We start from the raw sequence: 86,439 nt of genomic DNA, 5'->3' as shown, positions 1-86,439 counted from the left end.
AGATGAGATTTCCCTTTGAGCAATCAAGAAAGACCCCTCAGAGACGATGAGGTAGATAGGTCATGGGTGGAAGCACGGCGACGTGTGGAGCTGAATGATACTAATCGGTCGAGGCTTTGATCTAGAAACGGTTTGAACTTGATGAGTCTTCAGTTTTCAGGGAACAATCCCTTGTCTGGTGGCGATAGCGAAGCGGCCACACCCGTTCCCATGCCGAACACGGAAGTTAAGCGCTTCAGCGCCGAAAGTAGTTGGGGGTCTCCCCCTGTGAGGATAGGACGTTGCCAGGCAAGATCGTTCCGCAATAGCTCAGTGGTAGAGCAACCGGCTGTTAACCGGTAGGTCGTAGGTTCAAATCCTACTTGCGGAGCCAATAAGGCCCGTTGGTCAAGCGGTTAAGACACCGCCCTTTCACGGCGGTAACACGGGTTCGATTCCCGTACGGGTCACCATTTTGGAGGATTAGCTCAGCTGGGAGAGCACCTGCCTTACAAGCAGGGGGTCGGCGGTTCGATCCCGTCATCCTCCACCATTTTAATTAACCAATCAAACCATATATGCCGGTGTAGCTCAGTTGGTAGAGCATCTGACTTGTAATCAGAGGGTCGAGGGTTCAAATCCTTTCGCCGGCACTCCTTGGGGGGGTAGCGAAGTGGCTAAACGCGGCGGACTGTAAATCCGCTCCCTCGGGTTCGGCGGTTCGAATCCGCCCCCCCCCACCAGGTTTGAGCCATTAGCTCAGTTGGTAGAGCATCTGACTTTTAATCAGAGGGTCGCAGGTTCGAGCCCTGCATGGCTCACCATTTTTTCGCGGAAGTAGTTCAGTGGTAGAATACGACCTTGCCAAGGTCGGGGTCGCGGGTTCGAATCCCGTCTTCCGCTCCATATTTATTCCCTGTAACGGGGCCTTAGCTCAGCTGGGAGAGCGCCTGCCTTGCACGCAGGAGGTCAGCGGTTCGATCCCGCTAGGCTCCACCACTTGTTTTTTTCTTAAGTTACTTACGACTTAAGTTTTTTTTTGCCTAAATCCATGAAACCATTCACTTAAGAGTACAGAGAAAGGCAGCCTGCCACCATTCAGGCTGCCTTTTTGCATGTTTATTCACCGGCGTGTTAAGTTGAACCACACATTTGGTAGCGTTTACAATGTAGGTATCAATCGCTCAAGGGGGAATGGCTATGCAATGGTCATATATTGAAGTACCACTCCGTTACGGACAGGGGAAACACGGAGTCGATCAAGGTCCAACTAAATTGCGAACACTCGGAATCGAGGCGTTACTGCCAACGGGGACGCTACAACAAACGATTCGCGTCTTGCCAGAGTCAGAAATTCAAGTGAATGAAGAACATTTAAAGCGCGTAGACGGCGTCTTGTATACGGTCAATGAGCTGGCAGACGTCGTTGCTGCCGATATTGAAGCAAATCGATTCCCGTTGATCGTTGGGGGCGATCACAGCATGGCAATCGGGACACTCGCTGGGCTCGCCAAAACCGGACCGTACGGAGTAATTTGGGTCGATGCCCATGCTGATTTGAATACGGGGGAAACATCACCGTCAGGCAATATCCACGGGATGCCGCTTGCCGCTGCGATGGGTCTAGGTGACATCCGATTGACGGAAGTCGGTGGGCGTGAACCAAAGCTTGCGCCAGAACATCTAGTGTATATCGCTTTACGTGATATTGATGAGGGAGAGATGCGAGCGATTAAACAGCTTGGAATCAAGGTCGTGACGGTCGAAGAAGTTCAGACACGTGGCGTCGAGACAATCATGGCTGAAACGATCGAGTATTTACGTGACCGTGTCGATCGCTTCTATCTAAGCTTTGATATGGACAGTTTGGACGCTCAACTCGTCCCCGGAACAGGGACCCCGGTCGAGGGCGGTTTGACGGCTGAAGAAGGGAAAGCAATTTTGGCGGAAGCGATGAAAGCCGACGAGTTGATTGCGATCGAGCTCGTCGAATTGAACCCTGCACTTGACCAAGAGGATACAACCGCTCAACTCGCCTTCAGTTTATGCGAAACGATTTTGAAATCCAAAGAAAACCTGTTACTGGAAAGCAAAATAGTCTAACCGCCTTACAGTTTCCAAATCCGTTTGCTACAATGGGTTTGGAAACTTTTTTTGTGTGATGTGAAACCTGATCAGACAACTGAACGTATACTGTATTGACCGCATAGGTTGCGGAGAGGGGAAGTGGATTGATGGAACGGCTGACCACCCGTTTAGTAGACGAATTAAGGTCGGGGAATCACGATTCGTTTGCTGAGCTGGTAGAACTGTACAAGGATGGTGTCTTTGCCGTCGCCTTTAAGATTTTATACGATCGTGGCGAAGCCGAGGATGCTGCCCAAGAGACGTTCATTCGTGCATATACCCGGATTGATACGTATGATCCGCAGTATAAGTTCAAGACATGGTTGTATCGAATCGCCACGAACGTCGCCATCGACCGTCTCCGAAAGCGAAAGCCGGAGTACTCGATGGATGCCGAAATCGCTGGCACGGATGGTCTCACCTATCAAGACCATTTGGCCGATGATGCCCCCCAACCCGACGCCCAAGTCGTTCACCGCGAGATTCGAGGCGAAATGCATGAGGCAATCCAGCAACTGCCGGACAAATATCGTATCCCGTTACTGCTCAAGTACGTGGACGATTTGTCGCTCAAAGAAATTAGCGTCATGATCGATATGCCGGTCGCAACGGTTAAAACAAGGATCTTCCGGGGAAGAGAAATGTTAAAAACAATCTTTCAAAACAGGGAGGGGTTCAATTGACTCCTGAAGAGAAACTGCAACAATACTTGGAAGATGGCATCCTGCCCGAAGAATCTGACGAATTACGTCAATTACTAGAGGACGAAGCCTTATACGAGGCGTACCTTCAGTACGAACGAATAGATGCCGAACTTAAAGCACTTCCACGTCCTAAGCTATCAGACGATTTTACGGCGCGCGTGATGGCGGCCATTCCTGAAGCGAAAACGTCTCCGCCGGCGACACCGGTCGTGCGTCTTGAAGACCGTCCACGGCCACGGAGAAAACCGCATTCGAAACAGATGACTTGGTTCCGGAAGCATCCGGGACTCGTCGCGGCCTTACTATTCTTTAGTTTAATGTCGAGCGCGACACTCGGTTTATGGAACGGGTCTACCGAAACCATGACGTACACGAAAGTACCTGGAATCGTTGTCACAGCGAACGAGGTCGTCGTACCGAAAGACGTCATCGTCGATCGTGACATTACGGTCCAAGGTGGGGACCTGCGGATCGAAGGTACCGTCAACGGCAATGCGACAGCCGTGCACGGCCGAGCCTATTTGGCCAGTGCGGGTGAAGTGACCGGAGAGCTCGAACAAATCGAGCAGATTTTTGAGTGGGTTTGGTACTCCATCAAACAAATACTTTAAGAGAGGCGCCTCAGGGCGTCTTTTTTCATTCGTTTCAATCTGGTTTCGTTTTGTCATCTAACGATGCGTCGTTTGGGAAATATGATATAATGAAACTTGCACGAATTGGCTAGGTAGTTGAGGAGGGGAGCATTTGCAGCTACTTGAAAAGGTTTCAATCTTATCATTTTTTAGTCTTTCAGAGAACGTACATTGGTACGATTATTTGAATGACGTTTTAGATATTGTCGTCGTCACGTACGTCATCTATAAACTGATGATGATCGTCCGTGGGACAAAAGCGGTCCAACTGATAAAAGGGATTTCAATCATCCTCGTCAGCTGGTTCCTCAGCGGATTTTTTGGTTTGAAGACGTTACAGTTCTTGCTGAACCAAGTGATCACGTATGGTTTGCTTGGGATCATCATCATCTTCCAACCAGAACTTCGACGTGGGCTTGAGCACTTAGGGCGAACGAGCAATTTGTTCGGTCGTACGAGCACGAGCGATGAGGACAAGCAACGACAAATGATCGAAGCGATTGTCAGTTCGGCACAGTACATGTCGAAACGTCGAATTGGGGCGTTGATCGCGATTGAACGAGATACCGGATTGAACGAATACGTTGAAACCGGTATCCGGATGGACTCGCACATCACGTCACAACTGATCATCAATTTATTTATTCCGAATACACCGCTTCACGATGGGGCGATGATTATCCAAGACGGGAAAATTGCAGCGGCGGCTTGTTATTTACCGCTCTCGGAAAGCCCGCACATCGATAAGGCGCTCGGGACGAGACACCGGGCCGCGATCGGGGTCAGTGAAGTGACCGATAGCGTGACGCTCACCGTTTCAGAAGAGACGGGTGCGGTATCTCTAGCGATTGCTGGACGTTTATACCGCGAGCTAGACGAGGAGGCACTTCGCAACAAGTTGATCCAAGAACTTGTTATTGAAGAAAAAGAGACGACACTCTCGTTCTTTAATAAAAAAGGGGGGGACAAGTAAGTGATTGATCAGTGGTTACAACATAAATGGTTTCTCCGCATCATCGCACTTGCTTTAGCCATCCTTCTTTATTTTATGGTCGCCGAGACGAGCTCGTCGACCAATTCAACAAATGCATTGCCGATTGTCGGGCAAAGCTCGATGTCGCTTGACGTTCCTGTCGAAGTATTCTTCGATGAAGTACAATACGTCGCGTACAACGTTCCGGAAGAGATGAACGTTGAGCTGCAAGGTCCATCGAGTAGTTTGACGATGACAAAATTGGTGAAAGATTATCAAGTGTTCGTCGATTTAACGAACCTCGGTACTGGGTTCCATCGTGTCCCGGTGGAAGCACGAGGTTTCGGCGGTGACGTCAACGTAAAGCTTGAGCGGGACACTGTTGAAATTTACATCGATCGCAAACAGACAGTTGAAGTGCCCGTTTCGGTCAACTTGTTAAATAAAGACCAGTTGCCGGAAGGGTATGTGGTCGGAGAAGCGGAAATCGAGCCGGCGACTGTAAAAGTGTCTGGTGGCGAAAGCCGGATTCAAAACGTAAAAGAAATCACATTGAACGTCGATGTGGCGAATCAAAATCAGACGTTCACGCGTGAGGTGCCGCCGACGATTTTAGATGCGAACGGAAACCCGCTTAACGTGACGGTCGAACCGAACATCATCAACGTCACGGTTCCTGTCTATGAACAAAGTGCCGTGTTCCCGATTGAAGCTGTCACGACCGGCGAAGTTGCCGATAAATTCAGGCTCGTTGACACGTTGTTAGAGGAAACAGAAGTCCGTGTTTTCGCACCGCGCGAAGTGCTCGATGCACTAGACCGTGTTGAGACCGAGCCGATTGACCTTGATGGCGTCGATCAGACGGGGAAAGTGACAGCGAAGCTTGTCCTGCCTGAAGGCGCATCATCGCTCGCTGCCGAACAAGTGGAAGTCCAGCTACTCGTCCGAGCGGATGATCAAACGCGAGATGATACCGGGGAATTGACGGAACGCATCCGTTTAACCGTGCCTGTCACGGTCAGAGGCTATGATCGGACGAACTATACGCTTCAAGCACCGGAAGTCGTCAGCGTCACATTGTCAGGTAAACGATCACTCCTTGAGAGCGTGACGTCGAACAGCATCAGTGTGACACTAGATTTGACGGGTCTGCCGAGTGGTTTGCATGGGGTCGATGTAGACTATGAAGTACCGAAAGGCGCGACGGTCGTCTCGCCGAAAACAATCGACGTCGAGTTAACGAGCGTCGAAGACCAAACCGAAACGTCTTCGCTTCAATGAGACGTTCAATCATACAAAAGTGAGGAAACGAATATATGGGTAAATATTTTGGAACAGATGGGGTCCGCGGTGTCGCGAACTCAGAATTGACAGCAGAACTAGCTTATCGTTTAGGACGCATTGGTGGTTACGTGTTATCGAAGCACTTGCCAGCCGGTGAGCAGCCGAAAGTATTGATCGGGCGTGACACACGCATTTCAGGTCATATGCTCGAAGGCGCACTGATCGCAGGTCTTTTGTCAATCGGAGCGGAAGTGATGCGTCTCGGTGTCATCTCGACACCAGGTGTGGCTTACTTGACGAAGTCGCTTGACGCGACAGCAGGTGTCATGATCTCAGCTTCACATAACCCGGTTGCCGACAACGGCATCAAATTCTTCGGTAGCGACGGTTTCAAGCTCGATGATGCGACCGAAGCAGAGATCGAAACGATTCTCGACGCTGCGGAAGATACACTCCCGCGTCCGACAGGGAAAGATCTCGGATTCGTCTCGGACTACTATGAAGGGGCACAAAAGTACCTTCAACTCTTGAAACAGACGGTTGATGAGGACCTCGATGGTCTCCATATCGCCCTCGACTGTGCCCACGGCGCGACGAGCGGCCTTGCGGCTCGCTTGTTCGCTGACCTTGAAGCGAACGTCTCGACAATCGGGAACTCGCCGAACGGGTTGAACATTAACGAAGGCGTCGGCTCGACACATCCGGAACACTTGGCACAATTCGTTCGCGAAAAGGGAGCGGACATGGGCCTTGCGTTTGACGGAGACGGAGACCGCTTGATTGCAATCGATGAAAACGGCGACATCGTCGACGGCGATAAAATCATGTACATTTGCGGAAAATACTTGAGCGAAAAAGGTCGTTTGAAAGACAATACGATTGTCGCGACGGTCATGAGTAACCTTGGCTTCCACAAAGCAGTCGAAGACGCAGGTATGACGGCTCTTCAAACAGCTGTCGGTGACCGTTACGTCGTCGAAGAGATGAAGAAGCATAACTACACGCTCGGTGGCGAGCAGTCGGGTCATCTCATCTTCCTCGATTACTCGACGACGGGCGACGGGATGCTCTCGGGTGTCCAACTCGCACAAATCGTGAAGACGACAGGACGCAAGCTGTCTGAACTAGCAGCTGAAATGCCGGTCTATCCACAAACGCTCGTCAACATTCGCGTCACGAATAAACAGGATGCGATGACAGGGGAGCGCGTGCTCACAACGATTCAAGAAGCGGAAGCTGAAATGAACGGCAACGGGCGTATTCTCGTCCGTGCATCAGGTACAGAGCCACTCGTTCGAGTGATGGCTGAAGCGCCGACGAAGGAAGACTGCGACCGTTACGTCGAACAAATCGCTCAAGTCGTCCGTGAAGATTACGGTGTTGAAGGATAATTTTGTCGAAACAGGGAATAACACAAGGGAATCCAATTTTGGGTTCCCTTTTTGTTTCCGTTTTGTCACTGTGAAATCATCTGATTTTCTTGACGGATGGGGGTGTGATTTGTACTATTAAGAGCGTGACCTTAGAAACGGAGGGGCACAAAGTACGAGAAAGCGCCAGAACTCTTTATGAGTTGACGAGGTTGGAGGTTATCGAGATTTCGGCGGATGCCTCCTAGTCGCCTGTCACGACTAAAAGCAATCCCTCAAAACGTCCGGGTGACCGGACGGCCAAAGGGGAACGCATTGACAGCTCTTTGAAAAAGCCCGTTTCCTTTTTCGAGAAATCGAATATAGAGGAGATTTTTGTATGTGTGGAATTGTAGGAATGATTGGGAATACCGGAGCGAAGGAAATCCTTCTCAAAGGTTTAGAGAAACTCGAGTACCGCGGTTATGACTCGGCAGGTCTTGCGTTGATGCACGATAACGTCAACGTTCATAAGGAAGTCGGTCGCATCGCTGCGCTACGCGAAGTCGTCCCAGCAGAAGTAGACGGATTGATCGGAATCGGCCACACACGTTGGGCGACACACGGGGTACCGAGCGTACCGAACGCCCACCCGCACCAGAGCACGACGGGCCGCTTCACGCTCGTCCACAACGGCGTCATCGAGAACGACGAGCAGATCAAGGCGACGCTCGACGCACCGTTCCTCTCAGAGACGGACACGGAAGTCATCGTTCAATTGATGGAGAAGAACTTCGTCGAGCTTGGTGACGTCGAATCGGCGTTCCGCAAGACGCTCTCAGAGCTCCACGGCTCGTACGCGATCGCGATGATCGACTCAGAGGACCGCGAACGCCTCTATATCGGTAAGAACAAGTCGCCGCTCCTCGTCGGACTTGGTGATGGCACGTTCAACGTCGTCGCGTCGGACGCGATGGCGATGCTCCAAGTGACAGACCAGTACCTCGAGCTCCACGACGGCGAGATCGTCATCTTGACACGTGAGTCGGCGACGATCAAGACGCTCGACGGCGACGTGCTCGAGCGCGCGCCGTACACGGCCGAGATCGATGCGTCAGACATCGAGAAGGGCACGTACGCGCACTACATGTTGAAGGAGATGGACGAGCAACCGGCCGTCATCCGCAACATCATCCAACACTACCAGAACGACAATGGCGACATCGAGCTCACAGAAGGCGTCCGTTCGCTCGTCTCAGAAGCCGACCGCATCTACATCGTCGCTTGTGGAACGAGTTACCATGCTGGTCTCGTCGGCAAGCAATTGATCGAGCGTGTCGCTGGTGTGCCGACTGAAGTGCACGTCGCGTCAGAATTCGGTTACAACATGCCGCTCCTCACGGAGAAACCATTGTTCCTCTTCATCTCACAATCAGGTGAGACGGCCGACAGCCGTGCCGTCCTCGTCGAAGTGAAGAAGCGCGGCTACAAAGCGCTCACACTCACGAACGTTGCCGGTTCAACGCTGTCGCGTGAAGCGAATGAGACGATGCTCCTCCATGCTGGCCCTGAGATCGCGGTCGCATCGACGAAAGCGTACACGGCGCAAATCGCCGTGCTGGCGATCCTTGCTTACGACATCGCTCGTGCGAACGGGAAGAAGCTTCCGTTCGACCTCATGACGGAACTCGCTCGCATCGCGACGATCATGGATTCGGTCATGGCTCAAAAAGAAATCTTTGAGCAGTTGGCTGACAAGTTCTTGAAAGAATCACGTAACGCGTTCTTCCTCGGTCGTGGGATGGACTCATACGTTGGTCTTGAAGGCGCGCTCAAGCTGAAAGAGATCTCGTATATTCAAGCGGAAGGCTACCCAGGCGGTGAGCTCAAGCACGGACCGATCGCGTTGATCGAAGACGGCACACCGGTCATCACGCTCGTCTCGCAACCGAACACGCACCTCAACATCCGTGGAAACATCAAGGAAGTTGTCGCTCGTGGCGCAGTTGCCTGCACGATCTCGATGGAAGGCATGGAACACGAGAGTGATTCATTCGTCTTGCCGCGTGTCGAGCCGTTGCTTACACCACTCGTAACAGTACTCCCGCTTCAACTCATCTCATATTACGCTGCACTCGCACGTGACTGTGATGTCGACAAGCCACGTAACTTGGCGAAGTCAGTAACTGTAGAATAAAGAGTAGGCCAAGATCTTTCGAGATCTTGGCTTTTTTGTGATTTACGTTGCGTCAACCGGCTTGATATACTGAGTCTATAAACGATTAAGGAGAGAACGCCATGCGAATCCAAACATTTAAAACATTCATCCTGCCGGTGGAAGTGCGTTCATAAGTTGGCCCACCTCCTCCGATGATTCACCGTATTGGAACAATCATATCGGAGGACTACCCAATTGAAGATTCAACAACTGTATTACATGGTCACGAGTTCGCGCTCACTTGTCATCCAGATGGTATTCACGCTGAACGCCATCTATTACGTGACGACCGCCGAGCTTAACGCGTTGCAGCTCGTCTTGATTGGCACGATTTTAGAAGTATCGATTTTCCTGTTCGAGCTGCCGACGGGACTCGTCGCGGATTTGTACGGCCGCAAACGGTCGATTGTCATCGGCACCGGTTTGATCGGACTAGCCCACTTGTTAGAAGGCGGCATCCCAGAGTTTTGGGCCATCGCAATCGCCTCTTCACTGTGGGGAATCGGTTGGACGTTCATCAGCGGGGCCGAGCAGGCGTGGATTGCCGATGAGATGGGGAACCAGGAGTTAGAACAGGTGTTTTTACGAGGCGCTCAGTACAGTTCACTCGGTCGCTTTATCGGGATTGGGATAGCGGTGCTATTCGCAGAAATGACGTCCGTGCAAACGACGATTGTCGTCGCTGGAGGTTTGTTAATAGGACTCGCGCTCCTCATCTGGAAAGTAATCCCGGAAACGAGGTTTGAGCCGATCACCCGAGCTGGCACCTCAAATCTGCTTCAGGCGAAGCAGACGGTAGCAGAAGGCTACGCCCATATCCGCGGCAATGCGATCCTCGTTGGGTTGGCCGCCATCACGCTCGTCTGGGGACTCGCGAGCGAAGGGTTCGACCGGTTGTGGGGCGCTCATTTGATCGATACGTTTCGGTTGTCAGAACAAGCGGCTATCTATTGGTTCGGCCTGTTTTATGCCGTTGCGTTTTTACTGAACATGCTCGTCCTCAAAGGTGTCGAGACGTACATCAAAGGACGCTACGCGACGACATTGTTTTGGTTCAACGTTTTGCTCATCCTCACGATGCTTGCGTTCGCATGGGTCGGACAATTCTTTGTGGCCGTCTTGTTGTATTGGACGATTGCCGCGCTTCGGAACGTGCATTATCCGCTCATGAGCGTCATGACGAACGAGCGGCTCCCGTCCAAGGGCCGGGCGACGATTTTGTCGATGTTCGGTCAAGTCGATGCGTTCGGCCAAGTCGCCGGCGGTCCACTCATCGGCCTCGTCGCCCTATATACGTCGATTCAAGGGGGGCTCGGGGTGTCAGCACTGTTGCTATTACCGATGCTCTATTTTTTAAGAAGGATTAAGCACCACTAATTCGAAGACCGTGCCTCGATTCGTTCGAGGACGGTTTTTTCAGTTAGATAACGAATCCGCTACAAATGTCTTGTCCGAGCGCAATCAGGGTACAGTAAATATGAGACGGCACAAATGAGGGGAGCGATTCGATGAAACAAAAGAAATGGGCGACGACACTTGGTGCCATGTTGCTCGCGACGTCACTCGCCGCCTGCGGTGATACGACAGAAGAAGACCAAGCGATTGACGTGACAGAAGAACAAATCGCAGAGCAAGAAGAGGAGCATGGCGCAATGGACCATTCGGGATCGGGTGAGGTGCCTGCCGAGTTAGAAGAAGCGGCAGACCCGACGTATCCGATTGATTCGATGGCCGTGTTGACTGCGGACCATATGCTTGAGATGGAAGGCGCGGAAGCGAAAATCGTCGGTGCTTATGAGACTACAGCTTACGCGGTCACGTATACACCGACAGATGGCGGGGAACCGGTCGAGAATCACAAATGGGTGATTCATGAAGAACTCGATACATCCGAACCGGCCCCGCTTGCTGATGGGACCGAGGTGACGCTTCAGGCCGATCATATGGAAGGCATGGACGGCGCGACCGCGACGATCGACTCCAGTGAACAAACGACCGTGTATATGGTCAACTTCATGTTGCAAGACGGAGAAGAAGTGACGAATCATAAATGGGTGACTGAAAATGAATTAGAACCGAAAGAGTGACGAGAAGACTAAAAACAGGGCGATGCCCTGTTTTTCTATGGAGTTTGAAACATTTCATGTCGCGTTACGTATAAGACAGGAAACACGAATGAAAAGAGGAAACAATATGGTTCACACATGGAATGAGCGAGCGCATACTGCGTTAAAAGGGAAGATGGGGATGTTGCTCATCTGGTCGTTCGCGTGCTCGGTTCTATTAGAGATAGGATTGATGGTGGACACGACCTATTACGGCTTGGCGATAGAATCTGTTGCGCTGACCGTCCTTAGTCTTGGTGGTATCTTATTTTACATAGCCCTCTACCCAGTTATCGTCGGATACAACTGGATTATGTTAGAGACGGTACGAGGCCAGACAGTTCGATCGAGTGACGTCTTCGCTCCGTTTCGTCACCGCTACGGGAAGCACCTGCTTGCGACGCTTCTCGTCATGTTGTTCCAAGTCTTATGGACACTATTGTTGGTCGTACCTGGCATCGTGAAGTACTTCTCGTATGCATTCACGTATTTCATCTTGCGCGACGAGCCGGAACTGTCCATTACAGAGGCAATTACGAAATCAAGGGATTTGATGCGCGGACAAAAATGGGATGCGTTCAAACTAATTTTGCCGTTTATCCCGATGTATTTAGTCGGTTGGATTTTTTACATACAGCTCGAATTGGTCGTTCTCGGCTCATGGATTTTTCTTGTCGCGACGTCACTCATTCGTCCGTTCATCGTCAGTCGGTTTGCGGTCATGTATGAAGACGCACGTCGGGCGTATGACGAGCAGTGGAACCGCTCGGCATGAAGCGCATCGAGTCTGATGTGACACGCTGACTCGTGATACAATCTTCCTGAAAGAGGGGAATGCACATGAATATTGGAATCATTGGGGCAGGACTTAGTGGGATTGTCGCAGCACGGGAACTCGTCCGGCAAGGACATACGGTTGAACTGATTGAGAAGAGCCAGAGCGTCGGTGGACGCTTGGCGACCCGACGGATCGGGGCCGGGAAAGCCGATCACGGGGCCGTCTATTTCACCGTACGCGGGGAAGCGCTTAAACAGGCGGTCGCCGATTGGGTCGAGCGGGACTGGGTAAGCGTCTGGTACGCCGACCCGTATCCGCGGTACATCGCCCGTGACGGCATGAACGCGCTCGCCAAACAGTTGGCCGACGGCTTGACCGTCCAATTGAACGAGCGGGTCGAGACGGTCAGTATGGAGAGTGGGACGGTCGTCGTCACGACAGACGTGGCGACGCGCCACTATGACCGTCTCCTCATCACGTCACCGCTCCCACAGACGTTCGAGCTGCTCGCTGACTTATCGAGTCAGGTGGCTGAGTCGTTGCGTGAGCTGACTTACGCCCCGACGTTCGTCGGATTGTTCGAGTTCGCGGGCGACACCCAAATCGGTGCGGACGGGATTATCGATACGGACTTGGCACCTGGTCTGTTGAAAATCATCAATAACCGGCAAAAAGGCATCTCGGCGACAGAACTCGTCAGCGTCTACATGGATGAGGCGTGGAGTGAAGCTTGGTATGAGCGGCCAAGTGAAGACACGCTTCAAGAAATCGAGCGGTTGCTAACAACCGTGACCGGAGACGTAGCGATTCAGTCGAGACAGTTGAAGCGGTGGCGCTACGCCCAGGCGACAGACGTTTGGCACGAGCCGTACTATAAATTGAACGACGCACCGATTTACTTGGCGGGTGACGTCTTCCTCGAGCCGGACGATGCTTCAGGGCGGACTCGGTTCGAAAGTGCGTACGTCTCGGGTCTCCGCGTTGCGGCAGCGATGCGGTCCTAAACCTTCTGCGGAAGGTTTTTTTGATCACGACGATACGATTTTGAGAAAGGAGGCGTTAATTACGTGAATCGGGTGAGTCTGAAACCGTTGCGCATACAGGACGAAATCGCATTGTACACGTTTGAATGTGAGAACCGACCCTATTTCGAGCGTTACGTCCCGAGCCGTGGAGACGCGTACTATGAACCTGAAGCATTTCGTCAGGCGTTGGAACATTTGTTGGCCGAACAAGTGAACGGGGATGGATATTATTATTTGATTTGGCATGGTGAGTCCATCGTGGGGCGTCTCAACGTCCATCATGTCAATTTCGAGACCGGGGAAATCGGCTATCGAATCGGTGGGGACTATGTAGGTCGTGGATATGCCACCGCAGCCCTTCAGCAATTACTTACGCTTAACCTTCCTCGATTCACACGATTGATTGCCAAGACGACGACAGATAATAAGGCGTCCCAACACGTCTTGATGCGTTCTGGCTTTTCTCGTGAAGATGAAATACATCAGATTGAATGGGAAGGACGATTCTTATCTTTTTACACATACGTTTACGAAATGGACCGATGAAGCGCCTACTTCATCGGTCTTTTTATTTGACCTCATCTAGTTTAGGGCATAAACTATCTCTAACTAGTTTAGGGGGTAAACCAAAATGAAAGAATTGATGCGGGAGGCCGTCCAACTATTTGAAGAAGTCATGTTCCACGGAGCGGAACATGTCATTGAGGCGATGGAAGGCGACGTCTGGCGCGAGTATTCGCGTGAACAGCTCCAACTATTAAAACTGCTCGAACAGTTCGGCCCGATTCAAGCGGGTCAGTTGGCGATGAAACAAGGTGTGCATAAGAGCGCCGTTTCAAACCGCTTAAAAAAACTCGTTGAGAAACAGCTCGTCGTCAGTCGACGCGGGCAAGACCAACGTGAACGGTTGATCGAACTGACAGCGGCGGGACACCACGTCGTCGAACAGGCAGATACGGCCGTCTACCATTATGTCGAGTCACTACTCGACGGGAAAATAGATGAGACAGAGATCGAACAGTTCGTCCGGACGTTCCGGAAAATCAAAGAGCTGCTTCGAATTGGGGAGGAATAACACGTGCGCAAAATTATTCAATGGCGCTTCGGCATCTTGATCGGTCTCGTCGTGTTGACGGCGGCCTTGTTCGTAGCGGCACCAAACTTGACCGAACAGGCAGAACAGGCGGGAAGTTTCCAACTGTCTGAAGACATGGACTCGCAACGCGCGCAAGACATCTTGAACGCTGCGGGCAAAAGCGATAAGACGATTTCGCTCGTCTATGAATTTGAAGCGCTCGGAGATGCCGAACGGGCCGATATTGCCCGGGTAATCGACGAGCTGGAACAAAATGATACGGTCGTCAAAGATGTGCTCGACCCGTTCGAGAACGCCGAGACGGAGGCACAACTCGTCTCGGAAGATGAACGTATCGTCCTCGTCCCGATCACGGTCGAAGGATCGATGGAGGACATCAACGCTTTCGCGGACGATGTCCGCGAGAACATCCTCCCGACAGACGAGACCGTCTACATCACAGGTGAAGAAATCATCAACAACGATGTGAACTTGAGTGCGCAGGAAGGGTTGAAGAAGACCGAGATCATCACGGTCGTGTTGATCTTCGGACTGCTCTTGCTCGTGTTCCGTTCAATCGTGACCCCGTTCATTCCGTTGATCGCGGTCGGGTTCACCTATCTCCTCAGCCAATCGTTCGTCGCGTTCTTCGTCGACTGGTTCGGTTTCCCGGTCTCGAACTACACACAAATTTTCCTCGTGGCGATTTTGTTCGGGATTGGGACCGACTACTGCATCCTGCTGCTTAGCCGGTATAAAGAAGAACTCAGTGCCGGGCACGCGATCGAGGACGCCATCGTCAACACGTATAAGACGGCTGGACGGACGGTGCTCATTAGTGGTCTCGCCGTATTCGTCGGCTTCGCCGCGATCGGATTTGCCGATTTCCCGATCTTCAAGTCGGCCGTCGCGGTCGCGGTCGGGATTGCCGTCTTGTTGCTCATCTTGTTCACGGTTGTGCCGTTCTTTATGGCGACGCTCAAGAATCGCTTGTTCTGGCCGTCGAAAAAAGCAGGCGAGCATCACGACAGCAAGCTGTGGGCCGGATTCAGCCGCATCTCGGTCAATCGTCCGTTCGTCTCGATCCTTGTCGTCGCACTGATCACCGTGCCGGTGTTGTTCACGTACGACGATGCCCGGTCGTTCAATACGGTCGATGAGATCGGTGACGATTACGACTCGGTGCGCGGTCTCAATTTGATCTCGGAAGGGTTCGGGCAAGGCGAATCGCTCCCGGTTCAAATTATCTTGAAACAAGAGTCGGAACTGACCGAGTCGGATATTTCGTACATCGAGAAGTTCGCGAGCGAATTAGAAAAAGTCGATGGTGTGAGCGGTGTCCGTTCGATCACACGTCCGACCGGTGACGTCATCGATGATTTTTATGTCGATACGCAACTCGAACAAGTGAGTTCAGGGCTTGCCGAGGCAGAGACCGGGCTCGGTGATGTGCAAGACGGGCTCGCTCAAGTCGAGACCGGTCTAGACGCGGTCGTCAGTCAACTGCCGGCTGGTACGACGAACGCCGGGGCGCCGCTCGCAGAAGCGGCGACGGGACTCGGCCAACTGAACGCCCAACTCGGTTTGATCGGACAAGGTCTCACGGCAACGCAAAACATCCCGGCGACCGTGGCGCAACTGCAACAAGTGTCTGGTGGTCTCAGTCAGATCGAGGCGGGTATCAATGAAGCAGCGTCTGTGTTGACGGCGCAAGGTGCGCAAGTCAGTGAGCTCGGATCGGGACTCGGCCAACTCGCGACTGGTGTCGGTGAAGCGAACGCTGGGCTCGCGCAAATCGAAACCGGTCTTGGCGACGCGGTGGCGTTCCTCTCGGCACTCAGTGAAGCGGACAGCCTGCGTGATACGGGCGTCTATTTACCGGAAGGAACGCTCACGTCAGACGAGTTTGCCCCGGCCGTCGAACGTTACGTGTTCGACGAGGGGACGGCGACACAACTCGAGGTCATCCTTGATATGGACCCGTACTCGCCGGAAGCAATCGATACGGTCGAAACGTTGAAACAGACGATGGAACGTGTCGTCACGGACACCCCATTTGATAACGCGACCATCGGTTACGCCGGGATTTCAAGCATTAACAGCGATTTAAACGAGACATCGACAAACGACTTCAATCGGACCGTCGCCATCATGCTCGTGACGCTGTTCGTCGTTTTGACGGTACTATTCCGTTCGATGATCATGCCACTCTATATGATCGGGTCACTGTTGCTCACGTACTACACGTCAGCGGCGATAACGGAGCTCATCTTCGTTGAAGGGCTCGGTTATGACGGCATCAGCTGGGCCGTACCGTTCTTCGGGTTCGTCATGTTGATCGCGCTCGGCATCGACTACTCGATCTTCCTACTCGATCGGTTCCGTGAAGAATCGATTAACGGGATGACGGTGCGTGACGCCCTCGTCCACGCCATGACGAAGATGGGTACGGTCATCATGACGGCGGCCGTCATCCTCGCCGGGACGTTCGGGGCGATGATTCCGTCTGGTGTACTCAGCCTCGTCCAGATCGCGACAATCGTCATCACCGGTCTGTTGTTGTACGGGTTGATCGTGCTGCCACTTCTCATCCCGGCGATCACCGTATCGTTCGGAGATGGTGTCTGGTGGCCGTTCAAACGAAAGAATAAATGACTGAACAAGACGTCATTCAATTAAACTGTCCCTCAATTGTTAAGTACAAATGACAATTTGAGGGACAGTTTTTATTTGTTTAGTCAATGTAATAAAAATAGCGAAAAACAAACTTCATATTGGAAAAAATGCACCGAAGTATAGTGTAGATCTCTATTCTACTGAAAGAAGGCAACAATCATGGTGAATCATTTTGAAAAAATAAGTTCGTTGTTAGTATCTCGTATGTTGATCGTTTTATTTTTCCTCTCTTATCCGATTATGGGTGTTTTGTACTGGATCGGGGAGCTCGCCGGACAAGACGCAGTCAGTTTTATTGTGGTGGGGAGTGTCATTCAGATTGGATCATGGCTCGGCCATCGCTTCTATGTAGAGCATGCTTGGTTGAAGTATGGGCTCGTCACATTGATGTACATTTCGGCTTCAGCGATTATCTTGACGCTACCAGGTGCGGCGATTCAAAATGTCGTCTTTCTTTACATCGTATTGACGTTGATCTACTTGAATCGGCATCTTGTACTGTACGGTAGCATGCTCGCGCTGATCGTCTCGGTCGTAGCTGTGTTAACCGGGCGCTTTTCATTTGCAACGCCGCTCGACCTCGTCATTTGGTTCACGGTGCTCACAATGGCTTTGTCTGGCGCGTACTTTGTGTCGTTCTTTGGCGCAAAGTTGTTGCATGAGACGTTCGCGCAGCAAGAGAAAGCAGAACAACATGCAGGGGAAATCGAGCTGACAATGGCGAAAACGACAGCGAGTGCGACTACGCTTCACGGAGCTGTCTTCACGATGCGTGATTCAGTCGATTCAGTCACAAATGCTTCGGAACAAGTGACAGAACAAATCGGTTCGATGACGAAACGGACATCTGAACAGGCAGGTCTTATCCAAACTGTCGCTTCACAAATCCATTCAACTGTACAGGCGTTTGAACGAATGCAGCAGCAGCTCCAGGAGACAACGTCTCAAGTGAGTGGCGTCTTGCAGGACGCTCACGTCTCGCATGAAAACATGGACTCGACAGAACGGTCGCTCGCTGAACTGAACTTAAGTATCGGTGAAGTCAATCATGCGTTTAAAGGGTTGGCGGAGCGCTTCCAAGAAGTACGGACGATTACGGGGACGATTCAGCAGATTTCGTCTCAGACGAACCTCCTGTCGCTCAACGCCTCAATTGAAGCGGCGCGAGCGGGTGAGCACGGGAAAGGGTTTGCCGTCGTCGCGTCCGAGATTCGAAATTTGTCGGCTCAAACCGCCCAAGCCTCATCTCAAATCAATGATATTATCCAACTCGTCATGCAAGAGGTACAAGTGACGGAACGGGCGATCGATGGCAGTACAGAACGTTTGTCGACGCAGGAAGAGCAAGTCCGTAAGAGTGGGACGTCGATTCTCTCCATGATTCAAATGACAGGGACGGTCGCGAGCACGGTGGATGAGACATCGACCCAGCTCCAAGTCGTCGCATCAGAACTGAACAAAGTCCATCAAGTGACGGGCCAAATGTCAGCACTGATGACAGCTCTCGAAGAGAACGGTCAAGACGTGCATGTGTTGACGACGTCGCAGCAACAGGCGTTGACTTCGTTAAAGGATCAAATTGCAGAATTGAACGAGATTGCGAACGAACTCGTCTAAATGATGGACACGCCTTAAAAATAGGCGTGTCCATTTGCGTATACATCTCTTCTAAAACGGGAAAAGTTTTGCGTCAGTCCTAAAATGAGGAGGAACGATCAATGGAAATTACGATCACAGCTATTTTAAAGGCTCACCCGGGCAAAGAGAGTGAGTTGCGTCAAGCACTCGATCAGGTCATCCCGCCGTCGCGGCAGGAAGAAGGGTGCCTCACCTACGTGTTACACGAGTCAATCGATGCGCCGGGTACGTTCGTGTTCTATGAAAAGTATCGGGACGAGACGGCGCTCGACCATCATATCAACTCAGCCCACTACCAAGCGTATCGGCAAGCTGCCGAGACGTTACTCGCCGTCCGTGACGTGTACCGTTTGCAAGAGGTCTGAAAGGAGACAGTCCGATGATCACGCAACCGATTATTCCGTGTATTTGGTTCGAGCAAGACGTCGAAGCGATTGCCGATTGGTACGTCTCGATATTTCCGGATTCATTCGTCGACTATACGACGAAACTTATCGACACTCCGCCTGGCGAGACGACGGTCGTCACGGTCTCACTCTTTGGTCAGTTCTTTCAACTGCTCGGTGCCGGTAACTTGAAGGAGCGGAATCCGTCCTTCTCCTATATGGTCTCGCTCCCGACGTCAGAAGAAGTCGATACGCTGTGGGACAAGTTATCGGACGGTGCTGACGTGCTCACGCCGCTCGACACGTACGACTTTAGTGAACGTTACGGTTGGTTGAAAGACAAGCACGGCGTCTCTTGGCAAATCATGCACAACGGTGGCATGGACATCCAGACGGTGACCCCGTGTCTGTTATTCGTCGGGGAGGCGTTCGGTCGGGCCGAGGCGGCGATGGACGATTGGGTCACGGTATTTCCGGACTCTTACGTCCTCGACGATCAGATGATCCGTTACGATAAAGACGATGGCCCAGAATTAGAAGGGAAGTTGAACTACGCCCGTTTCGTCTTATCTGGACGTGAGTTCGTCGTCATGGACAGTGCCGAGCATCACCAGTTCGCTTTCAACGAGATGCAGTCGCTGATCGCGTTTTGTGAGACACAAGACCAAATCGATGCGTATTGGGATGAACTATCGTCCGTACCTGAAGCCGAACAATGCGGTTGGCTACAGGACCGCTACGGCGTCTGCTGGCAAATCGTGCCGTGGGAGATGGAAGAGATGCTGACGACCGGCACGCCGGAACAGTTGGCGCGGGTAACGGCAGCGTTCTTGCCGATGAAGAAGATCGATCTGACCGAGTTGCGAAAAGTATATTGAAATGAATCATGCCGCCCTTAACGAATCGGGGCGGCATGGTTTTATTCGCGTATCTTTTTAGAGAGTGCGTCTTTCTCGATGATCGTATCGGACAGACGCAGCTGTTCGGCCGCTTCGTCGATGAAAGGCTCACATTGACTGAGCGGTAGCTCGTCTCCTGTCTCGACCGCGTAACACGTCCCGTTTCCGATGGGTTCGGTCAAGTTGGGAACATAGTAGAGCGTGTCGTACCGGAACGACCCGTTACGGAACACGGTCAAGTTCGGTTCGTCGTCGAGCAATGTGCTACCGAGCATGTAGGCGGGCTCCATCCCGAGCAACTCTAGGATGGTCGGGGCGATGTCCGCTTGACCGCCGCTCGCTTCGATCGTTCGACCTTCGTTCAAGTTGGCTGGCTTGATGTAGAGCGGAACAGAACGGTCGAGCTGAAACAGTTCGACGGCCGAATCGGCGTTCGCTTGCTCGGCCATCTCGTCACCTGCTGAGGTCAGCCCGCTGTCATGATCGCCATAAAAGACGACTAACGAATTATTCCACGTCCCGTTCGCCTTCAATTGATCGACCATCAATCCGACGGCCGCGTCGACGTAATGGATGGTATGGTAATAGTTTTGAAGCAGCGGATCGTCATATCCGGTCAAGTCCAAACGCTTCTCTTCTTCCGGAATGTCGTACGGCGTATGGCTCGTCAAAGCGACCATGAACGCATAAAACGGTTCTGCTAACGTGTCCATCGCTTCGACGGAAGTGGTCAAGAAGTCTTTGTCGTTAAGTGCCATGCCGATCACGTCCTGAGCGGGGTAATCGTCTTTGCTGAAAAAATGATTGAAGCCGATATTGTCGTAGACGTTGTCGCGGTTCCAAAACGTTTTATCGAACGCATGCATCGCGGCCGTATCATAGCCGGCTTGGCGCAAACGTTCAGGTAAGGCGTCAAACGTATGGTCACCGTACTGGGTGTACACTGAACCGGATTTGACGGGATAGAGCGAGGTGTTGACCGTGAATTCCGCATCCGACGTCCGGCCTTCGTGCGTCTGATGATAGAAGTTCGGGAAGTACAACATCTCGTCACGAAGCGCGTTCAAGTTCGGTGTCAGTTCCTGTCCGTTGATCGTCTGTCCGATCACCGACGTCTGGAACGACTCGAGCTGCAGCATGATGACGTTCGTATCAGCCGTTGTCTCGACGTCGGTTGGAGTCGAGGTACCGAGCCGCGTCTCTTCTTGTGCGGTTAAGCCGTCTCCGAAGCCGAGTTGGTCGCCGATGCCACGGAATAAGTCGAGGCCGTGATACCCCCAAAAGCCGTACTCGTAATATTCACGCATGTTCGAAATCGGTGCTTGCTCGTCATCATTCGGCTGACTGACGGTTAATGGAACGACGAAGGCGGCCAAGCCGATGACAAAACCGGCAGCGGCGATCCGGCGGTTTTTTCCTGTGACTTGCGCAGGTCTTTTTCTCATATAGACGAGGACAGCGGTATAAAGCACCAGGTCCGCGAACAATAGAAAGTCGGTCGGTTGAATCAACGTCAGGAAGCCGCCGCCGACGTCGCCCATCTGACCAACGTCTGACAAAAGCGCGACCGACAACAGATTGCCGAAATAGCGGTAATACCAGACGTCGGAGATGAGGAGTGTGCTGTGTAGAAACAGCGAGGCGAATAAAATCCAGCGCCGTGTTTTCGTCTTCACGAGTAGAGCCCAGCTCGTCATCATGAGAATCATCCCGATATTGACGAGTAAAAAATGAACGTTGAACGCGCTCGCGGTCAAGACGCTGAATAAAAATAGTTTGGCAAGTGATAGTGACAGATAACTCCAATAATCAAGATATTTCATAAATAGCCTCCAAACGGTACGTACACGTCGTATTCTTTTTCATGTACCTGTTCGTAGGTGGCGGGAAACATGGGGGTGTGCGATACGGACGAAAAAAAGCGAGGCGAGCGCCTCACTTGATCAAAAATGTGTCCCGAAGCTCGATGATCGTGCCTTCCGGGGCTTTTAGTTTGCTCAAATGTCCATCGACGACGAAGTAGATGTTGCCGCCATGTTTCGGCAAGAACGTGACACCGAGCGCCTCGAGCCGACGGACTTCCGCTTCAAGGTCATCGACGTACAAGGCGAAGTGAACGGGTCCGGCCGCATGTTTCGAATACGGCGATAACGTCTCGTCGGTCTTCGCCGTCTGGAGTTCGATATAGAAGTCGCCGAGCTTGAGCCAACTGTTGAACGCCCGGGTATGGAAGTTGGGTGACTCTTGGACGAGCTCAAAACCGAGCGTTTCATAAAATTGCTTTGACGCCGCATAGTCGGGCGTTTGGATACAGAGATGGTGGATTTGTTTCATCGTGTCACTCCTTTGCTTTCATTTTAGCGAATAGGAGCCTGAAGCGGAACTTTTCTTGAACGAAGACGTATACGACACCGAGGAGGGATACATATGGAAATCCAATACGAATTGACGGAAGAAGACTACATTCACTTCAACTTGAGTCATATTAGACGTTCAAAGATAGGGAAGAGGATGCTATTCCTGCAGCGCATCATCGGGCCCGTCATCATTTTAGGTGGTGGCGCTTTGACGTTCGCGACATTGTTTCAAGATACGAGCTGGTGGCTGTTTGGGGTGTATGGCGTCATCAGCCTCATCTGGTTTCTGTATTATCCGAAGTATTTTGAACGGCATATCCGAAAACAGACGAAGCGGATGATTCAAGAACGAAGCAATGAAGGCATGATCGGCCCGCATACGATGGATCTGGATGAAGACGGTCTTCGTGACAAAAATGCGTTCGGGGAGACGAAAGTCTCATGGAGCGGCATCAAGGAAGTCGTCGAGGAAGCCGATTATGTGTATTTGTATAACTCGTCGGTCAGCGCCTACATCTTGCCGAAACGCGGGCAGGACATGGAGGAGGTACAACGATGGCTACCGATGCGTTGACGATTCAACCGATTGATGAGACGAACTTGGATGCGGTCGTCGCCTTGACCGTCGCACCTGGTCAGGCCCGCTTTATCGAAACGAACGCGGAATCGCTCCGCGAGATGGACGTCGACGTCAAGTACGCGTGGACGTGCTACGCGCTCTGTCGAGACAATCAACCGGTCGGCTTCATGATGGTCGGGGCCGAGAACAAGGTGGAGCGTTACGTCTGGCTCGACCGCTTTATGATTGATATGGATGAGCAAGGGAAAGGCATCGGGTCAACATTTTTGCAACTTGCGATTGAGTGGATGCAAGAGCGATTTGATGTCGATGACCTCATCCTCAGCCTCCATCCGACGAATGAACCGGCGAAACGGTTTTATGCGAAGGGCGGATTCGAGGACAGTGGCTTGATTGATGAAGCGAACGGGGAAGAGATTTGGGTGTATCACGTGAAGCAGGGACAGCCTTCCTAAGTCGGCCGTCCCTGTTTTGGTGGTTGTTGTTCAATTATCGCTTCACCGTGAGCGGACGCAACTGTTTGACCCGCGCCAAGACGATCCAGCCGAGGATGGCTCCAGTCATGCTCGAGGCGAGGAAGGCCGGGAAGAAGAACAGCGCCCCAAACTCAGAACCCATTAAGATTTTCGCGTATGGGACGGCGATGAGCGAGGCAATGACGCCCGTCCCGATGACTTCACCGAGCGCAGCGAAAGCGACCCGGTTCGTCCGCACGTAAAATAGTCCAGCAAGCAAGGCGCCGATCATACCACCTGGGAAGGCGAGCAACGACCCGGTCCCGGTCATGACACGGACAAGTCCGGTCACGAACGCGACGAGGACGGCACCAATCGGACCGACGGTGACGGCGGCGATGACGTTCACCATATGTTGCACCGGATAGGCCCGGGCGACACCGGTCGGGATGGAGATGAATAAGGAGCCGATGATGGCGATGGCGATGAGCATCGCCATCCAAGTGAGTTGTTGAATACGCATGAAGTGTCTCCTTTCAAAATGAAAACGCACTTCTCCAAGTGGAAAAGTGGCGTGGACAGACAGACGTATCCAAGCCACTTCCCTACGCTGGTATGAGCCAGATCAGGTTCGAAGGGTCCGGCAGTTGCCGTCTCAGCCCGAAGGCTCCCCTAGTGGTCGTTTATTGGTTTGAGTATAGCATAACGTTATTTTGTTGCCTCAATTTTTCGCGGTCGGAAGATGAAATAAATGATACCGCTATACAGGGCGTATAAAAACAGGGAAAACATGAGATTGATGACCCACGGGAGTGTACCCATAAATACGGTGACCGAGGCGTTACGGAACCAGCCGAGTGAAAGACATAGTCCGACAAAGCTGAGCACGATCGTCGTCCAAAAGCTGATATCTGGACGTCTCGACACACGGCGAACGACTAGACCAATTATGAAGCTGAAGACAGCCGTCGCACCTAAATACATATAGAGTAGCGCATCGACCGGGTATGAATAATAGACAACGTCCATATTATTTCCTCCTAAACGAAGTGTGGTGAAAGGAAGTGAGGTCAGTGAGGGATGCCATCCCATGGCGTGACGAGTCTTACCGTGAACAGTTCGAGCACTGGCTCGATGGTCACGTGCCAGGCGTGACGTGGCGGGTTGTGAAAGATACCGATTTGACATACTTGATGTATGGAGAGTACGGGGCAGACCGTTACTACGCCAAGGCGGTGACAGCAATCAGTGGTGGCGAGGCTGAACTGTCGATGCATCTAGCCGAACGGCATCCGGGACTCGTCCCGGAGGTCATCGCCATTGCCGCGACACGCAACTGGCTACTTATGCGAGACATCGGCGGGTATGCACTTCGTGAATACCCTAAGCACAGTCGGTACAAAGCGGCTGTGCGTCAATATGCGAAACTACAGAGAAAAGAAGCGAATTACACGGATACGCTTTTGGCCTACGGTATCCCGGACCGGCGTCCGGCTCGTCTAAAAGAAGAGATACGGACGTATTTACCCGAGTTATGTACGGGGTTAGATCGAGATAAGGCAGAGGCGGTGCTGGCGCTCCAAGACGAACTCCTCACCATGTGCGACGAGCTCGCGACTGGGGTGCCGATGAGTCTCGAGCACGGCGACTTACATGGCGGCAACATCTTTTGGCGCAAACAGACGGATGACTTATGTATTCTCGATTGGGGCGATGCGACCGTCACCCATCCGTTCTTCAGCGTCCGTGTGTTTTGGAACGCGCTCTACGACTTGTTGCCAGAAGACGATGAAGTCGCATGGTATGAACAGATTCAGAAGATGCGTACCGTCTACTTGGCTGAGTGGGAAGGTGTAGCGCCTCGGGACGTGCTATGGCGCCATTTGTTGATCGCTGAAGAGCTCGGTTGCGTGTATCGGGCGCTGTCGTGGCATGTATATGTGACCAACTATCGGTATGATCCGTCCGAGTCAGCCGATAAACCGGCCCAATGGCTCAACTTGTTCCTCGAGTATCGGGACTTGAAACGTCGCGGTACGTGATCACTCGTTCTTCTCGAGCAGGTTTTCATAATCCGTCTCGTTCCAAAACAGCTGGGCGATTGACTCCGGTGCTTTCAAAATCTCACCGTCTTGGTCGTAGACGATAGCGTAGCCGTTTTCGATCTCAAAGACGATCAAGTCGGCCGTCACTTCCTTGACGCCGTTCCCGGCAATGATGACGTTCTCGATTGGGTCGCGTGCGACTTGAACTCCCCATTCGTCGAGCTCGACGATGAGCGCTGACGTGTAGGCATGGCGGTCGTAAATCGATTGAAACTCGTCTTGCGTCAATGTGACGTCGGTCGGGGGGGCACTCGTCCCGTATTTGCGCTTCTCAATCTCCTCAACGAATTGCGTGAACGACTCTTCTTGCCAAAAGAGTGGTGCGACCGACTCGGGACCGTTGGCGATCTCACCGTCTTCATTCTCATAGACGGTCGCGTACGTGCCGTCGTCGAGCTTGAACGGATAAATATCGGCGTATGTATGATGGATCCCGTCCCCGGCGATGACGACGCGTTCGAACGTCTCACGGAACGGTGTTAGCCCTTGGGTTTCGAGCGCTGCTAACAAGTCTTGGGCAGTCTCGTGTTGGTCAAAGACGTCTTTGAAATCTTCTCGTGTCCATTCGATCGTCGCTTCTTCATCTTGTTCATTCATATCAGGAGAGACGATTGGTTGCTCGGCTTGATCGGTACAACCTGTCAGCAAGAACGCGCTTAAGCCAAGTAGTCCTAATCGTTTCATAAAACAACCCCCTAGTAAGTTACATTATTTCCCTATTTTACATTAGCGTAGCATGTATGAAATAGGATGAGAACCTGGATACTTTCTCATCTAGGGCAAATGGAATCGCTACCTCGTCTGGTTCAATCCACACAATCTGTACGATTGAACAGGGGAATGTCGACTTTTGGCGAACACATTTAGGAAACTGATTTAAAGGAGAGAGAGAGATGCCAAAACGAAAATTTGCCAATCGTCGTGATTGGGAACGCATATTAAAAAATCGATACGCACAAATGGAGGTGCGGGACGATCGCTTCTCGGGCACCGTCGCCCTCTTTCAAATTGACGCCGTCCGAGCCCCACAATATAAGATGCATCAAGGAAAGGAGTTCATCGTCGCCGACGCAGGTTACGCGTGGCTCCAGTACTTCTCAGAACATGAACCGTTCGGGGTGACCGTCATGTTCGATGACCGGGGCAACATCGTCCAATGGTACATCGATATCGTCGAGGGGATCGGGTATGAGGATGGGATTCCGTACATGGATGACCTCCTGCTCGACATCCTCATCTTCCCGAACGGTGACGTCGTCCGTAAAGACGAGGATGAGTTCGAAGCGGCAGCCAAGTCAGGTGAGCTCACGCCGGAGATGGTCGACCGTGGCTGGCGTGATTTCAAGGCGACGCTCGATCGGATCGAACGCCGCGACTTCGTCTATTTTGATTTAGCGAACGAGCATTACGAGCAGTTGAAGCAAAAGCTTTGAGTCTTCCCGTACTGCTTTTGGTACAGTGAAAGAACAGGGGGGAAGATAGATGAAACAAATTGATCTCGAGAAGTGGCCGCGTAAAAAGCATTATGAGTTTTTCAAGGCGTTTGACGCCCCGCATTTCAACGTGACGGCGAACGTCGACGTGACGAAGCTACATACGTTCGCGAAGACGCGCGGACAGTCATTTTTCAAGCTGTTCTTATACGGCGTGGTGAAGACGGCGAACGCCATCCCTGAACTTAGGTACCGGATGCGCGGTGACGTGGTCGTCGAGCATGATGTCGTCCATCCATCGTTCACCGTCATGATGGATGATGACGTCTTCAATTTCTGTACGGCGACGTATAAAGACGCGTTTCCCGACTTCATGGAGGAAGTGGCCGTGCGGATGAGCGGGGCGAAACGAGAAGTCGTCGTCGGAGATGACGAGCCGGACAGCCTGCTCTATATTACGAGCGTGCCTTGGCTCACGTTCACGAGCATCAGTCACCCGACGAATGACCAACAGCACGATAGCGTTCCGCGGATCGCCTGGGGCAAATTCACGAAAGTTGGCGACCGGATGATGATGCCGCTCTCAGTCCAAGCGCACCACGCGCTCGTCGACGGCGTCCATATCGGGAAATATTATGAGAAACTGCAAGCGTGGCTCGATGATTTGAGCGACCTTCACGTTAAACAGCCAGAAGAAGTCGGACTCGACGAGGCGATCCGCCTGCGCGAGAACGGAGAGCTCGAGCGGGCGAAGCAGCTGTTGCTCATGCTGTTGCGTCAAGATGAGAAAAATCCACGACTCCACGCGCAATGTGCCTGGTGTTATGACTCGCTCGGCGAAGAGCGTCAAGCCGTCCCGCACTATGAGCGGGCCATCCGACTCGGTCTGAGCGGTCACGAGCTCAGTGAGACGTATATCGGGCTCGGCAGCACGTACCGTGCGCTCGGTCGTTACGAGGATGCCGAACAACTATTTGCTAAGGCGATCGAACAGTTCCCTGACATCGCTGCCTTGAAAGTGTTCCAAGCGATGACGCGTTACAACCTCGGACAGCATCAGGAAGCGACCGGTGCGTTGCTCGAGCTGCTCGCGAGTCCGCAGCCGGATGACAGCATTCAGCGTTATCGTCGCGCCATCGCGTTTTATGCGCGCAATCTCGACGAGACGTACGATTGATCCGGAAGACAAGGCTTGTGGAAGCGGCCTTGTCTTTTTATTGAATCAAATTGATTGACCGATCCAAATTACCGTGTTATATTTATCTCGAATTAAAGATAATTAAATTTAAAGTATTGTTTTCTCTCAACAAAGGAGGGGAACAGATGAAACAATCAGACGCCTTAAAAGCAATCACCGTCTTATTTCGGGCTTCACAATCGATCCAGGACATGGTCAAACACGAAGTCGCCGCATATGGACTGAACGCGACCGAATTCTCGGTACTCGAACTGCTCTATCATAAAGGTGACCAACCGATTCAAATCATCGGCAAAAAAGTCTTGCTCTCAAGCGGCAGCATGACGTATATCGTCGACCGACTCGAGGCAAAAGGCTATTTGGTCCGGAAAGCTTGTCCGAGCGACCGCCGTGTGACGTATGCCGCATTAACCGAAGCGGGAACCGACTTGATGGATCAAATTTTTCCGACACACACGAAACGGATGAACGAGTTGTTCGACGGAATCGATTTAGATGACACAATCACACAATTGAAGACGGTCGGCAAACGTGCCGAGGCGTCAAAATTTTTTAACTAATTATCTCGAAATCAAGATTTTGAAGGAGCGATTTAAATGAACCATGTAAAAGGGATTCACCACGTGACGGCGATCACGAGCAGCGCCGAAAAGAACTACGACTTCTTTACGAACGTCTTAGGGATGCGTCTCGTCAAAAAGACGGTCAACCAAGACGACATTCAGACGTATCACTTGTTCTTTGCGGACGATAAAGGTAGCGCCGGGACGGACATGACGTTTTTCGACTTCCCAGGCATCCCAAAAGGCGTGCACGGGACGAATGAGATTTCAAAGACGTCGTTCCGTGTCCCGACGGATCAGGCACTCGACTACTGGGTCCGCCGTTTTGATCGGTTAAAGGTAAAACATGAAGGCATCACCGAGCAGTTCGGCAAGAAGACGCTGTCGTTCGTCGACTTCGACGACCAAGCGTATCAGCTCATCTCGGACGAGTTCAATCAAGGTGTCGCTTCTGGTGAGCCGTGGCCAAACGGTCCGATTCCACTCGAGTATGCCATTACTGGACTCGGGCCAATCTTTATCCGTATTTCTGACTTCACGTACTTCAAGCAAGTGATGGAGGAAGTCATGTTGTTCGAAGAAATCGGGCAAGAAGGTGACAATCATCTCTTTGAAGGAGGTGAGGGTGGAAACGGAGCGCAAGTCGTCGTCATCCATGACGAGACGTCTCAGCAAGCACGTCAAGGGTTTGGAACGGTGCATCACGTCGCGTTCCGCGTCGATGACCGCAGCGTCCTCGACGAATGGACAGCACGGCTGCAACAGTTCGGGTTACCGACGTCAGGTTACGTTGATCGTTTCTTCTTTGAATCGTCGTATGCACGCGTCGCACCGCAAATCTTGTTCGAATGGGCGACCGACGGACCAGGATTTATGGGTGACGAACCATATGAGACGGTAGGTGAGAAATTGTCGCTCCCACCGTTCTTAGAGTCGAAGCGTGAGCAGATCGAAGCGATGGTCCGGCCGATTGATACAGTCAGGAGCACAAAAACGTTCGAGAAAGAGTATGAGGGTATGCCATCATGAGTTTTTTCAATCGTTTGTTCGGTAAACAAGAAGCATCAACCAACTCACAAGGAGGAACTACTATGTTGAAAATTGGAATCGTACTCGGATCGACTCGTGAAGGACGCGTTAGCCCGCAAGTCGGAGAATGGGTAAAAGAACTCGCCGACAAGCGCGGTGACGCGAACTATGAAATCATCGATATTGCGGACTACAGCTTACCGCTTCTCGGCGAGGCTGGCGGTGACGCGACAGGTGCTGCGGCATGGTCAGAGAAAATTGCAGAGATGGACGGTTTCGTCTTCATCGTACAAGAGTACAACCACTCGATGACAGGCGCGCTCAAAAACGCCCTCGACTACTTACGTAACGAATGGCATAACAAGGCGGCAGGGATCGTCTCGTACGGTTCGGTCGGCGGCGCTCGGGCAACTGAGCATGTGCGCGGTGTCTTGAGCGAACTCTTGATTGCCCACGTCCGGGTCCACCCGGCGCTCTCGCTCTTCACAGATTTCGAGAACGGCACGCACTTCGCACCGAAAGACGTACAAGTCCAATCGGTGAATGATATGCTCGACCAGCTCGTCCCATGGACAGAAGCGATGCAGACGGTTCGTACGAAAGCAGCGGAAGCGACGAACAACTAATTAAGCAACTGATTGTCCTTTCAGGGACGATCAGTTTTTTTGTGTTACTGTTCATTCGATATTGCATCGTGTATCGTCAGTAAAAGAAGGGAACAAAAGAAGCATACATATAGCCTGAAGGAGGAAACAACGATGAAATGGATGATCTATGGCGCGAACGGCTATACAGGTGAACTGATTGCCCGGCAAGCAGTAAACGAAGGGATGACACCGGTGCTCGCAGGGAGGCGTGCGGACGCGATCGAGCGTCTTGGTGACGAGCTCGGATGCGAGACGCGTGTCTTTAGTCTGTCGCTCGACAAAGCGAAGCAGGAACTCGCTGACATCGACCTCGTCTTGCACTGTGCTGGACCGTTCGCCGATACGAGTCAGCCGATGGTCGAGGCGTGCCTTGCGTCACAGACGCATTACCTCGATATTACCGGGGAAATCGAAGTGTTCGAATACATCCATTCGAAGAAACGGGCCAAGCTCGCGCAAGAAGCCGGGGTATTGCTGTGTTCGGGTGTCGGCTTTGACGTCATCCCGACCGACTGTGTGGCCCGCAAGTTGAAGGAACTCATGCCGGACGCGACGAATCTCGCCCTCGGCTTCTCGGCCGCTGCCGGTATTTCGCGCGGAACGATGAAAACAGCAATCCGCGGGCTCGGCTCGAGCAGTGCCGAGCGGAAAGACGGAAAACTGTCGCCGTTCCCGCTTGGGGCCAAGCGTCGACAAATCGACTTTGGGCGCGGCAAGAAAACAGCGCTCGCAATTCCGTGGGGTGACGTCTCGACCGCGTATTATACGACGGGCATCCCGAACATCACGACATGGATCCCAGTTCCCCCAGTGGCCGGATATGCGTCTCGTCTCATGTCGTTCTTTAGTCCGATTCTTGGTAGTGACGCTGTCCAAGGACGTCTCTTACGCTATGTCGATGAACATATTAGCGGACCGGATGAGGCGGAGCGGGACGGGTCGTCGACGTATGTTTGGGGCGAAGCAACGAATGCGGACGGACACAAATATATCGTCCGCATTAAGACGGCGAGCACGTACGCCTTCACCGTCTATGGGGCGCTCGAGGTCGTGAAACGTCTCGTCGGTTCAAGCCGGGTCATTCCTGGAAGCTTCACACCAGCGATGTTGTTCGGCTCGCATTTTATCGAAGAAATCGAAGGGTCGTCCTCGTTCGTGATTGATGAAGTCCGCCTTTAAAGCGTTGCCTTGTAACGGAATCACAACATGTTCGTAATTGAAGTGTGGTAAACTCAGGGAAGATTAGAGGGAGGGAACGAGATGAAACGCTTAGAACTAGCCAGGCGCATCGAACGCATCAAAGCGGAAGGGACGTCTGCCTACATCAGGCATCGAAAACAGACCCCTCCCTATGAAGGCTCGGAGTTAATCGTTGAAAATAAAGGTCATGTGTTCCGGATGGGGAATACGAGTTTTGCGGTCGGGTTCGGCTTGAACCGTCCGACGAGCTTTTACGATCTGCACCAAATGGAGAAGTGGGTTCGTGGTAAGAACGTGTCCCGCCTACATATTGAGGTGTGTCCACTCGCGGACATGTCGCTCATTCGCCTGCTGCAGGAACGAAACTATACGCTCGATCACTTTCTCGACGTCTGGTTGCTCGATGTGAATACGTTTGAGTTGCCAGAGAGTGAAGCGACACGTGTCGAACGTGTGCACGCCGATAACGTGAACGAATGGGCTCGGGCGATTGCGACAGGATTCGCCGAGACGGGGACCGTCCTGCAAGAGACGATCGATACGGCGAAAGGGTTTTATGCGTTACCGGAAAACCAGGCGTTTCTCGTCCGTGAAGACGAGACAGCAGTCGCCGGCGGTATTCTCGCCGTTCAGGACGGGATGGGGGAACTGTTTTTGACGAGCACGATTCCCGATTATCGGGGAAAAGGGTATCAGACCCAACTCATTTTAGAGCGAGTTGCCGCGGCAAAAGCGATAGGTTGCGAGTACGTGACGGTGACGACGAAAGTCGATACCGCCTCGGGACGCAACATGGAACGCCTTGGTTTTACACCGTTTTACCAAAAAGCAGTTATGAAAAGTCCGATCCTCAAATAAACAGGTCGCCCCGCGGGGCGACCTGTTGTCGTTAGAGTAGTGATTCGGCACCGTCGACGTACACTTCTGATCCGGTGACATGGCTCGACATATTGCTCGCAAAGAACAAGACGACGTCGGCCACTTGCTTCGCCGTACCTGATTTTCCGGCGAGCGGTTGGTTGCCTTCTGGATATTCAATCGGGATGACGATTTCTTCAAGTAACGCGTCGTCCCGGTTCGTCGAATCATCGATGTTCGTATCGATTGCACCCGGACAAATCGTGTTGACCCGAATACCGAACTGGGCGAGCTCGGCCGCAGCCATTTTCGCAAAACCGGTCTGGCCGGCTTTCGTCGTCGCATAGCCGCTGAAGCCAAAGTTTTTAAAGAAACGGTTCCCGTTGATCGACGACGTGATGATGATGCTGCCGCCTTTCTCTTTCAAGTGGGGAATCGCATGTTTCACGGTTAAGAACGTGCCCGTCAAGTTCGTCTCGACGACCCCGTTCCAATCTTCGAGCGACAAGTGCTCGATTGGTGTGATCGTCCCGTTCCGTCCCGCGTTCGCAAACACGATATCGACATGTCCGAACCGTTCGACCGTCTGTTCATAAGCCCGCTTCATCTCGTCTTCGTTTGAGACGTCGGCGCTAATACCGATGGCGCGGTCCTCGCCGATTAAGCTCGCGAGCTTCTCGGAGTCCTCTTGGTTCAAGTCGACGATGGCGACTTTTGCCCCTGCTTGGACGAACCGGATGACAGCGGCGCGTCCGATTCCTGACGCCGCTCCTGTGATAAACGCGACTTTACCCGACAACAATGTATTTGAAATCATGTATTTATCTCCTTTCAGCTACCTGTTGTCATATTCCACTGTTCTATAAAAATTAAGCCCGTTTTCTTGAAAAAAGACGATTCTTCGTTTAATCGGACGTTACATGAATCGATAGCGCGATGTTGAGCGTCGCATCTGGGTCAAGCTCGATAGTCACATGTTGACCGGCGCGAAGCTCTTGCACGTCGCTAGCAAGACCCGTCACTTCCGTCTGGTCATTAACTAAAATCGTATGCAATTTGATTTCATCCATATCCGTCTCGGCTGGACCAATCATCAGTTGAGGGATTTCAATCCGTTCGATGCGTCCGTCGAGCGTGTGATCGTTCCACGTGCTCACCCAATAGACTGCTAACAAAAAAAGACCGATGAACGCGAAGGCAAAGATGAGTCTAGCTCTCATGGTGATCCTCCTCTGCGGTACCCCGGTGCGATGGTTTCCATTAGTTATTTACCCGGAATCAGGAATTTATATAGGCTGATTTTTACAGGGATTTGAATGACAGATGCGGAATATAGTAAAACAATTTGCGGAGTGGAGGCGCTGACGATGGTTCTAGTCGGGATGGTTGGGTTAATCATTTTAGGATTGATTGCTTTCGGGTGGTGGACGATTGGGTTTCCCAGACGGAGGGTGTGGGGTGGGCTGATCATGCTAGTGGTTTCCTTCCTCTTTTCGCCGCTACTGCTCGTCGCGAGCGGCGAGCGCTACGGATTTGATGGCATCGTGGCCGGATTGGTCGCGCTGTTCTGTATGGTCGGGGGCGGTTTTTTCTTCACGACACTTGGCTGGACTGGTCGTCACCGAAAAGTCAGGAAAGTCCGGACATTGTCGGAAGACCCTGATCTGTTTTAGTTTAGGTTGTCGTTGCCCCTTCGAAACCCGTACAGTAAACGTATGGAACAAAATGGAGGGATACATGTGTCGACACTGATTAAACCGACCGCGTTACGGCCGGGCGATACGATCGGCATCGACGTCGAGCTCGATACGACCGCCGGGACGATCACCTTTTTAGAGAATGGAGTGACGATATGATTGAATTCATTACCGTGGTCGACCGGACACGTAAAAGAGTCGGGTTGAAGTCCCGGGCCGACGTCCATCGTGACGGCGATTGGCATGAGACGTTTCACTGCTGGATGATTGACCCGACGCATCTTTACTTACAGCTCCGCAGCGAGACGAAACAAGATTTTCCAGGACTGTTCGACATCACGGCAGCAGGGCATCTGGCTGCCGGAGAAACCGTTCGCGACGGAGTCCGTGAGATACAAGAAGAGCTCGGGATTGAACTGTCACTTGAGCAACTCCACCCGCTCGGCGTCTTTGAGGACGTGATTGAGACGGGAGCGTTTCTAGACCGGGAGTTCGCCCATACATATGTCTATCCGTACGCTGGGGAGGCGTTCACGTTAGACGTTGACGAAGTAGCAGACGTCGGCAAAGTTGACTTCGAGGCGTTCGTCGCCTTGCTCGACGGTTCGCGCGAACAGATTGAGGCAACTTCGGTCGTAACCGGAAAGACGTTACGCGTGACGAAAGAGACGCTCGTTCCACATCCAGACACATACTGGAACCAAGTTGTTGAAGGGGTTCGGACATTTTGGGAGAAAGCAGAAGGCCATGATGATTGATATCATCTGGCGACTGTTGAACGGATTGCTCGTGCTCGGTTTAGGAGGAGTTCTAGTTTGGTGTTTTCGCAAGTGAAGAGGGGAAGTGACGAGATGGAAGTTGTACATCCAGTAACACCGCTCGAGATCGAGTCGGCGCGCTTACGATTGCGGGCACCACGGCTGAGTGGAGACGAGCATGTCGTGAATGCGGCGATTCGGGATTCGCATGAGGAGTTCCGGCAGTGGTTGCCGTTCGCTCAAACGGTCCCGACGTTAGAAGAGACCGAGATCAATTTACGACGTGCCCACGAACTTTATGTGAAAGAGGAGAGTTTTCGCTATCTCATCTTTTTACGAGACACGGGAACGTTCGTCGGCACGGTCAGTCTGCAAGGCATCGACTGGGACGTTCCGAAGGCAGAAATCGGGTACTGGCTGCATTCAATGCATACCGGACACGGATACATGGGCGAAGCGGTCGAGGCGGTCACGCGGTTCGGGTTTACACATTTCGGATTCAAACGGATCGAGATCCGTTGTGAGTCGACGAACCGGGGCAGCCGGATGATACCAGAACGTCTAGGGTTTCAACTCGAAGGCATACTGCGGAACGACGACTTGTCCGCCGATGGCAACCGCCTGACCGACACGGCCGTCTATGCGATGCTGCCCGGTGAACTCAAACCGTCAGCGACATGATTCGTTGTTCGCCGACGGGTCCGGTCATACGACGTCCCGTATCCTTAAATCCGACAGTTTGATAGAGTGCGAACGCCGCCTCATTTTTTAAATTGACAGACAAGACGACTTGTCGCTTGTCAGAAAAATGGTGGCGGACGTATTCAGGTAGTTGCTGAAGCGCCGACTTGGCGTACCCGTTGTTTTGCGCCGGATGATTGATGGAAAAAATCGATAAGAGCAAGGCGTTCGGATTGTCCGTGTACGATTGGACGCGCTCGGTGTCGTGCAACAAAAAGAAGCCGACGGGTATGTCGTTCACAATGACGACGGGGTGCACACCGTCCGGAATTATCGAGTCGATATCTTTTGGCAACGTCGTATATTTCTCTTGATCGAGCGGCAGCGTGAACGTCTCGAGGACGGGCCAGTGTTTGTCTTGAAGCGGTTCGAGTGTGACGGATGACATCGTTATTCCTCCCTCATTAGAAGTAGCGCACTTTCAGTATACAAAAAATGAATGGGAAAGGACCAACTATGGACCAACAGATCTCGTATCAACAAAATGCACCACTATCCGACATGTATCAAGCTTTCATGGACGGGTTTTCTGATTACATAATTCGCTTTGACATGGATGCGGCAGGATTCGAATCGACCTTCCTCGTCCGGGATCAAAATCAACCGTCACGCTCCATCGTCGCGTATGCGGACGGACGTCCGGTCGGTGTCGTCTTGAGTGGGGTGGCCCATTTAGAGACAGGTTGGGTCACGCGTTGTGGTGGTCTGGCGGTCTCCCCTGCGTTTCGAAAAATAGGGATTGCCCGCGAGTTGATGCGCCGTTTTGACGAGCAGGCAACGGGGACACGTCTACTTGAAGTCATCCAAGGCAACGACGCGGCACTCGCTTTGTACGAGCGGCTCGGGTACGAGACGGTGCGCGAAATCTTTTATTTCGACTCCGTTCCGACCGAAACGGAAGCGACACGCGCGATCGAACCGATCGTGACGCTGTTCGATCGCTATTACCCGTCGGCATCGCACCGACCGATCTGGCAAACGGACGCGCGGACGACCCAGCAACGAGCCGAGCTCGTCCGGATCACAGAAGGCGACAAAACAGGGGCGCTCTTGTTCCGGTCAGGCGTCCTCCTCGACGTTTTCGGCCGGGATGAGGATGCGGAATGGCTCCTGCGGGCGGCCGCAGCGAATGGACCGATCAAGTTGACGCTCACGTCGGATCGTCCTGAATTGATCGAGGCGGCGCGAACGCTCGGGTTCAAACAAGATGCCATCGCCCAGTTTGAGATGGTGAAGCGCGAGACAGGTGTCTGATGAGACGTCTTCTTCCTATGTTGATGGTCGGTCTCATCGTCGGAAACTTGTTCACGATTCTCGGATTGACGACGAACTTGTCTCCTTCAATCGACCGTGTCTTTCTGTTCGGGGGCCCGGCGGTGACGTTTATAACTGCTGTGGGTATCGTCTTTGTCGTCCTAAAAATGAAGCGAGACAAACGGTGATGAACTATTCGTGAAGTTTGTGAGAGTGCTTGCTCACCGTTTTGAAATGTTAGACATATAAATGAAATGCTTCATATATTGAACTTTTCAGGTAGGGGTGATATATTCGCACTTGTAGCTTTTTATATAGCTAGCGAATCATCCTATTTGGAGGTTTTATCAATATATGTGGAAACAACTTTTACTAACTGTCGGTGTCGGCGTACTCGTTTTGAATGGCCCAGCGTCGGCCTCAGCAGATCAACTTACCCCGCAAGAGCTCGTCAAGACGACGAAGTCCCTTCAGAAGATAGAGCGCGATGTTCGCGCATCAAAGCAAGCGGTTGAAAAGGCGGAACGTCACGTGCAGGCGGTCGATGAACGGGCGGATGCGCTTCAAGCTAAACTAGATCAAGTAAGCACTCAGCTCGAAGCGTATGAAACGGCTTCGACCCCTGAAGAGACGTCTTTGTTTAAACAAGTACTGTCGTCTGTCCTTCCTAGCGCGAAGGCGGAAGCGGCGGAATCCGAAAAAGCCGAGACAGATTTAAAAGCGAGAGAAGCTGAAGCTGCTCGAGCGTTAGACGAATTGAGTGATCAACAGGCCGAAGTGAAGGCCGAGCGGGAACAGGTGAAGGCTTCACATGCGGCAGCGTATAAGCAGTTGAAGGCACAAGCTGCGCAATTAACAGATTTGAAGAAGCAAAAAGCAGCCATCGCACCAGATCAGTTTATGATTCCGGCGACGGGACGTCTGTCACAAGGGTTCGGCCCCGCTAGTGGACAATTCGGCTATACGTTCCACAACGGGATCGATATCGCCGCCAAAGTCGGGACACCGATCTACGCAGCGGCTGACGGCAAGGTCATCGACGTCAAGACGAGCGGCCCTTACGGCAAGCACGTCTTCATCGAGCATGACTTGAACGGACAGAAGTGGACGACCGTCTACGCCCATATGCATAAAATCGAAGTGAAGAAAGGCCAAGCGTTGCTTCAAGGTGAAGGCATCGGCCAAATCGGCAACACGGGCAACTCTTCAGGTCCTCACTTACATTTCGAGGTGCATCAAGGAAAATACGGTTACTCGTCAAGTTCGGCCGGCAATACGGTCAATCCGATGGACGTAGCGGAAGTACTCGGCGGCACATCACCAATCAAAGCGGTTTATTGACACGACGCGGCGTAGCGTCGTGTTTTTTTTGCGCAAAAAAAGCCGCATTGCAGCGGCTCTCGTTCATTCGCGGGTTGGATCGTGATTGCCTTTGGTGTCGGCGATTGTATCCGAGCTTCCGAAGTCTTCGACTTGGCTGAAGGCGTCAGTACTTTGCCCGGCGTCATCTGTTCCGTCGAGCTGTTTATGGGCAGCCGTCTCAGACGCATTGAGGACATCTTCTTCGACCGGACGATCGAGGTCTGTTTGATGCTCTTGTTCTTCCTGCTCACGTGCATGTTCGATGCAAAGCGTCGCTTCTGGGATGATCTCGAGCCGATCGAGTTCAATTTCTTTCCCGCACACTTCACATTTTCCGTACGTCCCGTTTTTGATGGCGAGAAGCGCCTTATCGACGTCCGTTAAAAATTCTTCGTCGAGTTCAGTGAGTGCGTGGTCACGTTCGCGTAAAAACAGCTCTTCTCCCGAATCGGCGGGATGGTTGTCATAGTGCGACAACTCTCCTTCGTCGTAAACTTCTTCACGATTTTCCAGATACCCTTCGGTCTTGGCTTTCTCTTTTAGTAGACGTTCTTTGAACGTATCGATTTGTTTTTGTGTCAACATACGGTCCACTCTCCAGTTCTGATTTCATTAGTATAAGCATTTCCCATTTTGCGACGCGACAAACCTTTCTGTCGGCAAAGCGGATTTCTAAAGACTTGAGAAAACGGGTATGATGACAATGAGTGTCAATTGTCGTGGAATAAGGAGGAAGCAACATGAGAAAAGTTGAGGTTGTGGAATACGATACAGCATGGACGGAAAAGTTTGAGGACGAGTCGAGCAGGCTCGAACGATTGCTCGACGGTGAACTGATTGTGATTCATCATATCGGCAGCACGTCTGTCCCGGGTCTTGACGCCAAACCGATCATCGATATCATGCCGGTCGTTCGCCAAATCGAACGCGTCGATGGATTGATCGGTCACATGGAGGCCCTCGGTTATCGCAGTTTCGGCGAGCACGGTATTCCGAGACGGCGCTTCTTCGCCAAAGGTGCGGACGTGCGGACGGTCCATGTCCACGTCTTCGAGGAAGGGGACGAAGGGGTCGTCCGGCATTTGGCCTTTCGAGACTACTTGATGGCATTTCCGGACGTACGTGCCGAATATGCCGCTCTCAAACAACAGCTCGCGAGCCAACATCCGGAAGATATCGAAAGCTACATCCAAGGAAAACAAGAATGGGTGTCCGAAACGGAGCGAGTGGCGACGCTTTGGTATTTGTCCCAGCAACAGAAATGAAACTTTTTCTCGCTTCATCTCGTAACGATAGATAACAAGTTGAGGGGGGAGATAAAGTGAAGCAATTTCTTGGGAAATGTATCGAATACTCGTTTTTCGCGCTCGTATTCATCGGATTATTCTTTGGCTTGCGCTATGGGGTCCATCAGTTCGTCCCGGCAACGGAAGAGATTCAACGTTATACTTATCTCGTCTTAGGGACAGCCGTTCTCGTGTTTCCGGCTTCGTTGTTCGGCGGCTATTTTCTCGCCCGTCCGATTCAGCGCCGGTTGAACGGAACAGCGACGGTCAGTTCGAACCACGTGTTGCGTGGTGATGAAAAGCCACACGGGGTCACGGAAGACCGAAACGGCACGCACACTGGGGGCGGTTTATGATGCGCTTGCGCCCCACTAGTTCGGTTGACGAAGAAGCCGCCACGTTTTAAGAACGTGTCGGCTTTCAAGCGAAACGTCAAATCGTCGTGAAGCACCTTTAGAAAGGGGAGACGGATCATGACGCGGCGCCTCGTGCTATTTATCGTGTTCACGTTCGCGTGGTCATGGTCATGGTGGGGTCTGAACATCTGGCTTGTCCGCTCGACCGGTGCTTCGTCTTCGCTGCTGCATTTCGCTGGGGCGTTCGGACCGCTCGTCGCGGCATGGCTGACGACGGCTTGGACGGATGGGTGGTCAGGGTGTCGTCGATTGTTTGAGCGCGCCTATGGCCGCTTGACGATTCGCTGGACGTTACTCGCCGTGTCTCTACCCGTTTTGTTTTTCGCAATCGGTGTCCTCGTCGTCAGTATGATGCCGGAAGTCTCAAATAGTTCGAATTGGTTTGCCAACGACAAGCTTCCGGACTGGTCGCCGTTTGTGTTATGGCTCGTTTGGGTGGCGACATACGGGTTTGGTGAGGAGAGCGGGTGGCGCGGGTATTTGCTGCCGACGCTATCAGAACGGATGGCGGTCCGACCGGCGACGCTCGTGGTCGCGCTCGTTTGGGCGCTTTGGCATGTGCCCGTCTTTTTATACGACCCAGATTTTCAAGACATGTCGGTGTTCATGATTGCCGGTTGGACGATTGGACTTATCTTCGGCTCCTTCTTTTTAGGCTGGTTGACCGTTCAGGCTGACTTCAGCATCTGGCCGGCTATCCTGTTTCACGGAACGTTTGATTTTTTGAGCGCCGGGGATGCGTTGCCGGACTTCATTCCGGCGATCTCATCGGTACTTTTGATTGGACTCGTGCTCGTATTGGCCCGTCGTTACGACGAGCAATTTCATAAACGTTGAAAGTAGGGATTGGATGGAAACGGTTATTTTAGTGATTGGGATCATCGGAGTGATTTCTTTAATGTTTTTCATGTCGAACCAGTGGATGGGATACAGCAAAGGCAATATCGTCATGACGCTCGATGATCATCACACGGACTTGAATCAATACGTGCCGGCGATTTTGACGAAACTCTATGAGGACGGCAAGTCGGCCCATTATCTCGGCGACCGGAAGTTTGAGGTGGACGGGAAACGATACGTCCTCGTCGAACGGACCGTACCGATCGGTCGGGTTCCGACCCAGCAGACGGTACTCATGCCGGATAAAACGAAGTAAAGCCACGCTGCCGCGTGGCTTTTTGTTATTGTGCAGGGGGTCCAAAACTACCGGCATGATAATCGCGGAACGCTTGGCGAATCTCGTCCTCGGTATTCATGACGAACGGACCATGGGCGATGTAGTCCTCACGGATCGGCTGTCCTGAGTAGACGAGCAGGCGGGCCCGTGACGTCGCTTTGACGCGGAGTGCGCTCATGCTGTCTGCTGTTTCGTCGTACGTGAGCGTCGCCACGTGCGTTTTCGCGAGCGGGGTCGCCGACGTGCCGAGCTCGACTGAACCGGCGAGCACGTAGACGAATCCGTTATGGTTTGTCGGCAAGACGTGCTCGTAGACGGCACCGGCTTTCAGACTGATTTCGCTCATCGTGATCGGCACGAGGCTGTTCATCGGCCCCGTTACCCCGGCGACGTCGCCGGAGTAGACGCGCACCTGCCCGCCGTCGATCGGTACGACCGGGGCGTCTTCGACATATACGTTCTGATAGGATGTCGTCGTCGATTTGAGCGATTTTGGCAAGTTGAGCCATAGTTGCAGCGTATGGATCAAGTCGTCATCGACGGCTTCCTCGGCATGCCGGGCTCCCCAACCGGCGTTCATATATTGAACGTCACCGGCGTCTAAAACCGAATGACCGCCATGGTTGTCGATATGCTCGAGCCGACCGTCGATGACGTACGTGATCGTCTGAAACCCGCGGTGCGGATGGTCAGAGAACGTGCCACGCTTGAACCAATCCTCGGCCATTAAAATAAACGGGTCGAACTCGTCTTTTCGTTCCGGGGGTAACACCCACCCTTGTTGGACGTGCGGATAGCCGTTCTGTTTATACGCGACTTGCCAGTGTGCGGCGACATCGCGGTCAAATCGTCTCGTCATCAGACCATCTCCTTCGAAAGCGTTTGGCTCCATTGTCGCACATGGACGATCTAGAAACGGGTGATTTTGCTCTCTGAACGTGCAAAGACAGACGGCCAGGAGACCGTCTGTCAATAAGGGGCGAGCGACAGCCAGGTGGCGCTGTCCTCGGAACTGAGTTTGTAGTGGTTACCTTTGGTCGTGACATAGACGTCCGTCTTTTTGGAACGTTCATGGAGCGTCACGTCGAACGTTTGGGACTTAACGCCTTCGGCCAAGGTGAATAGCGGATATGCGGCCGCCTCACCGTTCCGGTTGACGCGTTCGGCCCGCTGCAGCATCTGTTTAAGCGTTTCTCCGTCGGCAGTGGTCGTCTGGATGGCGTCCAAATGATGAAGTTCGGTCTTACCGGAGAGCGACGTCTTATGGAAATAACCGATGGTCGCTTCCTCGACTTCTTCTGTTGTTGCTGCGTCGACTTCTGACTGTGTCATCATCACCGGCGGCTCATAAGACAACGAGACCGTTTGCTTGACCGTCTCACCGTTGACATCATACGTCAACTCCCAGAGCGGATACATGTTGCCGAATTGAAGCTCGTCAGGGAGAGGATAGACGGTTGAAAGTGTCGGGATGCCGCCATCTGGAACAGAATCGAGCGACCCGTATGCCATGTTGTTTTCAGAAGATTGAATCAAGAGCGGTTGGACAACCCCGTCCATCTTGACGAGATAAAGCGACAGCGTCATCGTCTTCATGTTCGGGTCAAATGGGTGAAAAGATGTCGTCGACGAGTCCTGCGTCTTCACTTCTAGAGCGAGTGAGGCGAAGAGAGGAGAGTGCAGCGTAACAAACGGTGAGGTGAAAGGCATCACTTCGAAAAAGAGATCGTCCTCAAGATTGCTTTTGACCGCTTGATGCACCTCATCGGATCTACTCAGTGAACGAGGTCTTATGGGCTCGGCAGCCGTTTCACGCCGGGCAATCGAGAAGCGTTCGGGATCGATTTGTTTCATGTATTGGCTGGCGTCGGTTTGGCAATAGGCGTATGTCGCCTCGTCGTCATGGAACACTGTCATGCTCGTCAAGGGAGACGCCACATCTGACGAAAAGCGTGAAAAACTGCGATACGTCCCGTCATAGACGAAGGTGCTGTTCGGGAGGAAAATCGCGCCGGTGTCGTCACAAATCGTATGCACGGCAATCTGTTCCGTTTCGTCGAGCTGCATCGACTGTTGGTCCGGTTCATAATGATAGCCGTCGAATAGGATGGGGCGAACTTTGAGGTCGAGCGCGGACTCTTGTTCTGTGCAACCGGTCAAGATGATTGTCGCCATGAGCAACGTTGTGATGCCGATGGTTCGCACGCCATTTGCCCCCTTTACTCCATGAATTGGGCCTGCCACTTGGCCGCATCGTCGCGGAGTAGCTGGAAATGAGACCCAGTCTTCGTATTCGTCAAAAACACGTCATTTCCTTCATAGCTGACGTCGAACGTTTGTGCACATATGCCTTCGAAGACGGTCAAATAAGGGGTCGAGGCAGGTGTGCCGGCTTTCGAGACGGCTTTCGCGCGCTCGATCGCATTGAAGATGAATTGCGTATCGTCAGCTGTGGCGTGGCTTAAAAACGGCTCGTCTTTCGATTCCGTACCGATCAAGGCGAGCTCGTGAAAGACGACGTGCCGGCGGTGGTCGAATTGTTGGCGCATTTTGTTCTTCAAGCTATCCCCGCGCAACAAGGTTTCTTCTTTATAGGTGATCGACACGACTTGTTTATGGGCTTTTCCATCGCGGGTGAACGAGAAGCTGAACAACGGATAGCGTTCGTTCGCTACGAGTGTCGATGGGAGCGCACTTGCTTGCCGGACTCCTAGAAAACGGTCGAACGTCGCGTCAGGTGGTCGGACTACATCGTGATAGAGCTCTTGGTTCGACGAGGTGTAAATGCCGTAGCGCTGTTCGCCATCAGCAGACTCGGTACCAAATCCAATCGAGAGAAACGGCTGTCTAGAAGATAGATCAATAGGGACCACGAGGGTCTCGGCCGTGTCCGTTGACTCGAATGTGAACTCATATGAACCGTTGAACGGCATCGTCACGTGGACGAGCGTTTGCTCGAGAGCAGTCCGGAGAGGATACGGTTCGTTGCCGACCGGTTTGTCCATCTCGTTTAGAAATTGAAGTCGTTCGTGCGGTTGAGCGTTTCGCAGTTTCGAGATGGACGGATAAGTGACGGACAAGTCTTGAAAAGCGGTGAGACTGTCGGGAACGGATGCGACTTGTTTGATATAAGTGATTGTGCCTGCCTGACATTGCACATAAGACTGATTCTCCACTTCAAAGAATGTAGCGGTCGGGAACGCTTCGGTTGACGTTGTCGTCGTCAACGGCTGCGTCAACGTGACCGTTCCGACTAAACGGCGGTCGCCGGCGGGAACGTTCGTGATCGCATCTTCTGGATAACAAGCATCGAGCACGTTCGTCCGGTCGGACTCGGTCATCTCGATTTGTTGCCCCGAAGGAAGCGTGGCGCGACCTTGATAGTACTCTGGAGCTGTATGTAAACGAAAAGCATGTTCTTCCTCACATCCAAATAGGAATGACAAAATGGCAAGCGTACAGAAAAGCAGGTACTTTTTCACAGCGGTGCACTCCTTCGATGAATAACTTTCATCATTTTAGCACCAATTTTTTGTGACTTTAGTCTTAGGAAAACTAATGTGTTTTTTTAATAAAAAAGCGAAAAACCCGCTCGACTTGAACTGAGCGGGTCCGGTTTACACTTATGGATAAGAAATGGAATTTCTCGATTTGAACGTTGTCGATTTTTGACGAATGAACCCTGATATAGCGTCATTGCTAAAAAACGAACGGAAAACGTTGAAATGGAGTATGGGTTTTATAGGTATTTATTGGTTTTTATATTCCTTTAGTCGACGTCGCGACCGCGTGAAGCTTTCAAAATTTCGAACCATTCTTCACGGCTGAGCTCAATTTCAAGTGCGTCGACGCCAGTGCGGACTCGTTCAATTTTCCCAGAGCCGATGATCGGCATGATATTGACCGGATGTTTGAGCAACCAAGCATAGACGATTGAATCGATACCGCTAGCGTCATGACGGACGCGGATCTCTTCAAGCTTTTCACGAAGTGGCGCGTAGTCGTCTGCAGAGAATAACTGGCCTCCGGCGAGCGGGCTCCAGGCCATGAGCGGCATCCGCTTTTCGTGACATAGGTCGACAGAACCATCTTCGAAATGTTTCAACTGCATCGGCGAGAGCTCGAGCTGGTTCGTCACGAGTTTGAACGGTAACCGTGACTGCAGCAGTTGCTGTGTCGACGGTGCGTGGTTCGAGACGCCGAACGTCCGAACTTTTCCGCTCTGTTGCAACGTGATGAACGCCTCGGCGACTTCATCTGGATCCATGAGCGGATCGGGACGATGGATCAAAAGTGTATCAATCTGGTCAATCCCGAGCTCGCTCAAAGAACGTTCGGTTTGGCTGATGATATGCGCTTTCGTCGTATCGTAATGATTGAGCGTTTGGCCGGGGTTGAATGAGCCGGTCAATTTGATGCCCGTCTTCGTCACGATTTCGATTTGGTCACGAAGCGAAGGTTTGAGGCGCAACGCCTCTCCGAATAATCCTTCACACGTATACCCGCCATAAATGTCGGCGTGATCGAACGTCGTGATGCCGAGCTCGATACATTGCTCGATGAACGTGAGACGCTCCTGTGGGCTCATCTCCCATTCGGCGAGACGCCACATTCCGTGGATGATGCGTGAGAACGATAAGTCTTCCGTTAGTGCGATTCGTTGCATAATCGATTCCTCCTAATTGTCTGTCGCTTTCATTATACGGGTATTGTCCAACAGCGTCACTTTCTGCGCGCGAGCAGGGATGCTGAAACAGGGTCAATCGTGACGGAATCCGTTATGATAGACGAGAGACAAACAGAAAGAGGAGTTCTTCATGAATCGTTATGAAATTTATGCGGACGTGTCGTTCGAACAAGACGTTCACGAGACGCGTGCCACCGCTTATCACCAAGACCTCGAGCTGCATGGGATCGGACGGAGCGCCGCCGTATTTCGCGTGAAAGACACGCAACTCGTCATCAAAGTGTTCTTCCCGGGCTATACTCAAATCGCGGCGGAAGAAGCCGTGATTTATCGTACGCTCGAAGGGCTGCCTCAGTTTCCATATTTGTACGAAGTCGGGCCGAACTATATCGTCATCGATTATATCGAAGGTAAGACGCTGTTTGAGTGTTTGACCGAAGGGATTTGGATTGATGCGGCGTACATCGAGCAAGTCGACGAGGCGCTGATTAAAGCGCGGCAGCTTGGACTTACCCCGTCAGACGTACATTTGCGCAACATCATCCTCAGTCCGCAAGGCCGCATCTATTTGATCGATTTGGCCCGGTTCCGGCAAGGGCAACATATCGACCATCAATGGGAAGACTTGAAACGGATGTATCGGCTCTACCGGCTCCGCTTCGTGCCGAAGCGATATTCCGAGCGGCTGTTGAACGGCATCGCCTATTTATACCGCACGTTTGTCAACGATCCGAGACGTTAGTCGAAGGTCGTTTTTCTTTTGGCGATTAGGGAACAACAGTAACGTATCGTTGTCGTGTCACTTAAAAAGGAGGACGTCCGAATGGCTCACCGAATTTATGCGAATGAACTCGAAACGTTGCATGACTGTGTGGAGACGTGTAACTACTGTCTTGAATCGTGTCTTGAAGAGCGCGATGTGAAGATGATGGTCGATTGCATCCGGCTCGACCGCGAATGTGCCGCTATGTGCTCGTTCCTCGCCGAGGCGATGACACGGGATTCGGCGTTCGTGCCCGAACTCGCACGGGCTTGTGCGGTCATGTGTAAGGCGTGCGCCCAAGAGTGCGAAAAACATAAGCACGAGCACTGCCAAGAGTGTGCGCGCGTTTGCTTCGAATGCGCTTCGATGTGCGACCGCTTAGCAGCTTGAGCGGAATACGGTCAGTCGACGCGGCTGACCTTTTTTTGTGGAAAATGCGTCGCGACGTGTGTTTTGAGAGTGAGATACGTATAATGAAGAAAACTCATGAAAGTGGTGTATGTATGATCCGTAATTGCCGTCGTGACGACCTTCAAGCCATCTTACATATTTACAATGACGCCATCGTCAACAGTACTGCCGTCTATCACTATGAACCGGTGACGCTTCAAAATCGAGTCGCCTGGTATGAAGATAAAAAAGCGTCCGGACACCCCGTCATCGTCTGGCAAGACGGCGACGTCGTCATGGGTTTCGCCACGTTTGGCCCGTTCCGTCCATGGCCAGCCTACCATTACACGATTGAACACTCTGTCTACGTTCATCCGGGCTATCGCGGCAAAGGTGTCGGCAACAAGTTGCTTCGTGAAATCATCCGCATCGCGGAAGCGCGTAACTATAAGACGATGATTGGCGGAATCGATGCTGCCAACATCGCGAGTATCAAAGCGCATGAAAAATTGGGCTTCGTTCATTCAGGGACGATCAAACGAGCCGGCTACAAATTTGGAAAATGGCTCGACTTGTCATTTTATCAATTGGATTTGACAGGTCCCGAAACACCGCAAGAAGGCTAAATGTTGTCTATCGATATTTCTGAAATACGGTATACTGGCAACAGTGAATCGAATGGAGGAATCAAGATGACAGAACTACCGAATTGCCCAAAATGTCAGTCGGCCTACGTCTATGAAGATGGCGCTTTGCTCGTCTGCCCGGAATGTGCTTACGAGTGGTCACCGAGCGAGGCGGCCGAGGCCGAGGCGGACGCTGAGGTTAAAGACGCGAACGGGAACGTGCTCCAAGATGGAGATGCGGTCACGGTCATCAAAGACTTGAAAGTGAAAGGTACGTCACTCGTCGTCAAACAAGGGACGAAAGTGAAAAGTATCCGCCTCGTCGACGGTGATCACGATATCGATTGCAAAATCGATGGGTTCGGCGCGATGAAGCTCAAGTCAGAATTCGTCAAGAAACTATGAAAAAACTGTTTCGGTCCACGGACCGAAACAGTTTTTTGTATTACGAGAAGAACGGCTTGTATTCACGGCGTTCATGCATGACAGATACCCATTGGAGCGTCGTGAACTCCTCGAGCACCCATTCGCCGTTGAAGCGGCCGAGCCCTGAGTCTTTCTCACCGCCGAACGGCAAGTGCGGCTCGTCGTTCACCGATTGGTCGTTGATGTGGATCATCCCGGTCTCGACGCGGCGAGCAAACTCGGTCGCCCGGTAAATTGAACCGTGGACGGCGCCGCTAAGACCATATGGGAGTTCGTTCGAGATATGGAGCGCTTCTTCGTCGTCTTTGAATGACAAGATGACGGCGACCGGTCCGAAGATCTCATTTTTGGCGAGCGGCATGTCGTTCGTGACACCGCTAAGGACCGTCGGCTCGAGCACGTTGCCGTTCGCTTTGCCACCGACGTGGAGCGTCGCCCCGGCGTTGACCGTCTGATCGATTTGGTCGAGGATACGATCGATTTGATCATGGTCGATGAGTGGTCCGACCTGTGTATCGGCTTCATTCGGATTTCCGAATTTAAGACCGCGGACGCGTTCGTTAAACCGTTCGAGGAACGTGTCATGAATCGATTCGGCGACGAGAATCCGGTTCGTCGACATACAGATCTGACCTTGATGGAAGAACTTGCTGTAGACGGCCGATTCGACAGCGCGGTCGATATCAGCATCGTCTAGGACGACGAAGACGTTGTTGCCACCAAGTTCAAGCGCGGTCTTCTTCAACAGACGTCCGGCCTTCTCGGCAATGCCTTTCCCGACCTCGGTCGATCCCGTGAACGAGATGAGTTTTGGGATCGGGTGTTCGACGATGGCATCGCCAATCTCAGAGCCGCGACCGACGACGATATTCAAGACGCCTTTCGGAAGCCCGGCTTCTTCAAACAATGAAGCGAACAGGAGCCCGCCTGTGACCGGTGTCGCCGTCGCTGGTTTGACGACGACGGTGTTGCCGGTCGCGAGCGCCGAGACGATCGAACGGACCGCGAGATGGAACGGGAAGTTCCATGGGCTGATGACGCCGATGACGCCGAGCGGCTTCCGGTAGACCCGATTCTCTTTGTTCGGTACGATCGATGGTTTGATCAGACCGTCCATCCGGAACGGGAACGTCGACGCCTCTTTAATGATTGCCATCGAGGCAGCGAATTCACCTTCTGCCTTGATGCGGGTGCTGCCTGACTCTTTCACGAGCCAGTCGATGATGTCGTCTTTGTAGTGTAACGTCAGTTCAGCGAACCGCTCGATCAGGGCGCGGCGCTCTTGCGGCAGCATGACCGCCCATTCGCCTTGCGCTTCCTTAGCTACCTGATACGCCTTGTCGAGATCGGACTCGTCTGCTGACCGAATCGAGAACAGCTTCTCGTCCGTGAACGGGTTGACGTTGTCGATCGACTTGTCGCTCGAACCGTCTACCCACTGGCCATTAATGTACATCTTTGTAAAATCGGTATGCATAACAACACTCCTTTATTTTTTCTTCACCTTAAGAAGTATTCACTTGATTTAAAAAATTAAACCTTTCGATGCGCAACTATCTTGTTTTACAAAGTAGTTGCAATTGAAATTACCTTCCATTACTATTATGTATAACAAGATAGTTTGGAGAAAGTGAGGTCACGCCATGGCGATGAGTCAAATGTTGAAAGGTCTGCTCGAAGGGTGTCTGCTCGCCATCATCGCAAAAGGGGAGACGTACGGCTATGAGATGTCGGAGAAACTTCAAGCGTACGGTTTCACGATGGTGAGCGAAGGCAGTATCTACCCGGTTCTGTTACGGATGAAGAAAGAGGGGTGGGTCGAGACGGTTCAAAAACCTCTGCCTTCAGGAGGTCCGAAACGAAAGTATTACGTATTGACGGAAGCTGGGGAACAGGAATTAATGGCGTTCCGGAAGCGTTGGGCAGATGTGTCGAGCGGTGTTGACCGCGTACTAGGAGAGGGGAATGAACGTGGAACTTTCGAAAAAGAGTCGTGATTTTTTAGATGATTTGGCGGTCTATCTCATGTCGAGTGGGAAATCAGAACGGGAAGTGAAGGACGTGACCGAAGAATTGAAAGACCATTTAGAAGAAGCGGAGCGAGCAGGGAAAAGCGTAGACGATGTCGTCGGACAGAGCCCTGAGGCGTATATGCGCCAACTCGGGAGCGAGATGGCGTTTGACGTGAAAGGGGTAGTGAAAGTTGTCGGCATGATCATTCCGAGCGTATTCGCCTACATCATCATCGGAAACTTTATTCAAGGAGAGATGACGTTCTCGACGGTCCAACTGATCGGCTTCCCACTCGTCGCCGTCATACTTTTACTCGCCGTGACACAAGTGTTCCGTAAGATGTCGACCGGTTCGTCTCGCGGCAAGATGAAAACTGGGTTGACGTATGCCGCGCTCGGTGCATTGCCGATGACGCTATTCCTAGGCTTGATGACTTTCGACCTGCTCGTTGAGACACCGAAGATCACGTTTGGGACGGTCGGGCAGTTCGTGTTGTTCGGGCTAGCAGTGCTCACACTCGTCATCGTGTCGGTGTGGACGAAGACGTGGATCAATCTGATTATTCCACTTCTACTGTTTGTGCCGCAATATGTGTTCGCGCAAACGAGCCTGCCGCTTGAACAACAGTTGATTTTCTCAATGATGGTTCTGTTCGTCGGCATGGGAATCGTTATGTTCGTCTGGTGGAAAAAGAATCAACAGGAGGAAGTCTAAGACGTTTGTCATAGATGCTAGCTCGATTGTTAGGCATCGCTTGGACGGTCTTGTTCGTTATCGGTGTCGTCTTGGCATTCTTTTATCATTCTAAATTTCGAAAAGTGTGCGAGTCTGCTTAATGACGGGTTCGGCTGGGAATAGGAAACTGTACGCCAATAGAGAAAGAAGGGGTTCCCATTGCCAGTCAATCCGACGATTCAATTTTATTTGGATCAATTTAAAAATCAGATGTCACCCACATATGAGCAAATGAACCCACTCGAGTTAAGACGACAGGAAGATGCAGTGCTGACGAGGTTCCAGCATAAAGAGCACGTTCACGAAGTCGAGGACTTGGATCTCTCGCTCCCAGGGCGTACGCTCCCGATTCGGATTTATCGGTCAGGAGCAACGACCGCCCCGGCACTTGTCTACTATCACGGCGGCGGTTACGTCACCGGCAGCATCGAGACACACGATGCGATTTGCCGCACCCTCGCGAACGAGGCGGACTGTACCGTCATCTCGGTCGGGTATCGCCTCGCGCCGGAACATAAATTTCCAGCCCCGGTCGAAGACGCTTACGATGCACTCGTTTGGATCGGGGAACACGCTTCGGAATTAAACGTAGATGCGTCACGACTCGCCGTCGGCGGCGACAGTGCCGGCGGGACGCTCGCCACGGTCAGCGCATTGATTACGAGTGAGCGCGGGGGGCCGTCACTCGTTCATCAGCTCCTGTTTTACCCGGTGACCGGGACCGAAGAGAACTTGCCGTTATCTTTGATTGATTACGCTACCGGCTACTTGCTTGACGAAGGGTTGATCCGTTGGTTCCAGCAGCAATATTTTAATGACGAAAATGAGTTGACACATCCGTATGCGTCGCCAATTTTGTCCGATCGATTAGAACAACTGCCTGCGACGACACTACTGACGGCCGAGTACGACCCGCTCCGTGACGTCGGTCGGGCTTATGCGAACAAATTGATCAGCCTCGGTGTCCCGGTGACGTATAAAAATTACGGGGGGCTGATCCACGGCTTCACGAACTACTATGCGTTCGTCCCAGAGGCGAAACGGGCGGTGAAAGAGGCGGCTCATTGTTTAAAAACAGCGTTTGAGAACCAAAAAAATATTCTTGGATAAGAGAAGAGGACCATTCTGACCTATTGTCGGAACGGTCCTCTTCTCTTATGAGTACGCTCGCACCATCAGACTCTGTTGCAAGGCGCGTTATTTCATGCTTTCGATAAACTCGGGAAGCGACAGCCTTCCGGGAAAAGGTGGCCGTCACTCATGCGGATCATCCATTGTCCGTCACGTGCACGTGCCGCACGTCGTTCGACATCGGGCAAGTCAGGTGTGAATTCAAAGACGATTTCCGCGATTCCATCAAAGGAGAGCCGTGCCACGACGTCACGCATATCGACAGGCCGAGGCGACAGCACCGCGAACAAATGCAGACGCGTGCGCTCAATAAAATAGATGACATGCACGTCGTCGAAGCGATAGACGTCCTCGTTCAGGCCTTGATAGAAACTGAACATCCAAATATGCATGTCGTCCGTCGTATAGAGCCGGGGTGAGTACGGGAGCGACTCCAGTTTGAACCGACGCCACCGCTCGGCGTCGACGTCGACGTGTTCGAGCGGGGGCGCCGAGCCCGACACGGAGACAAATAGCTCCGGTTCGCGTTGGACAGTGAACCCTTGCTTCTCATAAAACGTTTCGAGGCCCTCGTTACAAGCTAAAATATAAGGCAATCCATCGGCGTCATGTTGTTTGAAGAGGTGCTTGAAGACGCGGGTGGCGAGTCCTTGTCCTTGTCGGTCCTCGTCCGTCATGACCGTCCCGATTTGATACATCTCACGAGCGGTTCCGTCCGTCACGAGGGTCATCCGGCTCATGCTGACGTTCGAGATGATGTTCCGGTAGAACGTCAACGAATAACAGCGATAGCGGTCGGTCCATTCTCCATCCAAATACCATCCGCGAAAATCGATGCCGAACATTTCATCGGTCAAGTAGAAAAATGATTCACGTTCTTTATCTGAATACTCGAGATTGGTGATCGGTCGTTTAGCCATGGGACTCACTCCTTGTTTTGAACTTCTCGGCCTGTTCCTGTACATTAGAGGCAGAGAGGGGTAATTCAAATTATGAAACGGTATGAAGCTATTTTATTTGATGTCGACGATACGTTGCTAGACTTTAAACGGAGCGAGCACGTCGCCTTGGAGCAATTGCTCGCCTCACATAACGTCCGGATGACCGATGCGTTAAAACAACAATACGTGACGATCAACAACGGGCTATGGCGCGCGTTTGAACGCGGTGAGGTCGGACGGGAAGACGTCTTGATGGGCCGCCACACGCAACTGTTCGACACGCTCGGCATCACGATCGATGCGCATGAAGTCGAACAGCGCTATCGAGACCATTTGCACGACGGGGTGCACATCATCGACGGGGCACTCGAACTCGTGCAAACGCTCAGTGAACAGTATCCGCTCTATATCGTCACGAACGGTGTGACAGAGACACAGTTCAAGCGGCTTGAGGCGTCGGGGTTGCTCCCGTATTTCAAGGACGTGTTCGTCTCCGACGCGACGGGATCGCAAAAGCCGATGAAACCGTTCTTCGATTACGTGTTCGACCGTGTCCCGAACGTGTCACCAGAGCGTGGGCTCATCGTCGGTGACTCGCTGACGGCGGACATCGCCGGAGGACGCATGTACGGCCTCGATACGTGCTGGTACAACCCGCATGAGGTTGCGGCGACGGTCGAGACGACGTATGAGATTCAAGATTTGAACGAGTTGAAATCGATTTTATAAGGCTCAGCGGTCGATAAAGTGTGGTGGGAGCGACTGCGGCAACGCATAGAGCGTCTCCGGGAAGAGTCTCAGTTCACGGAGCGACTCGAGCGGCTGCCAACGATAGATGAGGTGATCTCCTTCTGGTCCGTGAAAGTCCCCGGTCCGGAGCGGTAGGTCACCCGATACATAAAAATACATGCCGATCTCGTGAACCGTGCGTTCTAAGTACGTGAAGAAATTTTCGGAGACGAAAGCGAACGTCGTTCCCGTCAGTGTCGCGTTGAGCTCTTCTTGCAGTTCGCGCATCAAAGCGAGTTCGGCTTCTTCGCCGATGCCGACGCGGCCGCCCGGCAATGCCCAAAAGTCATCATTCGCGTTCCGATGAATGAGCAAACGACCATCTTGGACCCAGATGCCGGCGACGCGGTAGTTGAACGTGCCTTGATCGGTCGGAAATACGATATCCATCTTTCATCACTCCATTCCTTTAGCTACAATCAGTATACGCCAAGGAGGCAGGACATGTTTCAATTAAATGAGTCTTACGAAGGACAAGATTTTCGCGAGTCCTCGTTCCGTGACCTTCAACTTTCACACGTGACGTTCGAGAACTGTCGGTTCACATACATCGACGCGACCGAGTTCGAGACCGAGCAGTGCCGCTTCATCAACTGTGACTTTACCGACTCGAAATGGAACGCATCGCGCCACGTCGGCAGTTCGTTTTTAAACTGTCAATTCAATGGGGCGAATTTGTTTTTAAGTGAGTTCGATCAATGCAAGATGACAGGTTCTTCGTTCGAGTCGTGTACGTTTGAGGGCGTGACCGTTCGTGGGGGCGACTGGTCGTTCGTCAATTTGCGTCACGCACCGCTCCGAAAAATGGATTGGTCGGATGTTCGTCTAGTAGAGGCTGATTTGTACGGGGCGGACTTGAAGGAGTCGCGCTGGACGAACGCTGCGTTGACACGTGCCGTCCTGCAGCATGCGGACTGTACGGCTGCCGACTTCATAGGTGCTGACATGGACGGGGTCGATTTCACGGACGTTGCGCTCAAAAAGACGAAACTCGACGTCATGCAGGCGGTCCAAGTCGCCCGTTCGCTCGGGGCCATCGTCGAATGAACAATAACCAGGTGCTCGAGCAGCTACTCGCTTTGGCGGAGGAGCGGGAAGACATCCGAATCATGGTGTTGAACGGATCGCTCGTCAATCCGCACGTCTCCCCAGACCGGTTTCAAGATGTAGATGTCACGTTTTTCGTTCTGGACGTATCATCGTTCATAACGGATCGATCCTGGATCGATCGGTTCGGCGAGGTGTTGATCATGCAGACACCGGACGAGTCACCGTCTCAAACAAGATACGAGCGGTTTGCGTTTCTCGTCCAGTTTGCAGCCGGTCATCGGATCGATCTGACCGTTCGTCCTGTTCGCGTCGTGCAGGAGGCGATTGCGGAAGATTCGCTCAGTCTCGTCATGCTCGATAAAGATGACACGGCAGGACGTCCTGTGCCGAGCGATGAGACGTACCGAGTCAAACGCCCGAGCGCGTTTGACTATGCGTCGTGTTGGAACGAGTTTTGGTGGGTGTCATTGTATGTCGTGAAAGGACTAAGGCGCAATCAACTGCTGTATGCGCTCGATCACGTGACGATCATGCGAGACATGCTCCGACAGATGATGGCGTGGGATGTCGGATATAGGACCGGCTTTTCCGCGAATATCGGGAAAGCTGGGGACGCTTTGGTGGACCACTTATCAAATCAAGCTTGGCAAGCATACTTACGGACATACCCGGTCGCGGATCCTGCGGCGATTGCAGCCGCGTTTGAAACGTTGGTCGAGCAGTTCTGCGTCTTCAGTCGGCGTGTTTCGGAGAAAAGTGGCAACTCATTTCGGGACGACGAGTCCAAGCGGATTCGTGACGCTTTTTCGACGCTTTGGACTTCAAACGATTAGTTTTTAGCCGAGTCGGGAAACCCACTCTATAGAAGGGGGAATGACGCTTGAATCCGTATACGACGTTCATCGCGCTCCTAGTGGGGAGTTTACTCTTATTTGTCGGCATCCGGACGAAGAAATGGCCAATCGTTGTCGTGGCCTTATTTCCGCTTGGACTCGTCGCATTTAACATGTTTTTACTTATCACCGGACGTTAGAAGACTGCTTGTCAGTCTTCTTTTTTGTACATCGATTTTACGAAAAACGCGGTCGGGAGCAAGATTCCGATTGCCGCTTCGAGTAGGGCGAACAGACGGGCCGGCCCAACCGGCAGTAAGTCACCAAATCCGATTGATAGAAGCGTGACGCCGCTGAAATAGAGCAGGTTTTGCCATGATGGCTCGACAGCGGTCATCGTCTCAAGTGACGTGACGAGAATGACCCCGTCCCACGACAACACGTAATAAACCAAGGCAAACCCAATCAACACACCTAACAAGCTGATGAAAAGGTGGCTAAATAATCGGCCGTCAAATCCGGTCTGCCGGTACGTCTGTCGGCGGAAGAAGGTATATACGTTCAGTCCGACGAATAAGAGGGCAACCGTCAGTAAAATCGTATTCATCTTCATCTCTCCTTTTTTGCTAAGTCATACTAAGTTGTTTCCCTGAACAATTGACGTCAAACGGACCTAATTGCACCATGAAGGATTCTGCGACAAGGAGGTGTCCGTGTGCGACGCTTTAGGTTGACGAGTTTAGTGCTGCTTCTGCTGCTAGGTGGATGTACCACGAAGACGCCATTTAATTTTGATAAAATCAGCTCGTACAAAATTTTTTACAACATTCCGACCGAGGCGATTATCGAGGATATGACCCGGTATGATCTCGTGATCATCGAACCGATTTGGTATACACCGGAGCAGATTGAAGCGATTCGTTCGAACGGCACGAAAGTGCTCGGCTATATAAACGTGATGGAAGCGGACACGTGGAATCGGGAACTGATCGGTCAAATGAAACAAGACGATTTTTTCTACCGGGACGGAGAGCGGATTTATTTTCCGAAATGGGATTCCTATTTGACAGATATCAGTTCGGACCATTTTCGGAAGATTTTGATGCGCGAGATTCAAAAGCAAGTCATCAATAAACACTTGGACGGTATCTTTTTAGACACGGTTGGAGATATCGACGATGTACACCTCGACTATCCCAAAGACTTGACTGAGCAATTGAACGGATTAGAAGCATTTTTAAAAGCGATTAAGCAGACTTACCCTGGGGTCCCGATTGTACAAAATTGGGGAATCGAAACGCTTGAACGAACGAGCGCTCCATACGTGGACGGGTTCATGTGGGAGGGGTTCAATTATTCGGAGATCACATCGGACTCTTGGTCGATGGAAATGTTGGACCGTATGAATGTGATTCAAGAACAGTATGGGATTGCAGTACTTACTGTTTCGGACCAAGAGGAAGCTATTAGTCGAGACTTGGCGGAAGCGAACGGGTTTATCCATTATCATGAACCCACTTATTATGATACATGGGATTTTCAGGAAGGGAATTAAGATAATTAGCAGGGGAATTTGCTGCGAGCGCCAAATAAGTAAGCATGACATTCGTGTTATGAAGCTGTGACTAAGCGTTGGGAGGGGATTATCATTCTATATGCTCAAGACCGCCCGTGGATTAAGTGGGCCGAAATTCTTGTCGTGTTTACTCTATTGATTGGAATCGATTTAGCTTTCAATTTAGGGACGATTCAAAATGATTTGAACCTATTTTATGTAGCCGCCATCTTATTTGCGCTACGTTACGGAACAACCTTTGGGTTGATCAGTTTCGCCGTCTTGCTTCTGTACAAAGTCCTCTACACCGGACTTGTCGGAGGCGATATCTTCTTACTGTTCTACGATACAAACTCACTTCTCACTCTTTTCTATTACTTCGCACTCACTGTCATCGTCGGCTTGTTTAGCACTTCATTTCGAGAGCGTTATGAAATCAGTCAGTTTCGCAACGAAGAACTGAAAGATGAAAACACGTATTTGAAAGAGACCGTCGATTTACTCAACACTTCGCAAACGACCCTTCGTCAAAAATTACTTCAATCGGAATACAGTTTAAATCAATTGTACGAACTAGCTGTCTCGCTTGACCTGCCACATCCTGAATTGATTCGTAGCGAGACGATTCGTCTGCTTAAAAAATATTTCTTGGCGAGCGACGTCGCCATCTATCATGTCGATCGATCGCAAAAGTCGATGCGTCTAATCATTCGCCAAGCCGAGAAGAAAGAGTTTCCACAAACCATTTTCTTAGATGAGGCGTCGAGCATGTTCAAACGTTTCTTCCAAGTCCAAGAGACGATGTTACGGCAACTCGATGATGACGACACAGATCCGATGTTGCTCGCTCCGATCGTGATTGACGGAGAGACGCGTGAAGTTGTCGTCATTAAGCGTCTGCCGCTCCGGAAATTGACGACAGATGACCTCCACGTATTAAATATCCTGTTCTCGTGGATCGGGACGCGAATCACAAACGCGCAAAACTTGATTCGTAAAGAGCAGCACGAGAAGCGCTACCCGGGCACATCGTTCTACAAGAAAGAGGCGTTCATCGAGATAGTGGCGCTTCAAGAACAAAAGAAACTTCATCACGATCAACCGTTCATCGTACTCGAGTATGCGCTCGATTATGAACCGGTCTCGCTCGAAAGTATTGAAGCGATCGTGCATTCGTATTTGCGAGAGATTGATATCGTCGGTTATGACCAAGACGAAAACAAGTTGTTACTCTTGCTCCCAGGAACGAGTGAGGAGAACCGTCAACGAATTTATGATCGGATCGAAGGGATTTTGATCCAGAAGGGAGTGTGAGTTCATGGAAGCCATCGACAGTTTAGTTTGGATTGGGCTCTATGTGATTCACGCAATCTTGGCGTTCGTTTTGTTAGTGGTGTTGAAGCGGAAAATGAAAGCGCTAGACTATGGGGTGGCAGTAGTCGCTTTATGCTTCGGCCTATTTTTACCTTTTGTCGCGGAAGTCGCAGTATATGCAATTTATCGCTTCGCAGAACGCTTCGATCGGAGCGGACTGATTGAAGATTACGATGAGTATATTGATTTTCGGGTCGTCAATTATGAGCAGATTCGGCACGATGCGAAAACAAGCTCTAGCCTGCTGCCGTTAGCCGATGCCATCAATTCAAAAGATCCGGCGATTCGCAAGCACTCGATTTTGACGCACGTCAACCAGTCCATCAATAACCAAGGGAAATACTTGCAGATGGGGCTTAATAGCACGGACAGTGAAACAGTCCATTATGCGGCCGCGACGATGAATATTCTCATCGATCAGTACGAGCAAGAGTTGAAATTGGCGAAGCATGAATACGATTTAGGAAACCCGGAAACGATTCGCCGGCTAGCGACAATTTACAAACGGATGATTCACAGTGAACTGATCACGGAAGTCATGTTGAAAGACAGACGTGAGGCCTGGTTAAAAGAGATTTTGACAGCGAAGACACTGTATCCGCCGTCGCCATGGATTTATGAGGATTTAAACGAAGTCTACATCACGTTAAAACGTCCTAGAGATCAGCTTGAAATATTGAAGGAGTACGTTCACCATTTCCCGGAACGCATCGAGGCCCATCTTATGCTCATCGATTTTTACTATGAACGGGAGCGGTGGACCGAGGTGAAGGCTGTCATGTTTATGATGCAAACACAATTTTCGTTAGACGATGTGCCTTATGAGCACCGGCTGTTGTTTGAAGAATGGAGTGATTCGACATCATGGAAAAACGAACTGTAATCTCATTCTCGCTCTTCATCGTGTTATTTCTCGTCGTCGTCGGTGCTATCCAATACTTGAGGATTCATTCCTTGCATACGTTGTTACCGAACGTTGCTGAACAACGAATGAATATCGACCAATTGCAAGGTGATGCTTCCGCTAAAACAGGAGAGCAACAACTTCAAGTTTACCTTGTCCGAGACGAAGGTGATTTGGCGGTCAATACGGCAGATAATTTATTGTATGGTTTGCGTTACGCCAAACTAGACGTTCGAGAAATTGATGCGGGTGCGGTCAGTTCGATCACGCCGTCTCCCTACAGCATCATCGTATTTACAGGAGAACAAACCGCGACATGGCCATTGCAAGAGACGAAACGGTTCGTCGAACAAGGAGGCAATGTCGTGTTCGCCAACCGTTTCAAAGACCCCGCTTGGAATGAAGTGACAGGTATCGAAGAAATCGGTGAATTCGTTCCAGACGTTTACGGTCTGAACTTCGAAGAAACGATTTTCCCGGGTTATGTCGACTTGAATCCACCGGACGATCTGTTCGTCCATAGTGTCGTCGACTTCGCAATTGCAGACGAAGCGAACGTTTTGCTGTCAGCGGAAGGGTTTCCCGTCCTTTGGGAATATGAGGTCGGTGATGGGAACGTTCTGTACTGGAATACAACGATCACCGATCAAAAGATGATTCGCGGACTGTTCGTCCAAACGCTCGGAACGTTACCGCCTGCGTTCGTGGGTGCCCAAGCGGCGATTAAGCTCATGTATATCGATGACTTTCCGGCTCCAGTCATGGACGGCAAGATGAAAGATGTCTCGGCGACACCACTCGATAAATCGGTCAAAGACTTCTTTGCCGAAGATTGGTGGAAAGACATGGTCGACATGGCTCAAGATGACGACGTCATTTATACGGGCGCGATGATCGGGACGTACGAAGAAGAGATGGAACTGCTAGATGATAAATTGATTAAACGCGGCGAGTTCCCGATGCTCTATTTCGGTCGAAAACTATTGGCGCAGGGTGGTGAAATCGGGTTGCACGGATACAATCACCAATCACTTGTCACGGCCGATGAACCGATCGATCCGACGTACGGATATATTCCGTGGAAAGACAAGGACGAGATGAAGCGTTCGCTGCTGCAGGCAGAGTCGGTATTTGCTAACTATTTCCCGGCAGAACAACTCAAATCATACGTCCCACCTTCGAATGCACTCAATCGTACCGGTGTCGACGCGATTGCTGAAGCGTTGCCTGAACTGCGGACGATTGCGTCACTCTATACCGGTGACCCGGAAAATGGTGATTTTGTCCAAGAGTTCGAATTTGATACGACACATACCGGAATCTATCATTTCCCGCGCATCACGAGTGACTACGGGGAAGAAAGAGGTTCGATCTTCCAAATGGTCGATGCGATCGCTAACTTTGGGGTGTTTTCACACTTTATCCACCCGGATGACGTCATCGACCCAGACCGTGCTTTCGGTCGCGACTGGGATACGATGTTCGCCAGTTTGAAAAAAATCGTCGATGATGTTAACGTCAGCTATCCCTATTTAGAGGCCTACACACAACACTATGCGACGGAAAAACTAATCACGTATCAAGAGGCAGACTTGAACGTCACGTTTGATGACGAGACCATTTATTTGACCGGGGACGGACTCGTCAATCCGTCACACTTCACCGTCCGTCTAAAAGTGGGCCAATCATTGGACACAGGCAAATTCGCATTCGGCACGGTCGAGCAGATGGAGGCGGACCGTCCACTCTATCTCGTCCAATTGACATCAGCGAACGCTGAAATCGCCATCAAGGGGGACCCGCAATGAAGATTGGGCTCGTGTTAGAAGGGAGTTACCCGTATGTGAGCGGAGGTGTCTCGAGTTGGACGCAGACGCTGATTGAAGCGATGCCGGAAGTCGAGTTTGAAATCATCTCGATTCAGCCATCGGTCAAGCGGCCAGAAGATATGAAATATGAGTTGCCGCAAAACGTGTCAGGAATCACACACCTTTATTTAAGCGATATGGATAAAAAGGCGAAGGGTCGAATGAAGCTCGACGCCGAAGACGAGCGGAAAATTTCGGAATGGCTCATGTTGAAAAACCCGAACCGGCAAGCGCTTGGCATTCTCGGGAAACAAGTCCCATCAAGCCAAGCCTTCTTCTCAAGCGAGTTCTTTTGGAGAAACGTAAAATCGGCTTACGCAGAAGAAATGAACGGTGGCTCGTTCATCGATTATTTTTGGATGTGGCAGAGTATGTATATGCCGATCTTGCGTGTGTTGCATCAACCGTTACCAAAAGTCGATCTCGTCCACTCCATCTCGACAGGCTACGCCGGTGTCGTCGCATCTTACATGAAAGAGACGCAAGGTATCCCGTTCATTTTGACCGAACACGGCATCTACTCACGTGAACGCGAGGAAGAAATCCTTCAGTCTTATTGGATTCCGTCCCCTTACAAACCGAGATGGGTTCGCTTTTTCCATCACTTGTCACGCGAGGCGTATAACGCGGCCGACGAGATTATCACACTGTTTGAGCGGAATCGCGAATATCAAGAGTGGATTGGCGCGCCTAGCGAGAAGACGAAAATTATCGCCAACGGGATTGACGACCGTCATATCCACGCTACGCTTGAGCGAGCCGAGAATGATGTGTTCCAAATCGGGGCTATCGTCCGCCTCGTTCCGATCAAGGATTTGAAGACGATGATTTATTCCGCAAAAATCCTTCAAGAGCGCCATCGGCTGTTTAAACTGACGATCATGGGTCCGCTTGATGAGGACGAAGAGTACGCCGAAGAGTGTCGTCTACTGATTGAGCAGAGCGGGCTGACCGACTATGTCGAACTCGTCGGGAAAGTGAACGTACAAGACTGGTTGCCGAAATTTGATTTGTTGTTGTTGACGAGCATATCGGAAGGGCAGCCGCTTGCCATTTTAGAAGGGATGGCGGCTGGCATCCCTTGGGTGGCGACCGATGTCGGGGCTTGTTCGGAACTACTTTACGGACGCGCTGACGATCCGTTCGGTCCGGCCGGCTTCATCGTTCCTCCGGTCCATCCGGAAGCCATCGCTGACAAAGTCGAATGGATGATGGATTATCCGCGCGAACGGATGCGCTTCGGTAAAAACGGCCGCGAGCGTGTCCGTCAGTATTATCGATTGCAACAGTTCGTCGACCGCTATAAAGCCATCTATGAAGCGAGGAGGGAACAGTATGGCGGGCATCGGGTTTAAGTTACAAAAGCTGTTTCAAGAAGACTATTACTCTTCAAGACTGAAGGCGTACACGTTTTCCGGTCTCGTCACATCGGGCCCTTGGCTGATCGTCATCCTCGTTGTCGGTACGATTCAATGGTTGGCGTTTCAGATGCCGATGTTGTCACTCGAGGAACGGACACTGTTTATGCTATCCGTGTCTTACGCGTTCATTTTCTCGCAAATTCTATTTAGTTTTCAGCAGCTCGTCGTCACGCGATACGTGGCCGATTTGTTTTATGAAAAGAAAGCCCATGAGATCTTTCCTGTCTTCACCGGCATGTTAAAAGTGACGATTCTCGCTGCCGTCGTCATGTATAGCGTGTTTTGGCTGATTTCACCGCTCAGTTTCGCCTATAAGCTCGTCCTGTTCGTCTTATTCATGACCATCAACGTCATCTGGGTCATGTTCTTGTTCTTGAGCGCCGCCAAATTTTATCAAGCGGTCGCTTACAGCTTCTTGCTAGGCGGGGTTATTTCAGTCGCGAGCGTCTATTTGATCAGTCGTCTCATGGTCAACCCATCGAGCCTCGAGCTTCTGTTTGGCTTTACCGTTGGGATGGTCGTGACGCTGTTCGGGCTATTCTTCGCGATGCTTCGGACGTTTCCGCTCAGGTATGCGACGCGAGAGTTTTCATACTTCCGGTACTTTGATAAGTATCCGGACTTGTTCGCGATTGGTGTGTTATACGTGCTTGGGATCTGGGTGACCAACTTCATCATTTGGTTTGGTGAAGGTCGCATGGTGATTGCCGATTCGTTCGTGTTCAATCCGTATTATGACACGGCTGTGTTCTGGTCGTACTTGACGATCATCCCGACCCAGCTCTTGTTCGTCGTCGCTGTCGAGACAAGGTTTTACGAGCGCTACCGAACGTTTTACGGCTTGATCAATTATGGCGGGGCGTTACACCAAATTGAGAAGGCGAAGCAGACGATGACGACGGTGTTGAAAAATGAATTGATCCGACTTGGGCGAAGTCAAGGTGTTGTCACCTTGTTCGCGATCCTGATGGCGGGTGTGTTCGTCGGTTGGATTGGTGTCCCGGAAGAAGTCGGTCAAATTTTCCGGATGACGACGCTCGCCGCGTTCGCGAACGCGATGATTCTCGTACTGACGCTGCTCTTGCTTTATTTTGAGGACCGGCGTGGTGCGTTGTTCGTCAACCTATCGTTCTTCACATTGAACGCCTTGTTCACGTTGTCGTTACTATCGCGCGGGATCGATTGGTATGGGGTCGGCTTTGCGATCAGCACGACCATCACGTTCTTTATCGCAGGACTGCGCTTGATTTATTTTATGGGGAAGGTCGATTATTACGTGTTCGCGGCCTCGAACCGTCGTAAGCTCGGGACGGAACGGTTCTCGCATTTTGGGACCGCGCTCAACCGTCGCTTCTCGCGTTAAAGGGTTTGCATTTTTCAAAAAGATTGATATGATGTGGTCGAAGATGACCGAATTTCATAATGTTTGCCACTAGGGGAGTCGCTTGACGCGGCTGAGATGGACAAGGTCCAGACCCTTTGAACCTGATCTAGTTCACGCTAGCGGAGGGAAGTGGGCGAAACGTCCTTTCTCACACTCTTTGTGTATGGCCGACGCCGCTTCCGTTATGGGAGGCGGCGTCTTTTTTCATACAAAGGAGGAGAATACGATGACATTTACCGCACACATCCGCCAAGAGGCCAAAGCCTTGTTTGAGGCGAGTTTCCACCATCCGTTCGTCCGCGCGCTCGGAGACGGGACGCTCGACGAGGCGAAGTTTCGGCATTACGTGATGCAAGACTCGTACTACTTGAATCAATTTTCGAAAGTACAGGCGAAGGGCGCTACACTTGCCCCGACGATGGAGCTGGCGAGCCGATTTTTGACGCACGCCCTCCACACGATCGAGGCGGAGCACGAGTTGCATCGGGAATTTTTTACGATGCTCGAGGTGAGTGACATGGAGTGGACGACGTTCGAACCAGCTCCGACGGCTTATGCATACGCGCTCCATATGCAACAAGCCGGCCCGACGCTCGGAGACGTGCTCGCGGCGATTCTTCCATGCTACTGGGTGTATTACGAGATCGGGGAGCGCTTGAAGGACGCAGAGCCAGACCATCCGATCTATTCTGTTTGGATTGCGACGTACGGTTCGGAATGGTTCCGTGAACTCGTCGAAGAGCAGATCGAGCGACTTGACGAATTGGCGGGACAAGCGACGGAGTCAGAACGGATTCGCTATCAGCAACTGTTTTTGAAAAGTTGCTACTATGAGCTCGCGTTTTGGGAGATGGCCTGGACACTCGAATCGTGGGAACTGCCGCTTGAGGTGGGACAATGAGGCCGGATCTATGGGAAGCCGTCCGGTTGAAGCGACCGCTCGTCCATAACATCACAAACATAGTGGTGGCCAACTTCTCGGCGAACGGATTGCTCGCCATCGGTGCGTCCCCGGTCATGGCCGATGCGATCGAAGAAGTGGCAGACATGGCGACGGTGAGCGATGCCCTCGTCTTGAACATCGGGACGCTTGACGCAATGACCGAAGCGACGATGATTTGTGCTGGACAAGCGGCGAACCAGTCGGGACGTCCTGTCGTCCTAGACCCGGTCGGTGTCGGGGCAACACCGTTCCGCCGCGACGTCGTCGAACGGATTTTGCGAGACGTCCGCGTCACGGTCATCCGTGGGAACGCCGGGGAAGTCGCCACGCTTGTCGATGCCGGTTGGACGACGAAAGGGGTCGACGCCGGAAGCGGCACACATCATCCGCAACAACTCGCTGAACAAGCGGCGAGACGATACGGATGTGTCGTCGCGATTACCGGAGCAACGGATGTTGTGAGTGACGGGACAGTCACGATCGAGATATCAGGCGGGCATCCGCTCATGACAGAGACGACGGGCACCGGCTGTCTACTCAGTGCGGTCGTCGGTGCGTTCCTTGCTGTTGAACCGGACGTGATGACGGCAACCTCGACCGCGCTCACCGGATATGCACGATGCGGCGAGTTGGCGAGTGAAGCAGCGACGGGTCCGGGGGATTTCCCAATCCACTTTCTCAACGCGCTCGCTACCATGACGTCAACTGACCTGCCGAGCGACCGAATCGAGGTGTTCGCGCGATGAGGCCTCAAGTCTTGACCATCGCCGGTTCGGACTCTGGCGGGGGAGCCGGAATCCAAGCCGATTTGAAAACGTTTCAAGAATTAGGCGTATTTGGCACGAGTGTCGTGACCGCGGTGACGGCTCAAAACACGCGTGGCGTGCACGGTGTCGAAGCCGTCTCCGCCGACCTCGTCGCACGCCAGCTCGATGCAGTCGGATCAGACTTTATCATCTCGGCGTGCAAGACCGGGATGCTGTTCAATCGTGAGTTGATTGACGTCGTGGCGGACGCAATCGAGCAGCATCGATTTCAAAATGTCGTCGTCGATCCGGTCATGATCGCTAAAGGCGGTGCGACCTTGCTTGAACGGGACGCCGTCACCGCGCTACGGACGAGGCTGTTACCGATGGCGACGGTCGTCACGCCAAATATCCCTGAAGCTGAAGTGTTGACCGGCTTGACGATTTGTACGTTCACTGATCGTATGAAAGCAGCTGAGCGCTTGTTGTCTTACGGGGCAAACGTCGTCATGTTGAAAGGCGGTCATTTGGACGGTCCTCTCGCCGAAGACCTAGTCATGACGAAGACTGATACGTTTCGAATGGTGACACCACGGTTGCTGACGAAAGATACGCACGGGACCGGCTGCACGTTTTCGGCTGCGCTAACAGCGGAGCTCGCGAACGGGCATACCGTTACGGAAGCCGCGCAGAAGGCGAAACAGTTCATCCATAGTGCCATCGCCCACGGATTGCAGATCGGCAGCGGGCATGGACCGACAAATCATTGGGCGTATAACAAGCACCCGAAGGAGGTGGTTTCCATTGAATCCATCGCCTATCGTTGAGCGGTTAAAGCTCTACTTCATCTGCGGCACGGCGGATACGTTTGATCTCGTTCAGACGGTCGAAACGGCGCTTCAATGTGGTGTGACATGTTTTCAATTTCGCGAAAAAGGTAAAGAGCCACTGTATGGGGATAAAAAAGAAGCGATGGCACGAGCGTTGCATACACTTTGTCGACAGTACCGTGTCCCGTTCATCGTCAACGATGACGTCGAGCTGGCAATCAAACTCGATGCGGACGGAGTTCATGTCGGACAAGAGGACGCAGCAGCCGAAGTCGTTCGTCGGCGAATCGGTTCAAAGAAGTGGCTCGGTGTCTCGGTCCACTCGATCGAGCAAGCCGCAACGGCTTCGAGATACGCCGATTATGTCGGAATTGGACCGATTCATCCGACTGTGTCGAAACAAGACGCGGCCGAAGTGAATGGAACGATGCTCATTCGGCAAGTGCGAGCCCGGTTTCAGCATTTGCCAATCGTGGGGATTGGTGGAATCATGCCTGAACACGTCGAAGCGATTCGACGTGACGGGGCTGACGGCGTAGCTGTCATCTCGGCCATTGCTTCTGCACCGGACGTGGCCATGGCCACACGGCGTTTCGCTTGTCTCTGAATTTTATTTGAGGAGGAAGACAGATGAACGTATTTGTAATTGGAGCGAATGGACAGATTGGAAAGCAACTCGTAGAACGATTGAAGCAGGATGGGAAGCACGAAGTCACCGCGATGGTGCGGAAACAAGAGCAGCTAGACGAGTTCAAAGCGAACGGCTATCAGGCGGTTCTCGGAGACTTAGAAGGTGACGTTGAGACGTTGAAGCAAGCGATGAGCGGCATGGACGCAGTCGTGTTCGCGGCCGGTTCGGGCGGCAGCACGGGAGCCGACAAAACGTTACTCATCGACCTAGACGGTGCAGCGAAAAGTGTCGAGGCGGCCCAAGCGAACGGCAACATCAAGCACTTCGTGATGCTCAGTGCCTTGAAAGCGGAAGATCGCTCGGCATGGCCCGATTCGATGAAACCGTACTACGTGGCAAAACATCATGCGGACCGTTTGCTCGAACAGAGTGGACTCGACTATACGATCGTCCGTCCAGGCGCACTCACAGACGATGCCGGTACAGGCAAAGTGAACGTCGACAACGTGTCGACGGGCGAGATCCCGCGGGCGGATGTCGCAGCGTTCTTGGCCCATGTCATCGGTCGACAAGAAGCGGCAAACAAAGCCATCGACTTGGTCAAAGGTGACACTGCAATCGAAGAGACGATATAAACCATGTGAGCGAGCGGATTCGAAAATCCGCTCGCTTTTTTGCGGTGATGTGTCAGCCCGTTCGAAAAAGGAATTGATGCGGCCGATAGAGAAAGTAAAGACGTATCTATTCAAGAAAGGGGTCTGTTCATGACCGCGTTATTTGTCTATATGGCCGCCTATTTACTGCCGGCCTTCTTGTTGAGCCATCTCGCGCTCGACGTCTTGTTACGTAACCCGCGACAAGTCGAGCATCGTCTGCTCAGCCTGTTCGTATTCGGTTACGCAATGCTGTTTTTGGCGGAGTTCGGCCGTCACTTGTCACCGATCGAAGCGAGCCCGGCGTTCGTTACCTATTGGTTCGGCAATGCCGGCATTTTGATCTTTATCTTTTCGGTCCATTTCATCGTCAAAGTGACGGGCGTCGGTGCGAAGATGCCGAAATGGGTATACCCGTATGCAATCTACTTACCGTTGATCCCGGTTGCTCTGACGTTCATTCGACAAGAGAACATCATCAACAGTCAACGCTTCGACCAAGTCGGGCTCTGGATTTATCCTGAATTCAACGTTTCTTATTTGACGACGATGACGATTGGGAACGTCTTTCACTTCCTGATTATTTTGTTGTTGGCGTATGCGCTCAAACGAGCAGAACGGCATGAACATCAACGGGTGCTGCGTCTACTCATCTTGACGGCGGTACTCGTCTTGATTTGGGACATCGTGTTCGGTTACTTCCAATTTCGTGGAGTCATTCCGCCTTATGCGTATATGTACGGCGGATTGGTCTGGACGGTGGCGCTCGTTTTGGCAATGAACCGGCTCGATTTTCTCGCCTCTTACGCCAAGCGCTACGGGACGTTGTACAACTTGAACCCGTCGGCCATTCTGCTCGTCGACGATACTGGTCGGATCGAGAGTGCGAACCCGGCCGCACGCATGTTGTTCCACACGGTCCGTGTCGTCAATGAACGGTTCGTCGACCTATTGCCGGAGAAGAAGCGTGAGGAATGGTGCGATCACTATACACAGCACTTCACGGCCCAAAAGAAGTTTTTAGAGTTCGAGACGAAGGTTCAGACGAAGACCGGACAAGAACGATACGTCGTCATCGATGGTGACTTCGTCTATATCGATCAAAAAATTCACGGCATGATTTTGATTCGCGATGTCCACACGTTCAAGGAAGCGGAGCAGTCGATTCGTTTTTTCGCCTATCATGACCCGCTCACGAAGCTCGCCAATCGTCGGGCTTTTTATGAACAAGCTGATCAAGCGTTGCTTCAAGCGGACAACCTTGCCCTCGTCATCCTCGACCTTGACGGGTTTAAAGGAGTCAACGACACTTACGGCCATCAAGTCGGCGATGACTTCTTGATCCACCTCGGCGTCCTGCTCGAAGAAGTGACACCGGACACCGGGCTCGCGTCGCGCGTCGGCGGTGACGAGTTCTACATCTATTTGACGGACGTGGAAGAAGCGGACATCGTCATGTTCGTGGAGCGGCTGCGGACGACGTTGGTGGAACGGCCGTTCAAACTAGGGCACGGGGTAATCCCGATTCGAGCAAGCATCGGCGTCAGTGTCGCGCCAGACCAAGGCATGGATTTGGACACGTTGATTCATAAGGCGGACCAAGCGATGTATCAAATCAAGCAGCAAGGTAAAAATGACTATGCGATTTACGACGACGCGTTACACGGTCCGACATAACGGGAACGGTAGTAGAGATGTGATTTCAAAAGGAGGAGATGGGATGTCAGAAAAACCATTAGTGACGATGCGGGCCGAGGGCGAAGCGACGAGCGTGAAGACGACGGTGCATGTGCGCGACCTAGAGCCGTTTATCGTCGATGAGCCGGAACGTCTCGGCGGGACCGATGCCGGACCGAATCCGCTCGAATACTTACTCGGGGCGCTATCATCGTGTACGACGATCATGATCGCCTATGTCGCGCAAGACCAGGACTTCAACTATGACGGTGTGACGTTCGCGACGGAAGGGACGCTCGACCCGCGCGGCTTCCAAGGCGTCGAAGGGGTCCGGACTTATTTCGAGAACGTGCACGTCAACATCGTGCTCGACACGACCGAGTCGGATGAACGGATCGAGGCGCTACAAAAAGGCGTCGAGGCCCGGTGCCCGATCCATAACTTGATGCATGCGGCCGACGTCGACATCACGGCGACATGGACACGAAAATAATGAGAGGATGGGGCAACCCATCCTTTTTCTTTGGTCAGAGACAGGGAAACACCAACTGTGGCACGAACAAGAACAGATGCGAGAAAGGGGGGAGGTTATGCACATTCGACCGATGACACGAGAAAACGCCCGCGCAATCCAAGCGTGGACGTATGAAGCACCCTATGATTTTTATAATCAGGACCCTTCGGCTGAAGGGTTAGACGAGTTAATGACTTATCATGCGATTCACGACGATGAAGGGTTGTTCGGTTTTTATTGCCTCGGACCGTACGCGCAAGTTCCGAACCCGACATACGCGTACGATGCCATCCATCTCGATATCGGATTGGGCATGCGCCCGGACCGCACCGGTAAAGGACAAGGTCGTTCGTTCGTCGAGACGGTGCTTGGCGCAGCAGAGCGCGAGGAGAAACCGCTGCGCTTGACCGTGGCCGCATTCAACGAGCGGGCCATCCATTTGTATGAACAGGTCGGGTTCCGTCAAGTCGCCGCGTTCGTCAAAGGGCAGACGAACTTCATCGTCATGGTCCGTTGATTAGCCAAATTGTTTTTGATGGGCTTTCTTTCGCTTCAAATAATCCTTGTCCGCTCGGATCTGGTCCCAGCGCTCTTTGAAGATGCGGGCCGACTCGGCTTTCTCTTCATCGATTTGGCGGTCATGGATGTCCCCGTCGTCTTTATACTTGCGGCCACCTTTATAGTTGGCGTAACGACGGGCCCGGGTATGGCCCATCTGGATGAACTTCCGCGCCATGTCCATGCCGACGAAATCGTCGTTTGCCCGATACGCTTCAAACAGCTCCATGATCTCATCGGCGGACTGTTTGGCGATGGCAGGTGTCTTAAAGCGCCAGTGCGGTAAAATCTCACTCTTATACGGTTCGACGAGCAGGACGCCTTGTTCACCTCGTCCGACGCGATACAGCTCGGGCTGCTCGCGAAAATCAATCGTTTCAAAATCTAAGTCGTAATCAAACGGCATCGTCATCCCTCCTCTGTTCCGTTGTTCCCGGAACGGAGGCGAGGGAAACGAGCGAAGGAGCAGCTGACATGATTCAATTAGACACAGAACGGCTACGGCTCAGAGCGTTTCAGCTCGATGATGCCGAAGCGATGCATCGCTATGCGAAGAATAAGCGGGTCGGACCGATGGCGGGCTGGGCCCCGCACGAGTCCGTCGACGAGACGCGGGACGTCATCCGTATGTTCCAGCAAGATCAAGACGTCTGGGCGATCACGTTGAAAGCGACCGGCGAACTGATCGGCAGCATCGGTTTGCACGACCGGCGACCAGACCCGGATATCCAACACGACAACCAGCGCGAAATCGGCTACGTGCTCAGTCCGGATCATTGGGGGAGAGGCTACGTCCCGGAAGCGGTGCGTGAGCTGCTTCGTCACGGATTTGTCGACCTAGGCCTCGAACGAATTTGGTGCGGTTATTTCGATTTCAATGACCGGTCGCGTCGTGTCGTCGAGAAGTGCGGTTTCACGTATGCGTTCACGACGACGCAAGAGCTGACCCGGTTGGACGGGCGGACCGTTCGAAGTTTGGTCTATGTCATCACGCGTGATGATTATGACAACCGTTCATCTCTTAATGGAGGAATCTGAAAAACGTAAAATGACCAGGAGAACAGGAGCGTCTTCCTTGATGGGAGGGCGCTCCTGTTCTCATAATTCTTAGCTGATACAGATTAATTTTAAAAAATAGTTGATATGTAACCGGTTACACATTATGCTTGTTTTGTAAGCGTTACCAAAAAGGAGGTTCGAGATGGCGACAATCAAACAAGTGGCCAAACGAGCGAACGTTTCTGTCGCGACCGTGTCCCGTGTCATGAACAATAACGGATACGTAAGTGCAGAAGCGCGGGAAGCCGTCGAGCGGGCCATCGCCGAACTTGACTATGCCCCGAACCGAGTCGCGCGTTCATTATTTAAAAAGACATCGGGCTTGATCGGCTTGATTATGCCGGATATTACAAATCCGTTCTTTCCACAATTAGCCCGAGCGATTGAAGACGTGGCCAACCAGCACGGCTATCAGGTCGTACTTTGCAACACGGATGAGCAACTTTCAAAAGAGCAGACGTATTTGGTCGCTCTTCAGACGATGCATGTCGATGGACTGATTATTACGACGAACCATTCGGATAACCCGAACTATGAAAAGTTAGAACTACCGATGGTGGCGTTAGATCGTATCGTCAAGCCGGGGATTGATGCCGTCATCTCGAACGGGTATGAAGGTGGACGCCTCGCAGCGGAGACGCTGTTGAGCTGTGGGGCAACAAAGCTTGCTCACATCGCTGGGCCTAAGCACCTCCTAACGGTGAGACGACGGACAGATGGTTTTCTCGACGTGGCGGGTGACCGGCTCGTCGGGATGACACATTCTAGTTTTGCATTCAAAGAGGCGCTCACGGCGGCACAAACATTATTTGACGAGTATTGGCCGTTCGATGGTGTGTTTGCCGCCAATGACGTCATCGCCGCCGCAGTATTGCAGGAAGCGGTGCGTCGCAACGTCCGGGTGCCTGAAGACTTACAAGTCATCGGGTATGATGGCATCGAGTTAGGTGAGATGACGTCTCCGCCACTCACGACGATTGCTCAACCGATCTATGAGATGGGGCGACTAGCGACCGAGCGACTTCTTGATTTGATTGAAAAGAAAGAGACCGCTGCAAAAGAAATTTTATTGCCTGTCACACTGACAGAGCGACAGACGACGAAACGAAAGGGGCATGACGCATGAACCGAATTGTTGTCATCGGGAGTGTATCTATGGATTTGGTTGTCACGACAAATAAACGTCCGCAGGCTGGAGAGACGGTCATCGGGAATACATTTCAGACGGTACCCGGGGGAAAAGGCGCCAACCAAGCAGTGGCTGCCGCTCGACTAGGTGGTCAGGTCGAGATGGTCGGTTGCGTCGGATCCGATGAATTTGGGAATATAATCCGTCAAAATTTTAAACAGAACCAGGTCGGGACGCGTCATCTGCGAACGATTGGCGAAGAAGTGACAGGGACGGCGCATATCGTATTAGCAGACGGCGATAACTCAATCGTCGTCGTTCAATCCGCGAACAAGCATGTACGCTTCACCGACGTGGAGTTGGAGCAACTGCTTGATGACCAGACGCTCGTCTTGTTGCAACTAGAAATTCCGATTGAAACCGTCGAACAAGTGAGTACGTACTGTCATCAGCGAAACATTCCAGTCCTGTTAAATCCGGCGCCGTCTCAAGCGCTCACGAGTGAGTTACTTGAAAAGGTGACCTACGTGACGCCGAACGAGCACGAATGCCGCGATCTATTCGGCGACTTGCCGATTGAAGACGTATTGCGCCGTTACCCAAACAAATTGATTGTGACAGAAGGAGTAAGAGGTGTTCGTTTCTTCGACGGGAAGACGATTCAACATATCCCAGCCATCCTGGCGAATGTCGTCGATACGACCGGGGCGGGAGATACATTCAATGGCGCTCTCGCAGTTTCCCTCGTGGAAGGAAACAATTTAGAAGAAGCCGCGCGTTTTGCCGTCGTAGCTTCGGGCATGAGCGTGGAAGGATTCGGGGCTCAAGGCGGGATGCCGAACCGAGCCGACGTGATGAGACGATTGGAGCGAGTGTGATGAAAAAACATGGGATTCTCAATAGTCATTTGGCAAAAGTCTTTGCTGACCTGGGACATACGGATACAGTCGTCATCGCCGATTGCGGACTGCCAATCCCTAAAGGAGTAAAGCGGGTCGATTTAGCACTACGTCTAGGCGAACCGTCATTTCTTGATGTGTTGAATGCGGTTGAGGCTGACATGGTCATCGAACAGATTACGGTGGCGGACGAAGTGTTCACCGAGAACGAGCCGATTGCCAAAGCGTTGACCGAACGATTCGAAACGGTCAAGACATGCTCGCATGAAGCGTTCAAGCGTGAAGTCGAGCAGGCGAAAGTCGTCATTCGTACAGGTGAAGCGACACCGTATGCGAACGTCATTTTACACGCCGGCGTTTTATTTTAAGGAGGGGTTCGATGCACATCCAGTTGAAACGCATCCATAAGTCTTTCGGTCCGGTAAGTGTATTGAGAGGTGTGGACTTTGAATTGTTGCCTGGTGAAATTCACGCGTTGATGGGTGAGAACGGGGCCGGCAAATCAACGCTTATGAAAGTGATGACCGGACTTCACGCGCAAGACGAAGGGGAGGTCCAAATCGATGGTGCCGTGCGGCAGTTCAAACATCCGAAAGAAGCCGAACGAGCCGGCATCGCCTTCATCCATCAAGAGTTGAATATTTTGCCGGAATTGACGGTGATGGAAAACTTGTTCCTCGGTCGGGAGTTGACCGGTCCGTTCGGTGTCATCAAGCAACAAGAGATGAAGCGTCGCGCCCGGGAATATTTGGCCGAGCTGAACGTATTCATGGAAGTCGATGAGCTTGCTAAAAACTTGTCCGTCGGTCAACAACAGATGATTGAGATCGCGAAAGCGCTCATGACAGACGCAAAAGTCATCGTCATGGACGAACCGACGGCCGCCTTGACCGACCGTGAGATTCGGGCGTTGTTCTCGGTATCGCGTGCATTACGTGACCAAGGCGTGTCCATCATTTATATCTCCCATCGGATGGAAGAAATTTTTGAACTGTGTGACCGCATCACCGTTCTCCGTGATGGGGTGTCGATCGGGACGCATCCTATCGCCGAGACGTCATTTGAAGAAATCGTCAAAGAGATGGTCGGACGCGAGATCGGGGAACGTTACCCGGACCGGACCGCCACGATTGGCGACGTCGTCCTCGAAGTTGATAGTTTGATAGGTAACCGGTTCCACAACGTCTCGTTCGATGTACGGGCGGGTGAAATCGTCGGTTTCTCAGGATTGATGGGAGCCGGTCGGACCGAGGTGATGCGCGCCTTGTTCGGCGCCGACCGCACAAGAGGCGGTGTCGTCAAACTGAATGGAAAAGAAATAAAGATCAGACGGCCGGCTGATGCGATTCGTCACGGTATCGCGTTTTTGACAGAAGACCGAAAAGGCGAAGGGTTGCTCCTTGACTTCTCGTTACGAGAAAACTTGTCGCTACCAACGCTCGATAAACGGGCGAAGGGAACAATCATCTCGAGACAAGACGAGGAGCGCTTCGCGGACGGATATTTGAAGAAGCTCCGTGTCAAACATCATTCGATGGAACAAAAAGTGAAGTCGCTTTCTGGCGGGAACCAACAAAAAGTCGTTCTAGGAAAGTGGCTTGGCGTCGAACCAGATGTGCTCATCCTCGACGAACCGACACGAGGAGTCGATGTCGGGGCGAAAAAAGAAATTTACACGATTATGAGTGAGTTGGCAGAGGCAGGTGTCGCAATCATCATGGTATCTTCGGATTTACCCGAGGTGCTCGGGATGAGTGATCGAATCGTCGTCATGCGAGAAGGCGTCGTCACAGGGACGTTAGCAAAAGACGAGGCGACGCAAGAAAAAGTCATGACATATGCGACAGGAGGACAATGATATGGAATTGAAAGCAACGGCTGCGCTAGGGCGACCGCAAAAGCTCGGATGGGGGCAAAAACTCGGTCCACTGTTCGGATTACTTGCTATCATCGTTGTGGTGACGGCTCTCGAACCAGGATTTCTCTCGTTGAACAACATCTTTAACGTCTTGCGGCAAGTTTCCATCAACGCCTTGATTGCGTTCGGGATGACGTTCGTCATTTTGACAGGCGGAATTGATTTATCAGTCGGGTCGATTCTCGCGCTCTCTTCGGCATTCGTCGCCGGGATGATGGTCGATGGTCAACACGCTGTCATGGCGATCGCGCTCGGATTGATTGCAGGTGCCGTGCTCGGTGCGTTTAACGGAGCCGTCATCACATACGGAAAAGTCGCGCCGTTCATTGCGACGCTGGCGACGATGACCATCTACCGAGGGCTGACGCTCGTATACACGGATGGCCGGCCGATCACCGGTTTAGGGGACTCAACTTGGTTTGAAATGTTAGGGCGTGGCTACTTATGGATTATTCCGGTGCCGGCGGTCACGATGTTGATTGCGTTCGGCATACTCTACTTCATCTTGAAAAAAACGACGTTCGGACGCCATACGTATGCGATTGGCGGTAATGAGGAAGCCTCTAAACTGATGGGGATTGGCGTTAATAAAGTCAAAGTGATGATTTACTCGTTGTCAGGCATGTTGGCAGCGTTAGCAGGAATCATTTTAACGTCACGTCTCAATTCGGCTCAGCCGACGGCAGGTACTTCATACGAGCTTGATGCGATTGCGGCTGTTGTTCTCGGGGGAACAAGTTTAGCCGGGGGACGTGGTTGGATTGTCGGAACATTGATTGGCGCTCTAATTATCGGCACGTTGAATAACGGCTTGAATCTTCTCGGCGTCTCGTCGTTCTTCCAACTCGTCGTCAAAGGGGCCGTCATCTTATTCGCGGTGCTACTTGATCGCAAACAAAACGCGTAATCATCGAAAGGGGAAACAGAAGATGAAAAAATGGACAGCTTGGCTACTCGTACTGACAATGGTCATGATGGCGGCTTGTTCGACGGAACAACCGGGAACAAGTTCGGAACAAGAACCAAAAGATGGGGACTTTAAGATCGGACTCTCCATCTCTACATTGAACAACCCGTTCTTCGTTGCTTTGAAAGATGGAGCTGAAGAAGAGGCGAAGCAACTCGATGCGACACTCACTGTGGCTGACGCACAAAACGATGCGGCGAAACAAGTGAGCGACGTCGAAGATATGATTCAAAAAGGCATGGATTTGATTTTGATTAACCCGACGGATTCCGAAGCGGTCGGAGCCGCTGTTCAAAGCGCGAACGATGCTGGTATCCCTGTCATCACGGTCGACCGGAACGCAGAATCGGGAGAAGTCGTCGCCCACGTCGCGTCAGACAACGTAGCCGGCGGGAAGCTCGCTGGTGAGTACATGGTTGAACTCGTCGGGGAAGGCGGGAAAGTCGTTGAATTAGAAGGTATTCCAGGAGCATCGGCCACACGCGATCGCGGTCAAGGCTTCAACGAGGCAATCGATGGAAAACTCGACGTCGTGGCCAAACAATCGGCAAACTTTGACCGGGCCCAAGGCTTAACGGTCATGGAAAACATTCTCCAAGACAATAAAGATATCGTCGCGGTGTTCGCGCACAATGACGAAATGGCACTCGGTGCGGTCCAAGCGTTGAGCAGTGCCGGATTGAGCGATGTCAAAGTCATCGGTTTCGATGCGACGGATGACGCGGTCAAGGCTGTTGAAGACGGAACGATGGCCGCAACGGTGGCGCAAAAACCGACAGAGATCGGAAAACTCGGTGTCGAAGCAGCCGTCAACTACTTGAAAGGTGAGACCGTGGAAGAAAACATTCCGGTCGACCTCGAGTTGATCAAATAATGAGAACAGCCGGCGTATCCTAGATGCGCCGGCTGTTTTTTATGATTGTGTAATCGGGCGGAGCGCTTGAACGACTTCATCTTTGACGGTCACACCGTCTGCCTCGAGCTCGGCGATTTTGTCGGCGAACTGAGGCAGGTGAGCTTTATGGGCGATGAGCAGTTCATCAAGCACCCGTTTCGCGGTCTCGCCGCTCGGGATGAGCGGATTGATGATGAACGCTTGAAGAGCAAGTCCGTAATTCCCAGTCACAGCTGCTTCTTCGACGCACAGCTCCATGTTTTTCATGACTTGGAGCCAACCTTTTTCGGCTGGTGCGAGTGAACCGAAGGCGATCGGTTTCGCGCCGTTAGCACCAATATAGGCGGACACTTCGACGACGTCGTCGGGAGCAAGGTCGGGGACAGCACCATTATTTTTCGTCGAGACGACGATGTGTGTGTTTTTATTCGCATAGATTGAGGCGATCGTCTCACACGCCGCGTCCGAGTAGTGGGCGCCGCCCCGCTTCGACAGTTGCTCCGGCTTATGGTCGAGGTGCGGATCTTTATACAGTTCGAACAGCTCGGCTTCCGTCTGTTTCACTTGTTCGGCCCGTGTCCCGGCAGCCGGATCTCGGTACTCCTCGAGCATGTGGGCGAGCATCTCCTCGGCGCGATAATAGTAACGGTGATAGCCGCACGGGATCATATTCATCTGATGCAGCTGCTCTTTGAAGAACGGCATGTCGTGGATATTGGCCGGGATGCCGGAATTACCATCGTACATCTTGTCGATGATATCGCGCGTCACATCACGACCAGTCACGTCATGCACGCGGTGCCAGTGGAAGTGATTCAATCCGGCGAAAGAGTAAATCAAGTCTCCCGGTTTCTTGCCGATCAGTTCCGGTTCGGCCATCATCGCGTTGACCGGGACGTTGCAAAGTCCGATGACTTTGTCCCACTTCCCGTAACGAATGATGGCGTCGGTCACCATACCGCTCGGGTTCGTGAAGTTGACGAGCCAGGCGTTCGGACAGAGCTGTTTCATATCTTCGACGATGTCGAGAATGACAGGAATGGTCCGGAACGCCTTCAAAATGCCGCCGGCCCCATTCGTCTCTTGCCCAACCATGCCGTAGGAGAGCGGGATGCGTTCGTCTTTGATCCGGGCGTCGAGCAAGCCGACGCGGAACTGGGTCGTGACGAAGTCGGCGCCTTGTAACGCTTCCCGCCGGTCGAGTGTGAGATGCACGGTGACGTCATGAGGTGAAGCGTCCCACATGCGTTGGGCCATCTGTCCGACAATCTCGAGCTTCTCTTTTCCCGCTTCGATATCGACGAGCCAAATCTCGCGGATCGGCAACTCTTCGTAACGTTTGATGAATCCTTCCATCAATTCTGGCGTGTAGCTGCTGCCGCCACCGATCGTGACGAGTTTGATTCCGGTTGTCATTTCAATCTCCTCCTCATATAGTTCACAAAAAATTGAGCGGTGTGTAAATGGAATTGACTGCTTGATGTATTTTCTCATGTCCATTTCAGTATAGAATATAGAGAAATGAACACAATAGATTTACAGACAACTCCGAAAGCGTTTACAAAACAAAACAAAAAAAGAATGATTTTTGTGAATTTCATTCACGAGAGGAGACTAGATATGTTGTTGACCGAAAAGCTGAAACAAGATTTGTTCTCGCCGTCGGAACGAGGCGTCATCGATTATTTGTTCGCCGAACGCGAGCATATCCATGACCAAACGATGAAGCAGATTGCCGAAGCGACGTACACGCATCCATCGATACTAAGTCGAATTGCCACGAAATTAGATTTTTCAGGTTGGCTTGATTTGAAAATACAATTTTTAGAAGAAATTGAGTACTTGAACCGTCATTTTTCTAACATCGATGCCAACTATCCGTTCGCGGACGGGGATAGTTTGATGGTTGTGGCGAACAAGATGGCGACGCTCAAACAGATGACAATCGAGGATACGCTATCTTTATTAGATCATGAGGCGTTCGAGCAAGCCGTGACGATGTTACATGAGGCCAGGCATATTAAAGTCTTTTCAATCATTCATAACTTGCTGCTCTGCCACGACTTCAAGTCCAAAATGAATCGCATTGGCAAGCAAGTCACACTTTGTGAGGTGGACGCCGAGTTCGAGGCAGCGAACTCGGATGAAACGACGTGCGCGCTCCTCATCTCCTATACAGGTGAGAGTGATTATACGGTCGGCCTCATTCCTTATTTGAAGAGCCGCCGGGTGCCGGTGCTCGCGCTTACGAGCCTCGGCGAGAACGCCATCTCGCACGAGGCGGACTGCACGCTCCGTTTGACGACGCGCGAGCGTCTCTACTCGAAAATCGGCAGTTTCACCTCGAACGACTCGATCCATTGTCTGCTCGATTTCTTATACGCCGGTGTGTTTGCGAAAGACTATGAGGAACATCTTAAATATAAGATTCAAATTTCAAAACGGTTCGATCATCGGAAAAGTTCGAGCGAAATCATGCAAGAAAAAGAGCATCCGTTCACGTGAACGGATGCTCTTTGCGGCGTAGATACAGAAGATAACCGACGAACAAGGCGAGACCAAGCAGGGTCATCGCAGTCGTGACGATGAAGAACGGCGGACGATACGTCAACGCGACCTCGTTGCGACCTTCGTCGAGTGAAACGGCGCTCCAAGCATAGTTTGCTTGCAAGACGTCGCGTCGCTCTCCGTTCACAGTCGCCTTCCACCCTCGTTCATACGGAACAGGGAGGACGGCATATGTCCCTTCGGTTGCGTCTTCAACCGTGAAGTCGATGTCAGGTCCGTCCCAAACGACCGGAATATCCGGGATAGAAGCCGATTCTTCAAGGGCGTCTTCGAGTGTCGCGTAATCTTCCCACTCGATCGTCACGTCTTCAAGTACATACGTTCCTTCCGGTAGACGGAGCGGTACGTTTTTCTTGAGAGGTGTCCGGAGCGTCATCGAAGTGAGATTGGTCCGATAAATCGACGCTTCTGGTTTTCGAGTCGTCCGGTAATTCCCAAGCCGGATGAAGAAACCATCACCTTCAAGCTTGCGAATCTTGAACGAGACGTACAAATCACCCGTCGCCGAGTCTGGGACGTCCGGAATAAAGTCGACTCCGCCTTCTTCAGCGGTGACTTGGAGTGTCTCATCTTCCCATACCGCATTGACAGGCTCACTCACAAACGTAATCGTTTGCGCTGGGGACGGTGTTGCGGTTCCCTGTTCTAAGATGACACCCGACAGCATCGCTTGCTCACGCGTCAACATCGAGACATCTTTAAGCGCTTCACGATTGTACGTGTTTGATGTCGTCCGGACGAACGGCAAGCGGGTCCCGCTTTCATAAACGGCGTAACGTTCTGTTTCGCCAAGCAGTTGGAAGCCGTACGGTGCCTCGCTCGCGATTGTTTTATCACGCATCCAATAAGGAGTCGACAGCACATGATGTAAGTTCGAACGGTTGCCGAGTGTCCCGTAACGGCTGACACTTTCCCGTCTCATATCAATTTCAAGGTCGCTCCAATAGAATGTGAGCAAGTGTCCGTTCAAAATACTCGAGTATAGACTCGTCCCAAGGAATGACTGGACGATTGGTGTGTTGTTGCGAAGTGGCACCATCCAATCCATACGCTCGAGTGGACCGGCCTCTTCACGGACGACATCGATGAGTTCCCGTTGTTCAGCGCTGTTGTACTGCTCGCTCGTAACGAACGTCGCGTTCGTGTTGACGATCGCCATATCGTGAAGCACCAACTTCGTGTAACCGTTGAACACGATGAGACAAGACGCGATGATGAGGTACGGAGCCAACAATGGTTTAAGCCAAAACGATAAGACGGTTAAAATCATGAGGGCAAACATACCGAACACGATTGGCCATGGCGCGTTACCGAATAGCCCAAAACCGAGATAAGCCAAAACGGTTACGACGGCTGCCTTGAAAAATGATGTTTTTTCGAAGCGCCAATGCGTCAAGCCGACAGCAACCATGCCGCCGATCGTGAAGCTCGCCAAATACTCCCAGCGATATTGCGGTGCCGAGAAGCCGTTGAAGAAGCTACCGACATGCGGACTGAAATGGAGTAGGGTCAACAGTAGACTCATGCTCACAAATAATCGGAACGTGACGTGACGGTAGAGCGGACGATAAAGAGCGAACAGTAGGAAGACGGCCGGTAGGATCAGCAGACTGCTATCGTATAACAAATTGTCGAGCTGAATCCAACGAATCTCATGCTCAAGCGATGGTCGCTCATTTTGCAAAAAGCCATAAGTCGCCGGAATGAACGCAAACGAACTCAGAAGTAGGGCAATGACGCCAGATCCGCTATAGAGCAACCATTGCTGTTTACGACTGACCTGATCTTCGGGTAGGTGAATGAATTGTCGGAACAAGACATAGACGAGAACGAAGACTAAATTGATGTAGGCAAAGTAAAAGTTATTGATCAGCATGATGGCACTAACGATGATAAAGAAGTCGGCGCGACCGTTTCGGATGATGCGTTCGAGACCGATGACAAGGAGCGGGACCCACAAAAAGCCGTCCGCAAAAAACTCCCAAAACGTCACGTGACGGATGTACATGACCGACACACCATAAATGACGGCACCGACGAAAGCGTGGAGTGTGCGGACGTTAAACAACTGATACGCATACGTCGCGAACACGATGACGACAGCGAGCCGGATGACGCTCACAATCAAGGCGAGACGCAACCACATGTCCAAGTCAGGTGTGACGAGTCCGAGCACATCAAATAAGGAAACGACGGCGACCGAGAGCCAAAATACGACTGACGTTGAAAAGTAGTAAGCGAGTTGTGTGAGGATACCGCCGCCGAAGCCGAAGTCCTCGGCATAGACGAGATTCCCTTTATGGAACGTTTCGTAAAGGAAATGCTTGAACGGGACCATTTGCGATAAGCCGTCATTCGGTCCGGCGATGAAGCCACCCTGTGATTGATAGTAGATGAAAAAAGCGTGGGCGATGGTCGACACGAGCAACGCAACACTGATGAGTTTGAACTGTCTCATATTGTCGATTGCTCACGTTTCAAAATTTTACTCGTGACGATGAACGTCGCCGGCACAGCGATAAAGATGGCGAACAACGGGGCCAACGTCGTCGAGACGTTCAGTTGTTCGACGAGCAAATAAATACACACCGTCGTGACTGTGAAGTTGACGACTTGCGTCAACGGAAACTGCAAAAATTTCCGTAGCGTCGGTTTGACTTTGAACGTGAAATAACTGTTCAAAAAGAAAGAGGCGATCATGCTGAGCGTGAATGCCACCACATGAGAGACCCCATAGCCGGTGTTCCATAGATGATGAAACAACATATAAATCAAATAGTAGTTAAGAGTATTAATTCCCCCAATGGCGACGAATCTTATAAACTCGGCCTTTCTCTTGTTCATTCGCACTCTTCCTTTGTATGTTAGTTTCTTGAATCAAGTAGGCCGGACGGCGTTTCGTCTCAAAATAGATGCGACCGACGTACTCACCGATGATCCCGAGGCTGACGAGCTGGATTCCACCAAGTAACAGGATGGCTGAGATGAGCGTGAAATAGCCTGGTGTGTCGATACCGTCTTGAATGATGTCAAACAGTGTCAACAGAATATAGAGCATCGACAGTAGTAAAATCAATACGCCTGAGTAAAAGCAAAAGCGCAGCGGTTTCGAATTGAAAGAGATCAACCCATCGACACCGTAATTGAATAGTTGGCTAAACGACCATTTTGTCTCGCCGTTTTGACGGAGTACATTTTGATAAGTAATCGTCTTTTGTTCCATGCCAATCCACGAGAATAAGCCTTTTGAGAACCGTTGATGCTCGTTCATTCGTAAGAGAGCGTCGACAGCCTCGCGGCTTAGCAGACGGAAGTCACCGACACCGTCCTCGAGTTCGACGTCGACGATTTTGTTGATAAGCTTGTAATACGTCCGAGAGGCCAGTTTTCGAGTCCTGCTTTCGCCGGCTCGGTCGCGCTTGGCGATGACTTGATCAAATCCTTGCTCGAAACCGGCAACCATGTCCGGAATCAGGGACGGCGGATGCTGTAAATCGGTATCCATCAAGATTGTCGCATCCCCCGTCGCGTGTTGTAACCCGGCCAGGATGGCTGCTTCCTTCCCGAAATTTCGCGAGAATGAGATGTAACGCACTTCAGGATGACGCTTAGCCAAATATTTAATTACATCAAGTGTACGATCCGAACTTGCATCATTCACGAATAAGATTTCATAAGAATAAGGAGTGCCGTCAAACTGTTCATGGATGGCGTCGAAGATGAGAGGAATGTTTTTTTCTTCGTTATAGGCAGGTAATACCATAGAAATCGTCTTCATAAAAAACACTCCTTTCTACACACTTCCGATGATTATCCATTCCCGAACAGTTGCAAACTCAAGCGTCAATGGTTCCTTTCACATAAAACAAAAACATCCACACCGTCAAAATGGAGTGGATGTAAGATCAGTTAGTCAATCGAGCGAAGCAATGCGCGCACCGGGCTACCGTCACCTTCCACGATTGGAAGCGGGACGGCGTTCAATTCGTAATCTCCGGGCGCGATCGCATCGAGGACGAGCCCTTCGAGGATGTGGACGCCGTTCCGCGCGAGCGCGTGGTGGGCGTCCATGTCTTTACTGTCGATGGCGTCGACCGATGGCAGGTCGAGACCGATCAAATAAATACCGAGCTGTCCCAACCGCTCGGCGAGGGATGGCGTAAGTTCCGGGATCTGGCTTGGAAATTCAGCTTTGTTCGGCCATCCGTCCGTCTTCAGGATGAGGCGCTCGACACCGGTCAAGTCGAATCCGTCCAAATCACTTGCTTCAATCTTTTGTCGCCCGGGCAAATGAATGACCCGGACCGGTCCGATGTAGAGCCCGGGGTCGAGGTCGATCACCCGCTTGCCGGCATCGTCGAAATGGAACGGGGCGTCGATATGTGTGCCTGTATGTAGACTCATCGTCACTTTGCCGACGTTGACGGAGCCACTGTCCGCCATCGGCCAAGCGATCTCGTAGTTGAACTTTGTGTCGCCCGGCCATGTCGTGATCGAGTCGTCGAGCGGCTGTGATACGTCAATCCATTGTGTCATCGTTATGTCTCCTCACAATTTTGTCCGGACGGTCCATAGTTCAGGGAAGAAACGGTGGTCGAGGACGCGGCGCAAGTAGTTCACGCCGGACGATCCACCCGTGCCCATTTTTTGACCGATGATCCGTTCGACCGTGCTCATATGATTGAAACGCCACATCTGTTGTTGGTTGCCGATGTCGAGCAACTTCTCTCCGAGTTCATACAAGTCCCAGTACGTGTTGACGTCCCGGTACACGGCGGCCCAAGCGTTCTCGACGCTCTCGTTCCACTCCCAGTCCTGCGTCACGTCCCGGTCGAGCACGTCCGCGTCGATATGCAGTCCGCGGCGGTGCATCTCACGGGCGGTCACGTCATAGATGCTCGGTGCTTGGAGTGATGCCTCGAGGAGCGGATAGAGTGCCTCGTCATGGGCATAGACACTGAGCGTCCGTGCGTTTTTAAAGCCGAGCGCGAATTCAATCTGGCGGTTCTGGTACGATTGGAAACCAGATGACGAGCCGAGCTCGTCACGGAACTCTAAATATTCGGCCGGTGTGAGCGTCGCGAGGACGCTCCACGATTGGATGAGCTGTTGTTGGATTTTCGAGACGCGGGCGAGCATTTTGAACGATCGTTCGAGCTCACCCGTTTCAATGGCGGTCACGGCCGCAGTCAACTCATGCAAGATCAACTTCATCCACAGCTCACTCGTCTGGTGGATGATGATGAACAGCATCTCGTCGTGGTGGTCCGACAGGCGATGTTGACTCGATAAGATCGGGTCGAGCTGTAAATAGTCGCCATACGACATGTCTTTTGAAAAGTCAGTTTGAATCGATTGCTCGACTTTATGTTCGATACGTTCACTCATCGTTAATCTCCTTAAGCTACGACTTCACGGACGTTCTCGAACGCCTCGTATTCTTTATTGTCCATTATTTCTTTCAAGATCATGACGACGTCGTACACGTCGGTGAACGTGTTGTAGAGCGCGACCGGTGCGAGGCGGATGATGTTCGGCGCTCGGAAATCAGGAATGACACGGTGTTGTTTGAGCGCTTTACAGATACGAGCCGCTTCCGGATGCTCGAGGCTCAAGTGGGCACCGCGACGTTTTTCATCGCGCGGGCTGCCGATGACGAAGCCGTGCGGTGCGAGCAGTTCATCGATCAATTCGGTCATATACGTCGTTAAAGCGAGCGACTTCTCACGAATCGCTTCCATGCCGACCTCATTGAACATCTCGAGCGCGCCGAGTTGTGGCGCGAGGCTCATGACGTGCGGTGTCCCGATTTGGAACGCACCGGCATGTTCAGCCGGTGTCATCGTGTGGTCCATGTCGAACTGCTTGTCTTTTCGTGATCCGAACCAACCGGCAAGACCTGGCGTCGTCCCGAAATGACGCTCGTGGACGAACAGCCCACCGACACTTCCCGGTCCGCCGTTCAAATGCTTGTAGTTGCACCAGTAGGCGAAGTCGACGCCCCAATCATGAAACGCGTGCGGGATGGCGCCGACCGAGTGGCATGCATCAAAGCCGATCAATATGTCGCGTTCGTGTGCGGCTTTGGCGAGACGGGCCATATCAAGAATCTGACCGCTCCGGTATAACACCGTCGGCAAGACGATGAGCGCGATATCGTCGGTCATGGCGGCGATGATGTCATCCTCATTTAAATAACGACCGTCACGACTCGGCACTTGGACGAGATGTTCGGCCGGATCGAGGTCGCGTAGCAAGAGTTGGCTTTGGAGTGCGTAAATGTCCGACGGGAACGTCAGCGCATCGGCGAGAATCTTCGTCCGTTTGCCGACCGGTTTAAAGAACGTGGCGGCGAGCTGATGCAAGTTGACGGTCGTCGATCCGGTGACCATGACTTCATTGGTGCTCGCACCGATGAGCGGCGCGTTGAGTGCGGCCAGCTCTTCTGACAGATTGAACCACGGATGGCGCCCCGACATCCAGCCGTCGATTCCGAGTTCTTTCCAATCACTGAGCGATTCGAGCAACGTCTTCTCGGCTCGTTTCGATAACAGACCGAGCGAATTCCCGTCCATGTAGATCCCGTCCTGCGGCAAGT

At 52.0% G+C, this 86,439-nt stretch carries 95 protein-coding genes, 8 tRNA genes, 2 rRNA genes and 2 riboswitches (1 of these 107 running past the window's edge); of the genes, 80 read left to right on the top strand and 25 right to left on the bottom strand.

Going from position 1 to position 86,439, the window contains the following annotated elements:
* The 27 genes from EVJ29_RS08980 to EVJ29_RS08850 form a co-directional block, all read left to right on the top strand.
* Positions 1-124 (top strand): 23S ribosomal RNA (locus tag EVJ29_RS08980); the annotation flags it as partial.
* A 50-nt stretch (positions 125-174) separates the two neighbouring features.
* Positions 175-290, top strand: a 5S ribosomal RNA gene (rrf, locus tag EVJ29_RS08975).
* Between the two features lie 8 nt (positions 291-298).
* Positions 299-373, top strand: a tRNA-Asn gene (locus EVJ29_RS08970).
* A gap of 4 nt (positions 374-377) precedes the next feature.
* Positions 378-452: transfer RNA gene (locus tag EVJ29_RS08965), tRNA-Glu, on the top strand.
* 4 nt (positions 453-456) lie between these two features.
* Positions 457-532, top strand: a tRNA-Val gene (locus tag EVJ29_RS08960).
* Between the two features lie 27 nt (positions 533-559).
* Positions 560-632 (top strand) — tRNA-Thr (locus tag EVJ29_RS08955).
* Between the two features lie 6 nt (positions 633-638).
* Positions 639-722, top strand: a tRNA-Tyr gene (locus tag EVJ29_RS08950).
* Between the two features lie 5 nt (positions 723-727).
* Positions 728-803 (top strand) — tRNA-Lys (locus EVJ29_RS08945).
* Between the two features lie 7 nt (positions 804-810).
* Positions 811-885, top strand: a tRNA-Gly gene (locus EVJ29_RS08940).
* Positions 886-902: 17 nt separating this feature from the next.
* A tRNA-Ala gene (locus EVJ29_RS08935) sits at positions 903-978 on the top strand.
* Between the two features lie 201 nt (positions 979-1,179).
* Positions 1,180-2,082 carry an arginase gene (gene rocF, locus EVJ29_RS08930; protein ID WP_131504986.1) on the top strand — a complete coding sequence of 301 codons (903 nt, stop codon included), beginning with the start codon at positions 1,180-1,182 and terminating at the stop codon, positions 2,080-2,082.
* Between the two features lie 131 nt (positions 2,083-2,213).
* A complete protein-coding gene (gene sigW / locus EVJ29_RS08925) occupies positions 2,214-2,789 on the top strand; it encodes an RNA polymerase sigma factor SigW (RefSeq protein ID WP_070329318.1) in 576 nt (191 codons plus the stop codon).
* Positions 2,786-3,421 (top strand): polymer-forming cytoskeletal protein, encoded by a 636-nt coding sequence (locus EVJ29_RS08920; protein ID WP_131464882.1) that lies wholly within the window; start codon positions 2,786-2,788, stop codon positions 3,419-3,421. The genes sigW and EVJ29_RS08920 overlap by 4 nt, the downstream gene beginning before the upstream one ends.
* 133 nt (positions 3,422-3,554) lie before the next feature.
* Positions 3,555-4,415, top strand: a complete 861-nt coding sequence (cdaA, locus tag EVJ29_RS08915; protein ID WP_131504985.1) for a diadenylate cyclase CdaA — start codon at positions 3,555-3,557, stop codon at positions 4,413-4,415.
* Positions 4,416-5,696, top strand: a complete 1,281-nt coding sequence (locus EVJ29_RS08910; RefSeq protein WP_070329316.1) for a CdaR family protein — start codon at positions 4,416-4,418, stop codon at positions 5,694-5,696.
* 35 nt (positions 5,697-5,731) lie between these two features.
* Complete coding sequence (gene glmM / locus EVJ29_RS08905) at positions 5,732-7,090, top strand: phosphoglucosamine mutase (RefSeq protein WP_071398580.1); 1,359 nt, start codon at positions 5,732-5,734, stop codon at positions 7,088-7,090.
* A gap of 358 nt (positions 7,091-7,448) precedes the next feature.
* The gene (glmS, locus tag EVJ29_RS08900) at positions 7,449-9,245 is read left to right on the top strand and encodes a glutamine--fructose-6-phosphate transaminase (isomerizing) (RefSeq protein WP_131464880.1); all 1,797 of its coding nucleotides are present in this window, start codon (positions 7,449-7,451) and stop codon (positions 9,243-9,245) included.
* A gap of 216 nt (positions 9,246-9,461) precedes the next feature.
* Positions 9,462-10,643 carry an MFS transporter gene (locus EVJ29_RS08895; RefSeq protein ID WP_131464878.1) on the top strand — a complete coding sequence of 394 codons (1,182 nt, stop codon included), beginning with the start codon at positions 9,462-9,464 and terminating at the stop codon, positions 10,641-10,643.
* Between the two features lie 131 nt (positions 10,644-10,774).
* The gene (locus EVJ29_RS08890; protein WP_131464876.1) at positions 10,775-11,353 is read left to right on the top strand and encodes a YdhK family protein; all 579 of its coding nucleotides are present in this window, start codon (positions 10,775-10,777) and stop codon (positions 11,351-11,353) included.
* A gap of 106 nt (positions 11,354-11,459) precedes the next feature.
* Positions 11,460-12,146: a DUF975 family protein gene (locus tag EVJ29_RS08885; protein WP_131504984.1), complete on the top strand. Its 687-nt coding sequence runs from the start codon at positions 11,460-11,462 to the stop codon at positions 12,144-12,146.
* Positions 12,147-12,211: 65 nt separating this feature from the next.
* Complete coding sequence (locus tag EVJ29_RS08880; protein ID WP_236633489.1) at positions 12,212-13,153, top strand: NAD(P)/FAD-dependent oxidoreductase; 942 nt, start codon at positions 12,212-12,214, stop codon at positions 13,151-13,153.
* A gap of 63 nt (positions 13,154-13,216) precedes the next feature.
* Positions 13,217-13,720, top strand: a complete 504-nt coding sequence (locus EVJ29_RS08875) for a GNAT family N-acetyltransferase (RefSeq protein ID WP_131464870.1) — start codon at positions 13,217-13,219, stop codon at positions 13,718-13,720.
* 85 nt (positions 13,721-13,805) lie between these two features.
* A complete protein-coding gene (locus EVJ29_RS08870; RefSeq protein WP_131464868.1) occupies positions 13,806-14,249 on the top strand; it encodes a MarR family winged helix-turn-helix transcriptional regulator in 444 nt (147 codons plus the stop codon).
* A gap of 3 nt (positions 14,250-14,252) precedes the next feature.
* Entirely contained in the window at positions 14,253-16,904 is a 2,652-nt protein-coding gene (locus tag EVJ29_RS08865; protein WP_131464866.1) for an MMPL family transporter, read from the top strand.
* Positions 16,905-17,222: 318 nt separating this feature from the next.
* A complete protein-coding gene (locus tag EVJ29_RS08860) occupies positions 17,223-18,542 on the top strand; it encodes a methyl-accepting chemotaxis protein (protein WP_161567343.1) in 1,320 nt (439 codons plus the stop codon).
* Between the two features lie 101 nt (positions 18,543-18,643).
* Positions 18,644-18,928, top strand: coding sequence for a putative quinol monooxygenase (locus EVJ29_RS08855; RefSeq protein WP_131464862.1), 285 nt, complete (start codon positions 18,644-18,646; stop codon positions 18,926-18,928).
* A 14-nt stretch (positions 18,929-18,942) separates the two neighbouring features.
* Positions 18,943-19,827 carry a VOC family protein gene (locus tag EVJ29_RS08850; protein WP_131464860.1) on the top strand — a complete coding sequence of 295 codons (885 nt, stop codon included), beginning with the start codon at positions 18,943-18,945 and terminating at the stop codon, positions 19,825-19,827.
* 41 nt (positions 19,828-19,868) lie between these two features.
* On the opposite strand, the gene EVJ29_RS08845 is transcribed toward EVJ29_RS08850, so the two are convergent.
* Together EVJ29_RS08845 and EVJ29_RS08840 are read right to left on the bottom strand one after the other, a co-directional pair.
* Positions 19,869-21,671, bottom strand: a complete 1,803-nt coding sequence (locus tag EVJ29_RS08845; protein ID WP_131439556.1) for an LTA synthase family protein — start codon at positions 21,669-21,671, stop codon at positions 19,869-19,871.
* A 112-nt stretch (positions 21,672-21,783) separates the two neighbouring features.
* Positions 21,784-22,182 (bottom strand): VOC family protein, encoded by a 399-nt coding sequence (locus EVJ29_RS08840; RefSeq protein WP_071398570.1) that lies wholly within the window; start codon positions 22,180-22,182, stop codon positions 21,784-21,786.
* A gap of 93 nt (positions 22,183-22,275) precedes the next feature.
* On the opposite strand from EVJ29_RS08840, the gene EVJ29_RS08835 reads away from it, so the two are divergent.
* The gene (locus EVJ29_RS08835) at positions 22,276-22,779 is read left to right on the top strand and encodes a YcxB family protein (RefSeq protein WP_131439552.1); all 504 of its coding nucleotides are present in this window, start codon (positions 22,276-22,278) and stop codon (positions 22,777-22,779) included.
* Positions 22,761-23,240: a GNAT family N-acetyltransferase gene (locus EVJ29_RS08830; RefSeq protein WP_131439550.1), complete on the top strand. Its 480-nt coding sequence runs from the start codon at positions 22,761-22,763 to the stop codon at positions 23,238-23,240. Before EVJ29_RS08835 ends, EVJ29_RS08830 begins: the two co-directional genes overlap by 19 nt.
* Before the next feature lie 34 nt (positions 23,241-23,274).
* Here the strand turns inward: EVJ29_RS08830 and thiW are convergent, their stop codons facing one another.
* Positions 23,275-23,763: an energy coupling factor transporter S component ThiW gene (gene thiW / locus EVJ29_RS08825; RefSeq protein WP_131464856.1), complete on the bottom strand. Its 489-nt coding sequence runs from the start codon at positions 23,761-23,763 to the stop codon at positions 23,275-23,277.
* A 62-nt stretch (positions 23,764-23,825) separates the two neighbouring features.
* Positions 23,826-23,924: riboswitch (TPP riboswitch) on the bottom strand.
* Between the two features lie 24 nt (positions 23,925-23,948).
* Positions 23,949-24,269, bottom strand: a complete 321-nt coding sequence (locus EVJ29_RS08820) for a hypothetical protein (protein ID WP_131439546.1) — start codon at positions 24,267-24,269, stop codon at positions 23,949-23,951.
* Positions 24,270-24,313: 44 nt separating this feature from the next.
* Here EVJ29_RS08820 and EVJ29_RS08815 point away from each other — a divergent pair, with 44 nt between their 5' ends.
* The gene (locus EVJ29_RS08815) at positions 24,314-25,282 is read left to right on the top strand and encodes an aminoglycoside phosphotransferase family protein (RefSeq protein WP_131464854.1); all 969 of its coding nucleotides are present in this window, start codon (positions 24,314-24,316) and stop codon (positions 25,280-25,282) included.
* Here EVJ29_RS08815 and EVJ29_RS08810 read toward each other — a convergent pair whose 3' ends face one another.
* The gene (locus EVJ29_RS08810; RefSeq protein ID WP_071398565.1) at positions 25,283-26,029 is read right to left on the bottom strand and encodes a hypothetical protein; all 747 of its coding nucleotides are present in this window, start codon (positions 26,027-26,029) and stop codon (positions 25,283-25,285) included.
* A 209-nt stretch (positions 26,030-26,238) separates the two neighbouring features.
* Between EVJ29_RS08810 and EVJ29_RS08805 the strand changes: the two genes are divergently transcribed.
* From EVJ29_RS08805 to EVJ29_RS08775, 7 genes are all read left to right on the top strand, one after another.
* Entirely contained in the window at positions 26,239-26,778 is a 540-nt protein-coding gene (locus tag EVJ29_RS08805) for a DUF402 domain-containing protein (RefSeq protein WP_131464850.1), read from the top strand.
* Between the two features lie 49 nt (positions 26,779-26,827).
* A complete protein-coding gene (locus EVJ29_RS08800; protein WP_131464848.1) occupies positions 26,828-27,955 on the top strand; it encodes a tetratricopeptide repeat protein in 1,128 nt (375 codons plus the stop codon).
* A 146-nt stretch (positions 27,956-28,101) separates the two neighbouring features.
* Entirely contained in the window at positions 28,102-28,536 is a 435-nt protein-coding gene (locus EVJ29_RS08795; RefSeq protein WP_131464846.1) for a MarR family winged helix-turn-helix transcriptional regulator, read from the top strand.
* A 36-nt stretch (positions 28,537-28,572) separates the two neighbouring features.
* Complete coding sequence (locus tag EVJ29_RS08790) at positions 28,573-29,568, top strand: ring-cleaving dioxygenase (RefSeq protein ID WP_070329295.1); 996 nt, start codon at positions 28,573-28,575, stop codon at positions 29,566-29,568.
* Positions 29,565-30,194 (top strand): NADPH-dependent FMN reductase, encoded by a 630-nt coding sequence (locus tag EVJ29_RS08785; RefSeq protein WP_131464844.1) that lies wholly within the window; start codon positions 29,565-29,567, stop codon positions 30,192-30,194. The genes EVJ29_RS08790 and EVJ29_RS08785 overlap by 4 nt, the downstream gene beginning before the upstream one ends.
* A 132-nt stretch (positions 30,195-30,326) precedes the next feature.
* A complete protein-coding gene (locus tag EVJ29_RS08780; RefSeq protein ID WP_071398559.1) occupies positions 30,327-31,394 on the top strand; it encodes a saccharopine dehydrogenase family protein in 1,068 nt (355 codons plus the stop codon).
* A gap of 81 nt (positions 31,395-31,475) precedes the next feature.
* Positions 31,476-32,273, top strand: coding sequence for a GNAT family N-acetyltransferase (locus EVJ29_RS08775; protein WP_016508856.1), 798 nt, complete (start codon positions 31,476-31,478; stop codon positions 32,271-32,273).
* A 31-nt stretch (positions 32,274-32,304) separates the two neighbouring features.
* On the opposite strand, the gene EVJ29_RS08770 is transcribed toward EVJ29_RS08775, so the two are convergent.
* Both EVJ29_RS08770 and EVJ29_RS08765 read right to left on the bottom strand, forming a co-directional pair.
* Entirely contained in the window at positions 32,305-33,090 is a 786-nt protein-coding gene (locus EVJ29_RS08770; RefSeq protein WP_070329291.1) for an SDR family oxidoreductase, read from the bottom strand.
* Positions 33,091-33,178: 88 nt separating this feature from the next.
* On the bottom strand, positions 33,179-33,493 hold the full coding sequence (locus EVJ29_RS08765; RefSeq protein WP_070329290.1) for a hypothetical protein: 315 nt from the start codon (positions 33,491-33,493) through the stop codon (positions 33,179-33,181).
* Positions 33,494-33,655: 162 nt separating this feature from the next.
* Between EVJ29_RS08765 and EVJ29_RS08760 the strand changes: the two genes are divergently transcribed.
* From EVJ29_RS08760 to EVJ29_RS08750, 3 genes are all read left to right on the top strand, one after another.
* Positions 33,656-33,946, top strand: a complete 291-nt coding sequence (locus EVJ29_RS08760) for a hypothetical protein (protein ID WP_131504983.1) — start codon at positions 33,656-33,658, stop codon at positions 33,944-33,946.
* 179 nt (positions 33,947-34,125) lie between these two features.
* The gene (locus EVJ29_RS08755) at positions 34,126-34,728 is read left to right on the top strand and encodes an NUDIX hydrolase (RefSeq protein ID WP_070329288.1); all 603 of its coding nucleotides are present in this window, start codon (positions 34,126-34,128) and stop codon (positions 34,726-34,728) included.
* A 93-nt stretch (positions 34,729-34,821) separates the two neighbouring features.
* Positions 34,822-35,409, top strand: coding sequence for a GNAT family N-acetyltransferase (locus tag EVJ29_RS08750; RefSeq protein WP_131504982.1), 588 nt, complete (start codon positions 34,822-34,824; stop codon positions 35,407-35,409).
* On the opposite strand, the gene EVJ29_RS08745 is transcribed toward EVJ29_RS08750, so the two are convergent.
* Positions 35,390-35,857, bottom strand: coding sequence for a GNAT family N-acetyltransferase (locus tag EVJ29_RS08745; protein WP_131504981.1), 468 nt, complete (start codon positions 35,855-35,857; stop codon positions 35,390-35,392). The genes EVJ29_RS08750 and EVJ29_RS08745 overlap by 20 nt on opposite strands.
* Before the next feature lie 68 nt (positions 35,858-35,925).
* Here EVJ29_RS08745 and EVJ29_RS08740 point away from each other — a divergent pair, with 68 nt between their 5' ends.
* From EVJ29_RS08740 to EVJ29_RS08735, 3 genes are all read left to right on the top strand, one after another.
* Complete coding sequence (locus EVJ29_RS08740) at positions 35,926-36,723, top strand: GNAT family N-acetyltransferase (RefSeq protein ID WP_131504980.1); 798 nt, start codon at positions 35,926-35,928, stop codon at positions 36,721-36,723.
* Positions 36,723-36,911: a hypothetical protein gene (locus tag EVJ29_RS15415; protein WP_131439518.1), complete on the top strand. Its 189-nt coding sequence runs from the start codon at positions 36,723-36,725 to the stop codon at positions 36,909-36,911. The genes EVJ29_RS08740 and EVJ29_RS15415 overlap by 1 nt, the downstream gene beginning before the upstream one ends.
* A 166-nt stretch (positions 36,912-37,077) precedes the next feature.
* Positions 37,078-38,064, top strand: coding sequence for a M23 family metallopeptidase (locus EVJ29_RS08735; protein ID WP_131504979.1), 987 nt, complete (start codon positions 37,078-37,080; stop codon positions 38,062-38,064).
* A 63-nt stretch (positions 38,065-38,127) separates the two neighbouring features.
* On the opposite strand, the gene EVJ29_RS08730 is transcribed toward EVJ29_RS08735, so the two are convergent.
* The gene (locus tag EVJ29_RS08730; protein ID WP_070329283.1) at positions 38,128-38,670 is read right to left on the bottom strand and encodes a TraR/DksA C4-type zinc finger protein; all 543 of its coding nucleotides are present in this window, start codon (positions 38,668-38,670) and stop codon (positions 38,128-38,130) included.
* A gap of 155 nt (positions 38,671-38,825) precedes the next feature.
* On the opposite strand from EVJ29_RS08730, the gene EVJ29_RS08725 reads away from it, so the two are divergent.
* The 4 genes from EVJ29_RS08725 to EVJ29_RS08710 all read left to right on the top strand — a co-directional run bounded on the left by EVJ29_RS08725 (position 38,826) and on the right by EVJ29_RS08710 (position 40,943).
* Positions 38,826-39,350, top strand: a complete 525-nt coding sequence (locus EVJ29_RS08725) for a GrpB family protein (protein WP_070329282.1) — start codon at positions 38,826-38,828, stop codon at positions 39,348-39,350.
* A gap of 56 nt (positions 39,351-39,406) precedes the next feature.
* A complete protein-coding gene (locus tag EVJ29_RS08720) occupies positions 39,407-39,727 on the top strand; it encodes a hypothetical protein (RefSeq protein WP_131504978.1) in 321 nt (106 codons plus the stop codon).
* A gap of 117 nt (positions 39,728-39,844) precedes the next feature.
* A complete protein-coding gene (locus EVJ29_RS08715) occupies positions 39,845-40,624 on the top strand; it encodes a CPBP family intramembrane glutamic endopeptidase (RefSeq protein WP_131490313.1) in 780 nt (259 codons plus the stop codon).
* 70 nt (positions 40,625-40,694) lie between these two features.
* Complete coding sequence (locus tag EVJ29_RS08710; protein ID WP_233589656.1) at positions 40,695-40,943, top strand: hypothetical protein; 249 nt, start codon at positions 40,695-40,697, stop codon at positions 40,941-40,943.
* A gap of 25 nt (positions 40,944-40,968) precedes the next feature.
* Here EVJ29_RS08710 and EVJ29_RS08705 read toward each other — a convergent pair whose 3' ends face one another.
* From EVJ29_RS08705 to EVJ29_RS08690, 4 genes are all read right to left on the bottom strand, one after another.
* Complete coding sequence (locus EVJ29_RS08705) at positions 40,969-41,823, bottom strand: pirin family protein (RefSeq protein ID WP_201739001.1); 855 nt, start codon at positions 41,821-41,823, stop codon at positions 40,969-40,971.
* Between the two features lie 110 nt (positions 41,824-41,933).
* On the bottom strand, positions 41,934-43,169 hold the full coding sequence (locus tag EVJ29_RS08700; protein ID WP_131504976.1) for a hypothetical protein: 1,236 nt from the start codon (positions 43,167-43,169) through the stop codon (positions 41,934-41,936).
* Between the two features lie 14 nt (positions 43,170-43,183).
* Positions 43,184-44,446: a hypothetical protein gene (locus EVJ29_RS08695; protein ID WP_236633488.1), complete on the bottom strand. Its 1,263-nt coding sequence runs from the start codon at positions 44,444-44,446 to the stop codon at positions 43,184-43,186.
* 287 nt (positions 44,447-44,733) lie between these two features.
* Entirely contained in the window at positions 44,734-45,630 is an 897-nt protein-coding gene (locus tag EVJ29_RS08690; RefSeq protein ID WP_070329277.1) for an aldo/keto reductase, read from the bottom strand.
* A gap of 151 nt (positions 45,631-45,781) precedes the next feature.
* Here EVJ29_RS08690 and EVJ29_RS08685 point away from each other — a divergent pair, with 151 nt between their 5' ends.
* From EVJ29_RS08685 to EVJ29_RS08670, 4 genes are all read left to right on the top strand, one after another.
* Complete coding sequence (locus EVJ29_RS08685; protein WP_070329276.1) at positions 45,782-46,393, top strand: serine/threonine protein kinase; 612 nt, start codon at positions 45,782-45,784, stop codon at positions 46,391-46,393.
* Between the two features lie 81 nt (positions 46,394-46,474).
* Positions 46,475-46,804, top strand: coding sequence for a four-helix bundle copper-binding protein (locus EVJ29_RS08680; RefSeq protein ID WP_070329275.1), 330 nt, complete (start codon positions 46,475-46,477; stop codon positions 46,802-46,804).
* 113 nt (positions 46,805-46,917) lie between these two features.
* A complete protein-coding gene (locus EVJ29_RS08675; protein WP_070329274.1) occupies positions 46,918-47,430 on the top strand; it encodes a GNAT family N-acetyltransferase in 513 nt (170 codons plus the stop codon).
* Positions 47,431-47,496: 66 nt separating this feature from the next.
* Positions 47,497-47,835: a zinc ribbon domain-containing protein YjdM gene (locus tag EVJ29_RS08670; RefSeq protein ID WP_070329273.1), complete on the top strand. Its 339-nt coding sequence runs from the start codon at positions 47,497-47,499 to the stop codon at positions 47,833-47,835.
* A gap of 40 nt (positions 47,836-47,875) precedes the next feature.
* Here the strand turns inward: EVJ29_RS08670 and EVJ29_RS08665 are convergent, their stop codons facing one another.
* Positions 47,876-49,333 carry an aldehyde dehydrogenase family protein gene (locus EVJ29_RS08665; protein WP_131464822.1) on the bottom strand — a complete coding sequence of 486 codons (1,458 nt, stop codon included), beginning with the start codon at positions 49,331-49,333 and terminating at the stop codon, positions 47,876-47,878.
* 166 nt (positions 49,334-49,499) lie between these two features.
* Here EVJ29_RS08665 and EVJ29_RS08660 point away from each other — a divergent pair, with 166 nt between their 5' ends.
* From EVJ29_RS08660 to EVJ29_RS08650, 3 genes are all read left to right on the top strand, one after another.
* Entirely contained in the window at positions 49,500-49,853 is a 354-nt protein-coding gene (locus EVJ29_RS08660) for a PadR family transcriptional regulator (protein ID WP_070329271.1), read from the top strand.
* Positions 49,822-50,583 (top strand): HAAS domain-containing protein, encoded by a 762-nt coding sequence (locus EVJ29_RS08655; RefSeq protein WP_070329270.1) that lies wholly within the window; start codon positions 49,822-49,824, stop codon positions 50,581-50,583. The genes EVJ29_RS08660 and EVJ29_RS08655 overlap by 32 nt, the downstream gene beginning before the upstream one ends.
* A gap of 180 nt (positions 50,584-50,763) precedes the next feature.
* Positions 50,764-51,714: an alpha/beta hydrolase gene (locus EVJ29_RS08650; RefSeq protein WP_070329269.1), complete on the top strand. Its 951-nt coding sequence runs from the start codon at positions 50,764-50,766 to the stop codon at positions 51,712-51,714.
* 92 nt (positions 51,715-51,806) lie between these two features.
* On the opposite strand, the gene EVJ29_RS08645 is transcribed toward EVJ29_RS08650, so the two are convergent.
* A complete protein-coding gene (locus EVJ29_RS08645) occupies positions 51,807-52,655 on the bottom strand; it encodes a GNAT family N-acetyltransferase (protein ID WP_161567017.1) in 849 nt (282 codons plus the stop codon).
* Positions 52,656-52,727: 72 nt separating this feature from the next.
* Between EVJ29_RS08645 and EVJ29_RS08640 the strand changes: the two genes are divergently transcribed.
* The gene (locus EVJ29_RS08640; RefSeq protein ID WP_131468408.1) at positions 52,728-53,405 is read left to right on the top strand and encodes a YjjG family noncanonical pyrimidine nucleotidase; all 678 of its coding nucleotides are present in this window, start codon (positions 52,728-52,730) and stop codon (positions 53,403-53,405) included.
* A gap of 3 nt (positions 53,406-53,408) precedes the next feature.
* Here EVJ29_RS08640 and EVJ29_RS08635 read toward each other — a convergent pair whose 3' ends face one another.
* On the bottom strand, positions 53,409-53,855 hold the full coding sequence (locus EVJ29_RS08635) for an NUDIX hydrolase (protein ID WP_131468406.1): 447 nt from the start codon (positions 53,853-53,855) through the stop codon (positions 53,409-53,411).
* A gap of 54 nt (positions 53,856-53,909) precedes the next feature.
* On the opposite strand from EVJ29_RS08635, the gene EVJ29_RS08630 reads away from it, so the two are divergent.
* Genes EVJ29_RS08630 through EVJ29_RS15495 form a run of 3 tightly spaced genes read left to right on the top strand, consistent with a single transcriptional unit; the run spans position 53,910 to position 55,548 of the window.
* Positions 53,910-54,512 carry a pentapeptide repeat-containing protein gene (locus tag EVJ29_RS08630; protein WP_131504975.1) on the top strand — a complete coding sequence of 201 codons (603 nt, stop codon included), beginning with the start codon at positions 53,910-53,912 and terminating at the stop codon, positions 54,510-54,512.
* Entirely contained in the window at positions 54,509-55,348 is an 840-nt protein-coding gene (locus EVJ29_RS08625) for an aminoglycoside 6-adenylyltransferase (protein WP_131504974.1), read from the top strand. The genes EVJ29_RS08630 and EVJ29_RS08625 overlap by 4 nt, the downstream gene beginning before the upstream one ends.
* Positions 55,349-55,395: 47 nt before the next feature.
* The gene (locus EVJ29_RS15495) at positions 55,396-55,548 is read left to right on the top strand and encodes a hypothetical protein (protein ID WP_167615759.1); all 153 of its coding nucleotides are present in this window, start codon (positions 55,396-55,398) and stop codon (positions 55,546-55,548) included.
* A gap of 11 nt (positions 55,549-55,559) precedes the next feature.
* Here the strand turns inward: EVJ29_RS15495 and EVJ29_RS08620 are convergent, their stop codons facing one another.
* Positions 55,560-55,955: an ion channel gene (locus EVJ29_RS08620; RefSeq protein WP_070329472.1), complete on the bottom strand. Its 396-nt coding sequence runs from the start codon at positions 55,953-55,955 to the stop codon at positions 55,560-55,562.
* A 108-nt stretch (positions 55,956-56,063) separates the two neighbouring features.
* On the opposite strand from EVJ29_RS08620, the gene EVJ29_RS08615 reads away from it, so the two are divergent.
* The 14 genes from EVJ29_RS08615 to EVJ29_RS08550 all read left to right on the top strand — a co-directional run bounded on the left by EVJ29_RS08615 (position 56,064) and on the right by EVJ29_RS08550 (position 70,365).
* The gene (locus EVJ29_RS08615; protein ID WP_236633487.1) at positions 56,064-56,903 is read left to right on the top strand and encodes a putative glycoside hydrolase; all 840 of its coding nucleotides are present in this window, start codon (positions 56,064-56,066) and stop codon (positions 56,901-56,903) included.
* Positions 56,904-56,969: 66 nt separating this feature from the next.
* Positions 56,970-58,217, top strand: a complete 1,248-nt coding sequence (locus tag EVJ29_RS08610) for a GAF domain-containing protein (protein WP_131504973.1) — start codon at positions 56,970-56,972, stop codon at positions 58,215-58,217.
* Positions 58,218-58,221: 4 nt separating this feature from the next.
* Positions 58,222-59,160 carry a tetratricopeptide repeat protein gene (locus EVJ29_RS08605; protein ID WP_131504972.1) on the top strand — a complete coding sequence of 313 codons (939 nt, stop codon included), beginning with the start codon at positions 58,222-58,224 and terminating at the stop codon, positions 59,158-59,160.
* A complete protein-coding gene (locus EVJ29_RS08600) occupies positions 59,142-60,989 on the top strand; it encodes a DUF2194 domain-containing protein (RefSeq protein ID WP_070329469.1) in 1,848 nt (615 codons plus the stop codon). The genes EVJ29_RS08605 and EVJ29_RS08600 overlap by 19 nt, the downstream gene beginning before the upstream one ends.
* Positions 60,986-62,404, top strand: coding sequence for a GT4 family glycosyltransferase PelF (pelF, locus tag EVJ29_RS08595; protein ID WP_070329468.1), 1,419 nt, complete (start codon positions 60,986-60,988; stop codon positions 62,402-62,404). Before EVJ29_RS08600 ends, pelF begins: the two co-directional genes overlap by 4 nt.
* Positions 62,385-63,833 carry an exopolysaccharide Pel transporter PelG gene (gene pelG / locus EVJ29_RS08590; RefSeq protein WP_070329467.1) on the top strand — a complete coding sequence of 483 codons (1,449 nt, stop codon included), beginning with the start codon at positions 62,385-62,387 and terminating at the stop codon, positions 63,831-63,833. Before pelF ends, pelG begins: the two co-directional genes overlap by 20 nt.
* A gap of 61 nt (positions 63,834-63,894) precedes the next feature.
* A riboswitch (TPP riboswitch) is annotated at positions 63,895-63,999 on the top strand.
* 81 nt (positions 64,000-64,080) lie between these two features.
* Positions 64,081-64,755, top strand: coding sequence for a thiaminase II (gene tenA / locus EVJ29_RS08585; protein WP_131504971.1), 675 nt, complete (start codon positions 64,081-64,083; stop codon positions 64,753-64,755).
* On the top strand, positions 64,752-65,543 hold the full coding sequence (gene thiM / locus EVJ29_RS08580) for a hydroxyethylthiazole kinase (RefSeq protein WP_131504970.1): 792 nt from the start codon (positions 64,752-64,754) through the stop codon (positions 65,541-65,543). The genes tenA and thiM overlap by 4 nt, the downstream gene beginning before the upstream one ends.
* Positions 65,540-66,370: a bifunctional hydroxymethylpyrimidine kinase/phosphomethylpyrimidine kinase gene (gene thiD / locus EVJ29_RS08575; RefSeq protein WP_131464799.1), complete on the top strand. Its 831-nt coding sequence runs from the start codon at positions 65,540-65,542 to the stop codon at positions 66,368-66,370. Before thiM ends, thiD begins: the two co-directional genes overlap by 4 nt.
* Positions 66,309-66,980 carry a thiamine phosphate synthase gene (gene thiE, locus EVJ29_RS08570; protein ID WP_370252133.1) on the top strand — a complete coding sequence of 224 codons (672 nt, stop codon included), beginning with the start codon at positions 66,309-66,311 and terminating at the stop codon, positions 66,978-66,980. Before thiD ends, thiE begins: the two co-directional genes overlap by 62 nt.
* Positions 66,981-67,003: 23 nt before the next feature.
* Positions 67,004-67,639: an SDR family oxidoreductase gene (locus EVJ29_RS08565; RefSeq protein ID WP_070329462.1), complete on the top strand. Its 636-nt coding sequence runs from the start codon at positions 67,004-67,006 to the stop codon at positions 67,637-67,639.
* A gap of 129 nt (positions 67,640-67,768) precedes the next feature.
* Complete coding sequence (locus tag EVJ29_RS08560) at positions 67,769-69,334, top strand: GGDEF domain-containing protein (RefSeq protein ID WP_071398520.1); 1,566 nt, start codon at positions 67,769-67,771, stop codon at positions 69,332-69,334.
* A 43-nt stretch (positions 69,335-69,377) separates the two neighbouring features.
* Positions 69,378-69,827: an OsmC family protein gene (locus tag EVJ29_RS08555; RefSeq protein ID WP_016509231.1), complete on the top strand. Its 450-nt coding sequence runs from the start codon at positions 69,378-69,380 to the stop codon at positions 69,825-69,827.
* 97 nt (positions 69,828-69,924) lie between these two features.
* Positions 69,925-70,365 carry a GNAT family N-acetyltransferase gene (locus tag EVJ29_RS08550; protein WP_236633485.1) on the top strand — a complete coding sequence of 147 codons (441 nt, stop codon included), beginning with the start codon at positions 69,925-69,927 and terminating at the stop codon, positions 70,363-70,365.
* Here the strand turns inward: EVJ29_RS08550 and EVJ29_RS08545 are convergent, their stop codons facing one another.
* Positions 70,366-70,812 (bottom strand): DUF4385 domain-containing protein, encoded by a 447-nt coding sequence (locus EVJ29_RS08545; RefSeq protein ID WP_131464793.1) that lies wholly within the window; start codon positions 70,810-70,812, stop codon positions 70,366-70,368.
* Between the two features lie 68 nt (positions 70,813-70,880).
* Here EVJ29_RS08545 and EVJ29_RS08540 point away from each other — a divergent pair, with 68 nt between their 5' ends.
* The 7 genes from EVJ29_RS08540 (at position 70,881) to rbsB (ending at position 77,252) form a co-directional block, all read left to right on the top strand.
* Positions 70,881-71,444, top strand: coding sequence for a GNAT family N-acetyltransferase (locus EVJ29_RS08540; RefSeq protein WP_131464791.1), 564 nt, complete (start codon positions 70,881-70,883; stop codon positions 71,442-71,444).
* Positions 71,445-71,607: 163 nt separating this feature from the next.
* Complete coding sequence (locus tag EVJ29_RS08535; RefSeq protein WP_131464789.1) at positions 71,608-72,591, top strand: LacI family DNA-binding transcriptional regulator; 984 nt, start codon at positions 71,608-71,610, stop codon at positions 72,589-72,591.
* Positions 72,588-73,472 (top strand): ribokinase, encoded by an 885-nt coding sequence (rbsK, locus tag EVJ29_RS08530; protein ID WP_070329457.1) that lies wholly within the window; start codon positions 72,588-72,590, stop codon positions 73,470-73,472. Before EVJ29_RS08535 ends, rbsK begins: the two co-directional genes overlap by 4 nt.
* A complete protein-coding gene (gene rbsD / locus EVJ29_RS08525) occupies positions 73,472-73,861 on the top strand; it encodes a D-ribose pyranase (protein WP_070329456.1) in 390 nt (129 codons plus the stop codon). Before rbsK ends, rbsD begins: the two co-directional genes overlap by 1 nt.
* An 11-nt stretch (positions 73,862-73,872) precedes the next feature.
* On the top strand, positions 73,873-75,351 hold the full coding sequence (locus tag EVJ29_RS08520; RefSeq protein ID WP_070329455.1) for a sugar ABC transporter ATP-binding protein: 1,479 nt from the start codon (positions 73,873-73,875) through the stop codon (positions 75,349-75,351).
* 1 nt (position 75,352) lies between these two features.
* Positions 75,353-76,318, top strand: a complete 966-nt coding sequence (locus EVJ29_RS08515) for an ABC transporter permease subunit (protein WP_070329454.1) — start codon at positions 75,353-75,355, stop codon at positions 76,316-76,318.
* Between the two features lie 22 nt (positions 76,319-76,340).
* Positions 76,341-77,252: a ribose ABC transporter substrate-binding protein RbsB gene (gene rbsB / locus EVJ29_RS08510; protein WP_070329453.1), complete on the top strand. Its 912-nt coding sequence runs from the start codon at positions 76,341-76,343 to the stop codon at positions 77,250-77,252.
* A 39-nt stretch (positions 77,253-77,291) separates the two neighbouring features.
* Here the strand turns inward: rbsB and EVJ29_RS08505 are convergent, their stop codons facing one another.
* Entirely contained in the window at positions 77,292-78,689 is a 1,398-nt protein-coding gene (locus tag EVJ29_RS08505) for a 6-phospho-beta-glucosidase (RefSeq protein ID WP_131504969.1), read from the bottom strand.
* A gap of 204 nt (positions 78,690-78,893) precedes the next feature.
* Between EVJ29_RS08505 and EVJ29_RS08500 the strand changes: the two genes are divergently transcribed.
* Positions 78,894-79,778, top strand: a complete 885-nt coding sequence (locus tag EVJ29_RS08500; protein ID WP_070329451.1) for a MurR/RpiR family transcriptional regulator — start codon at positions 78,894-78,896, stop codon at positions 79,776-79,778.
* On the opposite strand, the gene EVJ29_RS08495 is transcribed toward EVJ29_RS08500, so the two are convergent.
* The 6 genes from EVJ29_RS08495 to kynU form a co-directional block, all read right to left on the bottom strand.
* Entirely contained in the window at positions 79,771-82,299 is a 2,529-nt protein-coding gene (locus EVJ29_RS08495; RefSeq protein ID WP_131504968.1) for a YfhO family protein, read from the bottom strand. The two genes, EVJ29_RS08500 and EVJ29_RS08495, sit on opposite strands and share 8 nt — an antisense overlap.
* Positions 82,296-82,607: a GtrA family protein gene (locus EVJ29_RS08490; protein ID WP_330857366.1), complete on the bottom strand. Its 312-nt coding sequence runs from the start codon at positions 82,605-82,607 to the stop codon at positions 82,296-82,298. Before EVJ29_RS08490 ends, EVJ29_RS08495 begins: the two co-directional genes overlap by 4 nt.
* A gap of 25 nt (positions 82,608-82,632) precedes the next feature.
* Complete coding sequence (locus tag EVJ29_RS08485; RefSeq protein ID WP_131439439.1) at positions 82,633-83,619, bottom strand: glycosyltransferase family 2 protein; 987 nt, start codon at positions 83,617-83,619, stop codon at positions 82,633-82,635.
* 131 nt (positions 83,620-83,750) lie between these two features.
* Entirely contained in the window at positions 83,751-84,377 is a 627-nt protein-coding gene (kynB, locus tag EVJ29_RS08480) for an arylformamidase (RefSeq protein ID WP_131439437.1), read from the bottom strand.
* A 12-nt stretch (positions 84,378-84,389) separates the two neighbouring features.
* Positions 84,390-85,229, bottom strand: a complete 840-nt coding sequence (kynA, locus tag EVJ29_RS08475; protein ID WP_131464779.1) for a tryptophan 2,3-dioxygenase — start codon at positions 85,227-85,229, stop codon at positions 84,390-84,392.
* 11 nt (positions 85,230-85,240) lie between these two features.
* A protein-coding gene (gene kynU, locus EVJ29_RS08470; protein WP_131490300.1) for a kynureninase crosses the window boundary here: on the bottom strand, positions 85,241-86,439 show its 3' portion. It continues 79 nt past the right edge of the window; the window shows 1,199 of its 1,278 coding nt (coding positions 80-1,278); the start codon falls outside the window, past its right edge; it ends in the stop codon at positions 85,241-85,243.

The organism is Exiguobacterium sp. SH4S7 (genome assembly GCF_004336795.1).
Taxonomy (GTDB): Bacteria; Bacillota; Bacilli; order Exiguobacteriales; family Exiguobacteriaceae; genus Exiguobacterium; species Exiguobacterium aurantiacum_A.
This window is presented reverse-complemented; position numbering and strand designations above follow the sequence as displayed.

What these genes read in the sequence shown, in the direction of transcription:
- rocF (WP_131504986.1), top strand. Translation starts at nt 1,180, where the DNA reads ATGCAATGGTCATATATTGAAGTACCACTCCGTTACGGACAGGGGAAA.
- sigW (WP_070329318.1), top strand. Translation starts at nt 2,214, where the DNA reads ATGGAACGGCTGACCACCCGTTTAGTAGACGAATTAAGGTCGGGGAAT.
- glmM (WP_071398580.1), top strand. Translation starts at nt 5,732, where the DNA reads ATGGGTAAATATTTTGGAACAGATGGGGTCCGCGGTGTCGCGAACTCA.
- glmS (WP_131464880.1), top strand. Translation starts at nt 7,449, where the DNA reads ATGTGTGGAATTGTAGGAATGATTGGGAATACCGGAGCGAAGGAAATC.
- EVJ29_RS08890 (WP_131464876.1), top strand. Translation starts at nt 10,775, where the DNA reads ATGAAACAAAAGAAATGGGCGACGACACTTGGTGCCATGTTGCTCGCG.
- EVJ29_RS08885 (WP_131504984.1), top strand. Translation starts at nt 11,460, where the DNA reads ATGGTTCACACATGGAATGAGCGAGCGCATACTGCGTTAAAAGGGAAG.
- EVJ29_RS08880 (WP_236633489.1), top strand. Translation starts at nt 12,212, where the DNA reads ATGAATATTGGAATCATTGGGGCAGGACTTAGTGGGATTGTCGCAGCA.
- EVJ29_RS08870 (WP_131464868.1), top strand. Translation starts at nt 13,806, where the DNA reads ATGAAAGAATTGATGCGGGAGGCCGTCCAACTATTTGAAGAAGTCATG.
- EVJ29_RS08855 (WP_131464862.1), top strand. Translation starts at nt 18,644, where the DNA reads ATGGAAATTACGATCACAGCTATTTTAAAGGCTCACCCGGGCAAAGAG.
- EVJ29_RS08850 (WP_131464860.1), top strand. Translation starts at nt 18,943, where the DNA reads ATGATCACGCAACCGATTATTCCGTGTATTTGGTTCGAGCAAGACGTC.
- EVJ29_RS08845 (WP_131439556.1), bottom strand. Translation starts at nt 21,671, where the DNA reads ATGAAATATCTTGATTATTGGAGTTATCTGTCACTATCACTTGCCAAA.
- EVJ29_RS08840 (WP_071398570.1), bottom strand. Translation starts at nt 22,182, where the DNA reads ATGAAACAAATCCACCATCTCTGTATCCAAACGCCCGACTATGCGGCG.
- EVJ29_RS08835 (WP_131439552.1), top strand. Translation starts at nt 22,276, where the DNA reads ATGGAAATCCAATACGAATTGACGGAAGAAGACTACATTCACTTCAAC.
- EVJ29_RS08830 (WP_131439550.1), top strand. Translation starts at nt 22,761, where the DNA reads ATGGCTACCGATGCGTTGACGATTCAACCGATTGATGAGACGAACTTG.
- thiW (WP_131464856.1), bottom strand. Translation starts at nt 23,763, where the DNA reads ATGCGTATTCAACAACTCACTTGGATGGCGATGCTCATCGCCATCGCC.
- EVJ29_RS08820 (WP_131439546.1), bottom strand. Translation starts at nt 24,269, where the DNA reads ATGGACGTTGTCTATTATTCATACCCGGTCGATGCGCTACTCTATATG.
- EVJ29_RS08810 (WP_071398565.1), bottom strand. Translation starts at nt 26,029, where the DNA reads ATGAAACGATTAGGACTACTTGGCTTAAGCGCGTTCTTGCTGACAGGT.
- EVJ29_RS08805 (WP_131464850.1), top strand. Translation starts at nt 26,239, where the DNA reads ATGCCAAAACGAAAATTTGCCAATCGTCGTGATTGGGAACGCATATTA.
- EVJ29_RS08800 (WP_131464848.1), top strand. Translation starts at nt 26,828, where the DNA reads ATGAAACAAATTGATCTCGAGAAGTGGCCGCGTAAAAAGCATTATGAG.
- EVJ29_RS08795 (WP_131464846.1), top strand. Translation starts at nt 28,102, where the DNA reads ATGAAACAATCAGACGCCTTAAAAGCAATCACCGTCTTATTTCGGGCT.
- EVJ29_RS08790 (WP_070329295.1), top strand. Translation starts at nt 28,573, where the DNA reads ATGAACCATGTAAAAGGGATTCACCACGTGACGGCGATCACGAGCAGC.
- EVJ29_RS08785 (WP_131464844.1), top strand. Translation starts at nt 29,565, where the DNA reads ATGAGTTTTTTCAATCGTTTGTTCGGTAAACAAGAAGCATCAACCAAC.
- EVJ29_RS08780 (WP_071398559.1), top strand. Translation starts at nt 30,327, where the DNA reads ATGAAATGGATGATCTATGGCGCGAACGGCTATACAGGTGAACTGATT.
- EVJ29_RS08775 (WP_016508856.1), top strand. Translation starts at nt 31,476, where the DNA reads ATGAAACGCTTAGAACTAGCCAGGCGCATCGAACGCATCAAAGCGGAA.
- EVJ29_RS08770 (WP_070329291.1), bottom strand. Translation starts at nt 33,090, where the DNA reads ATGATTTCAAATACATTGTTGTCGGGTAAAGTCGCGTTTATCACAGGA.
- EVJ29_RS08765 (WP_070329290.1), bottom strand. Translation starts at nt 33,493, where the DNA reads ATGAGAGCTAGACTCATCTTTGCCTTCGCGTTCATCGGTCTTTTTTTG.
- EVJ29_RS08760 (WP_131504983.1), top strand. Translation starts at nt 33,656, where the DNA reads ATGGTTGGGTTAATCATTTTAGGATTGATTGCTTTCGGGTGGTGGACG.
- EVJ29_RS08755 (WP_070329288.1), top strand. Translation starts at nt 34,126, where the DNA reads ATGATTGAATTCATTACCGTGGTCGACCGGACACGTAAAAGAGTCGGG.
- EVJ29_RS08750 (WP_131504982.1), top strand. Translation starts at nt 34,822, where the DNA reads ATGGAAGTTGTACATCCAGTAACACCGCTCGAGATCGAGTCGGCGCGC.
- EVJ29_RS08745 (WP_131504981.1), bottom strand. Translation starts at nt 35,857, where the DNA reads ATGTCATCCGTCACACTCGAACCGCTTCAAGACAAACACTGGCCCGTC.
- EVJ29_RS08740 (WP_131504980.1), top strand. Translation starts at nt 35,926, where the DNA reads ATGGACCAACAGATCTCGTATCAACAAAATGCACCACTATCCGACATG.
- EVJ29_RS15415 (WP_131439518.1), top strand. Translation starts at nt 36,723, where the DNA reads ATGAGACGTCTTCTTCCTATGTTGATGGTCGGTCTCATCGTCGGAAAC.
- EVJ29_RS08735 (WP_131504979.1), top strand. Translation starts at nt 37,078, where the DNA reads ATGTGGAAACAACTTTTACTAACTGTCGGTGTCGGCGTACTCGTTTTG.
- EVJ29_RS08730 (WP_070329283.1), bottom strand. Translation starts at nt 38,670, where the DNA reads ATGTTGACACAAAAACAAATCGATACGTTCAAAGAACGTCTACTAAAA.
- EVJ29_RS08725 (WP_070329282.1), top strand. Translation starts at nt 38,826, where the DNA reads ATGAGAAAAGTTGAGGTTGTGGAATACGATACAGCATGGACGGAAAAG.
- EVJ29_RS08715 (WP_131490313.1), top strand. Translation starts at nt 39,845, where the DNA reads ATGACGCGGCGCCTCGTGCTATTTATCGTGTTCACGTTCGCGTGGTCA.
- EVJ29_RS08710 (WP_233589656.1), top strand. Translation starts at nt 40,695, where the DNA reads ATGTCGAACCAGTGGATGGGATACAGCAAAGGCAATATCGTCATGACG.
- EVJ29_RS08705 (WP_201739001.1), bottom strand. Translation starts at nt 41,823, where the DNA reads ATGACGAGACGATTTGACCGCGATGTCGCCGCACACTGGCAAGTCGCG.
- EVJ29_RS08690 (WP_070329277.1), bottom strand. Translation starts at nt 45,630, where the DNA reads ATGCAACGAATCGCACTAACGGAAGACTTATCGTTCTCACGCATCATC.
- EVJ29_RS08685 (WP_070329276.1), top strand. Translation starts at nt 45,782, where the DNA reads ATGAATCGTTATGAAATTTATGCGGACGTGTCGTTCGAACAAGACGTT.
- EVJ29_RS08680 (WP_070329275.1), top strand. Translation starts at nt 46,475, where the DNA reads ATGGCTCACCGAATTTATGCGAATGAACTCGAAACGTTGCATGACTGT.
- EVJ29_RS08675 (WP_070329274.1), top strand. Translation starts at nt 46,918, where the DNA reads ATGATCCGTAATTGCCGTCGTGACGACCTTCAAGCCATCTTACATATT.
- EVJ29_RS08670 (WP_070329273.1), top strand. Translation starts at nt 47,497, where the DNA reads ATGACAGAACTACCGAATTGCCCAAAATGTCAGTCGGCCTACGTCTAT.
- EVJ29_RS08665 (WP_131464822.1), bottom strand. Translation starts at nt 49,333, where the DNA reads ATGCATACCGATTTTACAAAGATGTACATTAATGGCCAGTGGGTAGAC.
- EVJ29_RS08660 (WP_070329271.1), top strand. Translation starts at nt 49,500, where the DNA reads ATGGCGATGAGTCAAATGTTGAAAGGTCTGCTCGAAGGGTGTCTGCTC.
- EVJ29_RS08655 (WP_070329270.1), top strand. Translation starts at nt 49,822, where the DNA reads ATGAACGTGGAACTTTCGAAAAAGAGTCGTGATTTTTTAGATGATTTG.
- EVJ29_RS08645 (WP_161567017.1), bottom strand. Translation starts at nt 52,655, where the DNA reads ATGGCTAAACGACCGATCACCAATCTCGAGTATTCAGATAAAGAACGT.
- EVJ29_RS08640 (WP_131468408.1), top strand. Translation starts at nt 52,728, where the DNA reads ATGAAACGGTATGAAGCTATTTTATTTGATGTCGACGATACGTTGCTA.
- EVJ29_RS08635 (WP_131468406.1), bottom strand. Translation starts at nt 53,855, where the DNA reads ATGGATATCGTATTTCCGACCGATCAAGGCACGTTCAACTACCGCGTC.
- EVJ29_RS08630 (WP_131504975.1), top strand. Translation starts at nt 53,910, where the DNA reads ATGTTTCAATTAAATGAGTCTTACGAAGGACAAGATTTTCGCGAGTCC.
- EVJ29_RS08625 (WP_131504974.1), top strand. Translation starts at nt 54,509, where the DNA reads ATGAACAATAACCAGGTGCTCGAGCAGCTACTCGCTTTGGCGGAGGAG.
- EVJ29_RS08620 (WP_070329472.1), bottom strand. Translation starts at nt 55,955, where the DNA reads ATGAATACGATTTTACTGACGGTTGCCCTCTTATTCGTCGGACTGAAC.
- EVJ29_RS08605 (WP_131504972.1), top strand. Translation starts at nt 58,222, where the DNA reads ATGGAAGCCATCGACAGTTTAGTTTGGATTGGGCTCTATGTGATTCAC.
- EVJ29_RS08600 (WP_070329469.1), top strand. Translation starts at nt 59,142, where the DNA reads ATGGAAAAACGAACTGTAATCTCATTCTCGCTCTTCATCGTGTTATTT.
- pelF (WP_070329468.1), top strand. Translation starts at nt 60,986, where the DNA reads ATGAAGATTGGGCTCGTGTTAGAAGGGAGTTACCCGTATGTGAGCGGA.
- pelG (WP_070329467.1), top strand. Translation starts at nt 62,385, where the DNA reads ATGGCGGGCATCGGGTTTAAGTTACAAAAGCTGTTTCAAGAAGACTAT.
- tenA (WP_131504971.1), top strand. Translation starts at nt 64,081, where the DNA reads ATGACATTTACCGCACACATCCGCCAAGAGGCCAAAGCCTTGTTTGAG.
- thiM (WP_131504970.1), top strand. Translation starts at nt 64,752, where the DNA reads ATGAGGCCGGATCTATGGGAAGCCGTCCGGTTGAAGCGACCGCTCGTC.
- thiD (WP_131464799.1), top strand. Translation starts at nt 65,540, where the DNA reads ATGAGGCCTCAAGTCTTGACCATCGCCGGTTCGGACTCTGGCGGGGGA.
- EVJ29_RS08565 (WP_070329462.1), top strand. Translation starts at nt 67,004, where the DNA reads ATGAACGTATTTGTAATTGGAGCGAATGGACAGATTGGAAAGCAACTC.
- EVJ29_RS08560 (WP_071398520.1), top strand. Translation starts at nt 67,769, where the DNA reads ATGACCGCGTTATTTGTCTATATGGCCGCCTATTTACTGCCGGCCTTC.
- EVJ29_RS08555 (WP_016509231.1), top strand. Translation starts at nt 69,378, where the DNA reads ATGTCAGAAAAACCATTAGTGACGATGCGGGCCGAGGGCGAAGCGACG.
- EVJ29_RS08550 (WP_236633485.1), top strand. Translation starts at nt 69,925, where the DNA reads ATGCACATTCGACCGATGACACGAGAAAACGCCCGCGCAATCCAAGCG.
- EVJ29_RS08545 (WP_131464793.1), bottom strand. Translation starts at nt 70,812, where the DNA reads ATGCCGTTTGATTACGACTTAGATTTTGAAACGATTGATTTTCGCGAG.
- EVJ29_RS08540 (WP_131464791.1), top strand. Translation starts at nt 70,881, where the DNA reads ATGATTCAATTAGACACAGAACGGCTACGGCTCAGAGCGTTTCAGCTC.
- EVJ29_RS08535 (WP_131464789.1), top strand. Translation starts at nt 71,608, where the DNA reads ATGGCGACAATCAAACAAGTGGCCAAACGAGCGAACGTTTCTGTCGCG.
- rbsK (WP_070329457.1), top strand. Translation starts at nt 72,588, where the DNA reads ATGAACCGAATTGTTGTCATCGGGAGTGTATCTATGGATTTGGTTGTC.
- rbsD (WP_070329456.1), top strand. Translation starts at nt 73,472, where the DNA reads ATGAAAAAACATGGGATTCTCAATAGTCATTTGGCAAAAGTCTTTGCT.
- EVJ29_RS08520 (WP_070329455.1), top strand. Translation starts at nt 73,873, where the DNA reads ATGCACATCCAGTTGAAACGCATCCATAAGTCTTTCGGTCCGGTAAGT.
- EVJ29_RS08515 (WP_070329454.1), top strand. Translation starts at nt 75,353, where the DNA reads ATGGAATTGAAAGCAACGGCTGCGCTAGGGCGACCGCAAAAGCTCGGA.
- rbsB (WP_070329453.1), top strand. Translation starts at nt 76,341, where the DNA reads ATGAAAAAATGGACAGCTTGGCTACTCGTACTGACAATGGTCATGATG.
- EVJ29_RS08505 (WP_131504969.1), bottom strand. Translation starts at nt 78,689, where the DNA reads ATGACAACCGGAATCAAACTCGTCACGATCGGTGGCGGCAGCAGCTAC.
- EVJ29_RS08500 (WP_070329451.1), top strand. Translation starts at nt 78,894, where the DNA reads ATGTTGTTGACCGAAAAGCTGAAACAAGATTTGTTCTCGCCGTCGGAA.
- EVJ29_RS08495 (WP_131504968.1), bottom strand. Translation starts at nt 82,299, where the DNA reads ATGAGACAGTTCAAACTCATCAGTGTTGCGTTGCTCGTGTCGACCATC.
- EVJ29_RS08490 (WP_330857366.1), bottom strand. Translation starts at nt 82,607, where the DNA reads ATGTTGTTTCATCATCTATGGAACACCGGCTATGGGGTCTCTCATGTG.
- EVJ29_RS08485 (WP_131439439.1), bottom strand. Translation starts at nt 83,619, where the DNA reads ATGAAGACGATTTCTATGGTATTACCTGCCTATAACGAAGAAAAAAAC.
- kynB (WP_131439437.1), bottom strand. Translation starts at nt 84,377, where the DNA reads ATGACACAATGGATTGACGTATCACAGCCGCTCGACGACTCGATCACG.
- kynA (WP_131464779.1), bottom strand. Translation starts at nt 85,229, where the DNA reads ATGAGTGAACGTATCGAACATAAAGTCGAGCAATCGATTCAAACTGAC.